Consider the following 113,821-nt stretch of genomic DNA (forward strand, 5'->3'; position numbering starts at 1 on the left):
GCATCGGCGCGACGGCACTGCGCGACACGTTCAGCGCCGAACAGGGCAAGGGCCTGATCGTCGCCGGTCTGACCGGAGGTCGCGCCACCGGCATGTCCGCTTAACGTCGTTCCGCTGTGAGTCGCCGGAAATCGACGGCGGCCGCCCACAAAGGGAGATCGGGGGTGCACCTGTGCGGATCGGACTGCTTACGGAGGGTGGTTATCCGTATGCGACCGGTGAGTCCAGACTCTGGTGCGACCGGCTGGTGCGCGGGCTCGAACAGCACGAGTTCGACCTGTACGCCCTCAGCCGGAGCGCTCAGCAGGAGAAGCACGGCTGCATCCAGCTCCCCCCGCAGGTACGCAGGGTGCGCACGGCGTCCCTGTGGGCGCCGGCGGACGACGGCCGGACCTACGGGCGGCGTGAACGCCGGCGCTTCGCGGGCCATTTCAAGGACCTCGCCGCCGCGGTGTGCGCCGACGGCGACGGATTCGCCGACGGGCTGTACGGACTGGCGGAACTCGCCCGTGAGCACGGCGGGCTGTACGCCGCCCTCCGCTCGGAGACGGCCGTGCGCGCCCTCGAGTCGGCCTGCCGGGCGCCCGGCACACGCCGCACCGTCCACGGCGCGACGGTGGTGGACCACCTCGCCTTCGCCGACCGGCTCGAGCGGGCCCTGCGCCCCCTGCTCCTCGACTGGTACGACGAGGACGGCCTCGGCGCGGTCGACCTCTGCCACGCCGCAGCCGGTGGACCGGCGGCCCTTCCCGGCCTGTTGGCCAAACGCTTCTGCGGAGTCCCGCTGCTGGTCACCGAGTACGGCGTCCAACTGCGCGCCCACTACCTCGCGGCCACCGACGCCGGGCTGAGCGCGCCGGTCCGGGCCCTCCTCGCCGCCTTCCACGGTCAGCTGGCCGCGGAGGTCTACCGGCAGGCGTCCGTCATCACGCCCGGCAACACCCACGCACGGCGCTGGCAGGAGAGGTGCGGCGCGGCCCGCGAGAAGCTGCGCACCGTCTATCCCGGCATGGAGGCGGATCGTTTCGCGACCGTCGGCGAGAGCGACGACACCGGCGATCCGCACACCCTCGTCTGGGTCGGACGGATCGAGCCCTCCAAGGACCTCATCTCCCTGCTCCACGCCTTCGCCGAGATCCGCAGGACGGAACCGCTCGCCAGGCTCCGGCTGTTCGGCGCGCCCGCGCAGAGCCCCGAGGCGGTCACCTACCTCGCCCACTGCAAGGCGCTCGCCGCCCAGCTCTTCCCCGACGAGGCCGACGGCGCCCATGCCGTCGGTGACAACCCGGTCTCCTTCGAGGAGATCGGCGGCCCCGAGGCGCCGGAGCTCGTCGACGCCTACGCGGCAGGGGGAGTGGTCGTCCTGTCCAGCGTCGTCGAGGGCTTTCCGGTCAGCGTCGTCGAGGCGATGTTCTGCGGTCGCGCGACCGTGTCCACGGACGTGGGCGCGGTCGTGGAGGTCATCGGCGGCACCGGGCTCGTCGTGCCCCCGCGCAATCCGCGGGCGCTCGCCGAGGCCTGCGTCTCCCTGCTGCGTGACGGAGCACGGCGGGAGCGCCTCGGCGCCGCGGCGCGCGCCCGCGCACTCGAACTCTTCACCGTGGAACAGAACCTGACGGCATTTCGCGGCATCTATCTGGAGCTGATGTCGCACTCGCCGGTCCAGCGGGACGTCGTCGACGCCGACGGCGGGCCGCTGCCCTTCGCGCACCCGGCCGAGTGTCACGTACCGGCCCCATGGACCGGCGCGCCGGCCCGCCCCCGCACCCCGAGCTGGGCCGAGGAGCCGCGTCTCGTCGCGGCCGGAGCTCCACCGGAGACGGCGAAGGAGACACAGCCATGACGGCCCCCAGAGTCACCGGGAGAACGGCGCACGCGGAACCGGCCGGCGCCGGGCGGGCGCCCGACCCGGCCCTGGCCCTCGCGGCCCTCACCCGGCTGCATGAGGAACTGGCCACCGCGACCGCCGACGACGCGGTCACGGGCCACCGGCCGGACACGGCGGCAGAGCCGTCGCCGGAGGCCGGCGCCGCGCCGCGACCGGGAGCCGGGACGGACGACGACCGGACCCGGACCGTACGCCCCGGGCAGCCGCCCCGGTCCTCGGCCGCGGACGGCGGCCCCGGGGGCGCGCGGCAGGGACGCCGGGGGCCGGCCGACCCGGTCAAGGCGCTCATGCACCGCCACCGCGAACTGTGCGAGCAGGCCGTCGACCCGCTGGAGATCGCGGCGGGCCTCGAGGCGCACGGAGTCACGGACCGCACCGCGGCACGCTTCCGCCACCGGGACGTGTTCGCTCTCGCCGAGGAGATGTACGCGCGTGTGCCCCGAGGCAAGGAGCACACCGCCGCCCCCGTCCGGCCGGCGCGCGCCGCCGATCCGCGCGCCGGCCGGACCTTCCCCGCCCCGGAGCTCCTCCTGGCGCTGCTGCCGGGCGCCGTGTGCGCCCTCGCGGTCGCCGGCGCGGCGGCCGCCGGAGGCGCGCTCCGGCTCGTGGTCGGCGTGGCCGGCGCCGCCGCGGTCGCCGTCACGGTCGCGCTCTGCCTGCGCCGCGGGCCCCTGCGCGCGAAGGGCCGCACCGTCGCCTCCGTACGGATGTGGACGCTGTGCCTGCTCGCCTACGCCGCCTACGGCCAGGGGCTCCTGCGCGAGGTGACCACCGGCGGCCCCGACGGAGCCTGGCCCATGGACCCCGCGCCGCTCGTCGGGCTCGCGCTGGCCGTCGCCCCGGCGGCCTGGTGCGCCCATCTCTTCTCCGTGCTCGCCCGGCGCAGGCTCGAACGGAGCCGGGGCCTCGACGAGTTCGCCGCCGGGGCCCGGCCGCTGCTCCTCGCGGCGCTCGTCCTGTACACGGGCACGCTCATGGCGCTGCTCGCGGCGACCGGGCTGGTGCTCCCCGGGGACGCACTCGCCCCGACGGCCGCGCTCGGCACGCTGCTGTTCCTCGCGCGTCTGCTCATCGTCCACGGCTTCGCGGGGCCCGCGGCCACCGCCCTGGCGGCCGCCTGCGCCGCCGAGGCAGCCGCACCGGCCCTGCTGCTGGCGGGACGCCTGCCCGGTCTCGAAGCCCTGGCCCGTCCCGTGGAGGCGATCGTCGCCGCCTGGGGAGTGGCGGCCGTGCCGGCCCTCGCGTGTGGCGCCGCCGCTCTCGGGCTGCTCGCCCACGCCGTACCGGCCCTGGCCCGGGCCTCGGCACACACCCCCTGACCCGCTCTGAACGCCGCCGGCGCATCCGCCGCACTCCGCGGAGCCGACACCTCGGAGTAACCGGCCGCCATGGCAACCACAGCAACATCCCTAAGGAGAAAGCCACATGACACCGCAACACCCAGCTCCGGCCCGTCGGCCCCGAGGAGCCGCGCGATGAGGGTGCTCCTGCTCGGTGCCAATGGATTCCTCGGCCGGTTCGTCGCCGACCGGCTGCTCGCCGACCCTGCCGTGCACCTCACCGCCCTGGGCCGCGGCGACGACGCCGATGTCCGGTTCGACCTCTCCGGCGGCAGCCCGGGAGCGCTGACCCGCTTCCTGGGCGCCGTGCACCCCGGTGTCGTCATCAACTGCGCGGGCGCAACCCGCGGCGGCGCCCGCGAACTGACCAGACACAACACCGTCGCGGTCGCGACCGTCTGCGAGGCGCTGCGCCGCAGCGGCTGCGGCGCCCGGCTGGTCCAGGTCGGCTGTGCGTCCGAGTACGGCCCCTCGCAGCAGGGCTCGTCGACCGCGGAGGACGCCGTCCCCCGCCCCGGCGGCCCCTACGGCGTGAGCAAGCTCGCCGCCACCGAGCTGGTGCTCGGCTCGGGCCTGGACGCCGTCGTCCTGCGCGTCTTCTCTCCCGTCGGCCCCGGCACGCCGGCCGGCTCCCCGCTCGGCCGGCTCGCCGAAGCCATGCGGCGCGCCATGCAGTCCGGCGACGGGGAGCTCAAGCTCAGCGGCCTCGGCGTGCAGCGCGACTTCGTCGACGTGCGTGACGTGGCGCGCGCCGTGCACGCCGCCTCGCTCTCTGCGGCGCAGGGCGTCGTCAACATCGGCACCGGCCGGGCCGTGAAGCTCAGGGACGCCGCGTCGATCCTCGCCAGGGTCGCCGGTTACGCCGGCGCTCTGCACGAGCTGGACGCGCCGCCCGGCCGCCCGGTCATCGGCAGCCCGCGCTCCGAGTCGATCGTCGAGCACCTCGCCGCGACCCCGTCCCCCTACCCGGACGGCTGCGGAACCTGGCAGCAGGCGGACGTGCGCACCGCCCGTGACCGGCTCGGCTGGCGTCCCCGTATCAACCTCGAGGAGTCCCTCGCCGACATCTGGATGGAGGCGGCATGCCGCATCTGACAACCACGGACACACAGCTGTCCGCCACCGGCGCGGAAAGGCTGGGGTTCGGTGTCCCTGGCTACGCGCACCCCCTGCTCGCTCCCGCGGAGTGGGCCGAACTGACCCGGCCGGGGACACCGCTGCACTGGGTCGTCCTCAACGTCGCGGCAGGGCCGGGCGACCGGCCCGACCCGCACTGCCTGGACGCCGTCGGCCGGCTGCGCAACGCCGGCGTGCGGGTCCTGGGGCACCTCGACATGTCCCACGGATCGCGGGCCTTCGGCGACCTGGTGCGTGATGCCCAGCACTTCTTCGACTGGTACAAGGTCGACGGCTTCCTGCTGGACCGCTGTCCCACGGACCGTGCCGATCTGGCGAACGTGCGCCGGATCACCGCCACCCTGGAGGCTGTGGTGGACGGGGGGCACCTGGTGCTCGGGCACGGTGCGCATCCGTACCCCGGCTACGCGGAGGCCGCGGACCAGTTGGTCACCTTCTCCGGGCCGTGGACGGAGTACCGCTGGTCACAGGTGGCGGAGTGGACGGCCGAATATCCGCCGGAACGGTTCGTCCACTTCGTCCACGGCGTGCCCCGCACACACCTGGAGGAGGCCACCCGCATCGCCCGCTGGCAGGGCGCGGGCACGATCTTCTTCACCGACCGGGGCGGCCGGTGGGAGGGAAGGGGGCATATCGGGCCGTTCGAGACACTGCCCGGTTACTGGGACGAAATCGTCTCGCAGATCGGACGTGGTGTCTCGGAATGAGAAGGGCCGTGGCAGTGTTACGACGAGAACAACCGTACTGACATACCGACCGACGGAGCCCCCGTGTCGCTGCCACCCCTGGTCGAGCCCGCAGCCGAGCTCACCGTAGACGAGGTCCGCAGGTACTCCCGCCACCTGATCATCCCGGATGTCGGGATGGACGGGCAGAAGCGGCTGAAGAACGCCAAGGTGCTCGCCGTGGGTGCGGGCGGACTCGGCTCGCCGGCCCTGATGTACCTGGCGGCCGCCGGTGTCGGCACGCTCGGCATCGTGGAGTTCGACGAGGTCGACGAGTCGAACCTGCAGCGCCAGATCATCCACAGCCAGGCCGACATCGGCCGTTCCAAGGCCGAATCCGCCCGTGACAGCGTCAAGGGCATCAACCCGTACGTGAACGTCGTCCTCCACGAAGAGCGGCTCGAGGCCGACAACGTGATGGAGATCTTCAGCCAGTACGACCTGATCGTCGACGGCACCGACAACTTCGCCACGCGCTACCTGGTCAACGACGCGTGTGTGCTGCTGAACAAGCCGTACGTGTGGGGTTCGATCTACCGCTTCGACGGTCAGGCCTCCGTCTTCTGGTCCGAGCACGGGCCGTGCTACCGCTGCCTCTACCCCGAGCCCCCGCCGCCGGGCATGGTCCCGAGCTGCGCCGAGGGCGGCGTGCTGGGCGTGCTCTGCGCGTCCATCGGCTCGATCCAGGTCAACGAGGCCATCAAGCTGCTCGCCGGCATCGGTGAGCCGCTGGTCGGCCGGCTCATGATCTATGACGCCCTCGAGATGCAGTACCGCCAGGTGAAGGTCCGCAAGGACCCGAACTGCGCGGTCTGCGGCGAGAACCCCACCGTCACCGAGCTCATCGACTACGAGGCCTTCTGCGGCGTCGTGTCCGAGGAGGCCCAGGAGGCGGCGGCCGGCGCGACGATCACTCCCAAGCAGCTCAAGGAGTGGATCGACGACGGCGAGAACATCGACATCATCGATGTCCGCGAGGTCAACGAGTACGAGATCGTCTCGATCCCGGGTGCCCGGCTGGTCCCGAAGAACGAGTTCCTGATGGGCACCGCCCTCCAGGACCTGCCCCAGGACAAGAAGATCGTCCTGCATTGCAAGACGGGTGTCCGCAGTGCGGAAGTCCTCGCCGTGCTGAAGTCGGCGGGCTTCGCCGACGCGGTGCACGTCGGCGGCGGCGTCATCGGCTGGGTCAACCAGATCGAGCCGGAGAAGCCGGTCTACTGATCGCCCGGGCGGCGGAAAGGCCCCGGACCGCGCCGAGCGGTCCGGGGCCTTCGTCGTGCCGGCGGGCACCTCAGGAGGTGCACGTCCTGCCGTTCCGCGGGACCTCGCCCTCGAGCAGATAGGCGTCCACGGTCTCCGTCACGCATGTCCCGCTGCCGTACGCGCCGTGGCCCTCGCCCTTGTTGGTGATCAGCACGCCGACGCCCTTGCCGAGCTCGTCGGCCATCTTCTTCGCACCCTCGTACGGGGTCGCCGGGTCGCCCGTCGTACCGATCACCAGGATCGGCGCCGCGCCCTCCGCGGAGACCTCAGGCGTCTCCCACTCGCCGGGCACCGGCCACTCGGCGCACCAGCCGGCCAGGTCCCACGCCAGATACGGGCCGAAGACCGGGGACACGTCGGTGAATTCGGCGAGATGGCGGGAACGCACCTCGGCGGGCAGCACCCGGCCCTTGGCGTCGGCGCACGAAATGGCGCGCTGCGCATGGCTCTGGGTGCCGTAACGGCCGCTCACGTCACGGTCGTTGTACGAGTCGGCCATCAGCAGCAGCCCCGTGCCGTCGCCCTGTTCCGCGGCGTCCAGCGCCTGGGTCAGGTACTTCCAGCTGCTCTGCGAGTACAGCGGCTGGATGATCCCGGTCAGCGCGAGGCTCTCGGTGAGCCGTCGGCCGTCGGCCGTGGGCAGCGGCTTCCGGTCGAGCTGCCGCAGCAGTTCCACGACGCGTCCGGTGCCTTCTTCCGCGCTGACGCCCCGGCTCTTGAAGTAGTTCTCCAGCGCGCGCTGGAATCCGCGTGCCTGGTTGCGCGAGTGCCCGGCGTAGTCGGCGGACGGGTCGACCACGGCGTCGAGGACCAGCCGTCCGACGTTCTTCGGGAACAGGTGGGCGTAGACGCCGCCCAGCTCGGTGCCGTAGGAGAAGCCCAGGTAGTGGAGCTTGTCGTCGCCGAGGACGTGGCGTATCAGGTCCATGTCGCGTGCGGCGTTCGCCGTGCCGACGTGCGGGACGACCCGGCCGGAGCGCTCGGCGCAGCCCTTGCCGAAGGACGCCGCGTCGGCCATGTAGGTCTTCTCCTCGGCCGCGGTGTCCGGAGTGGCGTCCAGGCCCAGCGACCTCGCCGTCTCCTGGTCGCCACGGCACACCACCGCGGAGCTCTCCGCCACACCGCGCGGGTCGAAGCCGACCAGGTCGTAGCGGCTGTGCAGGCTGTCGTAGCCCTCGGCCGCCCCGGGCAGCGCCGCCACGCCGGAGCCGCCGGGTCCGCCGAAGTTGAAGAGCAGCGAGCCGATGCGCTTGCCGGGTTCCTCGGCCTCGGACCGGATCAGCGCGATTCCGATGGTCTCCCCGGCCGGGTCGCCGTAGTCCAGCGGGACCTCGACCGTGGCGCACTGCCACTGGCCGCCGGGCGCCTGCGCGGAGCTGCCGTACGCCTTGACCGGGGCCTCGCAGCGCTTCCAGTCGGGCTTCTGGCCGGTCAGCACGGCCGGCAGGGCGGGATCACCGGGAGGGCTCACCGCGGGGGAGGAGCCGGCGGTGGCCGGGGAGTCGCTGTTGCGGCCGTCGACGGCCCCGTCGCCTCCGTCGCCGCTGCATCCGGCGGCGCCGGCCGTCACGAGGAGCGACGCCGTCACCAGGGCCACCGCTCGCACCCGATGTCTCATCCCACACATCCCAACGGTCGTCGAAGACAGTTTCGACATCCTAGGCAGGCCATGTGCCGGGACTACGTGCACACCGTGCCGTCGGAGGGGACCCGGCCGTTCAGCAGGTAGCCGTCCACGGCCTTCTGGACGCAGGGGCTGTTGCCGTACGAACCGTGCCCCTCGCCCTCGTACGTGACCTGGACCGCGACGCCCTTGCCCAGCGCCTGGGCCATCGCCTTCGTGCCCTTGTAGGGCGTCGCCGGGTCGCCGGTGTTGCCGACCACCACGATGGGGGGCGCGCCGGGCGCCGAGACGTCCGGGTGGTCCCACGTGCCCGGCACCGGCCACTTGCTGCAGCTCGCCTGCCCCCAGGCGAGGTACTCGCCGAAGACCGGGGACGCCTTGCGGAACTCGGGCACCATGCCCTTGGCCTGGTCGACGGTGTATCTGGCCTTGGTGTCGACACAGCCGATGGCCGTGCCCGCCGCCTGGATGTTGCTGTAGGTGCCGTTCTCGGAGCGCCCGTTCAGCGCGTCGGAGAAGGCCATCAGCAGAGCTCCGTTGCCGCCGTCCGCCTCGTCGAGGCCCTGCTCCAGCAGCTTCCAGTACTCCTTGGAGTAGAGCGTCTGGATGATGCCGTTCGCGGCCTGCCCCTCGGTGAGCATCCGCTCTCCGATCCCCGGGATGGGCTTCTTGTCGAGCCGGTCCAGGAAACCGATGATCCAGTTCTGGATCTCCTGCACGGACGAGCCGGGGAGCCGGCACGCGTCGCCGCGCTCCAGGCAGTCCTCCGCGAAGTTGGTGAGGGCCAGCTGGAAGCCTCTGACCTGGCCGAGCGCGCTCTGGACGGAGTCCTGCGTCGGGTCGACGACGGCGTCGAAGACGGCCCGGCCGATGTTCTTCGGGTACAGGTGGGCGTAGACGCCGCCCAGCTCGGTGCCGTACGAGATGCCGAAGTAGTGGAGCTTGTCGTCACCGAGGACCTGGCGCATCAGGTCCAGGTCCCGTGCGGCATTGACGGTGCCGACGTACGGGAGCTCGTCACCGGAGTTCTCCTCACAGGCGTCGGAGAAGTCCTCGATGCCTTCCAGGAAGGTCTTCTCCTCGGCTGCGTCGTCGGGCGTCGGGTCTTCGGCCACGTACTCGTCCATCTCCCTGTCGTCGAGGCACTCCACGGGAACGCTGCGGCCGACTCCGCGCGGATCGAAGCTCACCAGGTCGTAGCGGGCCCGGAGGTCCTCGTAGTCGGAGGCGAGGGACGGCAGGGTGTGCACCCCGGAGGCGCCCGGCCCGCCGAAGTTGAAGACGAGGGAGCCGACGCGGTTCGCGGTGTCACGCGCCCGGGCCCGGATCAGGGCCAGCTCGATGGTCTCGCCGTCCGGCTTCGCGTAGTCCAGCGGGACGTCCATGAAGGAGCACTCCCACTTCGTCCCGCCGGGCAGCGGCGACGGCGCCGGACCGCCGCCCTCCGCCTCCGAGGGGGCGGGGCACGGCCGCCATTCCAGCTGCTGGGAGGCGAGGTCCTTCGGCCGGTCCTCGCCGCCGTTCCCCTCGTCGGAACACCCGACGGCGGCCAGCAGTGCGGCTGTCACGGTGGCGGCGGCCGCGGTGCGCGCGGCGGAGGAAGTTATCGGCATGCCGCCATCGTGCGCCGCCACCGCGTACCCCGCACGGGCGACGGTCCATGCGGGTGGAGGCTGTGGCGCTGCGCCGTACGGGTGACTTTCCGGCGGGCCGGGAGCGGGCCCTCAGGCCGCCCGGCGGCCCGTCAGAGGGAGCCCTGGCGGGTGAGGTGCGTGAAGGCGAACCAGCCCGGCAGGACCGGCAGCCACAGCGTCATCGTCCGGTAGAGCAGCACCGCGGGTGCGGCGACGTCCCCCGGTACGCCCACCAGCACCAGACCACCCAGCAGCGCACCCTCGACGGCACCCACACCACCGGGCGTCGGCGCCGCCGAGCCCAGTGCGTTGCCGGCGAGGAACACCACGGCGATGCTCGCGTAGCTCACCGGCTGGTGCCCGCCGTCGAACGCCCGGACCGACGCGTCCAGACAGAGCACGAACAAACCCGTCAACAGCAGCATCCCGCCGATGCCGGTGATCAGCTTCACCGGCCGCTGGAGCACGTCCAGCATGCGCGGCACCACGCCGGCGAACAGCGACCGCAGCCGGGTCACGACGAACTTCCGCAGGAACGGGATCGCCGTCACCACCAGAACCAGGACGGCGACCGTCAGCAGTCCGGCGATCACCGTCCTGGACGGGGTGAGCGACGCCGTCTTCTCCGTACCGGTCAGGTAGCCGAAGGACAGCAGCAGCAGGATGTGCGCGCCGAGCCCGAAGAGCTGCGAGGCGCCGACACTGGCCACGGCGAGACCCGGCCGGACACCGGAGCGCTGGAGGAACCGGGTGTTCAGGGCCACGCCGCCGACCGCCGCAGGAGCGACGATCTTGACGAACGACCCGGCGACCTGCGCCAGCACCGTCCGCAGGACGCCGACCCGCTCGGGGACGAACCCGAGCAGGCTCATCGCCGCCGCGAAGTAGCTGAGCGCGGAGAACAGCAGTGCCGCCGCCACCCAGCCCCAGTGGGCGTTCGCGAAGACGGTGCCGAAGTCGATGCCGGCGATCTGCGACAGCAGGAAGTACGCGGCGACCGCTCCGGCGATGAAACTGACGAGCGTGCGGGGCCTGATCCGCTCCAGACGGACGGGTTCCACGGGAGCCTGCGGCCTGATCAGCAGCACCTGCCGGCGGATCTGGGAGAGCAGGTCCTCCTCGCGCGCCTCGTCCATGGCCTCGTCCATGGCGCGCTTGTCCGCCTGCTTCTCCGCGCGCTCCACCTTGCGGGCCGCTTTGCGATCCTCGGCGGAGGGCTGCTCGGTACGGGACCGTTTCGCCGCCTCCGAGGCCTCCAGCACCGCCTCCCGCTCGCGCTGGGCACGCTCGCGTGCCTGATGGCGCAGGGTGGCCCTGGTCGAGCGGCTGAGGGCGATCGGCTGGAGGAGCGGCAGGCAGTCGGCGACCTTGTCGGGGCCGAGCACCTCGACCGCCGCGGCCACGGCCCGTTCGGCGCCCACCCGCAGGCCCAGGGTCGTCAGCAGTTGGGCGATGTCCATCCGGAGCACCATGTCGCCCGCAGCGATCTCGCCGCCGCGCAGATCCGTGATGATCGCCCGGCCGTCCGGGTCGACCAGGATGGCGTCGCCGGCGAGCCGGCGGTGCGCGATGCGACGCGACTGGAGCGCCTTCACCTGACGCCAGGCGCCGCGCACCACGTCGTCCGTGATCTCGTGGTCCGCCAGGGAGTCCAGGGAACGGCCGCCGGAGTGCTCGTACACGAGCATCACGGCGTCGGGGCCGAGCTCCGACGTGGCGATCAGCTTGGGGGCGTTGGCACCGGCGGCGATCGCCGCGTACGCGAGCAGAGCCTCCTGCTCCAGCGCCTGACGCAGCGACTGGATGGAACGGCGGGTCGTGATCGAGCGCAGTGTCAGCCGGCGCCACACGCGGTAGAAGAAGCCCTGCGCCTGCTGTTCGCGGTCGACGACGGTGACGTCCAGCGGCGGGCCGTCCTCCAGCGACACCAGATAGCGGCGGCCGCGGTCCTGGTCCGCACTCTCCGGAGCGTCGTCCTCCGCACGCATGGCGGTCACCGGGCGGAACCCGACATGACGCAGGCCGGCCAGCAGGTTCTGGCCGGTGGGGCGGACGTTCGGTGAGCCGACGGCGTAGAGGGTGCCGTACGCGACGGTCCAGCCCAGCAGCACGGTCAGCAGCACCGAGAACGGTGTGGTGTAGCCGGCGACGAGCATCGCGAAGGCGTCGAGCATCAGCACCATCCACAGGACCACGCGCCAGCGGGGTCTGCGGGCCATGCCCACCGCCGTCATGTAGGCGATGACCGGCGCCAGGTATCCGTGCACCGGATCGGTCAGCTCGCCGCCGGTCTGCTGCTGGGTCAGCGCGTCCTGGAGCGAGCCGGGGGCGGCCTTGGCGACCCAGAGGTCGGTGGCGAGGGTGACTCCGTGGGCGAGGACCGCGGCGAGCACGCCGTCCGCGATCCGCAGACCGTCCCGCTTGATCAGCCGCTCGATGGCGAACGCGACCGGCACGAGCAGCACGGCGATGCTGGACGCCAGGCCGGCGATCTTGACCAGCAGGTCGGGGGCCTGCCCGGTGCCCTTGTTGATGTCCTGTTCGAGGCCGCTCGTGGTGCCCTGCGCGAAGGCGGCGACGCCCAGCACGACCGCGATGACCAGAATGCCGATCAGCAGCCGCATCAGGTCCGACGGGCGGTGCACGCGTGCGGCGAGCAGCGGCTCGTCCCCGGAGACCTGGTCCGCGTGGGCCACTTCGGTCTCCGGTGGCCCGGCCGCGGGTGTCTCCTTGCCGGGAACCGCCTTCTCCGGGTGCGGCTCGGAATCAGGGGTGCCTGCTGCCTTCGGCTGCACGCCCTGCTCCTTCGCCGTCTCGGTCTCTTCTTGATCTCGTATCACCAGTCACCGCCCGCATGATGGTGGCACGACCGGACGACAGAGGGGGGCATCAGGGTGCAATGCGGGGTCGCGAGGCGCGAACGGTACCCCTCTTTGCCTCCCATGTGCCGATTCTCCCTCTCCGTATCGCGGCTTTCTCGCCCAGGGCCGGCCCGGCCGTGCGTCTTCGGGCCGCGTCTCTTCCCCTGACGCCGTCCCCGGCCGGAGCGGTCCACGTCGTGGTCGTCACGGCCACGGCGTTGTCGGTGCCGTGCGGCAGGATGGGTCGAATGGACGAGTTGCCTGAGTACGCCGAGCGGGTTCTGGAGGTCGCCGAGCGGATCCCGCCGGGCCGGGTCATGACCTACGGGGACGTCGCGGAGTGGCTCGGCGAGGGCGGACCCCGCCAGGTCGGCCGCGTCATGGCGCTGTACGGCGGCGCCGTGCCGTGGTGGCGGGTGGTGCGCTCCGACGGCGTCCTGCTCCCGGGCCAGGAACTGCGCGCCCTTGACCGGTACCGCGAGGAAGGGACCCCGCTGCGCGAGGCGTCCCGCGCCGCACAGGGGCATCTGCCGCGCCTCGACATGAAGCGCGCGCGGTGGGACGGCGCCGGGGCGCGAAGCGACGAAGCTCACATATGACAGCTTCCGCCAAGCGGCGACCGGGCGGGGACCCCGGGGACCGTACGGGGTAAGGGACGGCTCCGCCGTCCGTACCCGGGCACCTGGCGTAGCGTCTTCAGCGCGCGGCACGAACCGCACTCTCACCACCAGCACACCCACCAGGACCGGCGATCCACGTGAGCTCCTCCTCCACCACCGGGCATGTGCCGTACCCGCAGCAGGTACGGCAGGGGGTTCTCCCGCGCCCGCACGGGCGGGGCGGAAGGTCCCCGGGCGCGTACCGGCTGGTGCGAACCCCGCCGGGCCCCGTGAATCCCCCTCTCCTTGACGCAGCCCAGCGCGCGGTGGTTGACCATGGAGACGGGCCGCTTCTGGTGCTCGCCGGGCCCGGCACCGGCAAGACGACCACGCTCGTCGAGGCCGTCGCGGCTCGTATCGCGGCGGGCACGGACCCTTCTCGCATCCTTGTCCTCACCTTCAGCCGCAAGGCGGCGGTCGAATTGCGCGACCGGATGGCGCTGCGGCTCGGCGGCGCGCGGGGACCGCAGGCCACGACGTTCCACTCCTACTGCTACGCGCTCGTCCGCGCGCATCAGGACGCCGACCTGTTCGCCGAACCGCTGCGCCTGCTGTCGGGTCCCGAGCAGGACGTCGCCGTGCGGGAACTCCTCGCCGGCCAGACCGGCCTGCCCGGCGTCCGCTGGCCCGACGAACTTCGGGCGTGCCTGACCACCCGCGGCTTCGCCGACGAGGTCCGCGCCGTGCTGGCCCGGAGCCGTGAGCTGGGCCTCGGCCCGGACTCCCTCGCCCGCTTCGCCGCCCGCATCGGCCGGCCCGACTGGGGGGCCGCCGCCTCGTTCCTCGCCGAATACCTGGACGTCCTCGACCTCCAGGGCGTGCTCGACTACGCGGAACTGGTGCACCGGGCCGTCCTGCTGGCCGAGGACACGGCGCTGCCCGCCTACGACGCGGTGTTCGTGGACGAGTACCAGGACACCGACCCGGCCCAGGTGCGGCTGCTGCGCGCGCTGGCGGGCGGCGGCCGGACACTCGTCGCCTTCGGCGATCCCGACCAGTCGATCTACGCGTTCCGCGGCGCGGACGTGAACGGCATCCTCGACTTCCCCGACGCCTTCCCCCGCGCCGACGGCAGCCCCGCCGGCGTCGCCGTGCTGACCACGTCCCGGCGCAGCGGAGCCGCCCTGCTGGCGGCCACCAGGCTGCTGACCCGCCGGATGCCGCTGACCCGGCTGCCGGCCGACAAGGTCCGCGCCCACCGCGAACTGGCGGCGGTCCGCGAGGGCGGCCGTGTCGAGGCGTACACCTATCCGACGGCCTCCACGGAGCTGGACAACATCGCGGACATCCTGCGCCGCGCGCATCTCGAGGACGGCGTCCCCTGGCACGAGATGGCGGTCCTGGTCCGGGCGGGCGGCCGCACCATCCCCTCCATGCGGCGCGCTCTGACGTCGGCGGGCGTACCCCTCGAGATCGACGGCGACGACGTGGCCCTGCGCCACGAACCGGCGGTGGCGCCGCTCCTGACCGCCCTGCGCACGGTCGCCACGGCGGCCGCCGGCCGCCCGGCGCCCGCGCCGCACGTGCCTGTTCCCGGGGGAGCGGACGAGGAGCCCGGCAGCGGTGGAGGGGCGGCCGCGGGCGCAGGGGGTCCGGAGGAGGCGGACGCGGAGCCCGGCAGCGGTGGAGGGCCGGCCGCGGGCGCAGGGGTTCCGGAGGCGGGCGCGGGAGCCGATGCCGGTGAGGGGGCGGCCGCCACCGGGATTCCGGAGGAGGCGGGTGAGGAGCGGGGGACCGGTCCGGAGCCCGCCGTCTGGATCGACACCGAGACCGCGCTCACCCTCCTGACCTCGCCGCTCGGCGGCATGGACACCGCGGACCTGCGCCGTCTCGGCCGGGCGCTGCGGGACGAGGAGCGGGCCGGCGGCAACGCCCTGCCGCCGCCGTCCGACCAGCTTCTCGCACGCGCGCTCGCCGAGCCGGAACGCCTTGTCGCGCACGATCCGGCGTACGCCCGCGGCGCCCAGCGGCTGGGCGCTCTGCTGCGCAAGGCGCGCGAACTCCTGGAGGGCGGAGGCACCGCGGAAGAGGCCCTGTGGCTGCTGTGGGACGGCACGCCGTGGCCGCAGCGCCTGGAGCGTGCGGCGTTCCGCGGCGGCGCGGCCGGCCGCAACGCCGACCGTGATCTGGACGCCGTCTGCGCGCTCTTCGAGACGGCGGAGCGCGCGGAGGAGCGAACCGGCGGCCGGGGCGCGCTCAACTTCATCGAGGAGCTCGAAGCGCAGGACATCGCCGCCGACACCCTCTCCAGGCGGGAGGTACGCCCGGAGGCGGTACGGCTGATGACGGCGCACCGCTCCAAGGGCCTGGAGTGGAGCCTCGTCGTGGTCGCCGGTGTGCAGGAGGGGCTGTGGCCCGATCTCCGGCGGCGGGGCTCCCTCCTGGAGGCCGACCGCATCGGGCGGGACGGCCTCGCCGAGCCGCTCACCCCCGGCGCTCTGCTGGCGGAGGAGCGCAGGCTGTTCTACGTGGCGGCCACCCGCGCCCGCGACCGTCTTGTCGTCACGGCGGTCAAGGCTCCGGCCGACGACGGCGACCAGCCCTCCCGCTTCCTGGCCGAACTGGGCGTGGAACCGCGCGACGTGACCGGCCGTCCGCGCCGTCCGCTGGCCGTCGCCCCGCTCGTCGCCGAACTGCGCGCCACCACCGTCGATCCGGACGCCTCCCCACGGCTGAGGGAGGCCGCCGCCCGCCGACTGGCCCGTCTCGCGGCGCTGACCGACGACGAGGGCCAGCCGCTGGTGCCTTCCGCGCACCCGTACCGCTGGTGGGGTCTGTACGACGCCACCCACAGCGCGAAGCCGCTGCGTGACCGGGACCAGCCCGTCACCCTCTCCGGCAGCGCACTCGACCAGCTGGCCAACAGTTGCGCGCTCCAGTGGTTCCTCGGCCGGGAGGTGAAGGCCGACGCGCCCGCGACCGCCGCCCAGGGCTTCGGCAACGTCATGCACGTGCTGGCCGACGAGGTCGCCTCCGGCCGTACCCCCGCCGACCTCGCCGTCCTCATGGAGCGCCTCGACTCGGTGTGGGACGCGCTCGTGTTCGACGCCCCGTGGAAGTCGCAGCAGGAGAAGGGGCACGCGCGCGCCGCGCTCGAGCGTTTCCTGCGCTGGCACGTCATGGACCGCGGTGGACGCCGCCCCGCCGCCACCGAGCACGACTTCGACGTCACGCTGGAGGCGGGCGGGTTCGAGGTGCGCATCCGGGGCTCCATGGACCGCGTCGAGCAGGACGAGCAGGGCCGTGCCTATGTCGTGGACTTCAAGACGGGCAAGCAGACGCCCACGAAGGACGAGGTCGCCCGCCATCCCCAGCTCGCCGTGTACCAGCTGGCCGTCCGCGAGGGCGCGGTCGACGAGGTGTTCGGCGGGGACCGCCCCGAGCCGGGTGGCGCCGAGCTCGTACAGCTGCGGCAGCCGGCCGCCAAGAAGGAGGGCGGCGACGCCCTGCCCAAGGTCCAGGCGCAGGAGGCACTGACCGGCGAGTGGGTGGGGGACCTGCTCGCCACCGCGGCCGGCCGGGTGCTCGACGAGCGCTTCACGCCTTCCACCGGGCAGCACTGTGCCCACTGCGCGTTCCGCGCGTCGTGCAGCGCGCAGCCGGAGGGCCGCCAAATAGTGGAATGACCGGAGTTTTGTCATGCAATGTCACATTTACGCAGATCCAATGGAGTTCCCGGCCACCGCTACCGGTCGTGGCGGGCCCATCCGGATCTGCGAGGAGAGACAACATGACGGCCAAGCGGAAGTCCCTGGCGACGGCGGCGGTCTGCGCCAGTGCCGTCATCGTGCTGGCGGGCTGTTCCCAGGACGGTGACATCAAGGCCAAGGGAGCCTCCGGGGAGCGAAGGGGGCCGGCGGCCGTGACCAGCGGCGACGGCGAATCGCTGGAGGGCCTCGACGCGGGGCAGATCGCCGACAAGGCGGTCGCAGCCACCAGAGCCGCCAAGTCCCTGGCCATGGCGGGCCGGATCGAGAAGGACGGCGAGCCGGTCTCCATCGACCTCGCCCTCGACTCCGGCGACAAATGCAGCGGCCGCCTCGGCGTCAAGGGAGGCAGGGCGGAGCTCCGCCAGGTGTCCGAGGTCATGTACCTCAAGGGCGACGAGCAGTTCTGGAGCGCCTCACTGCGCGAGCGTTCCGCCGAGTCCCCCGGCGCGGACAACGACGCCGTCGTGGAGCTCATGCAGGGCCGGTGGGTCAAGATGCCGACCGGGACCGTCAAGGACCTGGACCGCGTCTGCGACCTCAAGGCGATGTTCGCGCAGATGGACGTGGACGAGGCGGACCGGAAGAAGATGACCAAGGGTCCGGACTCCGAGGTCGAGGGCGTACCGACGGTGACCCTGGTGAAGAAGGAGCAGGACAGGACGACGACGGTCCACGTCGCGAAGGAGGGCAAACCGTATGTCCTCAAGATCGTGAAGGCCGGTGGCGACGAGACCGGCACGATCGTCCTCTCCCGCTACGACGAGCCGGTCGAGGTCGAGGCGCCGCCGGCAGAGGAAGTCGTCGACCTGGACAACCTGACCGGGGGCGCGGGACTCGGCTTCGAGGCGGGCGCCACGCAGTCCGGGGACGGCAGCGGCACGGACGGGCAGCAGGACACAGGAGAGGAGTTCGGCATCGGGGCCGGCACGGAAGCCGGTGAGGACCCGGAGGCGGGCGGGGGCACCGGCTCGGCCGAGGGTTCCGGTCCGGACCAGGACACCGATGCCGGCACCGGCGAAGGATCGGGGTCCGACACCGAAGGTTCCGGCAGCGACGAAGGGGCCGGAACGGGGACCGGTACGGACTCCGGTGGCGACACCGGCTCCGGCGCGGGAACGGCCGCGGACGGCGAGAGCACGTCTTAGGGGCGGATACGGGCCGCGGCCTGTCGGCCTCCGGGCTTGCGGGCCGCCGGCCCCGGCACGCACCGGGCTCCCCGCCGTGGCGGCGCCGACCGGCGTCCGGGTCCGGATGCCGGAGCGGGGCCCGGTCTCCGGGTCCGGATGCCGGAGGGGGCCGGGTCCGGCGGACAAACCGGGACCGCTGCTGTCAGCGGTCCCCGTTAGCCTCTACGGGGTGACCGCACGCATCACCGATCCCGAGCAGCTCAAGGAGCTCCTCGGCATCCCCTTCACCCCGGAGCAGACGGCCTGCATCACCGCGCCGCCCGCTCCGCAGGTGATCGTGGCCGGGGCCGGTTCGGGGAAGACGACGGTCATGGCGGCCCGGGTGGTCTGGCTCGTCGGCACCGGGCAGGTGGCGCCCGACCAGGTCCTCGGGCTGACCTTCACCAACAAGGCCGCGGGCGAGCTTGCCGAGCGCGTCCGCACCGCCCTCGTCCGGGCCGGCGTGACCGACCCTGACGCTGTCGACCCGGGCGACCCTTCCTCCGTCTTCGGCGGGGACACCCCGGTCGGTGAGCCGCGCATCTCCACGTACCACGCGTTCGCCGGCCAGCTCCTCAAGGACCACGGTCTGCGCATCGGACTCGAGCCGACCGCCCGGCTGCTCGCCGACGCCACCCGCTACCAGCTCGCCGCCCGAGTGCTGCGCGAGGCCCCGGGACCGTACCCCGCGCTCACCCGCTCCTTCCCCTCCCTCGTGAGCGATCTGCTCGCGCTCGACGCGGAGCTCGCCGAGCACCTGGTGCCCCCCGGCCGCCTGAAGGAGTACGACACCGAGCTGCTCCGCACCCTCGAAGGCGCCCGGCTGACCAATGCGGACCTCCGCAAGGTCCCGGAGGCCGCCGAGGCGCGCCGCGAGCTGCTCGACCTGACCCTGCGTTACCGGGCGGCCAAGCGGCAGCGCGATCTGCTCGACTTCGGTGACCAGATCGCCCTTTCCGCCGAGCTCGCACTCACCCGCCCCGAGGTGGGCACCCTCCTCCGCGACGAGTTCAGGGTCGTCCTGCTCGACGAGTACCAGGACACGTCGGTCGCCCAGCGGCTGCTGCTGTCCGGACTGTTCGGGCAGGGCACCGGCCACGCCGTCACCGCGGTCGGCGACCCCTGCCAGGCGATCTACGGCTGGCGCGGGGCGTCCGTCGCCAACCTCGACGACTTCCCCGTCCACTTCGCCCACCCCGACGGCCGTCCCGCCGACCGCTACGCGCTCAGCGAGAACCGCCGCAGCGGCGGGCGTCTGCTGCACCTCGCCAACGGCCTGGCGACGCCGCTGCGCGCCATGCACGAGGGGGTGGAGGCACTACGGCCCGCACCCGGGGCGGAGCGGGACGGCATCGTGCGCTGCGCACTGCTGCCGACGCACGCGGAGGAGATCGAGTGGCTGGCCGACTCCATCGCCCACCTGGTCCGCACCGGCAAGGAACCGGGCGAGATCGCTGTCCTGTGCCGTACCGCGGGCGACTTCCCCGAGATCCAGGGCGCCCTGGTCGCCCGCGACGTCCCCGTCGAGGTCGTCGGCCTCTCCGGGCTGCTGCACCTGCCGGAGGTCGCCGACCTGGTGGCGATGTGCGAGGTGCTCCAGGACCCGGGCGCCAACGCCTCACTCGTGCGTATCCTCACCGGCCCCCGTTGGCGGATCGGGCCGCGTGACCTGGCACTGCTCGGCCGCCGCGCGCGGCTGCTCGTCCACCACGCCTCCGCGGACGACGATCCGGAGCGGCGGCTCGCGGCGGCGGTGGAGGGCACCGACCCGGCGGAGATCATCTCGCTCGCCGACGCGCTCGACACGTTCCTGGAGTCGGCCGGGGGCGAGGACGACGGCCTCCCGTTCTCGGCGGAGGCGCGCGTCCGCTTCGCCCGCCTCGCCGCCGAACTGCGTGACCTGCGCCGCTCGCTGGCCGACCCGCTGATGGACGTCCTGCACCGGGTGCTCTCCACCACCGGCCTCGAGGTCGAGCTGTCCGCCTCGCCGCACGCGCTGGCCGCCCGCCGCAGGGAGACCCTCGCCAACTTCCTGGACATCGCCGCCGGTTTCGCCGCACTGGACGGGGAGGCGACACTGCTGGCGTTCCTCGGCTTCCTGCGTACCGCCGCGCAGTACGAGAAAGGGCTCGACAACGCCCTTCCGGGCGGTGAGAACACGGTCAAGGTCCTCACCGCGCACAAGTCCAAGGGCCTCGAGTGGGACGTCGTCGCCGTGCCCGGGCTCGTGGCCAAGCACTTCCCGAACGACCAGGCCCGGGAAGCCTGGACGTCGCAGTCCAAGGTCCTTCCGCACGCCCTGCGCGGCGACGCGGACACACTGCCGGACGTCGAGTCGTGGGACGCCGGGGGACTGAAGGCCTTCAAGGAGGCGATGAAGGACCATCAGCACACGGAGGAACTGCGCCTCGGCTACGTGACCTTCACCCGCCCCCGCTCGCTCCTCCTCGGCTCCGGGCACTGGTGGGGCCCCAGCCAGAAGCGGCGGCGCGGCCCGTCGGAGTTCCTCAAGGCCCTGTACGACCACTGCGAGCAGGGCCACGGCGAGATCGAGGTCTGGGCGGACGAGCCCGAGGAGGACGCGGAGAACCCGGCGCTCGGCACGGCCGGCGCGGACCACGCCTGGCCGCTGCCTCTGGATCCCGTCTCCCTGTCCCGCCGCCGGGCAGCGGCGGACACGGTCATGGCGCACCTCGAGGCGCTGGCCGCGGTGCCGAGCGGGGCCGGCTCCGCGGCGGGTGCGCCGGCCGGAGCGGAAGCCGACGTACGTGGGTCGGGGTCCGAGCTGGGACCGGAGCCCGAACCGGAGCCGGAGTTCGACTCAGAGTTCGACTCCGAGTTCGACTCCGAGTTCGGCTTCGGGCCCGAGGCCGGGTCGGAGGTCGACCTCGGCTCTGCGTCCGGGTCCGGGCCCGGGACGGATTTCGGCTCTGCGTCCGAGTTCGAGGCCGACGCCGAATTCGGGCCCGCGGCCGGGTCCGGGCACGCGTCCGAATTCGGGCCCGCGGCCGTGACGGTGCCGTCCGCCGGCCCCGGTTCCGTGGCGGTTCCCTCGGCGGACCCGGAGGAATGGGACTGGCCGACCGAGCCCCCGGAGGACGACCCGTTCGCGCCCCCGCCTCCGGCGCCGACCGTCCCGCATCAGCCGTCCCCGCACTCCGAGCGTGTCGCCGTCGCCGCCCCCGTAGAGGCCGAAGCAGCCGCGTACCCCTCTGCTCCCCGGGGTGCCGGAAACCCGCAGCGGACATCGGGAAGGAACGAGAGGGGGGAGGCACTCACTCCCGAGGAGGCGCGTGCCATCGCGTCCTGGGACCGCGACCTCGACGCGCTCACCGGCGAACTGCGCCGTACCCGCGCGACCGTTCGTGAGGTCCTTGTGCCCGCCTCCCTCTCCGCCTCCCAGCTGCTGCGCCTCGCCGCCGACCCGGACGGCTTCGCCAAGGAGCTCGCCCGCCCCATGCCCCGTCCGCCGCAGCCCGCGGCCCGCAGAGGCACCCGGTTCCACGCGTGGGTGGAGTCACGCTTCGAGGAACTCGCCCTGCCCATGCTCGGGCCCGACGAGCTGCCGGGCGGCGCCGACGAGCACGAGATCGCGGACGAGCAGGACCTCGCCGCGCTCAAGGACGCCTTCGAGCGGACGCCGTACGCCCGCCGCACCCCGTACCGCGTCGAGGCGCCGTTCCAGTTCACGCTGGCGGGCCGCGTGGTGCGGGGCCGGATCGACGCCGTGTACCGGACCGGTGAGGACACGTACGAGATCGTCGACTGGAAGACCGCGCGCAGTGGCGTCGCCGACCCCCTCCAGCTCGCCGTCTACCGCCTCGCGTGGGCCGAGCAGCACGGCATACCGCTCGACGCGGTGACCGCGACGTTCGTGTTCGTACGCACCGGCGAGATCGTGCGTCCCGACGGCCTCCCCGACCGCGCGGGCCTGGAACGCATCCTGCTGGGCGGGACGGCCGACGAGTCCGGTGCCGTCGCCCGTTAGGCTCAAGAGCATGAGCGAGACCCCGGACAACGCCGTCCGTACGTACATCCAGCAGCACCGCGCCGCCTTCCTCGACGACCTCGCCGAGTGGCTGCGCATCCCGTCCGTGTCGGCACAGCCGGAGCACGACGGGGACGTACGGCGCAGCGCCGAGTGGCTCGCGGCCAAACTGTCCGGGACCGGTTTCCCGGTCGCCGAGATCTGGCCCACACCCGGCGCCCCAGCGGTCTACGCCGAGTGGCCCTCCGGCGACCCGGACGCGCCCACCGTGCTGGTCTACGGCCACCACGACGTGCAGCCCGCCGCCCGCGAGGACGGCTGGCACACCGACCCGTTCGAGCCGCTGGTCGCCGACGGCCGGATGTACGGCCGCGGCGCCGCCGACGACAAGGGGCAGGTGTTCTTCCACACACTCGGTGTGCGCGCCCACCTCGCGGCCACCGGCCGCACCGCGCCCGCGGTCAACCTGAAGCTGCTGATCGAGGGTGAGGAGGAGTCCGGCTCCCCGCACTTCCGCGCACTCGTGGAACAGCGGGCGCAGCGCCTCGCCGCCGACGCCGTGATCGTCTCCGACACGGGCATGTGGTCGGAGACCACCCCGACCGTCTGCACCGGCATGCGCGGCCTCGCCGACTGCGAGATCACGCTGCACGGCCCCGACCAGGACATCCACTCCGGCTCGTTCGGCGGTGCCGTCCCCAACCCCGCGACCGTCGCCGCCCGCCTGGTCGCCGCGCTGCACGACGAGAACGAGCAGGTCACGATCCCGGGCTTCTACGAAGGCGTCGCACCGCTCACCGACGAGGAGCGCGAACTGTTCGCCGAGCTCCCGTTCGACGAGGAGACCTGGCTGCGCACCGCCAAGTCCCACGGGACGCTCGGCGAAGCCGGCTACTCCACGCTCGAGCGCGTCTGGGCCCGCCCGACGGCCGAGCTGAACGGCATCGGGGGCGGCTACCAGGGCCCCGGCGGCAAGACGATCATCCCGTCGTCCGCGCAGCTGAAACTGTCCTTCCGGCTGGTCGCCGGTCAGGAACCCGACAAGATCGAACGCGCCGTCACGGACTGGGTCGACTCCCGGATCCCGGCCGGCATCCGGCACGAGATCGTCTTCGGGGCCGCCACCCGGCCCTGCCTGACGCCGCTCGACCACCCGGCCCTTCGGTCGGTCGTACGCGCCATGGGCCGTGCCTTCGACGGTCACAAGATCCGCTTCACCCGTGAGGGCGGCTCGGGACCGGCGGCCGACCTCCAGGACGTCCTCGCGGCGCCCGTGCTGTTCCTGGGCATCTCCGTACCGTCCGACGGCTGGCACGCACCGAACGAGAAGGTCGAGCTGGAACTGCTCCTCAAGGGAGTGGAGACGACCGCCCATCTGTGGGACGACATGGCCCGCACCCTTCGCTGAACCGATGTCCCGATCCGCCCCGGGGGAGTTGGAAGAACCGTGAGCACCCAGAGCTACGCCGATGCCGCAGGCCGTCCCATCGGTCTCACCGCGCCCAGCGGCATCGACCGCGAGGCGCACAACCGTCTCGACGAGGCATGGCTGGCGGCCGCCTGGAGCCATCCCACAACCCGTGTGTTCGTCGTCTCCGGTGGCCAGGCACTGATCGACGACACCCCCGACGGCCGCACAGAACTGGTCATGACCCCGGCCTTCGAGGCCCCGGTCACCGAGACCCACCGCTACTTCCTCGGCACCGACGAGGACGGCGTGCGCTACTTCGCCCTCCAGAAGGACGCCCTGCCGGGCCGCATCGACCAGTCGGCCAGGCCGGCCGGGCTGCGCGAGGCGGGGCTGCTGCTGTCGCCGCGCGACGCCGGGCTTCTGGTGCACGCGGTCGCCCTGGAGAACTGGCAGCGCCTGCACCGCTTCTGCTCCCGCTGCGGTGAGCGCACCGTCATCGCCGCCGCCGGACACATCCGCCGCTGCCAGGCCTGTGGCGCCGAGCACTATCCCCGCACGGACCCCGCCGTGATCATGCTCGTCACCGACGACCAGGACCGCGCGCTGCTCGGCCGGCAGGTGCACTGGCCGGAGGGCCGCTTCTCGACACTCGCGGGCTTCGTCGAGCCGGGGGAGTCCATCGAGGAGTCGGTGCGCCGCGAGGTCCGCGAAGAGGTCGGCGTCGGCGTGGGCGAGGTGGAGTACGTCGCCAGCCAGCCGTGGCCCTTCCCCTCGAGCCTGATGCTGGGGTTCATGGCCCGCGCCACGACCTCGGAGATCCAGGTCGACGGCGAGGAGATCCACGAGGCGCGCTGGTTCTCGCGGGAAGACCTGCGGGCCGCGTTCGAGTCCGGGGAGGTGCTGCCTCCCTACGGGATCTCGATCGCGGCCCGACTGATCGAGCTCTGGTACGGCAAGCCGCTGCCGAAGCCCGGGGACGTGGTCTGAGGCCGGGACACGCTCCACGGCCCGAACGTGCTCCGAGCTCCGGGACGTGCTCCAGGCGTGTCACGGCCGCGCGGCCCCGGCCGGACGCACGACAGCCCCGGCCGGTCCGGCCGACCGGGGCTGTCGCTCGGTCGAACCGGACCGCCGGGGCCGACGCTTGGTCCGGCCTCGGGGGTTAGACGCCCACCTTCTGCTTGACCTGGGCGAGAGACGGGTTCGTCAGCGTCGAACCGTCGGCGAAGAGCACGGTGGGCACCGTCTGGTTGCCCCCGTTGGCCTTCTCGACGAAGGCCGCCGACTCGGGGTCCTGCTCGATGTTGATCTCGGTGTACGCGATGCCCTCACGGTCCATCTGGCTCTTCAGCCGACGGCAGTATCCGCACCACGTGGTGCTGTACATCGTCACAGTGCCCTGCATCGTCTCTTGCTCCTAGGTCTCGGGGCCGGGGGGTGTCATCACCTCGGGCTAGAACGTACGTGACGCGGTAACGATTCCCGCGCCCGGTGTGACGCGGATCCGTGCGGTGCGACGCGCATCCGTACGGTCGTCGGCGCGCAATTCGTACGACTGATGGGGCAGCCCTGTGGACAACCGCAGCATCCGCCCCCGGCGACCTGGCAGCATGGCGGGGTGACAGCAGCAACGCACTCCTCTCTTTTCCCGCAGGTCCCCGAGTCGGCGGACGCCGTGCTCGACGGGCTCGATCCCGAGCAGCGCGAGGTGGCGACCGCCCTGCACGGTCCGGTGTGCGTGCTGGCGGGAGCCGGCACGGGCAAGACCCGCGCGATCACCCACCGCATCGCGTACGGGGTGCGGGCGGGCATACTCCAGCCCGCCAGTGTGCTGGCCGTCACGTTCACCAACCGCGCCGCCGGTGAGATGCGCGGGCGGCTGCGCCAGCTCGGCGCGGGCGGCGTCCAGGCGCGTACGTTCCACTCCGCCGCCCTCCGCCAGCTGCAGTACTTCTGGCCCAAGGCGGTCGGCGGCGAGATGCCGCGTCTGCTCGAGCGCAAGATCCAGCTCGTGGCCGAGGCCGCGGCCCGCTGCCGGATCCGCCTCGACCGCAACGAGCTGCGGGACGTGACGGGAGAGATCGAGTGGGCCAAGGTCACCCAGACCGTGCCCGCCGACTACCCGGCCGCCGTCGCCAAGTCGCTGCGCGACGCGCCCCGCGACCCGGCCGAGATCAGCCAGGTCTACGCGATGTACGAGCAGCTCAAGCGCGACCGCTCGGTGATCGACTTCGAGGATGTGCTGCTGCTCACCGTCGGCATCCTCCAGGACCGGCACGACATCGCCGACCATGTGCGCCGCCAGTACCAGCACTTCGTCGTCGACGAGTACCAGGACGTCAGCCCCCTCCAGCAGCGCCTGCTGGACCTGTGGCTCGGTGACCGGGAAAACCTGTGCGTCGTCGGTGACGCCAGCCAGACGATCTACTCCTTCACCGGTGCCACCCCCGACCACCTGCTGAACTTCCGCACCCGGCACCCGGGCGCGACGGTGGTCAAGCTGGTCCGCGACTACCGCTCCACCCCCCAGGTCGTCCACCTTGCCAACGGCCTGCTCGGCCAGGCCCGCGGCCGCGCCGCCGAGCACCGCCTCGAGCTGATCTCCCAGCGCGAACCGGGCCCCGAGCCCTCGTACGTGGAGTACGCGGACGAGCCCGCGGAGGCGGAGGGCACCGCCCGCCGCATCCGCGAGCTGATCGACGCGGGCGTCCCGGCCGGCGAGATCGCCGTGCTGTACCGGATCAACGCCCAGTCGGAGGTCTACGAGCAGGCTCTGGCCGACGCGGGCGTCCCCTACCAGCTGCGCGGGGCCGAGCGGTTCTTCGAGCGGCAGGAGGTGCGCGAGGCGGGCATCGCCCTGCGCGGCGCGGCCCGCGCCGGCGGCAACGACGCACTGCTCGACGACGTGGAGGACCTGCCCTCCCAGGTGCGGGCCGTGCTGTCCACCAAGGGGTGGACCACGGAGCCGCCCGCCGGATCCGGTGCCGTGCGCGACCGCTGGGAGTCGCTTGCGGCGCTGGTCCGCCTCGCGGAGGACTTCGTGCGCGCCAGGCCGCAGGCGACGCTCGCCGATCTGGTGGCCGAGCTCGACGAGCGGGCGGCCGCCCAGCACGCGCCCACCGTCCAGGGCGTCACCCTCGCCTCCCTGCATTCGGCGAAGGGCCTGGAGTGGGACGCCGTGTTCCTCGTCGGGCTCACCGAGGGCATGATGCCGATCACCTACGCCAAGACGGACGAGCAGGTGGAGGAGGAGCGCCGGCTGCTCTACGTGGGCGTGACCCGTGCGCGGCTGCATCTGTCGCTGTCGTGGGCCCTGTCGCGTGCGCCGGGCGGCCGTGCCTCCCGCCGGCCGACCCGCTTCCTGAACGGCATCCGCCCGGGCTCCGCCGCGGCCGGACCGCGGACCGCGGGCGGCGCGGGCGGTGTCGAGCGTGGCGGCGGACGTCGCAAGCGGCGCGGCCCGGTGCTGTGCCGGGTCTGCGGCAAGACGCTGACCGACGCGGGCGAGATGAAGCTGATGCGCTGCGAGGACTGCCCCTCGGACATGGACGAGGCGCTGTACGAGCGACTGCGCGAGTGGCGCTCCGAGCAGGCCAAGGAGCTGGGCCAGCCCGCGTACTGCGTCTTCACGGACAAGACGCTGATGGCGATCGCGGAGGCCGTGCCGGGCACGGAGGGGGAGTTGGCCGGGATCTCCGGTGTCGGCGGCCGCAAGCTCGATCGGTTCGGGGCCGATGTCCTGGCCATCTGCGCAGGTGAGGAGCCCGGCGAGGCCGACGAGGAGGACTGATACAAACTCGTCGAAAAAATGGTTTGCGCGCGCCCGGGCCGGACCCATAGGTTCTTAACCACGAAGAACAGCGGCTTCTCTGAAGCCCTGTCTTCGTGCTGTACTTATCCGAATAGCGTGACCGGCCCGTCCGGTCCTCGAGACGCCGAGAGGAGGCGATTCCAGTGATCAGCATCAAGACCAGCTTCATCAGCACCGCCAAAATGACCGATCGCTCGGTCGTCTCCGCCTGCTCGCTCGGCTTCTCCTCCGCGTTCCTCGGCACCGGTATGTCCGGCATCTCCGCCGTGCTTCCCGTGTCCGGCCTGGGCGGCCTGCCCGTCCTGGAGCGCAATGAGCGACCGACCAAGGCACTGGAAGCAGGAGTAGCAGCGGCAGAGGCTCAGGCCTATGCCTTTGCGGCGGCCAGTGCCGAGACCGAGCAGAAGACGACGCAGCACCACACGAAGTGGGCCTTCCGCGGGCTCGAACCCTGGAGTGATCCAGCCTGATACGGCATCAGGCCGGCGCCTTCAGGGCCGCGGAACCCCACCCGGGATCCGCGGCCCTTCTGTTTTCCCCAACGGGAGAACAGTGCGAAGGGGCCTCGGGACCAGAAGCACCCGGTACCAACTGCCACCCGGCCGACCGGCCGGAACGACCAGACGAGGAATCACACACCGTGCAACTCGAAGCGCACGCCCCGTCCGTACCGCCTTCCGAGACCACCTCCCCGCCCGTCCGTACCGAGGACTCCGCCTTGACTCCCCTGACTGCGCTCACCGCGCTCGACGACGCCATCGAGAACCTGGGCGTGCCCGTCCCGTGCCGTTCCTACGACCCGGAGGTCTTCTTCGCCGAGTCGCCGGCCGACGTCGAGTACGCCAAGTCCCTCTGCCGCACCTGCCCGCTGATGGAGGCCTGCCTCGCGGGCGCCAAGGAGCGGCGTGAGCCGTGGGGCGTCTGGGGCGGAGAGCTCTTCGTCCAGGGTGTCGTCGTTGCCCGCAAGCGGCCGCGTGGTCGCCCGCGCAAGAACCCGGTTGCGGCATGAACGCCATCGGAACCATCGATCGACCCGTCACGCACGACCCCCAGAAGCAGGCCCCTATGACCTCTTCCACGAGCGAGCCCCAGGGCTCCGCCACCCCAGCTTTCATCACCATCGGCGCGAACGCCTCGCGTCAGAACAGGACCCGCGAAATGCAACTCATCCCAGAAGCCCTGGCTCGCGCGCATATGAACGAGCGCCTGCGTGAAGTCGACGCGGAACGCCAGGCCGTGCGCCTGGTCGCCGCCCGACGCATGCAGCGCCGCGCCGAGCGCGTGTCGATGCGCGCGCGCCGCGCACTGGCCATGGCCGTCATGCACTGACGGCGAAGCCGTCCACGCGGGGGCCGGTCCTCAAGGACCGGCCCCCGCGGTGCGTTGTGACGCGCACGCGCCGCCGGACGGCGATATCGTCGCGAGGTGGACCAGGACAGGACTCCCCACCCCGAGCAGCCGGGGGACGAGGGCATCGTGTGCGCCGGCTGCGGCAAGGTCGCCGAGGGGCCGCCGGTGACCTGGACCTGCTCCGTGGAGCACGGCGTCCGCCACTACCTCTGCGAAGACTGCGCCCGTGACAACATCCGGGCGATCGAGGGCCGGCTCGACCCGCAGTGGTGGTGACCGTCTCCCGACTGCTGTCGGGCCGCCGAGCGGCTCCGGGTGCCGTCAGGCTCCCGCCTCCAGTACGGCGGCGCCGTCCGTGCCCTCCTCCTCCGCCTCCGCGGCGTCCCCCACGACGAAGCCGGGCAGCCACTCCTCGAGCTCGCCCCGGAGCCGCACTGTCGCGTTCAGCTGGCAGAGCACGCCGATCGTGCTCAACGTCACACGGTGTATCAGCAGATACGCGGGCGGCAGGTTGAGCTGCTTGCCGAGCTGGTGAGCGGGGGAGCGGACGTCGGCGATCCGGGCGGCCTGGGTGCGCATCCAGCCGCGGGTGAAGGTGAATTCCTCCACTTCGGCCGGCTCGATGATCGGCAGCAGGTAGTCGAGCACCGCCTCGGGGTCGAGGTCGATCGACTCCTTGACGAACCCCTCTTCGCACAGCAGTCCGTAGACGGCCTCCGCCTCGCCTTCGAGGGTCATCCGCAGACATGCGCCGATGGTTTCCGGAAGCCCGCCCGGCAGCCGGTCCACGGTGCCGAAGTCGAGGACACCCAGACGCCAGCCCTTGCCGTCGTCGTCGGGAAGCAGGCGGAAGTTTCCGGGATGGGGGTCGGCGTGGAGAAGTCCCGTGCGGGCCGGGCCGGAGAAGAGGAACCGGGCCAGCAGCTGGCCCGCCCGGTCCCGTTCGTCGGGGGTGCCGCCGGAGATGACCTCGGACAGCGGTATCCCGTCGATCCACTCGGTCACCAGGACCTGGTCGCTCTGGTGGACCACGCCCGGCACCAGGACGCCGGGATCGTCCGCGAACTCAGCGGCGTGCTCCCGCTGGGCCTGGGCCTCCAGCGCGTAGTCGAGCTCTTCCGAGACACGGTCACGCAGCTCGGAGATGAGGGGCTTGATGTCCATGCCCGGAATCAGCGGCCCCAACAACCTCGCGAACCGGCTCAGTTGGGCCAGGTCGGACAGCAGGGCTTCTCCAGCTCCCGGGTACTGCACCTTCACAGCGACCTCGCGCCCGTCGTGCCACACCGCACGGTGCACCTGCCCGATGGACGCGGCGGCGGACGGCTTGTCCTCGAAGCTGAGGAACAGCTCACGCCAGTCCTCCCCGAGGCGCTCCTCGAGCACCGAGTGGACGGTCCGTGTCGGCATCGGAGGCGCCGCTTCCTGAAGCTTGGTCAGAGCGGCCCGGTAGGGACCGGCGATCTCCTCGGGCAGGGCCGATTCGAAGACGGACAACGCCTGCCCGAACTTCATCGCACCGCCCTTGAGTTCCCCCAGCACCTTGAACAGCTGCTCGGCCGTGCGCTGTTGCAGCTCCCGTGCCACGATCTCGGCGGACTTGCCGCCGATCCGTTTTCCCAGCCCCCATGTGGCGCGGCCGGCGAATCCCAGTGGCAGCGCTGCCAGCTTGGCGGTCCGGGTGACCGCCTTCCGGGGAAGATCAGACATGCGCCCCTCCAAATCCCAGACAGCGTGCCGCGTTTGCCGACGGCATCATTCCGCCGACCGCGTGTACCCGTTCATTGTGTCGTGTGCCGGACCTACTGCTGAGGTGTGCCTCCTCTCAGTTTTCCCCGCCGCACTGCAGGCACAGTCGAGGTGGGGTGCGATCCGTTCCGACCGCCAGGACAACTGCGGCAGCGAAACCTCCCATCTGGCCCCGGTGGTCACAGGCGCCCCGCCGTCGAGGAAGGACAGCGCGTGGCACGCAGCCGTCCCCGCCACGGCCGTCGCCAGGGCGACATCGCAGGCCGGCACGGTCCGGCGCCGCCCCGAGCGCCACTGCGCCAGCAGGCGCCCCCTTCCCGGGTCGAGCTCGGCCCGGCCCCGTTCCATGCAGCCCGCGCACGCCGTACATCCCGGCAGCACGAGGGGGCCGACGACGCCGGTGGCCTCCACAACGCCCGTATAGAGATGGGGAGTGCCGGTCGCGATCCATCCCTCCGCGTCGCTCGCGGCAGGGGCGTATGCCGCCAGCCCGTCGCGCGGAGCCACGACGACGAGGCTGAGGCCGGGCCCGCCGGCCGGGTCCTGGGCCTCCGCGGACCGCGGAGGCCGGTCGGGGGCCGCCCGCCGGACGAGCCGCCGGGCCGCGGTGTCCCTGCGCTGGCCGACCGCCTCGGCGGGCAGGCCGCCCGGTGCCACGTCACCCGGCTCGGTGATCCCGCCGTCCAGTACCTCCACCCTCCCCACGCCCGCGGCCGACAGCGTGGCGGCGATCGACGCCCCCACCCGCCCGGCTCCGCGGACCTGGACCCGTATCGCCCGCCTGGCCGCCACGAGGCCTGCCGCCCCGCCCGGTTCGGGATGGATCACGGACAAAGCGGCGATGTCGGGCCGCAGCCGGTCATGGGCCGCCGCCCGCTTGCGCAGCGCGGCGGCCGCGGGTCCTCCGCCCGTAGGGTCGTCGAGCAGCCCCGCCGCGGTCAGCCGGTGCACCAGGGCATCCGCCCGGCCGTCCGGCAGGCCCATCGCCCGCGCCTCCTCGCGCAGCAGGGGCAGGCCCCGGGTCCCGTCCAGCAGCTCCATCAGAGCACCGGTCGCGGTGTCGACCGGTCCCAGAGTCACCGCGTGCGCGGGCGTCACTCCGAACTGCACGCACTGGCGGTCCCGCCACGCCCGCCGCAAGGCAGGCTTCATCATCGGATGCATTCCGCTTCCCCCGTCGGTCTTTGTCCTCGGACCGTCTCCGAGCCGTTGTCAGAATGCGGGTCCTCGGCGAGGCGTGTGAAAAGTTGTCCACAGGTCCGGGGTATTAGTCGTTCAAATGGTGCAGCCATCGGGCGGATCAAGCGTGCGGCGTCCGGGGGACACGACTTCTCCCAGGGACAGCGGGTAACGTCGGGGCCGTGCCCGTCGACCCGCCCGCTCGCCTCGCTGGGGAGACCTCACCGCACGGCGCGGGAGGTCAGCAGCGCAGCGCGCAGCGTCCCCCGCCCCGCGGACCGGCGACGAGCGCGGTCGAGGTCCGCCGCAGCGCCCGGCGCAGCAGGACGGTCTCCGCCTACCGCGAGGGGGACCGCACCATCGTCCTGATCCCCGCGAGGATGTCGGAGGCGGAGGAGCGGCGCTGGGTGGGCGTGATGCTCGACAAGCTGGCCGCGCAGGAGAGCAAGCGGGTACTGGGTGACGTCGAACTGACAGAGCGTGCGGAACGGTTGTCCGCCCAGTATTTCGACGGGCGTGCCAGGCCCGCGTCCGTGCGCTGGGTGACGAACCAGAACACCCGCTGGGGTTCCTGCACTCCGGCCGAGGGCAGCATCCGGCTCTCCCACCGCCTGCAGGGCATGCCGGAGTACGTGGTGGACTACGTGCTCCTCCACGAGCTGGCCCACCTGCTCGTTCCCGGTCACGGCCCCCGGTTCTGGCGGCTGCTGGAGGCCTATCCCCGCACCGAGCGGGCCCGTGGCTACCTGGAGGGTGTCGTCGCCGCCGGCAGGCTGCCGCACCTGCCCGCCGAGCGCGGAGAGTGACTGTCGACGTTCCTGTACCGAATGTGTACCGGCTTGGCTCAATCTCACACCCAGCGGTTAGCCTGACGCGACGCATTCAATTCGGGATGGGGGACGGTCGTAACGCATGGCCAGGGAATTCCAACGCGGCCACAAGGCCAAGATCAGTGATCTCACTCCGGGAACGGATCTGTACGTAGGCGTGCAGATCGCGGCTCCTGGTCTGACCTTCGACATCAGCTGCTTCGGACTTGATGCCAACGAGCAGCTCTCCGACGACCGGTACTTCATCTTCTTCAATCAGCCGAAGTCGCCCGAGGAGTCCATCCAGCTGCTCGGCGCGCAGTCCGGCGACACCGAGTCGTTCCGCGTCACGCTCGACCGCATCCCGGCGAACATCCACAGGCTGTCCTTCACCGCCACGATCGACGGTGCCGGTCAGATGTCGCAGATCGGCCCCGGGTACATCCGCATCGTCGCAGGCGGCGAAGAGGTCGTCCGGTACGCCTTCACCGGCTCGGAGTTCACCACCGAGCGTGCCGTGATGCTGGGTGACTTCTACCTCAAGGACGTGTGGCGTTTCGCCGCCGTCGGCCAGGGGTTCGACGGCGGTCTCGAGGCTCTGCTGAAGAACTTCGGCGGCGAGGTCGCGGAGGAGGAGCCGCAGGCCGGTCAGCAACCGCAGGGCGCCGCGCCGTCGTTCGCCCCGCCCGCGCAGGGGGCGGCCCCGGCTCCGGCCTTCGGCGCGCCGCAGGCTCCCCAGGCGCCGCAGCCCGCGCCGGCCTTCGGCGCGCCGGCGGGCCAGGCCCCCGCGGCACCGCAGCCCCAGATGCACAGCGCCCCGACCATGGCCGCGCCGATGACGCCGCCGGCCGGGACCGTTCCTCCGCCCGCTCCGTCCCCGTACGGACAACCGCCGCAGCAGCCGCAGTACGGGCAGGTCCCCGGGCAGATGCCGGGTCAGATGCCCGGCCAGGTCCCCGGGCAGATGCCTCAGCCGGGCATGCCGTCGCCGTACGGCCAGCAGGCTCCCGCCCCGTACGGTCAGCAGCCCCCCGGCATGCCGCAGGGCGGGATGCCCCAAGGCGTACCCCAGGGTGTTCCGCAGGCCGGCGCCGGTCTGCAGGCGGCCCTGCAGCCGTACCGCGAGACGGCCACCGGCCAGCGGTGGACCCCGCAGAACCAGCAGCTCATGCGCGTCGACCTGACCATGGGCGGCATGCCCGTACTGGCGCGCCAGGGCAGCATGGTCATGTACCAGGGCAAGGTCGACTTCAGCTACAAGGGCGCCGGATTCGCGGGACGGGTCGTCGGGAACGCCACCGGCCAGGAGATGCAGCTGATGCGCTGCACCGGACGCGGGCAGGTCTTCCTCGCCGAGGACGGCTCGCACCTGCACCCCATCGAGCTGCAGGGGGACGGGATCTGCGTCTCCGCCGAGAACGTCCTCGCCTTCGACGAGTCCCTTCAGCACGAGGTCCGCCGCATCGAGGGCCACGGCATCCCCGGCGGCGCGCTGTTCACGATGATGTTCCAGGGCACGGGCACCGTCGTCGTCAAGACGCACGGCATTCCCGTCGTCCTGCCGGTCACGCCGACCACGTTCGCCGACTGCAACGCGGTCGTCGCCTGGTCGGCCGCCTCGCAGGTCATCCTCTCCAGCCAGGTCCGGCTGCGCCGCAACGCGTACCCGGGACACAGCGGAGAGACCGTGAACCTCCAGTTCCGGGGCGCCCCCGGCAACTTCATCGTCGTCCAGCCGTACGAGGTCTGAGGGAGCCCTGTCAATGAACCAGCAACTCGCGGGCTTCGCCCCGACCCCCATGGTCGCCCGGATGGAGAACCACGGCCGCACCATGCTCAAGGTCGCCATGAGCACCGGCCAGGACCTGTACGCGCGCACCGGCTCGATGGTCGCCTACGAGGGTTTCGTCCAGTACGAGCCCAACCCGCCCGCCGTCCGCCAGATCGCGGCCCAGTGGGTCACCGGCGAGGGCGCGCCCATCATGAAGTGCTCCGGTGACGGCCTGCTCTACCTCGCGGACTACGGCGCCGACGTGGTCGTCATCAACCTCAACAACGACTCCCTGTCGGTCAACGGCACCAACGTCCTCGCCTTCGACGCGCACCTCCAGTGGGGCGTCGAGAAGGTCAAGGGCCTGGCCAAGTTCGCCGGCCAGGGCCTGTGGAACGTGGAGATCGCGGGCACCGGATGGGTGGCCCTGACCTCTCGCGGCACGCCCATCGTCGTCGACTGCGGCCGTGGCGAGGACGAGACGTACGTCGACCCCGACGCGCTCGTCGCCTGGTCCCCGAACCTGAAGGTGAAGGGCAAGCGCAGCTTCAAGGCGTCCTCGCTGATCGGGCGGGGCAGCGGAGAGGCCTATCAGATGGCCTTCTCCGGCCAGGGCATCGTCGTCGTACAGCCGAGCGAGGACAGTACCGACCGCCTGCGGATCCGGCACTGAGGGGGAGCGGGAACACATCATGCAGAGTCCTCTTTTCAGCAACACAGAACAGCAGAGCCAGGACCGCTACGTCGTCCAGAACCCGCAGCTCCTGAGGGTCGCGCTGACCGGCCACGACGACGTCCTCGCCCGCAAGGGCGCCATGGTGGCCTATCAGGGGCTCGTCGACTTCGACGGCGAGTACCAGACGAGCAACCAGCGCAGGGCCCGCGCGAACACCGGTGAGGGCCTCGACCTGATGCGCTGCTCGGGGCAGGGCACGGTCTACTTCGCCAACCTCGCGCAGTACGTCCACGTGGTGGACGTCGACCAGGAGGGCATGACGGTCGACAGCTCCTACGTCCTGGCGCTCGACTCCACGCTGCACACCGAGGTGATCGCGGTGGACAGCCAGTACGGCATCTCCGGGTCGGGCAAGTACCAGCTCAACATCTCGGGCCGGGGCAAGGTCGCGCTGATGACCTCCGGCCAGCCGCTGATGATGCAGGTCACCCCGGACAAGTACGTCAACGTCGACGCGGACGCCATCGTCGCCTGGTCCTCGGCGCTGCGGGTGCAGATGCAGGCACAGACGCACTCCTCCGGTGTCCGCCGCCGCCGCGGCAACACCGGAGAGGGCTGGGAGCTCAGCTTCCTCGGCCAGGGCTTCGCCCTGGTCCAGCCCAGCGAGGTCATGCCGCCGCAGAACGCCGATCTCGGTCAGGGCGTGCGCGCCCAGTTCGGAGTCGGCCAGCACGGTGCCCACGCCCAGAACCAGAACAACGCCTGGAACTAGCGCCGAAGCACAGCACAGGTAAGGGGCGGCCGCCATGGCGACCGCCCCTTACCCATGCCGTCGCTAGCGCGGGAGAGCTTCCCGCGTGCGCTCCATGAGCCGTACCAGAGAGGTGTCGGCCACGCTGGCCACCTCGTCGTAGCGGAACCAGCGCAGGTCCAGCGACTCGTCGCTGATGGCCTCGACCGCTCCCGCCGGGGCGAGGGCCGCGTACTGCACGTCCAGGTGCCAGTGGCACGGCGCCGGAATGGCGTGCCGGTCCAGAGTGACCGGCCCGCCGGGCAGCAGCGACAGCCCCGGGATCCCGGACTCCTCCGTCGCCTCGCGCAGCGCCGCCGCGGCCAGGGACGTGTCGCCCGGCTCGCAGTGGCCGCCCATCTGCAGCCACATGCCGAGCTTCCTGTGGAGCGTGAGCAGCACCCGTCCGCGCTCAGGGTCGATCACCAGGGCGCTGGCCGTCAGATGTCCCGCCCCGCAGGACTTCCACATACCGTCCGCATGGGCCTGCAGGTGGTCCAGGTACGTCTGGCGCAGCTCCGCCTGGCTCCCTTGCCCGTCGTAGTCCTTCAGGACGAGGAGCGCGTCTTCGTGGAGGCTCACTTGTCGGTCTCGTCCTCGTCCGTCCCGGAGTCGTCGGTCTTCTCCGTGCCGGGCTTCTGTCCCTGGCCGCCGGCCGCTTCGCCGAGCATCTTGTCCAGCTCGGAGAAGTCCAGCTGCTCGCGGTGGACGAAGCCGTCCGGGTCGTCGAGGTCGGTGGCCGTCGGCAGCATGTCGGGGTGCTCCCACAGAGCGTCCCGCCCGTCCATGCCACGGGCGTCGGTCAGCGAGGCCCACAGCCGTGCCGCGTCACGCAGCCTGCGCGGGCGGAGCTGGAGGCCGATCAGGGTGGCGAACGTCTGCTCGGCGGGCCCGCCGGAGGCGCGGCGCCGGCGCAGCGTCTCGCGCAGTGCGCCCGCGGACGTCAGGCGCGACGAGGCGGCCTCGTGGACCACCGCGTCCACCCAGCCCTCGACGAGCGCGAGAGCGGTCTCCAGGCGGGCCAGGGCGGCCTTCTGCTCGGGTGTGTCCTCCGGCTGGAACATGCCCTGCTGGAGCGCTTCCTGAAGCTGCTCGGGGTGCGTGGGGTCGAACTGGCCGACCACGTCCTCCAGCTTCGAGGTGTCCACCTTGATGCCGCGGGCGTAACCCTCGACCGCGCCGAACAGGTGCGACCGCAGCCACGGCACGTGGGCGAAGAGCCGCTGGTGGGCGGCTTCCCGCAGGGCCAGGTACAGCCGGACCTCCTCGCGGGGCACGCCGAGGTCCTTGCCGAGCGCCTCCATGTTCAGCGGGAGGAGCGCGGCCTTGCCGGCCGGGCCGAGCGGCAGGCCGATGTCGGTCGAGCCGACCACCTCGCCCGCCAGCACACCGACGGCCTGGCCGATCTGCTGCCCGAACATCGCGCCGCCCATGGAGCGCATCATCCCGATCAGCGGGCCGGCCATGGCCTGCATCTCCTCGGGCAGCACATCACCCATGGCGAGGCCGACGCGCTCGGCGACCGGGTCCACGAGCTGCTGCCAGGCGGGCAGAGTCGCCTCGACCCACTCGGCACGGCTCCACGCCACGGCCGTGCTCGCGCCCGAGGGCAGCGACGTCACGCCGTCCAGCCACAGGTCGGCCAGCCGCACGGCCTCCTCGACCGCGGTCCGCTCGACCGGGCCGACGCTCGCGTCCTTGGTGCCGTCCGGGGTGCCCTGGGCGACGGTCTGGCGCGCGATCTGCTTCGCCATGTCCCAGTTGACCGGCCCGCCCTCGTAGCTGAGCATCTGGCCCAGCTGCTGGAAGGCCGCGCCCAGGTCGTTCGGGTTCAGGGAGCCGAACATGGCCGCGAAGGGGTTGTCCCCGCCGCTCTCCCCGAAGCCGAACCCGAAGGGGTCGGCGGGGGAGGACCCGCCGGAGCCCTGGCCACCTCCTGCGGGATCCTTCTTCTTGCCCTCGTCGCCGTTCTCCGGCTCCTCCGGCGGAAGGCCGAATCCGAATGGGGTGTCACTCACGGGTTTCCTCGGCTCGTAGGGCCGCCGGCTTCCTGCCGGCGGCGACTGCCCGACAACACCATCCAGCGTAGACATCCGAACCGCTTACGGGCTCGATGCTCCGCCGACACTGGGCCTGCGGCAGGATGGACGCCACCTGGTGCGTATGCGTCATTCGCTCACGTACTGAAGACAACCGCTGGAGACGCCTGGTGAGTTCCCCAGATCCGCAGGTTCGCGCAGCGCGAAACCACTCAACCCCGACCGGGGGCCGCGGGCCGTCGGGCCGTGGCCCCGTCGTAGCCGTCACCGGCGCCGCCACCGGCGTCGGCGACCTCCTCACGAGGCGCCTGGCCGCGTCGGAGGAGGTCAAGCAGGTCGTTGCCCTGGACGAACGCCGGGGCGAGGTGTCCGAGGCCCAGTGGCACATCCTCGATGTGCGGGACCCGGCCATCGCCGAGAAGCTGCGCGGCGTCGACGTCGTGGTGCATCTGGCGCTCGACCTCGACCTGGAGTCCGATCCCGCCGCACGGACCGCCTACAACGTGCGCGGCACCCAGACGGTGCTGACGGCCGCCGCTGCCGCCGGCGTCCACCGTGTCGTCCTGTGCACCTCCGCCATGGTCTACGGGGCACATCCCGACAACGACGTCCCTCTCTCGGAGGACGCGGAACTGCGTGCCACCGCGGAGGCCACGGGTGTCGGCGACCTCCTGGAGATCGAGCGGCTGGCCCGCAGGGCCCCGCGCGCCCACCCCGGTCTCAACGTCACCGTGGTCAGGCCCGCCGTCCTCGTGGGCGGCACCGACACCGCGCTCACCCGCTACTTCGAGTCGCCGCGGCTGCTCGTGGTCGCCGGATCACGCCCCACCTGGCAGTTCTGTCATGTGGAGGACCTGGTGAGCGCGCTCGAGTACGCCGCCCTCGAGAAGGTCGAGGGCGAGCTCGCCGTGGGCTGCGACGGGTGGCTGGAGCAGGAGGAGGTCGAGGAGCTCAGCGGCATCCGGCGCATGGAGCTGCCCTCGGCGGTCGCCCTGGGCGCTGCGGCCCGTCTCCACCGGATCGGGCTCACGCCGTCGCCCGCCGGGGACCTCGCCTACACGATGCACCCCTGGGTCGTGAGCGTGAGCGGCCTTCACGACGCCGGCTGGCGTCCGCAGTGGACCAACGAGGAGGTGCTGGCCGCGCTCCTGGAGGAGGTGGAGGGCCGGCACACGGTGGCAGGCCGCCGCCTCGGCCGCAAGGACGCCACGGCCGCGGGCGCGGCGGGTGCCACGGTCGCGCTGCTCGGCACGGCGGCCCTGGTCCGCCGGGCGCGCAAGGCACGGCGGAGGATCTGAGGCGGCGGGCACGGGAGGCTGTAGGGATCGTCACCGAACGGTCGAACCCGCTATTCCGCGTTGTCGGTGCCGTGCGGCACGATGGACGGCATGGCAAGCACGTACGACCACCCAGGTGAGCAGGCGGCGCAGGACCCGATCCGTCTGCTGGCGATCCGTGACACGCCGCTCTCCCTCGACGAGGTCTTCGCGGCGGTCGGCGACGACGCGGCGGGTGGCACCGCGCTGTTCGTCGGCACCGTGCGCAACCACGACGGTGGCGCCGATGTCGACACCCTCGGTTACTCCTGCCATCCCACCGCGGAGGCGGAGATGCGCCGCATCGCGGAGAAGGTCGCCGCCGAATATCCCGTCCGGGCGCTCGCCGCTGTCCACCGTGTGGGTGACCTCGCGGTCGGGGATCTCGCCGTGGTCGTCGCCGTGTCCTGCCCCCACCGGGGCGAGGCGTTCGAGGCCTGCCGGAAGCTGATCGACGACCTCAAGCACGAGGTGCCGATCTGGAAGCACCAGCGGTTCTCCGACGGCACGGAGGAGTGGGTGGGTGCTTGCTGAGGGCTGCCGGCCGGAATGATTTTCCGGTATCCATCCGCTGAAACGCGGTCAGTACCCATCCGCCCGATTTGCGTAACCCCACCCCTGCCGTGAGCGTTGAACCGGCAGATGACTAATCTGCTGATCACTCGGTTGCGTGTGCTCATGGGGTAGGGAGGTCGCGATGGCAGTTCTGGCTTGGTTGCTGATCCCGCTGTTCGCTGCTGTCGGTGCGGCGATATGGGCGAGCTGGGCTTCGCGAGACCGTACAAGCGGTGACGTGGCGGAGCTCGCGGGCTACGCCCGCTTCCGTGACGCGATGGACAAGACCGCCTCCGGCACCGACGCCGTACGCTCCTGACCGCCCCCTTCCGGGGCCGCCGGGCGGCCACGGACGGCCCGGCCCCGACGGTGCGTCCACAGGCATGTCCCGTACTGTCGTTCCATGCCACGCCGCACCGCGACGATGCTCGCCTCCACCCTCATCTTCATTGCGCTGCTCTGCGCAGGCGTGTTCCTCAAAGTCCCTTACGCGGAGATGTCGCCCGGACCGACGGTGAACACTCTCGGGTCCGCGGACGGCGAGCCGGTGCTCGACATCTCGGGCCACAAGACGTATCCGACGACCGGCCACCTCAACATGACGACGGTCAGGGTCACCGGCGCCGACTACCAGATGAATCTCCTCGAGGCGGTCTACGGCTGGGTGGCACACGACAATGTCGTCGTGCCGCACGACACCCTCTATCCGAACGGGAAGACGGAGGAGGAGTCGACGCAGGAGAACGCCGAGGAGTTCAGCCAGTCCCAGGAGAGCGCCAAGGTCGCCGCCCTGCGTGAGCTGAAGATGCCGGTCAAGGCCCGCGTCGTCGTCTCCTCCGTAGTCAAGGGATCGCCGTCGCAGAACAGGCTCCACGCCGGGGACGTGATCCGTGCCGTCGACGGCACCGCGGTCAAGCAGCCCGAGGACGTCGCCAAGCTCGTCGTGAAGCACAAGCCCGGAGAGGACGTCGTCTTCACCGTGGTGCCCGCGGACGAGGCGGCCGCCGCGGAGAAGGCGGGCAAGGAGCCGACGGGCACCGAGAAGGTCACCGTCCCGACGGTGAAGGCGGAGGACGACGGCCGGGCGATCGTCGGGATCCAGGCGGGCACCGACCACACGTTCCCGTTCGAGATCGACATCAATCTGGCCGACGTCGGCGGACCGAGCGCCGGTCTGATGTTCGCGCTCGGCATCGTCGACAAGCTCACCTCCGACGATCTGACCGGCGGCAAGTTCGTCGCCGGCACGGGCACCATCGACGAGTCCGGCAAGGTCGGGCCGATCGGCGGCATCGAGATGAAGCTCGTCGGCGCGCGCAACGCGGGCGCGGAGTACTTCCTCACCCCCAGCGACAACTGCGCTTCCGCGGTCTCCGACATCCCGGACGGACTGACGCTGGTGAAGGTGGACACCATCGAGGACGCGCGGAAGTCGCTGGTCAAGATCAACTCGGGTGCCACCTCGGGCCTGCCGAGCTGCTCGGCGGGCTGACACCGCACCGCGAACAGCGACACCGCACGGCGAACAGCGACGCCGCACCGCGAACAGCGACGCCGCGCCCCGTCAGGGGCGCGGCGCCGGTATGTGCGGAGGTCCTACGCCTCGAAGGTGGCGGCCAGGGCCTCGGCCAGCCCCGGCACCAGCCCTGCTCCCGTCAGCACCTCGGTCGGGGAGTCCTTCTCCCGCAGCCGCAGCGCGGACTCCCGGGTGCCGTCGCGCAGCACGGCCACCGTCATCCGGACCTCCTGACGGTCCGGGTGCTCGGCGACCCACTTGGTGAGGGCCGCGTCGTCGAGGCCGACCGGCACGGAGGCCTCCGCGGAGGGCGGCAGCATCAGGCGCTCCACGGTCAGGGCGCAGCCGGCCACCGCGTCGGGCCAGGCGAGGGTGCCGAGGAACTCGTCGAGCGGGGTGCCGGCAGGGATCTCGTCCTGCTCGACCGGGGTGAGCGGCGCGGCGTCGTCAGCGCCGTCCAGACCGAGCTGGCGGGCGAGGCCCGGCTCCTGGGAGCGCAGCTGAAGGGTGTCGACGAGAGCGAAGAGCCGGGCCGGCTGGTCCCAGCCGAGACCGGAGGCGTACTCGTCGATCTCGAGCACGGCGCGGGTGAGCGGGCTCGCGGCCATCGGGGGGCCGGAAGAGGAATCGTTGGGCATGGTCAATATCCTGCCTCCTTCCTGCCCCGCGACGGGAACTAGGTAAAGCCTCAGTAAGTTGCATGAGTGGGCTCTACGATCGCGGGGCCCGATTCACACAACCGCGAACTTCGAGGGGCGCACGTTGGCTTTCCAGATGCCGGACCGCGGCGGAGGCCCGACAGGGCCACGGATCAGAGTGGGCCGGCCCTCCCGGCGCGTCCGCACCCTGCTCATGACACTGGGTGTCCTGGCCGTCCTGGCCATGGTGTTCGTCATGTTCTCCGGGTTCTGGACCGACTGGCTCTGGTACCGCTCGGTCGACTACTCGTCCGTGTTCACCACCACCCTGTGGACCAAGATCGGGCTGTTCGCCGTCTTCGGTCTGCTGATGGCGACCGCCGTCGGGGTGAACATCTGGCTGGCCCACCGGCTGCGGCCGCCGCTCAGCGCGATGTCGCTGGAGCAGCAGAGCCTCGACCGGTACCGCATGGGCATCGCCCCGTACAAGAAGTGGGTGCTGCTCGCGATCACCGCTCTGGTCGGGCTGATCGCCGGAGCCTCCGCCACGAGCCAGTGGCGTACGTGGCTGATGTGGGTCAACGGAGTCTCCTTCGGTCAGAAGGACCCCCAGTTCCAGATGGATGTCGCGTTCTACGCGTTCGATCTCCCCTGGTACCGGTTCCTGCTCGGCTTCGGCTTCGCGGCCGTCGTGCTGTCGCTGATCGCCGCCGCGCTGACCCACTACCTGTACGGCGGGCTGCGCATCACCAGCCCGGGCGCCCGTGCGACCGCCGCGGCCACCGGCCATCTGTCGGTGCTGCTCGGCCTGTTCGTCGCGTTGAAGGCCGTGGCGTACTGGCTGGACCGCTACGGGCTGGCGGTGAAGTCCAGTGACTTCAAGGCGACCGACAACTGGACGGGCCTGCGCTACGTCGACGCCAACGCCTACCTGCCGGCGAAGACGATCCTGTTCTGCATCGCCGTCATCTGCGCGCTGCTGTTCTTCGCGACGCTGTGGCGCCGCACGTGGCAGCTGCCGGTGATCGGCTTCGGCCTGATGGTGCTGTCGGCGATCCTGATCGGTGGCCTGTACCCGGCCATAGTGCAGAAGTTCCAGGTCCAGCCGAACGAGCAGGCCAAGGAAGCGCCGTACATCGAGAAGAACATCGAGGCGACGCGCAAGGCCTACGGGATCGACGGCGTCAAGCCCGCGGACTACCTGGGCAAGGGTCAGGTGAAGGACCCCGACCAGCAGCGGAAGAACGCGGACGACGCCGCCAGTTACCGCATGAACGACCCGAACATCGTGTCGCCGACGTTCCAGCAGCTGGAGCAGGAGCGTAAGTACTACCAGTTCCCGGCGACCCTGGACGTCGACCGCTACAAGGGCCAGGACACGGTCATCGGTCTGCGCGAGCTCAACCTCGCGGGCGTCGACAAGCGCAACTGGATCAACGACCACTTCACCTACACCCACGGCTTCGGCGCTGTCACGGCCAAGGGCACCGACACCGCCGAGGGCACGAGCGGCGCCCCGGACTTCACGGATTCGGGCCTGCCGACCAAGGGCATGCTCGGCGACTACGAGCAGCGGATCTACTACGGCGAGAAGACCACGCAGTACTCGATCGTGGGCGGCCCCCAGAAGGAGCTGGACTACGAGCGGGACGGCGGCGGCCAGGTCACCACGAGCTACAAGGGCAAGGGTGGCATCGACCTCTCCGGCCCGCTCAACCGCGCCGCGTACGCCGTGGCCTTCAGCGAGCCGCAGATCATGTACTCGGGCGCCATCGGCGACGGTTCGAAGATCCTCTACAACCGCACGCCCAAGGAGCGCGTCGAGGCGGTGGCCCCCTGGCTGACGATCGACGGCGACGCGTACCCCGCCGTGATCGGCAAGCGGATCCAGTGGGTCATCGACGCCTACACGACCACCAACGGCTACCCCTACGCCTCGCGTACGACGCTGGGGGACACCACGGCCGACTCGCTCACCGACCGGCAGCGCGCGGTGGTCGCTCAGCAGAACCAGGTCAACTACATCCGCAACTCGGTGAAGGCCACCGTCGACGCCTACGACGGCACCGTCACGCTGTACGAGTGGGACGAGAACGACCCGGTGCTCAAGACCTGGAAGAAGGCCTTCCCCGGCACGGTGAAGGCCAAGGGCGACATTCCGGAGGAGCTGCGGGAGCACCTGCGCTACCCGCAGGACATGTTCAAGGTGCAGCGCGAGCTGCTCGCCCTCTACCACGTCACGGACGCCGGCCAGTTCTACAACGCGAGTGACGCCTGGCAGGTGCCCAACGACCCGACGAAGTCGGACAGCAACGCGGTTCCGCCGTACTACCTGTCGATGAAGCTGCCGGGCGACCAGGCGCAGCAGTTCTCGCTCACGACGACGTTCACCCCCAGTGGACGGCCCAACCTCCGGGCCTTCATGGCGGTCGACGCCGACGCCAAGAGCAGCGACTACGGCCGGATCCAGCTGCTGCGGGTGACGGACGACAACGTCGACGGACCTGAACAGGTGCAGAGCCGGCTCAACCGGCACGGGCCCATCGCCACCTACGTCCGTGACCTCAAGGGCGCGGATTCGACGATCAAGTACGGCAATCTGCTGACGGTCCCGCTCGACAGAGGCTTCCTGTACGTCGAACCCATCTACGCCCAGGGACGCGGATCCGAGTTCCCGCTGCTGAGCAAGGTCGCGGTCGTCTACGGCCAGAAGATCGGTTTCGCCGACGACCTCGCCGGCGCGCTCGGTCAGGTCTTCGGCGCGGAGGGGGCACCGGACGAGGAGACCCCGCCGGCCGAACCGGACGAGCCGCCCACCGAGCCGCCGGCCACCGGTGACGCCGCGCTCCAGGACGCCATCGCGGACGCCCAGAAGGCGTACGACGACGCCAGGGCGGCCCTCGAGAAGAACCCGACGGACTGGGCCGCCTACGGCAAGGCACAGGCCGCTCTGGAGGCCGCTCTGCAGCGGGCGGCCGACGCGCAGAAGGCGCAGCCGGAGTCCGCGCCGGGTTCGGAGGCGACGCCCGGCGCCGAGCCGGACGCCAAACCGGACGCCAAACCGGACGAAGGGGCGCCCGGGGACTGAGGACCACAGGGCCGAGCAGGCACCATCCCGCGTCGTGGTACGGTTGCAACACAACGACGCGGGGTGGAGCAGCTCGGTAGCTCGCTGGGCTCATAACCCAGAGGTCGCAGGTTCAAATCCTGTCCCCGCTACTGAAGAAGAGGGCCCGGATCCTTCAGGATCCGGGCCTTCTTCATGCCTGCGCTCATCTTTGTGACGCCGAAGTGCGCGCCGTGCGCCGTGAGTTGGGCCCGAACGTGTTTGACTTATCTCTCTGTGGGCATGTCGACAAAACGCTGAAGTGACCTCACTGGCTGCGGTATACCAGGTGTACGCGGGTTGCAGGTGGTGCGACGATGGAATTTATGGGGGACAGGGCAACTCTGTTGGAGACAGGGCGGTTTGTGCAGCCGCATGCCGGAAACGTGGCGGACGCGATCGACGCCGCGGTCCGTGCCGACCACACGGGCCAGGGCCGGAGCGACACCGGTCACGACAACGCCGGCCACGACAACACGGACGACGACAGCGCCGACACGGTGGAGACCGCCGGCGCGGAGGCGCGCCACCGGAGCGCTGCCGACGCCGGTGACACCGCGGCGATGAGCGTCCTCGGCGCGCTGCTGCTGCGCCGCGGAGACCTCGACGGCGCGGAGCCCTATCTGCGGGGCGCCACCGCCGACGGGGACCGCGCCGCGGCCAACAACCTCGGCGTGCTCCTCCACCAGCGCGGCTACGCGGACGAGGCGGCCGGCTGGTGGCGGATCGCCGCCGTTGCCGGATCCGCCGCCGCCGCGCACGCCCTGGGACGTCACTTCCGCGAGCGGGGCGACGAGCCGGCCGCCGAGTACTGGCTGCGCCAGTCCGCGGAGCAGGGCCACGCCCTCGGCGCGTACGCACTCGCCGACCTGCTGGAGCACCGTAGCGACGTGGGCGCCGAGCGCTGGCTGCGTACGGCCGCGGAGCAGGGCCACCGCGAGGCGGCGTACCGGCTGGCCCGTGCCCTGGAGCGCCGGGCGGCGGAGGAGTGCCGCACGACCGACGGCGTCGGGAGGCTGGTCGGCACGGGCCCGGTGGAGCCGGGTACCGCGAGGGACGCCGTGCGGCGTCCCCGCCGCGGTGAGGACGGAGCGCGGCCCGCCGGTGTGTCCAAGGGCGGTGCGGGACGGCCGGAGGCGCGTCGCGACGAGTCCGCGGCCGCCGCGACGGGCCCGGGCGCCGTCGGGCCGACCGACCCCGCCCTGCGCGTGCTCGCCGACGTCGGGCCCGCGGCGGGCGAGCACCCTGCCGGACGCCGGGTACGTGACGGCCGTCCCGGTGCGAGCGGCTCCGGCGCGCAGGAGCGGCCCGTGGATCAGGGCGGTGCCCTGCTCGACGAGGCCGCCCAGTGGTACCGGCAGGCCGCCGCACGAGGCCACCGCCGCGCCGCCCTGCACCTGGGGGCGATCCTCGAGAGGCGCGGCCGGCTGAAGGAGGCCGGACGCTGGTATCTCACGGCCGCCAAGGACGGCGAGGCCCGTGCCGCCTGCGCGCTCGCCTTCCTGCTGCGCGACGCGGGCGACGAGGAGAGCGCGGCCGTGTGGTGGCTGCGAGCCGCCCAGGAGGGCGACGGCAACGCGGCCAACGCCCTCGGCGCGCTGCACGCGGCCAGGGGCGAGTCGCAGACGGCGGAGCGCTGGTACCGCGCCGCCATGGACGCGGGCGACGTCAACGGTGCGTACAACCTGGGTCTGCTCTGCGCCGCCCAGGACCGTACGGCCCAGGCCGAGCAGTGGTACCGCCGGGCCGCCTACGCCGGACACCGCGAGGCCGCCAACGCGCTCGCCGTCCTGCTGCTTCAGGCGGGCGACCCGGTCGGCGCCGAGCCGTGGTTCTCCAAGGCGGCGGAGGCCGGCAGTGTGGACGCCGCTTTCAACCTGGGCATCCTCCACGCCGGCCGCGACGACGACCGTACGGCTCTCACCTGGTACGAGCGGGCCGCCGCGGCGGGGCACACGGAGGCGGCGCTCCAGGTCGGCATCGCCCTGCTCAGGGACGGTGACGAGCAGGGCGCGGAGCGCCATCTGCGCTGCGCCGCGGGCGGCGGCAGCGCGGAGGCGGCGTTCCGGCTCGCCAGCGTGCTGGACGCCCGCCGCCCGCCGCCCGGACCGCCGGCGCTCGGGGAGCCCGTGGCGGAGAAGAGCGAGTGCGAGGAGTGGTACGAGCGGGCCGCGGAGCAGGGCCACCGTCGCGCCCAGGTGCGGGTGGGCATGCTGGCCGCCGCCCGCGGTGACATGGCCGACGCCGCCCGCTGGTACCGCGAGGCGGCGGAGGCGGGCAGCCGCAGCGGCGCGTTCAACCTCGGGCTCCTGCTCGCCCGCGAGGGCAGCGAGCGTGAGGCATCGCTGTGGTGGACGCGGGCCGCGCGGGCCGGGCACGGCAGGGCCGCACTGCGGCTGGCGCTGCTCGCCGCCCGCCGGGGAGAGCTGGCCGAGGGCCAGCGGTGGTGCGCCAGGGCCGTCGAGCTCGGCCCCGCGGAGGTCGCGGAGCGGGCCGCACGACTGCGTGAGGCCCTGCTCCAGGAGCTCACCGCTTAAGGGCTGTCCGGACCGGGCCCTAAGGGATTTGCGCTGGTCGGCGGGGTGACGTAATGTTGTGTTCATCGCCGCGGGGTGGAGCAGCTCGGTAGCTCGCTGGGCTCATAACCCAGAGGTCGCAGGTTCAAATCCTGTCCCCGCTACTGAAACCGAAGGCCCGGATCCTTGGATCCGGGCCTTCGGTGTTCGTGCTGGACGGTGCCTCCTGATGGACGGTGCCCCGTGCCGGACCGCACGCGAAGAGGCCCCCCGATGCCGGCATCGGGGGGCCTCTTCGCTGTCCGTATGTCCTTGTGACCTATGTCACCCGGCGGCGCAGTTCGGGCAGGTGCCCCGGTACGTCACCTCGACGTCGGAGATCGTGAAGCCGAAGCGCTCCGTGTCCGGGAGGTCGGCCAGGGGATTGCCCACCGGGTGCACGTCGCGGATCGCGCCGCAGCGGGCGCAGACCAGGTGCTGGTGAGGGCGGTGGGCGTTCGGGTCGTACCGCTTGGCGCGACGGTCGGTCGACACCTCGAGCACCTCACCGAGGGTCACCAGCTCGCCCAGGGTGTTGTAGACGGTCGCCCGGGAGATCTCGGGCAGCAGCTTCACGGCTCGGGCGTGCACCTCGTCGGCGGTCAGATGCACGTGTTCGCCGTCGAGGACCTCGGCCACGACACGCCGCTGGGCCGTCATGCGCCAGCCGCGTCCGCGGAGTCGTTCCAACAGGTCACTCATGAGCACCAGCCTAACAGTGGTGGGAGTCGCATCCCGAACAAGTGTGACTTTGGATGTTCGCTTGACTTAGACATTGTCCATTGTAGGATCAGGACCAGCGCACGCCAAGGACAGGTCGTGTGCGGGAACGACTGGGCAGTACATGACGCAGGAGGCGCACGTGACGCAGGGACCGCTCACCACGGAGGCCGGGGCTCCGGTCGCCGACAACCAGAACAGCGAGACCGCGGGCGTCGGCGGGCCGGTGCTCGTCCAGGACCAGCTGCTGCTCGAGAAGCTCGCGCACTTCAACCGCGAGCGCATCCCGGAGCGCGTCGTCCACGCGCGTGGGGCGGGCGCCTACGGCACCTTCACACTGACCCGCGACGTCTCGCAGTGGACCCGCGCGAAGTTCCTCTCCGAGGTCGGCAAGCAGACCGAGACCTTCCTGCGCTTCTCGACCGTCGCAGGCAACCTCGGCTCGGCCGACGCCGTGCGCGACCCGCGCGGCTGGGCGCTGAAGTTCTACACCGAAGAGGGCAACTACGACCTCGTCGGCAACAACACCCCGGTGTTCTTCATCAAGGACGCCATCAAGTTCCCCGACTTCATCCACACCCAGAAGCGCGACCCGTACACCGGATCCCAGGAGGCGGACAACGTCTGGGACTTCTGGGGACTTTCGCCCGAGTCCACCCACCAGGTGACCTGGCTGTTCGGCGACCGTGGCATTCCGGCCTCGTACCGCCACATGAACGGCTACGGCTCCCACACCTATCAGTGGAACAACGAGGCCGGCGAGGTCTTCTGGGTCAAGTACCACTTCAAGACCGACCAGGGCATCAAGAACCTCACCCAGGCAGAGGCCGACAAGCTCGCCGGTGAGGACCCGGACTCCCACCAGCGCGACCTGCGTGAGGCCATCGAGCGCGGTGACTTCCCGACGTGGACCGTGCAGGTGCAGATCATGCCGGCGGCCGAGGCGGCGACCTACCGCTTCAACCCGTTCGACCTCACCAAGGTGTGGCCGCACGAGGACTACCCGCCGATCGAGATCGGCAAGCTGGAGCTCAACCGCAACCCGGAGAACATCTTCGCCGAGGTCGAGCAGTCCGTCTTCAGCCCCGCCCACTTCGTCCCGGGCATCGGTCCCTCCCCGGACAAGATGCTCCAGGGCCGTCTCTTCGCGTACGGCGACGCCCACCGCTACCGCGTCGGCATCAACGCCGACCACCTGCCGGTGAACCGCCCGCACGCCACCGAGGCGCGCACCAACTCCCGTGACGGCTTCCTGTACGACGGCCGCCACAAGGGCGCGAAGAACTACGAGCCGAACAGCTTCGGCGGCCCGCACCAGACGGACCGCGCGCTGTGGCAGCCGATCCCGGTGACCGGCGTGACCGGCGACCACGCGGCCCCGGTCCACTCCGAGGACAACGACTTCGTCCAGGCGGGCAACCTCTACCGCCTGATGTCGGACGACGAGAAGGGCCGTCTGATCGACAACCTGGCGGGCTTCATCGCCAAGGTGTCGCGTGACGACATCGCCGAGCGCGCGATCGACAACTTCCGCCAGGCGGACGGTGACTTCGGCAAGCGGCTCGAAGCTGCGGTCCAGGCCCTGCGCGGCTGACGGCACTGCTTGTCGCAGAGGAAGGGGCCGGATCCCGGGAGGGATCCGGCCCCTTCCGCGCGCCGGGGGAGCGTGCGTTTCCCAGTGCCGGTCCCGATTCCGGCGTAAGGCCCGCTAGGCGACCACCCGGCTCTTGGCCGGGGCCCAGCAGCGGATGATGTCCCGGACGGAGACCACGCCGATCGGCCCGTCCCCGTCCGTCACGATCAGATGGCGGAACCCGCCGTGAGTCATGGCCCCCGCCGCCTCCTCCAGGGTCCAGGAAGGCGCGGCGAAGACGACGTCGGTGGTGGTGTGGGTGCCTGCGGTCTCCAGATCGGGGTCCTGCCCCAGGCCCACCGAGTTCAGGATGTCCCGTTCTGTGAGGATGCCGAGGCTCGAGTCGGAGTCGAGGACCACTGCCGCGCCTACGCGGCGGGCGGCCATCAGCCGGGCCGCCTGGCGGAGTGTGTGTGCGGGTCCGATGGTGAGGACCACCGTGCTCATGGCGTCACGGACGAGCATGAAGGGAGCCACCTCCTTGGTGATCGGCCGCTAGAGAACCGATTCACAAGTTCACAAGTGTGGGGACTCTCAGAGTTGCAGCCCTCCGGGACGGCAGCAAGAGGGCGTGCGCGGCCTCTCCGGCCCGCGCATGAGCCTCCGGCGGACCGGCGTACGCCCCTGCACGAGCGGCGCACGCCGGTCCGCCGTCGCTGAGGACGCCGTCGCTGTGTGCCTCAGTACTGCTGGTTGAGGTAACCCAGCAGCTCCTCATGGAGGAGCCCGTTCGAGGCCGCGGCGTTGCCGCTGTGCGGTCCCTGTCGCCCGTCGAGGCCCGTGAAGACGCCGCCCGCCTCCTGGACGACGATCGCCGGCGCGGCCATGTCCCACAGGGACAGCTCCGGCTCCGCGCAGATGTCGACCGAACCCTCGGCGACCATCATGTACGGCCAGAAGTCGCCGTAGCCCCGGGTGCGCCAGACCGAGCGCGTCAGGTCCATGAACCCGTCGAGACGGCCCTGGGCCTCCCAGCCGGTCAGTGACGAGTACGCGAACGAGGCGTCCTCGATGCGCTCGACCTTCGAGACGTGCAGGCGGGACGCGGACGTCAGGCTGCGGCCGGTGTACGCGCCTCCGCCCTTCGCCGCCCACCAGCGCCTGCCGAGCGCCGGAGCCGACACCACGCCCACGACGGGCTGGTAGCCGCCCTCTCCCGCCTCCATGAGCGAGATCAGCGTCGCCCAGACCGGCACGCCGCGCACATAGTTCTTCGTGCCGTCGATCGGGTCGACGACCCAGCGCCGCGGCCCGGTGCCCTCGATGCCGTACTCCTCGCCGAGGATCGCGTCGCGTGGCCGTGCCCGTTGCAGATGCCCGCGGATGAGCTCCTCCGCCGCCTTGTCGGCCTCGCTCACCGGCGTCATGTCCGGTTTCGTCTCGACCTTGAGGTCGAGGGCCTTGAACCGGTCCATGGTGGTGGCGTCGGCCGCGTCCGCGAGGACGTGGGCAAGCCGCAGATCATCGTGGTAGTCGGGCATGACCGCCACTCTATCCGTGCAGGCCCGGTCGTTCCCCGGCCGTCCGCGGCGACGGCCTCCCGCCGTCCGTATTGACAGGGGAACGCGACCCGTCAACTCTGTGACCGGAGTTGCTCGGCCGGGGAGGCGACCATGCCCGCAGCGCGGGAGTCACTGCTGAACGCCGCTCTGGCGGCGCTGCGCGACCTGCCCTGGTCCGGGATACGGATGGTCGACGTCGCCTCCGCCGCGGGCGTCTCCCGCCAGACCCTCTACAACGAGTTCGGCAGCAAGGACGGTCTGGCCCGTGCCCTCGTGCGGCGGGAGGCCGACGCCTACTTGCGCGGGGTGGACCGGCTGATGGCGCAGAGTGCCTCGGTCGCCGACCGGCTCGTGTCCGTCGCCGAGTGGACCGTCAGGGAGGCGCGTGCGAGACCCGTGCTGCGCGCGCTGCTCACAGGCTGCTGGGGTGAACGGCTGCCGGTGCCGCTCCCGCTCCGCGGCGGGACCGTGGTCTCACGGGTGCCCGCCCAGCGTCGCGCGGACGCGCGGCTGCCGGGTCCGGCGGAGCTGGTCGCGGCCGTGCGGGACCGTTCGCTCGGTGTGCCGGGACACGGTCGACGGTCCGGGGACGGGGACGGCGGAGCGGGCGACCTGCCTCAGCGCTGCGAACTCGCGGTGCGGCTCGCGCTGTCGTTCGTCGTCGCGCCGGCCGGCGGAAGTGTCGCCCAGCTGGTGCGGGCGGCGGTGGGCGACGGGATCACTGCGACGAGCCCGAGAGCTGCAGACCGATGACCCCGACGATCACCAGTGTGATCGAGACGATCTTGAGGGTGGAGACCAGGTCGTCGAGGAAGATCATGCCGTAGATGGCTGTGCCGGCTGCGCCGATCCCCGTCCACACCGCGTAGGCCGGGCCCACGTCCAGCTTCTTCAGCGACAGGGTCAGCAGACCGAAGCTGCCCAGCGCGAAAGCGGCGAAGGCGACCGTGGGCCACAGCCGCGTGAAGCCGTGCGACAGCTTGAGACACACGGCGAAGCCTGTTTCGAGGAACCCCGCAACCACCACCAGCAGCCACGCCATGAGTACTGGGCCTCCCGCGTAGTCGACGACCGCCTGGTCCGGGACCGACCGGGCCGCGGACCGATCGGTCTGACCGGCCGGTCCGACCTGGTGCGATTATGCACTTACCAGGCGCCGGGGACCGCAAACACGGATGACTCAGTCGCCTTCGCGTCGCTCCCGGGTGGCGAGCAGCCGCCGCAGCGAATAGAGCCGCGCCGGATCGGCGTGGCCCTCCGCCACCCAGTCGTCCAGGGCGCAGTCCGGCTCGTCGTGCGAGCAGGCGCGCGGGCAGCCCTCGGTGCCGGGCACCAGGTCGGGGAAGGCGTTGATGACCCGGGACGGGTCGACATGGTGCAGTCCGAAGGAGCGGACGCCGGGAGTGTCGATCACCCAGCCGCCCTTCTCGTCCGCGAGCGGGAGGGCGAGCGCGGAGGTCGTGGTGTGCCGCCCGCGCCCCGTGACCGCGTTGACATGGCCGGTGCTCCGCCGCATCTCGTCCGGGACGAGGGCGTTGACCAGGGTCGTCTTGCCGACGCCGGAGTGCCCGACGAACGCGGTCGTCCGGCCGACCAGATGCTCGCGCACCCGCTCCGCGGCGCGCCCGTCGACGAACTCGTCACGAGTGGTGACCACGTACGGGACGCCCAGCGCGCCGTACATCTCCAGCAGTTCGTCGGGCGACGCGAGATCCGACTTCGTCAGCACCAGCAGCGGTTCGAGCCCGCCGTCGTACGCCGCGACCAAGCAGCGGTCGATCAGGCGCGGGCGCGGTTCGGGATCGGCGAGGGCGGTGACGATGGCGAGCCGGTCGGCGTTCGCGACGACGACCCGCTCGAACGGATCGTCGTCGTCGGCGGTACGGCGCAGCACGGAGGAGCGCTTCTCGATACGGACGATCCTCGCGAGGGTGTCCTTGTCGCCCGACAGGTCGCCCACGATCCCGACCCGGTCACCGACGACGGCCGCTTTGCGGCCCAGTTCCCGGGCCTTCATCGCCGTGATGATCCGGTCCCCGACGAGGCAGGTCAGCCTGCCGCGGTCGACGGTGAGGACCATGCCCTCCAGGGCGTCCTCGTGCTTGGGGCGGATGTTGGTCCTCGGCCGGTTGCCCTTGCGGTTCGGCCGGGACCGGATGTCGTCCTCGTCGGTGTGCTTGCCGTAGCGCCGCATGATCTCAGGCCTCGAGCATTTCGGCCCACATCCGCGGGAAGTCGGGCAGGGTCTTGGCGGTCGTCGCCACGTTCTCGATCTGCACGCCCTCGACCGCGAGACCGATCACCGAGCCCGCCGTCGCCATCCGGTGGTCGTCGTAGGTGCGGAAGACCCCGCCGTGCAGGGGGCGCGGGCGGATGTGGAGGCCGTCCTCCGTCTCGGTCACGTCGCCGCCGAGCTCGTTGATCTCCTTGGTGAGCGCCGCCAGCCGGTCCGTCTCGTGCAGACGCAGGTGGGCCACACCGCGCAGCGTCGAAGGGGAGTCCGCGAGGGCCGCGACCGCCGCGATGCCGGGGGTCAGCTCGCCGACCTCGCCGAGGTCGACGTCGATGCCGTGGATACGGCCGCTGCCGGTGAAGACCAGGGCCGTGCCGTTCGGCGTCGTCGTCAGTTCGCAGGAACCGCCCATCTCGGTGAAGATCTCGCGCAGCGCGTCACCGGGCTGGGTGGTGCGCTCCGGCCAGTCGGGGATCGTCACCCGGCCGCCGGTCACCAGTGCCGCCGCCAGGAACGGCTGGGCGTTGGACAGATCCGGTTCGATCGTGAGGTCGCGGCCGAGCAGCGCGCTGTGCGACACCCGCCAGACGTCGGGCTCGCCGCCGGTCTCCGGCTCGTCGACCTGGGCGCCCACGGCGCGCAGCATGTCCACGGTCATCCGGATGTGGGGCATGGACGGGAGCCGGCCGCCGACGTGCCGTACCTCCACACCCTGGTTGAAGCGCGGGGCGGACAGCAGCAGCGCGGAGACGAACTGGGACGACGAGGAGGCGTCGATCCGTACCGGTCCGCCCTCCAGGGCGCCGCCGCCGTGCACGGTCATGGGCAGCGAGCCACGGCCGTCGTCGTCGATCCGGGCGCCGAGGGTCCGCAGCGCGTCGATGACGCCGTTCAGCGGGCGCTCGTACGAACGAGGGTCGCCGTCGAAGCGGATCGGGCCGTCGGCCAGAGCGGCCACCGGCGGCAGGAAACGCATCACGGTGCCCGCGTTGCCGACGTCGACGGTGGCGGGTCCGTTCAGGCCGGAGGGGATCACGCGCCATGCCTCGCCGGCTCCGCCGACGGCCTCGTCGGCCGAGCCGCCCGCGGTGCTCGAAGAGACCGTCTCCTCGATGCCCACGCCCATCGCCTGAAGGGCCGCGGACATCAGCAGGGTGTCGCGCGAGCGCAGCGGGCGGCGCAGCCAGCCGGGCTCGGCGGCCAGCGCGGCCAGGACGAGGGCGCGATTGGTGACGGATTTCGAACCGGGCACGGTGACCGTCGCTTCGACGGCTCCGGTCGCAAGGGGGGCGGGCCAGAGGGCGGGCTGCACGGCGCTTTCGGTCATGGCCCTCACTTTAGTGGCTCTGCGCGATCCCAGATCTTGATCAAATATGTGGAAACCGGGGCGTAACGGGGAGGTGATAGGCGGTGTGACGGCCGGAGTCTCACAGGCCGAGCAGCCAGCGGCCGCCGCCGATCAGCGAGCAGACCGACACCGCGTGGAAGAAGAACAACCAGATCGCCGGTGGCACATGGGTGAGTCTGGCGAGCTGGTCGGCGTCCGAGTCCGGCGCACCGCCGTACCGCCGCTTGGACTGGAGCTCGAAGACCGGCCGCACGCCGCCGAGCAGCATGAACCACACGGCCGTGTACGCGAAGACGGACTGCACGGCCGGCCCCGTCAGCCACGACACCAGCAGGAACGCCGCCCCGGTGACCGTGACCGTCAGCACCCCGTACGCGTTGCGCACCATGACGAGCAGCGCCAGCAGCAGCGCGGTCGCCAGCCACAGCAGCAGCGTGATGTGGTGCGCGGCGAGCAGCCAGGCGCCGCCCAGACCGAGCAGCGGGGCCGCCGTGTAGCCCGCGGCGGCCGTGAGGATCATTCCGATGCCGGTCGGCCTGCCGCGGCTGACGGTCAGACCACTGGTGTCGGAGTGCAGCCGGATGCTCTGCAGCCGGCGTCCCGTGACCAGGGCCACGAGTCCGTGGCCGCCCTCGTGGGCGATCGTGACGGCGTTACGTGTCAGACGCCACAGGAAGTTCGGCATGACCGCGGCGAGCGACACCAGCCCGGTGACGGCGACGAGCCACGGCTCCGGAGCGGTCTGGGTGCCGAAGAGGCGGTCCCACAGGTCGGTGAATGACGCGTTCGCCGCGCCGGCGTATGTGGTGACCATTTCGCGGGCGGCTCCCTCGGACGGCGTACGGAAGTGGCAGTGTGGCACTTATGTGCGGACGGTATGCAGCGAGTCGTAGGCCGGAGGACCTCGTAGGAATCTTCGAGGTCGAGAAGTGGGAGCCGAAGGAGACCCTGGAACCCGACTGGAACGTGGCGCCCACCAAAGAGGTCTACGCGATTCTCGAACGCCCTCTCAAGGACGCGGGAGACCGTGCCCCGGTTCGCCAGATGCGCACGCTGAAGTGGGGGCTGGTGCCCTCGTGGGCCAAGACGCCGGAGGGCGCGGCACGGATGATCAACGCGCGGGCGGAGACGGTGCACGACAAACCGTCGTTCCGCCGGCCCTTCCTCACCCGGCGCTGCATCCTGCCCGCCGACGGCTACTACGAGTGGGTCACCGGCTCCGGCGAACGCGAGCTGGAGGTCGAGGGGAAGAAGAAGCGGCCGCGGAAGCAGCCGTACTTCGTCACGCCCGCCGACGGGTCGGTGTTCGCGATGGCGGGGCTCTACGAGTTCTGGCGCGACCGCACCCTGCCGGACGACCATCCGCAGGCCTGGTGGGTGACCTGCTCCGTGATCACGACGGAGGCGGAGACCGGGCCGCTGGGCGTCGCGCCGGCGGAGGGGCCCCAGACGCTGGCGGACATCCACCCCCGGATGCCGCTGATGCTGACGCCGGAACGCTGGGACGCGTGGCTGGACCCGGCCCGGACCGACCCGGAGGAGCTCCGGTCGCTGCTGGAGCCGCCGCCGGGCGGGCTGATGAGGGCCTACCCGGTGACGACGGCGGTGAGCAACGTGCGGAACAACGGCCCGGAGCTGCTGGAGGAACTGCCCGCGCCGGAAGAGGCGACGCTGTTCTGACCCGGAGGCGCTCCTCCTGACCTTCACCGGCAGACCCGGCGGCAGCCGGCGTCTCGTGTGCCGACCGGGCCGCCTACGGGAACGGCGCGGCGTGCGGCCCCGCGCCAGAATGGCCGGATGGAGCGGAAAGAGATCATCGAGGTCGCCGGCGGGGACGCCCGGATCACCTGGTTCGGCGGGAAGCGCGCGCACCTCGTGCTGGCGCTCGGGCACGGTGCCGGCGGCGGGATCGAAGCGCGGGATCTGCAGGCGATCGCGCGCGTCCTGCCCGCGCGCGGCGTCACCGTCGCCCTCGTGGAGCAGCCCTGGCGGGTGGCCGGCAAGAAGGTGGCTCCAGCGCCGCGGACCCTGGACGCCGCCTGGCGCGACCTCTGGCCGGCGCTCGCGAAGAAAGGGCTGCCGGTCGTCGCCGGCGGACGCAGCGCCGGCGCGCGCGTGGCGTGCAGGACCGCCGCGGAGCTCGGCGCGGCCGGCGTCCTGGCGCTGAGTTTCCCGCTGCACCCGCCGGGGCGGCCGGAGAAGTCCCGCGCGGACGAGCTGCTCGGCGCGGGCGTGCCGACGCTCGTGGTGCAAGGCGGCAGCGACCCCTTCGGGCGGCCCGGCGAGTTCCCCGAGGGGTCCTACGAACTGGTGGAAGTGGCCCACGGGGACCACGGGTTCGCCGTGCCCAAGCGCGCCGGGATCACCGAGGACGAGACCCTTCTCACCATCACGGACGCCGTGACCGGGTGGACCGGGTCCTTCCGGGAATGAGACACCGGCCGTGGCTGTTGAGGCGAACGTCAGAACAGAGCATGGAGTAGGGAGTCCGCCGCATGGGTACGACCTTCTGCCCGACAGCCGAGCGCGCCAACGGGTTGGACTGGACGGTGCTGTCGCAGGGCAAGAGCGGGCCGGTTCCTGCGGCGGGTGACGTGAATCGGCAGGGCCCGGCGGACCAAGGTCGACTATTCTCCGATTCGAGCGGGTCGGCATTCGGCCCCGCCACAGCGTTGGAGGAGGTGGGTCCGGTCACTGGGACCGACGCAGGGACCGACGACGGTCAGGCGCAGACGTCCGAGGAGACGACGCTCGAGCGCAATGCCCGCTTCGAGCGGGACGCTCTCGGCTACCTGGACCAGATGTATTCGGCCGCGCTGCGCATGACGCGCAATCCCGCCGATGCCGAGGATCTTGTGCAGGAGACGTACGCGAAGGCGTACGGGTCCTTCCACCAGTTCCGTGAGGGCACGAACCTCAAGGCGTGGATGTACCGGATCCTCACGAACACCTTCATCAACTCCTACCGCAAGAAGCAGCGCGAGCCCCAGCGCAGCGCGGCGGAGGAGATCGAGGACTGGCAGCTCGCGCGTGCCGAGTCGCACATGTCGACCGGGCTGCGTTCCGCGGAGTCGCAGGCCCTCGACCATCTGCCGGACTCGGACGTCAAGGAAGCCCTGCAGGCGATCCCCGAGGAGTTCCGGATCGCGGTCTATCTCGCCGACGTCGAGGGCTTTGCGTACAAGGAGATCGCGGACATCATGGGAACACCCATCGGTACGGTGATGTCCCGCCTGCACCGCGGCCGCCGCCAACTGCGCGGCATGCTCGAGGACTACGCCCGCGAGCGCGGGCTCGTCCCGGCCGGTGCGGGGGAGTCGAACGACGCGAAAGGCTCGGGCTCATGAGCTGCGGAGAGCCGCACGAGACGGACTGCTCGGAGGTCCTGGACCATCTCTACGAGTTCCTCGACCACGAGATGCCCGACAGTGACTGCACCAAGTTCGAGGTGCACTTCGAGGAGTGCTCCCCGTGCCTGGAGAAGTACGGCCTGGAGCAAGCGGTGAAGAAGCTGGTCAAGCGGTGCTGCGGGCAGGACGACGTGCCCAGCGACCTGCGGGCCAAGGTCATGGGGCGCATCGACCTGATCCGCTCGGGGCAGGCCGTCCCCGACAAGGACGTGGCGACCGCCCAGGACTAGGGCCGCCGCACACACCGGCCGTGCGCACAGGGTGCGCCGCGAACATCGCGGCGCACCCTGTGCGTTGCCGGCCCTGTCACCCGTACGTGCGAATGCTCGCCGTACGTCCTCCTGTCACTCCCCAACTCGCTAGCGTGGCGCTGCTCGAGGAGGTTGTGAGGAGGGCGTGGGGCAGTGACGGCCATACCGGCGGCGGCGCGCGCGTACATCCTCGCCGTGATCCTCTGCGCCGCGGTGGCCGCCGCTCCGGTGGCCCTCCCCGCCGCCGTGGTGCCCTGGCCGACCGTACTGCTGCTCGCCGCCCTGTACGCCGGGGGCGAGCTGCCCGCCCGCCGGCGTGACGGCGACGACTCCGCCCCCCTCGGTGCGGGGACGTTCTTCCCCGTGCTGCTGGCAGCCGCCCTTCTGCTACCGCCCGCCGCGGCCGCTCTGGTCCCCGTGCCGGGCGCGCTGCTCGGACGGGTGGACGGACCGCCGGCCGGGGTCCGCCGGACCTGGCGCGCGGCCCGGCTGGCCCTCGCCACCTGGGGCGCCGCCCATGCCTATCTGCTGCTCGGCGGCGAACGAACGCCACGGGCACCGGACTTCCCGTACGTCCTCGTGCCGGCCCTCGCCGGATCGCTCGTCTGCTGTCTGCTGCTGACCGTCCTCGACGGCGGCATCCGCGCCACGGCGGTCGGGGTACCTCCTCCACGCAGCGCGCGGTGGGGATCGGTTCCCCCGCCGGCCGTCCGGCGGGGTCTCTCCGGCTCGGCGGCACCGCACTGTGTGCACGGGCTCGCCGGACTGATGATGGCGGTCCTGTGGGGCAGCTCGTACGGGCCGTTCTCCGCCCTTTTCGTGCTGCTCCCCATGTACATCTCCTGCTGGATCTTCGCCCAGTACCACCGCGAGCGCGCCGCCCATCAGGCGACGATCCGGGCCCTGGTGCAGGCCGTCGACATCAAGGACCGGTACACGCGCGGGCACAGCGAACGCGTCGGCCGGGCCTCTGTGCTGATCGCCAGGGAACTGAGCATGGAGGAGGAGCGCCTCGAAGTCGTCCGGTTCGCCGGCATCCTGCACGACGTGGGCAAGCTGGGGGTGCCGACGAGGGTGCTCCGCAAGGAGGGGCCGCTGACGCCGGAGGAACGGCGGGTGATCGAGCTCCACCCGGAGTACGGGCACGAGATGGTGCGCGGTATCGGCTTCCTCGGGGAGGCCCGGGCGGCGATCCTGCACCACCACGAACGCATGGACGGCAGCGGATACCCGTACGGACTCGTCGGCCACCAGATCCCCGAGTTCGCCCGGGTGGTCGCGGTGGCCGACGCGTTCGACGCGATGACGTCCACCCGTTCCTACCGGCGCGCCCGGCCGGTGCCCGTCGCCCTGCGCGAGCTGGAGCGGTGCGCCGGTACCCAGTTCGACCCCAGGATGGTGCGGGCCTTGGCGCGCGCGCTGGAGCGGCACGGGTGGCAGACGTCGGTGACCTCGGACGAGGCGGTGCCGATGGGGCCGTCCCGGACGCCGCAGTCGCCGGGAACGGGGGCTTCGCATCAGATACGGACCGGGTGAGCGGCCCACTCCGGCGGAGCCGGGCGTGAATGACGCCCGCGCACGCCGGCCCGTACGCGTCCTCCATGCCATCCACGCGGCCGCGGTCGCCGTGGCCGCGGCCGCTCTCGTGTGGGTCGTGTCCCACGGGGTGGCACAGCCCGCGAACGCCCTCGCCTTCGGCGCGTTCATCGCCGTCGGGGAGCTCGCCCGGTGGGGAGCGGTCCCCGGGGAGAGGGAGCCCGCCCCGCTGGGGGCCGCCGGCGCGCTGGCGTACGCGCTGCTCGGCGAGTGCGCCGGGGAGCCTACGGGGCACGGGGCCTTCCAGGTCGTCGCCGTCGTCGTCGCGGGCGCACTCGTCGGCGCCGTGCCGCACGTCGCCCGCGGTCAGGGGCCCGCCCTCGACCATGTGGCACGGCGGGTGCTGACCGTCGGATTCGCCGCGGTGTGCTTCCAGCCGCTGTACGTCTCCGGTGAGTTGGGCCTGTGGCTCGGGCAGGGTCCCTATTACGCCCTTTTCCTGCTGGTCCTGGTGGTGCTGACCGCGCTGTGCGACGCCGTGCTGGCCGCCGTCATGCTGCGCGCCCACACCGGCCACCCCTTCGGGCCGCTGCTGCGGGACGAGCTGCGGGCGCTGCCGGGCATCGGCTCCGCCGTCGGCGCGACCGGCGCGGTGATGGCCCTGGCGGTGGCCGTCGCGGGCCTGTGGGCCCTGCCGGTGTTCTGTGTGCCGCTGCTGCTCACCCAGCTGTCCTTCCGGCGTTACGCGGCCGTGCGCGCCACCTACGGCCAGACGATCGCCTCCCTCGCCCGCGCCACCGAGGTCGCCGGCTACACCCGGCAGGGCCACGCCCGCCGGGTGGCGGAGCTCAGCACGGCCGTCGGACGGGAGATGGGTCTGTCCGGGCCCGACCTGACCTTGCTGGAGTACGCGGCGCTGATGCACGACATCGGGCAGCTGTCGCTCGTCGACCCCGTACCGGACGGTGCCACCGCTTCGCTGCCGCCGGCCGAACAGCGCCGTATCGCGCTGCTCGGCGGAGCCGTGGTCCGGCGCACCGGCGTCCCGCCGGCCGTGGCCGCCGTCGTGGAACAGCAGGCCGACCCGTACCGGGACCAGCCCCTGGCCGCCAGGATCGTGCGTGCCGTCAACGCATACGACGACCTGGCCGGGGGAAGCGGAGGCAGAGCGGGCGGGGCGCTGGCCGCACTGGAGCAGCTGAGGCTGGGCACAGGGCACGACTACCAGCCCGAGGTGGTCGAATCCCTGGCCAGAGTCCTGGGCAGAGTCCTTGTGTGAGGCGGTCCGGCCCCTGTCCCGACGGGGTAACCCATGGGTAATGAGCGAGCCTGCGACCGGGCATGGTTGGATGCGAAAGAAGGCACAGAAGCAGGCAGACAGTCATGCGTCCGGGCAGTGCCCCGAGCGACCGGCAGGCGGGAATCGTGAGGATCTTCGGGAAGGTACGGCATCGGCCCTCCGCCTCTTGGCGGCAGGCCACGGACCGCGCGTTCACGCTGATCGGCGACGGCCGGTACGAGGACGCGGGCGCGCTGCTGACGCGGGCGGCGGATCTTGAGCCCTGGCTCTCGGAGTCCTGGTTCAATCTGGCGCTGCTGCACAAGTTCCGGCACGACTGGGAGCAGGCCCGCGCCGCGGGGCTGCGGGCGGTCGCGCTGCTGGACAAGGAGACGGGCGCCCCGGACTGGTGGAACGTCGGCATCGCCGCCACCGCACTCCAGGACTGGCCGCTGGCCCGCCGCGCCTGGCAGGCGTACGGCCTGAAGGTCCCCGGCGCGGCCGCGGCGAACGGCGAGCCCGTCGGCATGGACCTGGGCAGCGCGGCGGTGCGGCTCTCGCCCGAGGGCGAGGCCGAGGTGGTGTGGGGCCGCAGGCTCGACCCGGCCCGGATAGAGGTGCTCTCCATCCCGCTGCCGTCGTCCGGGCGGCGCTGGGGAGAGGTCGTGCTGCACGACGGCGTCCCGAACGGTGAGCGCACCACGACCGCGGGTCCGTCCTTCCCGGTCTTCGACGAGATCGAGCTCTGGGCGCCTTCTCCCGTCCCGACCTGGGTGGTCCTGCTGGAAGCGGCGACGGAGTCCGACCGGGACGCCCTGGAGCGGCTGGCGGCGGATGCCGGATTCGCCGCGGAGGACTGGTCCTCCTCCGTGCGGCTGCTGTGCCGGGCCTGTTCCGAGGGCAGCATGCCGAGTGCGGAGGGCGAGGGGGAGCACCTCGATCCGCACGACCACAGCGAACCGGGCCACCCGGGGCCGCTGGGGCACCGTACGGGCGGGGACCTCTGGTCGCCGGAGCGCGAATGCGGCATAGCGGCGCCCGCCGGACTGGTGCGGGGCCTGCTCGACGGCTGGGTCGCCGACAGCCCGGACTCCCGGGAGTGGCGGGATCTCGAGGAAGTCTGCTGACGCCTGCCCGTAGGCTGTACGGACACGTGAGTGACCGGGCATCGGGCCATGGTCGGGTACTGAGAAGGGCGCAGAGGCTGACATGGCGTCGCAGCAGTCGCAGCAGGGGACGGACCAGCGGGTCGACGAGGAGGGTTTCCTCGTGGACACGGAGAACTGCGAGGAGCGTGAACTGGCGTACCGCGAGCGCGGCACGTCGCGCCCGATCACGGTCGTCGGGAACCCCGTGCTCCACAAGGAGTGCAAGGACGTCACCGAGTTCGACGACAAGCTCGCCGCCCTCATCGACGACATGTTCGCCAGCCAGAAGACGGCTGAGGGCGTGGGGCTGGCCGCCAACCAGATCGGTGTCGACCTGAAGGTGTTCGTCTACGACTGCCCGGACGACGACGGCGTGCGGCACACCGGTGTGGTCTGCAACCCGGTCCTGGAGGAGCTGCCGCCGGAGGAGCGCGTCCTCGACGACTCCAACGAGGGCTGCCTCTCCGTGCCGACGGCGTACGCCTCACTGGCCCGTCCCGACTACGCGGTGGTCCGCGGTCAGGACGCGCAGGGCAATCCGATCAAGGTGCGCGGCACCGGCTACTTCGCCCGCTGCCTGCAGCACGAGACCGATCATCTGTACGGGTACCTGTACATCGACCGTCTCTCCAAGCGTGAGCGCAAGGACGCGCTGCGGCAGATGGCGGAGGGCACCCCGCGTTACGAGGTCGTCCCCAACGACTGACCGGACGTGCAGCCGCCGGCCCCGCTCACCGCGAGCGGGGCCGTGGCTGTTCACGGGCGTCATTGGGCGGACAAATGACGCCTGCTCAGGCGTGGTTGACGCGCGTGGAACGGCCCGCCAGTCTCTGTGGTTGCACCGTCCCCACCCGGTATGGAGGCTCGATGTTCAGACGCACCGCACGACTGCTGCTCTCGATTGTCATGCTCATGGTTGCCGGTCTGGGCGGGGTCGTCGCGACCGCCGGGAGCGCGCAGGCCGACGACTGCTACACCTGGTCACGCACCCTGTCCCAGGGGGCTTCCGGCTCCGACGTCAGCCAGCTCCAGATCCGCATGTCCGGCTACCCGGGCTACGGTGCCGTGCTCGCCGTCGACGGCTCCTACGGGCCGGCCACCACCGCCGCCGTCAAGCGCTTCCAGTCCGCCTACGGCCTCGCAGCCGACGGAGTCGCGGGCCCCGCCACCTTCAGCAAGATCTACGCCCTCCAGGACAGCGACTGCACACCGGCCCACTTCAGCTACGCCGAACTCAACCGCTGCAACTCCACCTGGTCCGGTGGCGCGGTGAGCGCGGCGGCCGCCAAGGCCAACGCGCTGCGGACGATGTGGAAGCTGGAGGCACTGCGGCACGCCCTCGGTGACCAGCCCATCACCGTGACCAGCGGCTTCCGGTCGTACTCGTGCAACAGCGCGGTCGGCGGCGCGTCCAGCAGCCGCCATCTCTACGGCGACGCGGCCGACCTGGGCGCCGGACCGCACTCGCTGTGCAAGCTGGCCCAGCAGGCCCGCAACCACGGCTTCAACGGGATCCTCGGCCCGGGCTACCCCGGCCACAACGACCACACACACGTCGACCACCGCGGCAGCCGGTACTGGTCCGCACCCAGCTGCGGCATCTGAGGCACCGGAGACCGCAGCGGCCCGCGCCTCCCCCCGTGAGAGACGCGGGCCGCTGTCGTCCCGGGCGACGGTCCGACGATCAGAAGTCGTCGTCGAACGCGACCGACCCCTCGACCGCCACCTGGTAGGCGGACGGGCGGCGCTCGAAGAAGTTCGTCAGCTCCTGGACCCCCTGCAACTCCATGAAGGAGAACGGGTTCTGCGAGCCGTACACCGGGGCGAAACCGAGTCGGGTGAGCCGCTGGTCGGCGACGCACTGGAGGTACTCGCGCATCGACTCGGTGTTCATGCCCGGCAGCCCCTCGCCGCACAGGTCACGGCCGAACTGGAGCTCCGCCTCGACCGCTTCCCTCAGCATGTCGGTGACCTGCTGCCGCAGTTCGTCGTCGAAGAGCTCCGGCTCCTCCTTGCGGACGGTGTCCACGACCTCGAAGGCGAAGTTCATGTGCATCGTCTCGTCCCTGAACACCCAGTTGGTGCCGGTGGCCAGACCGTGCAGCAGACCGCGGGAGCGGAACCAGTAGACGTACGCGAAGGCGCCGTAGAAGAACAGGCCCTCGATGCACGCCGCGAAGCAGATCAGGTTGAGCAGGAAACGGCGGCGGTCCGCCCGGGACTCGAGACGGTCGATGCTCTCGACCGAGTCCATCCACTTGAAGCAGAAGGAGGCCTTCTCCTTGATGGAGGGGATGTTCTCGACCGCCGCGAAGGCCGCCGCCCGGTCCTCGGGGTCGGGGAGATAGGTGTCGAGCAGCGTCAGATAGAACTGGACGTGCACGGCCTCCTCGAACAGCTGCCGGGACAGATACAGCCGCGCCTCGGGGGAGTTGATGTGCTTGTAGAGCGTCAGCACGAGGTTGTTCGCCACGATCGAGTCACCCGTCGCGAAGAACGCGACCAGCCGGCCGATCATGTGCTGCTCACCCGGGGAGAGCTTGGCCAGGTCGGCCACGTCCGAGTGCAGGTCGACCTCCTCCACCGTCCAGGTGTTCTTGATGGCGTCCCGGTAGCGCTCGTAGAAGTCCGGGTAGCGCATGGGCCGGAGAGTGAGTTCGAAGCCCGGGTCGAGAAGGTTCTTGGTGGTGGAGCTCATTACTGGCAGGCCTCGCAGGACTCGGGGTTTTCCAGGGAGCAGGCGACGGCATCCTCGGACGTCACCTGTGCGGGGACCGGGACGGCGGCCGACGCGGCGCGCGCGATCCGGGTCGCCGGGCGCGAGCGCAGGTAGTACGTGGTCTTCAGGCCCTGCTTCCACGCGTACGCGTACATCGAGCTGAGCTTGCCGATCGTCGGCGTCTCGAGGAACAGGTTCAGCGACTGGCTCTGGTCCAGGAACGGCGTACGGGCCGCCGCCATGTCGATCAGTCCGCGCTGCGGGATCTCCCAGGCGGTGCGGTACAGCGCGCGGATCTCCTCCGGCACCCAGGTGAAGCCCTGCACCGAGCCGCTCGCCTCGCGCAGCGCCTCCCGCGTCTGCGCGTCCCAGACGCCGAGCCGCTTCAGGTCGTCCACCAGGTAGGAGTTCACCTGGAGGAACTCGCCGCTGAGGGTCTCGCGCTTGAACAGGTTGGAGACCTGCGGCTCGATGCACTCGTAGACGCCGGCGATCGAGGCGATGGTCGCGGTCGGCGCGATGGCGAGGAGCAGCGAGTTGCGCATGCCGACGTCGGCGATCCGGGCACGCAGCGCCTCCCAGCGCTCCGGCCAGTTCAGCGTCGTGTCGTAGTGGTCGGGGTGCAGCACGCCGCGTGCCGTGCGGGTCCCGGCCCAGGCCGGCAGCGGCCCGTTGCGCTCCGCGAGGTCGCACGAGGCCTCGTAGGCCGCCAGCATGATCCGCTCGGCGATCTTCGTCGAAAGGGCCCTCGCCTCCGCCGAGTCGAAGGGCATCCGCAGCTTGAAGAAGACGTCCTGCAGGCCCATCGCGCCCAGGCCCACCGGGCGCCACCTGGCGTTGGACCGCCCGGCCTGCTCCGTCGGATAGAAGTTGATGTCGACGACGCGGTCGAGGAAGGTGACGGCCGTGCGGACGGTGGCGTCCAGCCGCTCCCAGTCGATGCCGTCGCCGCTGACGAACGCGCCGAGGTTCACGGAGCCGAGATTGCACACGGCCGTCTCGCCGTCGTCCGTGACCTCGAGGATCTCCGTACACAGGTTGGAGGAGTGCACGACCCGGCCCGGCTCCGCGGTCTGGTTGGCGGTGCGGTTGGACGCGTCCTTGAAGGTCATCCAGCCGTTGCCGGTCTGGGCGAGGGTGCGCATCATCCGGCCGTAGAGGTCGCGCGCGGGAACGGACCTGCGGGCCAGACCCGCGGCTTCCGCCCGGCGGTAGGCCGCGTCGAAGGCCTCGCCCCACAGGTCGACCAGCTCAGGGACGTCGGCCGGGGAGAACAGCGACCACTCCGCGTCCGCCTCGACGCGGCGCATGAACTCGTCCGGGATCCAGTGCGCCAGGTTCAGGTTGTGCGTACGGCGGGCGTCCTCACCGGTGTTGTCGCGCAGCTCGAGGAACTCCTCGATGTCCGCGTGCCAGGTCTCCAGGTAGACGGCGGCGGCGCCCTTGCGGCGGCCGCCCTGGTTCACCGCGGCGACCGAGGCGTCGAGGGTCTTCAGGAACGGGACGATGCCGTTGGAGTGTCCGTTGGTGCCGCGGATCAGTGAACCGCGGGCGCGGATACGGGAGTACGAGAGCCCGATGCCGCCCGCGTGCTTGGAAAGGCGCGCGACCTGGTGGTAGCGGTCGTAGATCGAGTCGAGTTCGTCGAGCGGCGAGTCCAGCAGGTAGCAGGACGACATCTGGGGGTGGCGGGTGCCGGAGTTGAAGAGGGTGGGGGAGGAGGGGAGGTAGTCCAGCCGGCTCATCAGCCGGTAGAGCGCCGCGACCTCCTCCAGGGCGCGCGGCGAGTCGTCCTCGGCCAGACCGCAGGCGACGCGGAGCATGAAGTGCTGGGGCGTCTCGATGACCTGGCGGGTGATCGGGTGGCGCAGCAGGTAGCGGCTGTAGAGGGTGCGCAGGCCGAAGTAGCCGAAGCGGTCGTCGGCCTCGAGGTCGATCAGCGCGTCGAGCCGGGTGGCGTGCAGGGCCACGAAGGCGGCCGTGCGGTCGGCGATCAGTCCCTCGCGGTGACCGGTGGCGACCGAGGCGGTGAACGAGGAAGCGCCCTGGCCGGCCGCCTCTTCGGCGATCGTGCGGGTCAGCAGACGTGCGGCGAGCCGGGAGTAGGCGGGGTCGTCCGAGATGAGGCCCGCGGCCGCTTCGGTGGCGAGGGAGTGCAGCTCCGCCGTGTCGGACCCGGCGTTGCGGCCGCGCAGCGCGGCGGCGGCGACCTTGCCCGGGTCGGTGTCGGGCAGGTCCGCCGTCAGGTCCGTCAAGGTCCGCAGCAGCGCGGTCCCGGGGCCGTCGTTCTGTGTCGCTGAGACCGGATCGGCTGGCGCGATGGTCATGTGATGCTCTCCCTCGCTCGGCTCTGGGCCGGCGGAGGAGGCGGGCCGTGGCACGCTGACGGGGCAGCACGGCGCACGGCGTCCACCGGCCCAACCGCGAGGCCCGGACGTCTGGGCATCCGGATCGGTCGAACCGGATGCGCCGTCGACAGGTCCTCGGACTCGAACGGGTACGGCGGAGCGCACCGGATCACACCGTTGCGGGACAGTTCCGGATTCACACCGGATTCCCCTGCGGCGACAGCGAGATGAGCATACATGTGGGGGCGGTTGAGTCAGCCACCCCCATATGTTGTGTCTCCGGGTGGGAAGTCGATGTCCGGGCACCGGGGCGTCCGCCCCGCTATCGTGGTCGGTGAAGGGAGGGTCCATGACCGTGACCACCGACCGCCCGCACCTGGACACCGACGACTTCGACGAGGCTTTCCGGATACTGGCCCGCACGACCGAGGGCGTGCGTCTGGAACTGATCGACGGGAAGCTCAGGAGCAAGGCAGTGCCGGACGGCGATCACGGGCGCATCATCGAATGGCTGACGCGCATCTGTATGCAGGCGCGTCCGGAGCTGTGGCTCTATGCCGACCAAGGGCTCAAGGTGCAGGAGTACCGGAAGGGCCGCGCCCGTCCGGACGGCTCGCTCGCCTCCAGCGGCGCCTTCGTCGGTCAGGGTGAATGGGCCGACCCCGACCAGGTGCTCATGGTCCTCGAGGTCACTTCGTACGACTCGGACACCGACGGGCGTGACCGGGTGGAGAAGCCGCGCGCGTACGCCCAGACGGGCATCCCGGTGTACCTGCTGATCGACCGGGACAGCTGCGAGGTGACGGTCTACAGCCAGCCCGACGGCGTGCGCTACGAGAACGCGCACACGGTCCCGTTCGGCAAGGACATCACCCTGCCCGCCCCGGTGGACATCACCCTGGCGACCGGGCAGCTCAAGGACTGGGTGCGCTGACCCCGAAGACGAAGGGCCGCCGCGCTTCCCGGGGGAAGACGCGACGGCCCTTCGCCGTGCGACCGGTCAGTGACCGCCCGGAGCGCCCGCCGTGGCCGGCGGCAGCTCCACCTTGACGCCCGGGTCGCCCGCGTCCGCCGTGTAGTCGGACGGGCTGGTCTCGTCGATGCCGTCAGGGGCCTTGGCCGCCCGCAGGACGAAGGTGAGAACGACGGTGACGACGACGTTCAGCACGAACGCGGTGAGACCGATGTAGCCGATCTCGCCGATGCCCGGGATCTCCGCCGACGAGCCGCCGAAGTGCTTCTGGGTCGGGCTGGCCACGCCGTACGCGGCGGCGGTGCCGTAGATCATGCCGACGGCCCAGCCGCCGATGAGCGCCCACCGGTGGAACCAGCGGGTGAACAGACCGCCCACCAGCGCCGGGAAGGTCTGGAGGATCCAGATGCCGCCCAGCAGCTGGAAGTTGATCGCGACCGTCTTGTCCATGGTGAGGACGAAGGCGAGCGCGCCGACCTTCACCAGCAGCGAGACCAGCTTGGAGACCTTGGTCTCCTGCGCCGGCGTCGCGTCGGGCTTGAGGAAGTCCTTGTAGATGTTGCGGGTGAACAGGTTCGCCGCGGCGATCGACATGATGGCCGCCGGGACGAGTGCGCCGATGCCGATGGCGGCGAAGGCGACGCCCGCGAACCAGTCGGGGAACATGTTCTCGAACAGCTGCGGGATCGCCAGCTGGCCGTTCTTGACGTTCACCCCGGCCGCGATCGCCATGAAGCCGAGCAGCGCCAGCAGGCCCAGCATCAGCGAGTACAGCGGCAGGATGGTGGTGTTGCGGCGGATCACCTCACGGCTGCGCGAGGACAGCGTGGCGGTGATCGAGTGCGGATACATGAAGAGCGCGAGCGCCGAACCGAGCGCCAGCGTGGCGTAGCCCCACTGGCCCAGCTCGCCGGGCACCAGAGCGCCGTTGGGCTTGTCGGTGGCCGGGTTGATCTGTGCGAACTTCTCGCCGGCGCTGGCGAAGATCTCGTCGAAGCCGCCGAGCTTGATCGGGATGTAGATGATCGCCACCGCGATGACGATGTAGATCAGGGTGTCCTTGACGAAGGCGATCAGCGCCGGGGCACGCAGTCCGGAGGAGTACGTGTAGGCCGCGAGGACACCGAAGGCGATCAGCAGCGGCAGGTCCTTGACGAACCAGTGCGTGGTCTCGCCGCCGCCGACGCCCATGACGTCCAGCACGGCCTGGATGCCGACCAGTTGGAGCGCGATGTACGGCATGGTGGCGAGGATGCCGGTGACGGCGACCGCCAGCGACAGGCCCCTGGAGCCGAAGCGTCCGCGGACGAAGTCCGAGGTCGTGACGTATCCGTGCTTGTGCGACACCGACCACAGCCGCGGCAGGAAGGTGAAGATCAGCGGGTAGACGAGGATCGTGTACGGCACGGCGAAGAAGCCGGCCGCCCCCGCCGCGTAGATGGCCGCCGGGACGGCGACGAAGGTGTACGCGGTGTAGAGGTCGCCGCCGAGCAGGAACCAGGTCACCCAGGTGCCGAACGACCGTCCGCCGAGGCCCCATTCGTCGAGGCTGTTCTCGTTCTCGGCCCTGCGCCAGCGCGAGGCCAGGAAGCCCATGACCGTCACGGCCAGGAAGAAGAAGATGAAGACGGCGAGTGCGACGCCGTTCACGCCGTCCTTCATCGGGACGCACCCCCCTTGCGGGCGCGCTGGTCCCGCTGCCACAGCTTGTAGGCGATCATCGTGAGGGCCGTCGAGATCACGACCCAGAGCATCTGGTACCAGTAGAAGAACGGCATGCCTATGAACGTCGGTTCGACCTTCGCGTACGAACCGACCCAGAGCATCGCCACGAACGGGGCGGCGAGGCAGAGGGCGATGATCACACGCACCGGTGTGACGACCGGCGCTTTCGCTTCGGGCGCTTCAGGCGCCTCCGGCACCTCGGGCACTGCTGACATGCGGCTCCGTCCCCTTGCTGGTCACCTGTGTAATGGGCACGAAATCTAGGCGAGCCGTTCGCGCCGAGTCACCCCTGGTCCGCATATCGGTACGGCAACGACTTCAGCCCGGTGGGGGCAAAACGTGACATGGCACCGCAACAGGTTGCGGTGCCATGCGGCCGAAAGCGGGAACGGGGTCAGTCGTTGGGGCGCTGAAGCCTCGCGACGAACTTGTAGCGGTCGCCGCGGTAGACGGAGCGGACCCACTCCACCGGTTCTCCCTGGGCGTCCAGCGAGTGGCGGGAGAGCATCAGCATCGGCAGGCCGACGTCCGTGCCGAGCAGGCCGGCTTCGCGCGGGGTGGCCAGCGAGGTCTCGATGGTCTCCTCCGCCTCCGCGAGATGGACGTCGTAGACCTCCGCCAGCGCGGTGTAGAGCGAGGTGTACTTGACCAGGCTGCGGCGCAGAGCCGGGAAGCGCTTGGCGGACAGGTGCGTGGTCTCGATGGCCATCGGCTCACCGCTGGCCAGACGCAGCCGCTCGATGCGCAGCACCCGGCCGCCGGCCGCGATGTCGAGCAGTCCCGCCAGGGTGTCGTCGGCTGTGACGTAACCGATGTCCAGCAACTGGGACGTGGGCTCCAGTCCCTGCGCGCGCATGTCCTCGGTGTACGAGGTGAGCTGGAGCGCCTGGGAGACCTTGGGCTTGGCGACGAACGTGCCCTTGCCCTGGATGCGCTCGAGCCGGCCCTCGACGACCAGCTCCTGGAGCGCCTGGCGGACGGTGGTCCGGGAGGTGTCGAACTCGGCGGCCAGCGTCCGTTCCGGCGGCACCGGTGTGCCCGGCGGCAGGGTCTCCGTCATGTCGAGCAAGTGGCGCTTGAGCCGGTAGTACTTGGGCACGCGCGCGGTGCGGGTCTGTGCCCCGCCCTCGGCTTCCGTGCCGCCCCCGTCCATGGCCATGGCCCGCCTTCCCGACTGCTGTGCTCCTGCCGTCACCGGCTCCTCCGTCTGCTGCGGCTCACATGGTGGCACGGACCGGTAACGGGTCGTCGCCCTCCCTCAGGTGTCGGTCCGATAACGGACACGACAGCCCTTCTTATACACCCTTGACACCCCTAAAGGTCTAGGCCAAGCTCCCGGGTACTGGTCTAAACCATTAAAGATCAGGTCCCAGCCCCACGGCAGAATCTGGCGCGCGTCCGTCAAGTGCTGCGCGACTCCCGGGTGGTGGGGGGGTAACTCTTGCATCCCTTTGAGGAGGGTGGCGTGAAGCGCAAGCTCGTAGCAGCGGTGGGTGCGGTGGCCATGATGGCCTCGGTCGCGGCCTGTGGTTCCGACGGCGGCAGTGAATCGGCGAAGAGCCCGAAGGACCGCAAGGAGACGTTGACCGTCTGGCTGATGGTCGACGCCCAGTCGACCTGGCCCGAGCTGGTCAAGGACGTCAACGCGCAGTTCAACAAGAAGTACCCGGGCGTGAAGGTCGACGTCCAGTACCAGCAGTGGGCGGACAAGGCCAAGAAGCTCGACACGGCCCTCGGTGGCGACAAGTTCCCCGACGTCGTCGAGCTCGGCAACACCGAGACGATGCAGTACATCCTCAACGGCGCCCTCGCGGAGATCGACCCGAAGAAGTACCAGAACTCCGACACCTGGATCCAGGGCCTGAAGGACACCTGCTCCTTCGAGGGCAAGCAGTTCTGCGTGCCTTACTACGCCGGCGCCCGCGTCGCCATCTACAACACCGAGATGCTCAAGAAGGGCGCGGGCGTCGACAAGCTGCCCGAGACCGAGGACGAGCTCCTGGCGGCGATGGACAAGGTCTCGGCCGAGTACGGCAAGAAGGACAAGCGCTTCTCGTCCCTCTACCTGCCGGGCCGCTACTGGTACGCCGCCATGTCCTACGTGGCCGCGTACGACGGCAAGATCGCCGAGTACGACGAGGGCTCGAAGGAGTGGAAGGCCTCGCTCTCCTCCCCGGAGGCGCAGAAGGGCATCCAGCACTTCATCGACCTGGTCAAGAAGTACAACAAGGCCGACCAGACCAAGGACGAGCAGGACCACGCCAACGTGATGGCCAACGAGAAGGCCGCCCTTCTCTACGGCAACGGCTGGGAGTCCGGTTCCGTCATCGACGGCAAGAACAACGGCAACCCGAAGCTCGAGGGCAAGATCCTCACGGCCGGCATGCCGGGCCCGAACGGCAAGGCGCTGCCCTCCTTCATCGGCGGCTCCGACCTCGCGGTGACCAGCAAGTCGAAGGTCGCGGACCTGGGTGAGGAGTGGATCTCGCTCTTCACCAGCGAGAAGTCCATGGAGGTCCTCGCCTCCAAGAACATCCTTCCGAACAACACCAAGCAGCTCGAGCCGCTGAAGGCGAAGCCGGAGACCGCTCCGATCGCCAACGCCGTCCCGGACGCGTGGTTCACCCCGATCGCCCCGGGCTGGACCTCGATCGAGAAGGAGGAGGTCCTGGAGAACATGCTCCTGGCCATCCTCAAGGGTGACTCCGTGGAAGCGGCCACCAAGGCGGCCGACGCCAAGATCAACGAGCTGATCAACCAGGAGTCCTGACGGGCCTCGGGCGTCCCGGCGCCCCGCCGAGGACGCCCGACGGGCTCTCCAGGCGGTGGGCGGGAACCGCACCACGCGGCTCCCGCCCCCGCCCTTTTCGGTGCAGAAGAACAAACGGAAGGTCAGCCACGTGACTGCCGCCGACACCAAGGCCGCCGGCCCGCCGGTACCCGTACCACGTGCCCCGAAAGGCGCCGGTCCCAGGCCGGCGCCCGACAAGGGGATCAGCGGCTCCGGCCGGAAAAAGCGGAAGAAGGGAGAGCTTCTCCCGTACCTGCTGATCCTCCCGGCGCTCGTAGCGGTCGCCGCGGTCTACGCCTTCCCGCTGGCGAAGACCGTGATCATGTCCTTCCAGGACATGGGGCGCAAGGAGCTGTGGACGGGCGAATCGCCGCCCTGGGTCGGCTTCGAGCAGTTCACCAACATCCTGGGCGACGCCGAGTTCTGGTCGGTCACCGGCCGCACCGTCGTGTTCATGGTCGTCTGCGTGGGCCTGACGATGGGCATCGGCCTGCTGCTCGCCCTGCTGATGACCCGGCTGACCACATGGGTGCGACTGGTGCTGACGGCGGCGCTCGTCGCGGCCTGGTCGATGCCGCTGATGGTCGCCGCCTCCATCTTCCGCTGGCTCTCCGACTCCGACTACGGCCTCATCAACACCCTGATAGCCAAGGTCGCGGGCGAGGACTTCCTCGGCCACAACTGGTTCCTCGACCCGAAGCAGGGCTTCGCCATCATCGCCCTGCTGGTGGTCTGGGGCGCCATCCCCTTCGTGGTCATCACCCTGTACGCGGCCCTCACCCAGGTGCCCAAGGAGCTCGAGGAGGCCGCCGCCCTCGACGGCGCGAACGCGCCCGCCGTGTTCCGCTTCGTCACCTGGCCGGTGATCCGCCCCGTCTTCACCATGGTCGCCACCCTCTCGGTGATCTGGGACTTCAACGTCTTCGGGCAGATCTGGCTGCTGCGCGGCAACAAGCCGGAGCCCGAGTACGAGACCCTCGGCCTCTACTCGTTCTCCAAGGCCTTCGAGTCCACCTCGTTCAGCCAGGGCACCGCGATCGCCCTGATCACCGTTCTGCTGCTGTCCGGCGTGGCCGTCTACTACCTGCGTCAGCTGATGAAGACAGGAGAGGTCGAATGAGCACCTCCACCGCTCCCTCCCCGGCCGGCGCCGGACAGGACCTGAGGCCGGACCGCAAGAAGTCGCGCTGGCACTACGACGTCATCGGCCTGTTCACCGCCGTCCTGATGGCCTTTCCGGTGTACTGGCTCGTCATCAGCGCCCTGCGGCCCAACCATGAGATCCGGTCCTACGACCAGACGCTCTGGCCCTCGTCGCTGACCTTCGACAACTTCGCCCGCGCGGTGAAGCAGGAGAACTTCGCCACCGCCGTCCAGTCGAGCCTCATCGTCTCGGTCACCGCGGTGGTCGGCGGAATGATCATCGCCACCCTGGCCGCCCTGGCCATCGGCCGGTTCCGCTTCTTCGGCCGCAAGGCGCTGCTGATGGTGCTGATCCTCGTCCAGATGCTGCCGCCGACCGCGATGCTCATCCCCATCTACGCGCAGCTCAACGCCATCGGCGGGCTCGACGAGTACTGGGGCCTGATCGTCGTCTACCTGGTCTCCACGCTGCCGTTCGCGATCGTCATGATCCGCGGGTTCGTGGTGAACATCCCGGTGGAGCTCGAGGAGTCCGCGATGGTCGACGGCTGCACCCGCATGGGAGCCTTCCGCCGCGTGATCTTCCCGCTGCTCGCCCCCGGTCTCGCCGCGGCTTCCATCTTCGCCCTGGTCAACGCGTGGAACGAGTACCTCTTCGCGTACATCCTGATCAACGACAACTCCAAGTACACGCTCAACGTCTGGCTGATGACGTTCACCACCGAGCGGGGAACGGACTACGGCGCGCTGATGGCGGCCTCCACGCTCATCGCACTGCCCGTCGTCGTCTTCTTCATGATCATCCAGAAGAAGATGGCCACCGGGCTCACCTCGGGCGCAGTGAAGGGATAACGCCACCTCATGACGACTCTGGTACGTGGCTCGTCAGGCACCCTGACCCGCGACGCGCTCACCATCCTCCAGCCCGGCTTCGTCGGGACCACCGCGCCCGACTGGCTGCTGCGGCAGATCGGCGAAGGGCTCTGTGCCGTCGGCCTGTTCGGCCGCAACATCACCTCGCCCGGCCAGCTCGCCGCGCTCACCGCCCGGTTGCGGGCGGAGCGCGACGACGTCCTGGTCGCCATCGACGAGGAAGGCGGTGACGTCACCCGGCTCGAGGTGCGCAGCGGCTCCTCGTTCCCCGGCAACTACGCGCTGGGCCTGGTCGACGACGTGGACCTCACCCGCGCCGTGGCGCACGAGTTGGGGCGCCGGCTGGCCGAGTGCGGGGTGGACCTCAACTGGGCGCCGTCCGCCGACGTCAACTCCAACCCGGACAATCCGGTCATCGGTGTGCGTTCGTTCGGCGCCGACACCGCACTGGCCGCCCGCCACACCGTCGCCTACGTCGAGGGCCTGCAGGCCGCCGGCGTGGCCGCGTGCACCAAGCACTTCCCCGGGCACGGCGACACCAACGTGGACTCGCACCACGCGGCGCCCCGTATCGATGTGGACCTCGACACGTTGCACGCCCGTGAGCTGGTGCCTTTCCGCGCGGCCATCGCAGCGGGTTCCAAAGCGGTGATGAGCGCGCATATCCTACTTCCCGCGCTCGACCCCGACCGTCCCGCGACGCTGAGCCCGCAGATCCTCACCGGTCTGCTGCGCGAGGAGCTGGGCTACCAGGGCCTGATCGTCACGGACGGCATGGAGATGCAGGCCATCTCGTCCACGTACGGCATCGAGCGCGGCTCGGTCCTCGCGATCGCCGCCGGTGCCGACGCCATCTGCGTCGGTGGCGGGCTGGCCGACGAGGAGACCGTACTGCGACTGCGCGACGCGCTGGTCGATGCGGTGCGGAACGGCGACCTGCCCGAGGAGCGGCTGGCCGACGCGGCGGCACGTGTGCGTGCCCTCGCGGACTGGACGCGGCGGGCCAGGGGGGCTGCAGCAGAGCCGGGCGCGGCTTCACAGGAGGGGACCGCGCCCGGCTCCGACATCGGTCTCGTCGCCGCGCGCCGCGCGGTGCGCGTCACGCCCGGCGGGCGGCCCTACGAGCCGGTCACCGAGGCCCCGTACGTGGCGGCCCTCACCCCCGTCGCCAACATCGCTGTCGGGGACGAGACGCCGTGGGGTGTGGCCGCCGAACTGACGGCTCTGCTGCCCGGTACGGAGACCGGCACCTATGCGGATGAAGGTGATACGCCCGCATTGGTGACAAATGTGCTGGAGGCGGCGGCGAACCGTAGGATCGTCGCTGTGGTTCGCGACGTCCACCGCCACCCGTGGATGGCGAACGCCCTCGAGGCGCTCCTCGCGGCCCGTCCCGACACGGTCGTGGTCGAGATGGGCCTGAACCGGGCGGCGCCCACGGGGGCCCTGCACATCGCTACCCATGGTGCCGCCCGCGTCTGCGGGCGGGCCGCCGCGGAGGTCATCACCGGCCGCTGAGCCGGGAGTGGGCCTGCGTGGACCGTGCAGTGCCGGGCGGGCGCCGTCGCCGCCCGGCACCCTGAGCGCCACCTGGAGGCAACGGGCATGTCCGCCACGACGTCGGCCGAGCACGAGGAGCACCCGGGCCGGATCATGTCCGGCGAGATGGCGCAGCAGCCGGCGGTCCTGCGGCGCATCCTCGGCGAGGGTGCGCCGAGGATCCGGGAGGTGGCGTCGGCGATCGCCGCGAAGAAGCCGCGGTTCGTCCTGCTGACGGCCCGCGGCTCTTCCGACAACGCCGCGCTGTACGCGAAGTACCTGATCGAGATCCGGCTCGGTCTGCCGTGCGGACTCACCTCCATGTCCACCACGACCGCCTACGGCGCCCGCCCCTCGCTCGCCGACGTCCTCGTGATCACCGTCAGCCAGTCCGGCGGTTCGCCCGACCTGGTGGCGTCCACGCAGGCGGCGCGGGAGGCCGGCGCGGTCACCCTGGCGGTGACCAACAACCCGGACTCGCCGCTGGCCGCAGTCTCCGAGTTCTCGATCGACATCATGGCCGGTCCGGAGAAGGCCCTTCCGGCCACCAAGACCTACACCGCCTCCCTGATGGCCCTCCACCTGCTCGTGGAGGGTCTGCGCGGCGGTGAGGCCCCGGCGGCCGGACGGCTGCCGGAGCTCGCCGGGCGGATCCTCGGCCGGCAGGACGAGGTGCGCGCCCTGGCATCGCGGTACCGCTTCGCCGAGCGCATGGTCATCACGTCGCGGGGCTACGGCTACCCCACGGCGAGGGAAGCGGCGCTCAAGCTCATGGAGACCAGCTACATCCCCGCGCTGGCGTACTCCGGCGCCGACCTGCTGCACGGGCCGCTCGCCATGGTCGACAACGTCTCACCGGTGATCGCGGTGGTGCCGGACGGCAAGGGCGGCAAGGCGCTCCAGCCGGTGCTCGACAGGCTCCGGGGCCGCGGAGCGGACCTCTTCGTGGTGGGCCCGGCGCCCCAGGTCGAGGCCGCGTCGGCGGGATTCGTGCTGCCCACGGAGGGCGTGCCGGAAGAGCTCCAGCCGATTCTGGAGATCCTTCCGCTGCAGCTGCTCGCGTACGAGGTGACCATCGCCCGCGGGCAGGACCCCGACGCGCCGAGGGCGCTGGCGAAGGTGACGGAGACGCGCTGAGCCGGACCGTGCGGCGGGGGCCGTGATCGCGACGGGCGGGTGTGATGAGGGGCCCGCCCGTCGTCCACGACGGTGTATAAGTATGGTGGCGGAACTTAACGCGCCCAGGCATGGACAGGGCCGAATGGTCTAGTCCACAATCGATACTGCACAAGCCTCCGCCCTCCCCGCACAGGAGGGTGGAACGAGGTCCCCGGCGCTCTCTGCCCTGACTGCGCCGAGACCTCCCACGGCCGACCGGGACCGCACACCCTTCGGCCGCGTAACTCCGGGCTGCGGTGCCGGACGGGTTGAGGGTCCCGTCGCGGCGCCGCGGCCCGCGGGTACCCTCGCTGACGTGCCCTCCATGAACGAACTCGTCCGCCAGCACACCGCTCTGAGTGAGTCAGACCTCGAGTGGCTCCATCTGCTGGTCTCGGAGTGGCAGCTGCTCTCCGACCTCTCCTTCGCCGACCTCGTGCTGTGGGTGCCCACCCGGGACGGCACGCGGTACGTCTCCGTCGCCCAGATGCGGCCGAACACCGGCCCCACCTCGTACCAGGACGACATGGTCGGCCATCTGGTCCCACGCGGCCGGCGCCCGCTCCTGGACGCCGCTCTGGACGAGGGGCGGATCGTCCGCGAGGGCGACCCGGAGTGGCGCGAGGAAGTGCCGGTACGGGTCGAGTCCATCCCCGTACGCCGTGAGGGCCGTGTGCTCGGCGTCATTGCCCGCAACACCAACCTGCTCACCGTGCGCACCCCGTCACGGCTGGAGCTCACCTACCTCCAGTCCGCGTCCGACCTGGCGCAGATGATCGCCGCCGGCACGTTCCCGTTCCCCGGGGAGCAGGTCGAGATGGACTCCTCGCCGCGCGCCGGTGACGGGCTGATCAGGCTGGACGCGGACGGCATCGTCCAGTACGCCAGCCCCAACGGACTCTCCGCGTACCACCGTCTGGGCCTGGCCTCCGACCTCGTCGGCCAGCATCTCGGCCAGGTCACCGCAGAACTGGCCCCCTCCCGCGGGCCGGTCGACGAAGCCCTCGTCAAGATCGCCAGCGGATACGCGCCGCGCGAGACCGAGGTGGAGGGCAACGGCGGAGTCATCCAGTTGAGGGCCATTCCCCTCAAGCCCAAGGGGGTACGCATCGGTTCTCTGGTGCTCCTGCGGGACGTGACCGAACTGCGCCGCCGTGAGCGCGAGTTGATCACCAAGGACGCGACCATCCGGGAGATCCACCACCGGGTGAAGAACAACCTCCAGACGGTGGCCGCGCTGCTGCGCCTCCAGGCGCGCCGGATGGACTCCGTGCGCGGCCGTGAGGCGCTCAACGAGGCGGTGCGGCGTGTCGGTTCGATCGCGATCGTGCATGAGACGCTGTCCCAGAATCTGGACGAGCGGGTGGAGTTCGACGACATCGCCGACCGCGTGATCGCGATGGTGGCGGAGATCTCACCCGGCAAGGTCGACTGCCGGCGCACCGGTCGCTTCGGCATCCTCGACGCCGAGATCGCCACACCGCTGTCCATGGTGCTCACCGAGGTGCTGCAGAACGCCCTGGAACACGCCTTCTCGCAGGGGGAGCAGGGGTCGGTGGAGGTCGCGGCCGTCCGTGGTGACCCGCGCGCGGAGAACGCCCGGCTGCTGATCACCGTTCAGGACGACGGCCGCGGCCTGCCGGAGGGCTTCGACCCGCAGCGGACCGGGAACCTGGGGCTGCAGATCGTACGGACCCTGGTCGAGGGGGAGTTGGGCGGAACGTTCGACATGGTCCCGGTCCCCGCACCGGGGCGCGGCACGCGGGTCGTGCTCGACATCCCCGTGCCGGACCGGCGTTAGGGCCTCGACATCCCCGTGCCGGACCGGCGTTAGGGCTCAGTGCCCAAGGGCTGCCGGCTCGGGCCGCGCCGACGGCGTGCGGTACAGGCGGGCACAGCGAAGAGCCCCGGGCCGTGTGACACGGTCCGGGGCTCGAAGCTCACGTGCTGCATGTGCGATGCGCATCGGGGGTACTGCGCGCTGCGGCTCGAAGGCGGTGAGTGCGTACTCGCTGTACGCGCCGCCGGGAGGCCGGTAGCAGGGGGCGTCAGGCGCTGGCGTTACGCGCCCGGTTGCGAGCGGCGCGGCGCTTCATTGCGCGGCGCTCGTCCTCGCTGAGGCCACCCCAGACGCCGGAGTCCTGGCCGGACTCGAGCGCCCACTGCAGGCACTGCTCCATGACGGGGCAGCGACGGCAGACGGCCTTGGCTTCCTCGATCTGCAGCAGCGCAGGACCGGTGTTGCCGATGGGGAAGAAGAGCTCGGGGTCTTCCTCGCGGCAAACGGCGTTGTGACGCCAGTCCATGGCTGCTACCTCTCCTTGGTATTACGTGCGGGTTGCTTGTGAATGTGAACGCTTTCACGAATCCCCCCGCAAGGGAAGGGCCGAGCAGCCGGTTGCCCGACGTTGGGTCCTGGATTCGTGGAGGGGTTCCGGCGGTCTGTGGGGCCGATGTTGCGGGCCGTCCCGATCGCCATGTAGAGATTCGCAAACCTCGGCGGCGGATACAACCCCTTCCGGAAAGTTTTTTTTGATTCCTCGGTGTCGACTAGGTCACAGCCGTACTTCTATGGGGTGGAGGCCAGCCCGTACGTTCGAGATAAAGGACTTTCGGTCCTTCCGGTCACACAATCACACGCAGTGCACGGCGAACGCCTGTGAACGTCACGCTCGTGCGCAGCCCCAGGTGGTCACCGTCCATCTGGAAGGGCAGTGGGACCTTTGAATGCAAGGTGAAGTCCGTCTGGTCGTGAAGTGTGAGCGCGTGCTTCCCTCGCGGTCCGCGCTGCGGACTCGAGGTGAGCAGCTGGGTGCCGTAACGCGCCACCGCCGGGGTCGACAGCTTCGACAGTCCGAGCACGTCGAGGGCGGTGTCGAAGGAGGCCTTCGGGGACGCGTACACCGGGCGATTGCCCAGGTAGGTCCAGGGGGAGGTGTTACAGACTATGGACAGCACCAGGTCCTCCACCGGGGCCGCGCCGGGCCGCTCCAGGGTGATGGTGCCGCGTCTGCGGTGCGGGTCGTCCAGGAACTGGCGGAGCACCTGACGGACGTAAAGGGCGTGCGTCGACCGCTTGCCGCGTTCGCGGTGCTGTTCGACCCGGCCGACCACGCCGGCGTCGAAACCGAACCCGGCGCAGAAGGTGAACCAGCGCTGCGGGACGGCCTCGTCCTCGGTGCCGGGCGTGCCGGCGGCGAGGCCCAGGCCGACCGTCTGCTCCGTCCGGTCGCGGAGCGCGTCCAGGATGGCGCCGGTCGCCTCGACGGCGTCGTTCGGCAGGCCGAGAGCGCGGGCGAAGACGTTCGTGGAGCCGCCGGGGACGACCGCGAGGCGGGGGAGACCCTCCGGATCGGGACCGTTGTGCAGCAGGCCGTTGACCACCTCGTTGACCGTGCCGTCGCCGCCGAGGGCGACGACCAGGTCGATGTCGTTCGACTCCGCGGCGCGGCGGCCGAGGTCGCGGGCGTGGCCGCGGTACTCGGTGGTGACCGCCTCGATCTTCATCTCGCTCGCGAGTGCGTGGATCAGCACGTCGCGCGTGCGGGCACTGGTGGTGGTTGCTGCCGGATTGACCACGAGAAGTGCGCGCATGCGATGCAGCGTACCTACTGGGGGGTACCTGGCCCAGTCCGGGTTTCGGGGCGGGGGCGCAGGGTGGGCCGGTGACGGCTGACGCGGGCACGGGTGCCCGCCGCCCTCGCCTTCGGGCGACGGCCGCCGGGTACGGGGTGACGGCTACCCTGCATGGGTGAGCAGTGACGACCAGACCTCCGCCCCCGGCCGCCCCACCCGACTGACCGCCGCGGCAGCGGTGTGCGCCGCCGAAGGGCTGGCGCTGGTCGTGGGCGGCGTGTACATGCTCGTGATGGGGCTGCTCGGCCGGCCCGACAGCCCCTCCCAGGCGGAGATGGGCGGTCTGACGCTGATGGCCCTCGGGGCGATCCCGCTGGCGGCGGCGCGAGGGCTGCTGCGGCAGCGCGGCTGGAGCCGCGGACCGGCGATCATCACGCAGCTGATCGGGCTGATCCCCGCGTGGACGCTGCTGCGGGCGTCCGGCGCGCTGATTCCGCTGGGCGTGGTGCTGGCGGCGGTCGTGGTGACGGGCCTGGTGCTGCTGGTGAACCCGACGACGGCGCAGGCACTGGGGATCCGCAGCCGCGCGTAGCCCTTGGGCGGGCGGCAGGCCCGTGCGGCCCCGGCGGGCCCGGCCTAGGGCCCGGTGCGTGTCGCGGGTGCGGGGCGTGGCCGGCCTCCCGGCGTCTCATGCTGCGAGGAGCGCGGGGCCGTCACCCGAGGAGTGCGGGGCAGTCACCCAGGTCACCGCGCCCGACCGCGAACTCGGCCGTGACGACGACCGCGGAGTCTGCGGATATGCCCGCCGGGGACTCGGCGGAGACGGCCGCGAGGGTGCGGTGGGAGACCGTGGCGGGCGCGGCAGAGGCTTCCGGGCCTTGCGCCCCCTGCGGGGCGGGTCCCGCAGAGGTGCGTCTCGGCGTGCAGGTCCGTCAGGCCCGTGGCCGCTCCATGGGGAGGACGGTCCGGCCATGGAGCGGGCGTCTTGAGGGTTACTCCTCGACCAGGAGGCGTTCGCGGAGTTGCGCGAGGGTGCGGGCGAGGAGGCGGGAGACGTGCATCTGGGAGATGCCGACCTCCTGCGCGATCTGGGACTGGGTCATGTTCCCGAAGAAACGCAGCAGCAGGATCCGCTTCTCCCGCGGCGGGAGGCCCTCCAGGAGCGGCTTGAGGGACTCGCGGTACTCCACGCCCTCCAAGGCCTCGTCCTCCGCGCCGAGGGTGTCCGCCACCGCCGGGGACTCGTCGTCCGTGTCGGGGACGTCCAGGGACAGCGTGGAGTACGCGTTCGCGGACTCCAGGCCCTCCAGGACCTCCTCCTCCGAGATGCCGAGGCGCTCCGCCAGCTCGTGCACCGTCGGGGACCGGCCGTGCTGCTGGGAGAGCTCGGCCGTCGCGGTCGTCAGCGAGAGCCGCAGTTCCTGCAGACGGCGCGGCACCCGCACCGCCCAGCCCTTGTCGCGGAAATGGCGCTTGATCTCGCCGACCACTGTCGGGGTCGCGTAGGTCGAGAACTCGACGCCGCGCTCCGGATCGAACCGGTCCACCGACTTGATCAGGCCGATCGTCGCGACCTGGGTGAGGTCGTCCAGCGGCTCGCCGCGGTTACGGAACCGCCGCGCCAGGTGTTCGACCAGCGGCAGGTGCATCCGGACCAGCTGGTTGCGCAGCTCGGCCCGCTCGGGCGACCCGTCGGGCAGCTTGCGCAGTTCGATGAACATCGCCCGCGCGCCGCTGCGGTCATGGGGGTGATGATCCTGCTGGTGCTCGCTCATACGGTCCGCCCGCTCTGCCGAGGCCGTACGGCCATCAGGTTCGTCCACCACCGGGTGCGGCCGCGCCTGCTGCTCAGGGATGCCGGCGGACGCGCTCAGCACCCTCGGGCCTCGCTCCTCGTCCTCCCGCATCGAACCGTCCCCGTTTCCGCTGCTCACGCCGGCCCGGGTCCCGCGCCGCGCTGCTTGTACAGACTGATGGCGACCGTGCGGTCGTCGGCGACCGACGAGTCGACCTTGCCGGCCAGTGCGGAGAGCACCGTCCAGGCGAACGTGTCACGCTCCGGCGCCCGGCCGTCGGTCGTGGGCGCGGAGACCGTCACCTCCAGCGAGTCGTCGACGAGCCGGAACACACAGCTCAGGACGGACCCCGGGACGGCCTGCTGCAGCAGGATCGCGCACGCCTCGTCCACCGCGATCCGCAGGTCCTCGATCTCGTCGAGGGTGAAGTCCAAGCGCGCTGCGAGGCCGGCGGTGGCCGTTCGCAGTACGGACAGGTAGGCACCCGCAGCGGGCAGCCGGACTTCCACGAAGTCCTGGGTCCCGGGCTCGCCTGCAATATGGGACACCCTCACCTCCAAGGTGGCACAAGCTCTTTCCGGGCCGGGGGCAGAGGCCCCGCGGCCGTGCGTTACGCGGTCGGTCACGCAGCCAGGTCTGGCCTGGCGACGCTATCGCGATCCATGGTGCCGTGTCGCCAGGACCCCCATGCCGACAAGTGTCACTCAATGTAAGCCTATGAGTACGCACAGTGGCTAGAGGTCTGCGCCGCCCAATTGAGCGGGGTCGGCGGATGGTTGACGTACCCAGGCGTCAGACGATCGAACCGTCGACGAAGCACCACCGCCACACCTGTCCCGGCTCGAAACTGCGCATCACCGCGTGCCCCGTCTCACGGAAGTGAGCGCTCGCGTGCCGCATCGGTGAGGAGTCGCAGCAGCCGACGTGCCCACAGACGAGGCAGAGTCTCAGCTGGACCGGGTGACTGCCGACGGCCAGGCATTCCGGACACGTGTCGGTCAGCGGCGCCGGTTCGGGGCGCGGCAGTTCTCCTACGTGGGGGCACTCGCTCATGATTGCCAGATTACGACGGGGACGACGGACATGAGGTCGGTGTGATGGAAGCATTGCCGCTGGTCGGGCTGATCGCGGTGAGCGCGGCGGTGGCCGGCGCGGCCCGAAGGACACCGGTCCCGGCACCGCTGCTGCTCGTGGCCGCCGGGCTGGCCGCCTCGTACGTGCCGGGCGTTCCCGACTACCACCTCGACCCGCACATCGTGCTGCCGCTGGTACTGCCGCCGCTGCTGCACCTGGCGGCGCTGGACAGTTCGTACCTCGACCTTCGCGCCAACGTCCGTCCCATCGCGCTGCTGTCCGTGGGCTATGTCCTGTTCGCGACGGTGGCGGTCGGCGGCCTCGCCTATCTGCTGGTGCCCGATCTGCCCCTGGCGACGGCCCTGGTGCTCGGTGCGGTGATCGCGCCGCCGGACGCCGTGGCCGCGACGGCCATCGCGCGCAGGCTCGGTCTGCCCGGCCGGATCACCACGATCCTCCAAGGTGAATCCTTGGTGAACGATGCCACGGCGATCACCGCCTTCAAGGTCGCCCTCGCGGCCGCGATCGGAGCCGGCTCCAGCTGGGGCGACGGGCTGGCGGAGTTCGCGCTGGCCTCCGTCGGCGGGGTCGCCGTCGGTCTGGCGCTGATGGTTCCCATCCACTGGCTGCGCACGCACCTGAAGGAAGCGCTGCTGCAGAACATCCTGTCGCTGCTCATCCCGTTCATCGCCTACGCCGCCGCCGAGCAGGTCCATGCCTCCGGAGTCCTGGCCGTGGTCGTCGTCGCGCTCTACCTGGGCCACCACGCGTACCAGGTCGACTTCGCGACCCGGCTCCAGGAGGAGGCCGTCTGGAAGATGGTCGCGTTCGTCCTGGAGTCCACCGTCTTCGCGCTGATCGGGCTGCAACTGGCGATCGTGGTGGGGGAGCTCGGCGACTACGGCGTGGGGGAGTCCCTCTGGTACGCGGCAGGGGTGTTCCTCGCCGTGGTGGTGGTGCGCTTCGTCTGGGTCTATCCGGCGACGTTCCTGCCGCGCATGATGTTCCGGCGGATCAGGGAACGCGAGCCGGACACCAACTGGACGGCGCCGCTGATCGTCGGCTGGGCGGGCATGCGCGGTGTCGTCTCGCTCGCGATCGCCTTCTCGATCCCGCTGACGGTGTCGGACGGCGCGGACTTCCCGGCCCGCAACCTGGTCCTGTTCCTCACCTTCACCACCGTGATCGGAACGCTGGTGGTGCAGGGACTGACCCTGCCGCCGCTGATCCGTGCGCTGAAGATCCCCGGCCGCGACGTCCAGGCGGAGACCCTGGCGGAGGCGCAGGCGCAGAGCCAGGCCTCCGCGGCGGCCGAGCGGCGTCTGGAGGAGTTGCTCGCCGACGAACGCAACAGGCTGCCGGAACCCTTGGAGCAGCGGCTGCGCGCGGTGCTGGAACGCCGCAGGAACTCGGTGTGGGAGAGACTCGGTTCGGTGAACGACGCGACCGGCGAGTCGGCCGACGACACCTACCGCCGGCTCGCGAGGGAAATGATCGCGGCGGAACGGGACGTGTTCGTGGACCTGAGGAACCGGCGCGTCATCGACGACGAGATGCTGCGCAAACTGCTGCGCAGGCTCGACCTGGAGGAGGCGGCCGCCTACCGCGAGGAAACCGCCTGAGCCGTCACCCGGCGACGCCGGTCCCCCGCCCGTCCTCCTGTCCGGTGATGACGGCCGCGACCGTCGTGCCGGGCGGGAAGGCTCCTTCGGCGGCGAGTTCCACGAGTCCGTTGAGCAGCTTGGCGACGTAGACGCGCTCCACGGGAAGCCCGTGGCGTGCACCGAATCCGGCCGCGAACGCGTCGAGTTCAGGAGTGGTACGGGCGTACCCGCCGAAGTGGAAGCGCTCCTCCAGGGACCAGTTGCCGGTGTGGCCGCCGAAGGCCTCTTCCTGCAGGGCGCGTACCGCCGCGCCGAGGAACCCGCCCTTCAGCACCGGGAGACCGAGGGCCCGCTGTCCGTCGCCGAGTCCGGCCGCCAGCCCGGCGAGGGTGCCGCCGGTGCCGCAGGCGACGGCCACCACGTCGGCGAGGCCGCGGAGCTCGCGGCCGAGCCCGGCGCAGCCGGCCGCGGCCGACGCGTTGCTGCCACCCTCGGGGACCACGTACACGTCGTCCGTCGCGGCCGTCCGGAGGATGCGGGCGAGTGTCCCCGGGTCGTCCTTCGCGCGATAGGTGGCGCGGTCGACGAACAGCAGTCGCATGCCGTCCGCCGCGCAACGGGCCAGGGAGGGGTTCAGCGGGCGGGTGGCGAGCTCGTCGCCGCGGACGACGCCGATCGTGCGGAAGCCGAGCAGCCGGCCGGCGGCGGCCGTCGCGCGCAGATGGTTGGAGTACGCGCCGCCGAAGGTCAGCACCGGCCGGCCCGCCGCGGCCCGCAGGTTCGGTACGAGCTTGCGCCACTTGTTGCCCGGCAGGTCCGGGTGGATCAGATCGTCCCGCTTGAGCACCAGTCGCACGCCGTGCCGGGAGAAGCGCTCGTCCTCGACCGGCTGCAGCGGCGACGGCAGCCGGGGCCGCAGCGCGGCCGTCGGATCGGACGAGGTTCTTTCGGACATGCACCCATTCTGGCCGGATGTGTGAACGGGTCCGGCTCCTGCCCCGGTCGACGGTGATCCAGTCACACTCATTTGTGTAATGGCGTACTTACACAACGCACTGGGAGGCTTGCTGTCGCAGGTCAGAACATGATCGAGAGGGAGTCTCATGACGGTTGGTTCGGTTGGTTCCGTCGGCGAGGACATTCGCGACCAGGCACCCCAACAGAGTCTCGGTACCGCTGCCGCACGGAATCTCGCGACCACCACCAAGTCCGTCCCGCAGATGCAGGAGATCACCTCCCGGTGGCTGCTGCGCATGCTGCCGTGGGTGCAGGTGCAGGGCGGTACGTACCGGGTGAACCGCCGCCTCAGCTACTCGGTCGGCGACGGCCGGGTGACGTTCGTCCAGACCGGCGACCGTGTCGCCGTGATCCCCGCCGAACTGGGGGAGCTTCCGGCACTGCGTGACTTCGATGACGAGGCGGCGCTGGCGGAGCTGGCGCAGCGGTGCGAACAGCGTGAGTTCGCGGCGGGGGAGGTGCTGGCGACCGGCGGCCAGGCGGCGGACCGGATCTTCCTCCTGGCGCACGGCAGGGTGGAGAAGGTGGGGGAGGGCCCCTACGGGGACGAGGCGGTCGTCGAAGTCCTCGCCGACGGGGCCTACTTCGGCGACCAGTCGCTGGTGGACCGGGAAGCGGTCTGGCAGTACACCGCCCGCGCCGCGACCGCTTGCACGGTCCTCGTGCTCACGAGGGACGACGTGCTCAACCTGGCGGACCGGGCGGAGTCGTTGCGCTCCCATCTGGCGGGTCTGGCGGCACTTCCCCACCAGCGCACCAACAAGTACGGCGAAGCGGCGATCGACCTGTCGGCCGGCCATGTCGGCGAGTCGGTCGTGCCGCACACCTACGTGGACTACGACGCCGCGCCCCGGGAGTACGAGCTGAGCGTCGCCCAGACGGTGCTGAAGGTGCACAGTCGCGTCGCGGACCTCTACAACCAGCCGATGAACCAGACGGAACAGCAGCTGCGGCTGACCGTCGAGGCGCTGCGCGAGCGGCAGGAGCACGAGCTCGTCAACAACCGTGAGTTCGGCCTCCTCAACAACTGCGACTACGGGCAGCGGCTGCAGCCGCACGACGGTGTGCCGAGCCCGGACGACATGGACGAACTGCTCTCGCGGCGGCGGGGCTCGAAGCTCTTCCTCGCCCATCCGCGCGCCATCGCCGCCTTCGGGCGCGAGTGCAACAGGCGCGGACTGGTGCCCGACAGCGTGGAGGTGGCGGGCCACCATGTGCCCGCCTGGCGCGGCGTGCCGATCTTCCCGTGCAACAAGATCCCGGTCACCGAGGCCCGGACGACGTCGATCATCTGCATGCGTACCGGAGAGGACGAGCAGGGCGTCATCGGACTCCAGCAGAGCGGCATCCCGGACGAGATCGAGCCGAGCCTGTCGGTCCGCTTCATGGGCATCGACGAGCAGGCGATCATCTCCTACCTGGTCACGGCCTACTACTCGGCGGCCGTGCTCGTCCCGGACGCGCTCGGCGTCCTGGAGAACGTCGAGGTGAGCCGTTGGCGGTGACCTGCCCAGGAACGACGTGACCTTCGGGGGCGCGGTGCGCTCGCCGTGTCCCCGCCCGCGAGGAGAAGCCACCACCGGGAAAGGAACGCCAGTTGACCATGTCGGACACCGTCGACGGCCGAGAGGCCGTCGCCCTCCTCGAACGCACCCGGAGTGCGGTCGATCCCGAACTCCGCTCAGCCATCGCGTCGCTGCCCGGTTCCATGCGCCGGATCGCCATGTACCACTTCGGCTGGGAGCGGTCCGACGGCACCCCGGTCGCCGGTGCCACCGGCAAGGCCGTCAGGCCGGCGCTGGTGCTGGCCGCGTGCCGGGCGCTGGGGGGCGACCCGAGGCAGGCCGTACGGGCGGCCGCGGCGGTGGAGCTCGCGCACAACTTCACCCTGCTGCACGACGACGTGATCGACGAGGACCCGACCCGCAGGCACCGGCCCACGGCCTGGAGCGTCTTCGGCACCGCCGACGCCATCATCGCCGGGGACGCGATGTCGGCGCTCGCGCTGCGGCTGCTCGCGGAGGACCCGCACGCGGCATCCGTCCCCGCGTCCGTGCGGCTGGCCGCCTGCGTCATCGAGCTGTGTGCGGGCCAGCAGGCCGACTGCGCCTTCGAGGAACGACCGCCGCTCGAGGTCACCCTGGAAGAGTGCCTCGCCATGGCGACCGCCAAGACCGGGGCCCTGCTCGGCTGCGCCTGCGCCCTCGGCGCGCTGTACGCCGGCGCGGACGAGGAGCAGGCCGCGGCGATGGACGCCTTCGGGAGAGAGGCAGGGCTGGCGTTCCAGCTCATCGACGACCTCATGGGGATCTGGGGCGACCCGGAGCAGACGGGCAAACCGGCCGGCGCGGATCTCGCGGCGCACAAGAAGTCACTTCCGGTGGTCGCCGCGCTGGCCTCCGGCACGGCGGCGGCGGCCGAGCTGGCCGAGTTGTACCGGGGGCCGATGAGCGCGTCGGCCGTCCGCCGCGCCGCCGACGCGGTGGAACGGGCGGGAGGGCGGGACTGGGCCCAGACGCACGCCGGTGACCGGATGTCACGGGCGGTCGGTCAGCTGTCCCGCGCCGTCCCGGACCTGGCCGCGGCCGGCGATCTGCTCTCCCTGGCCGAATTCGTCACCCGCCGCAGCCGCTGATCCGGCCGATCCGCTCAAACCGCTTGCGAGCACGACTTCGGCCGAATCACTATGGATGAAGTGGTTCGGGGGTCCCGGTCCGGCCGGGTGCGAGCGCCTGCCCGGCCGTCGGTGGCCTCTTCGGTGTCCGACGATCAGAGGACCGGTTTGCGAAAGCTCAGCTACTTCATCGCCACATCCATCGACGGCTTCATCGGTGGCCCGGGAGGAGAGGCGGACTTCTTCACGGAGCTCGTGGCCGACGACTACCTCGACTATCTGAAGGAGGAATGCGCCGACACCCTGCCGACCGCGGTACGCCGCGCCTTGGGTGTCGACGACGCACCGAACACCAGGTACGACACGGTCATACAGGGCCGCGCCAGCTACGACCTGGCGCTGAAGGCCGACATCACCAGCCCGTACGCCCATCTGCGTGAGTTCGTGGTGTCGAACAGCATCCAGGAGTCACCCGACCCGAACGTACGCATCCTCTCCGGCGACGTGGCCGCCGCGGTCCGGGAGCTCAAGAAGGAGGAAGGCCTCGACATCTACCTCTGTGGCGGGGCGCACCTCGCCGGGCAGCTGATCGACGAGGTCGATGAACTCGTCATCAAGACCTACCCCGTCGTGCTCGGTTCCGGTATTCCCATGTTCGCGGCCCCCTTCCGGGTGTCGGCCTTCTCGCCGGCCTCCATGCGTGCCTTCGGCAACGGCGTGGTCGTCACGCAGTACGGCCGGAAAGGCTGACCCCGGGCATCGGCCACAGGGGACCGGCCGCGAGGGCTGAGCTGTCCGAGCTGTCCATACCGCCCTATTCTGGCTGTATGGGCAGCAAAGGACGTGAAGTACCGCGGACGAGTCACGACCCGCAGCATGTGTGCGCCGCGTGCGGGCAGCCGGTGGAATCGGTGGTGAGGCGGCACAAGACACTGGGGACCTACGTCCCGTTGTGGGAGCCGGGTCCCTGCCGCAATCCGGACTGTCCGCTCTATGTCCCCCCGGAGGGCGGGGCGAGGTCCGACCCGGGCGGGCAGGACCGGTCCGGCGGGAGCCGGCCGGAGGAGCCGGGTGGAGCGGACGCGTCTGACGGATCGGCGGCAGGACCGTCCGGAGATTCGCCCGACGACGCCCCCGGCCGGGAGGCCGGCACATCCTGAGGGGCACCTGCGGCGCGGCCCGCTCGGCCCTACCGCTACAGTCCGCGCATGTCATCGGAGTCTACGGAAGCCTGGGCGGGCTGGTACCGCGACCGGCAGGGCGCGGAATCGGTCACCATATCGGCGAGCGGCGGCCAACTGCGCACATCCATCAGAGGCGTTGTGTACGAGGGGGCCACCTTTGCCGCCCTCAGGGCGGCGGGGGCGTCCCAGGTGCTGGCCTCCTGCGTCCTGGAATGGGACATGCCCCTGCCCGTCCATGCGGACGGCACGGTCCAGCAGGCGACCCTCAGCTGTCTGCTGACACTGGGTGAGCCCACAGGAGGTGTGCCGCCCCTCGACCGGTCGGATCTCAATCTGACGCTGCACTACGGCGGTGCGGCGTACGAAGCGGGCGTCGCGGACGGGGACTTCGACGACGCGCTCGGCAGTATCCGCCGCCAACTGCCGCCCGGCGCCGAACTCGGCCGGCGGGAACCGGCCCAGGCCTGAGCGCGAGGTCGCGGCAGACGCGACAGGGCGCCCCGCCGTGCACTGCGGGGCGCCCTCCCGGTGGCCGGCTCCGCTCAGGAGACCTTGGCGATCGCGGCCGCGAGCCCGTTCGCCCAGAGCTGGTTCACCCGGGAGCGTTCGGCCGAGTTCGGGTAGGCGTTCTGGCACGAGGTGCCGGGGCCGCCGCCCGACATCAGCTCGCTGCACGGACCCGAGTAGTGGTCCGGCAGTCCGAGCACGTGCCCGGTCTCATGGGCCGTGACGCGGGTGGAGTTGTACTGCTGGTTCTGCCGGTAGTCCAGGAAGATGTAGCCGCGGCCGTGTCCGTCGGTGCTCGCGTACGAGCCGCGTGAGTCGTTGCCCTCGTAGTAGGCGAAGTCGGCGCCCGAGCCCTCGACGAGCCGGACATTGCTGACCGAGCCGTTCCAGATCTGGGTGCTGCGCGCTATCTGGGTGCGGAAGCTGGGTGCGTTGCTCGCGTTGTAGACGACGGTCACGGCCTGCGCGCCGGGGTTCGCCGCGCGCTTCTCCGCGACCGACTTGACGACGGCGTCGAAGAAGGCCCTGGTCGCCTTCGCGTCCTCGGCGGATCCTTCGTACGCGGCGTACGAGGCGGAGGAGGATGTCACCGCGGCCGCAGGGGAGTTGGCGGCGGTGGCGGGCACGGTGCCGAGGGCGGCGGCGAGGCCGAGACCGACGACGGCGGAGAACAACGTTCTGGTGTGACGCATGGGGGGCTCCTACTCGTCCGGATGAACGACGTTCGGTAGCCGAAGTCTCGGGGAGCCGCACCGCCGCGCGGATGATGCCAGGAGGCGATAGCGCGGGCGCATCACCCACTCCGCAGCAGCCTGTCCCGATCCGCCCGTCCTGCCCCGACTACGGTGTCTGGTGTGGCAGTTGGTGCAGCTCTACGCTCGGGAGCATGGAGCTCGAGGTGAGGCACCTGCGTGCGCTGTGCGCCATAGCCGACACCGGCAGCCTGCACAAAGCCGCCCGGCAGCTCGGCGTCAGCCAGCCGTCCCTGACGACGCAACTGCGCCGCATCGAGAACTTCCTGGGCGCGGCGCTCTTCTCACGGGAGCGCACCGGCTGCCGGCCGACCCCGCTCGGCCGTTCCGTACTGAGCCGGGCACGGCCGCTCGTCGCGGAGATGGGCGCGCTCGTCGTGGAGGCGAAGGCCGCCGCGGCCGGTGAGGGCGGACCGCTGCTGCGCATCGGGTCGACCGCCAGCCGGGCGCTCGCCGGCTGGCTGCGCCGCCTGCGCGACCGGCTGCCGGGCACCGACATCTCGCTCCACATGGACGTGTCCGCCAACGCCCTGCTGCGGATGGTCGCCGCCGGCCAGCTCGACGTCGCCTTCGTGCACGAGGTGGAGGGATGCCCGTTACTGGTGCCGGACGGACTGCGCGTGCGGGTACTCGTGGAGCGGGAGCCGCAGTTCGTCTCGCTGGCGCGGGACCACCCCGCCGCTGCGGCCCCCGTCGTGGACCTCGCCGATCTGGCCCACGACCGCTGGATGGTCGATCCGACGGTGGACGGGGAGTGGGACGGGCTGCGGCGGGTACTGGGTGCGGCCGGAATCGACCCGCCCGTCCTGCACGGCGACTACCACACGGCCGCCTCCCTGATCGCGGTCGGCGAGGTCGTCGCCCCCTGCCAGCCGACCTCCATGCCCCGCGAGGACATGGCCGTCCGCCCGCTCCGCGGCGACCCGCTCGCCGTCCGCCTCCTGCTCTTCTCCAGACCCGGGCCCTCGGGGGGCGAGCTGTACGAGTCGGTGTTCGCGGACCTGACCGCCGCCTACCGCGAGGCCGCCTTGCGGGCGGCCGCCTATCGGCAGTGGCTGCTCCGCCACAAGAGCCCCCTGCTGACCCAGGCGGAACCGGCCCCGCTGCCGGCAGCCTGACGCCGCGCGGGTGACCAGGGACGCCCGTGACCCCGTCAGGCCGTCAGTTCCCCTTCGGCGCCGCGCACTCCGCCCCACGGGCGTAGAGGGTCACCTGGGCGCCCTTCACCTGCGTGCGGGAGCACTCGTGGAAGTGGGCGCGCAGGACTTCGCGTTTGACCGCCTCCTGCGGCACCGTGTCCTCCGGCTGGCCCGGCGGGTCGCTGAGCACCACGATCCGGTCCACGGACAGCATGCGGGCGCGGATCTCGGGAACGGGCAGTTCCTCGCCCTGGAGGGACGCGGAGGCCCGCGGGGTGCGGCCGAGCGCGAGGTCGACGAGTCCGTCGTACTCGTCCGGGTGCGAGAGCCGCCACTCGCGGCGGCGTGAGGGCGCGAAGACGAGCCCGTCGCCGGGGGAGGAGACGCGCCGGACCTCGGCCGCGACGGCCGTCACGTCGTCCTTCCGGCTGTCGGGGGTCCGCATCTGCAGCGTCACCGGGGTGAGCGCGAGCACGGCCGCGAGAGCCGCCGCCGACAGGGCCGTGGCGCGAGGAAGCCGGGCGCGGAGCGGGCCGCAGCGGGAGGCGGCCGTGACGAGCGCGCTGAGCGAGGTGCCGACGAGCAGGGCGAAGCCGATGTCGGTGAAGAGGACGTACCGGTCCACGTACATGGGCTCGTGGATCGCCGACAGCAGCAGGACGGCCGTCGGGAGCACCGCCAGGGGCAGGGCGAGACGCGGCAGGAGGACGGGTCCGCGGCCGGCGGCGGGGTACCTCGCGCAGAGCACGGCCACCAGTGCCACGCCCGTGATCTCCAGCCACTCCTTCGGCTTCGGGCCGCTGATCCACGACACCTGGCCCGACTGGCCCGCGCTGAGCAGGACCAGCGGGACCAGGCCGGCGGCCACGGCGGCCGCCGCCAAGGCCCATGCGCGCCGGACGGGCCGGTCCGCGCGGGAAGCGAGCACGGTGATGCCGTGCGCGGGCAGCGCCAGTACGGCGAACTCGTGGAGCCAGCCGGCGGCGAGCAGGGAGAGCCCGTAGAGGATCCACAGGCGACGGGACGGTTCGCTCAGGCAGCGCAGGAGCAGGTAGGTGCCCAGTGCGACCAGGGCGCAGACGAGCGCGTAGGAGCGCCCCTCCTGGGCGTACATCTGCACCTCGGGGATGAGCGCGAAGACCAGGCCGCTGAGCAGGCCCGTCCTGCGCCCGGCGATGCGGCACCCGGTCAGTCCCACGAGCCCGGCGGCCACGGCCACGGCCAGCACGGACGGCAGCCGGAGCGTGACGAGACCCCCGTCCCAGAGGGCGAAGAGGCCGTGCATCAGGACGTAGTAGAGGCCGTGGACGGCATCCGCGTTCTGCAGGAGCGCCCAGATCTCCGGGAGGCTCCGGTGCGCGACCTGGTAGGTGACGGATTCGTCGCGCCACATCGTGCCCTGCCGGGTGATGCCCCACAGACCGAGGGCCAGGGCGAGGGCGGCCGGGCCGAGGAAGGAGTGCGCCCGACCGGACCGGTCCGCCGGTCCGGGCTCGCCGGCCGTGGCGTGGGGCCCGGCCGGGAGGTCCTCGGCCGTGGCCTGTTCCCGAAGCTCGATGGCTCCTCCTCACGACACCGCGACCACTGGAATCGGAGGCGGTACGTCCATTTGCCGCCTCATACGGCCGCACCCGGCCCGCGGGGCTCCGGATGAGGAGCCGCGCGGGCCGGGTGCGGGAAGCTGACGCGAGGTCAGGCCTTCTTGGTCTCCCAGAAGATCTTGTCGATCTGGGTGATGTAGTCCAGGGCCTTCTGGCCGGTCGCCGGGTCCGTGGACGCCTTGGCGGCGGAGAGCGCCTTCAGGGTGTCGTTGATGAGCTGGTGCAGCTCCGGGTACTTCTCGAAGTGCGGCGGCTTGAAGTAGTCGCTCCAGAGCACCGAGACGTGGTGCTTGGCGAGCTCCGCGCGCTGCTCCTTGATGACCGTGGCGCGAGCGCGGAAGTGCGGGTCCTCGTTGGCCTGGTACTTCTCCTGGACGGCCTTGACCGACTCCGCCTCGATGCGGGCCTGGGCCGGGTCGTAGACACCGCAAGGCAGGTCGCAGTGGGCGCTGACCTTCACCTTGGGGGCAAACAGGCGGGAGAGCATTGAGCTGTCCTTCCTCGTGATCGTCTTCTCAGGTGGGACATTACTCCGTGAGGGACCCGTTTTGGCGGGTGCCCCCTTGGGCTTAGGTCAAAAGTCCGGGGTCCGTGCCGGGCCGGTGGCCGAACATACAGTGGGAGTCGGAGGTGGCTGATGACTGAACAGGGGCGGGAGCCGAGGGCCCGGTTCGGGGTCGCCGAGGTGACCGGGCCGTCCATGGTTCCGACGCTGGTTCACGGGGACCAGCTGCTGGTCGACTACCGCGCCTCGCTGCGTGTCGGCGACGTGGCGGTGCTCCGTCATCCGCTGCAGCAGGACCTGCTCATCGTCAAGCGGCTGGCCGAACGGCGCGACGGGGGCTGGTGGGTGCTCGGTGACAACCCCGGCGCCGACGGCGACAGCCGTGTCTTCGGGGTGGTGCCGCCCGAGCTGCTGCTCGGCCGGGTGCGCAGCCGCTTCCGTCCGCTCAGTGAGGATCAGCGGTCCGTGACGGGGGTCGTCTCCTGGCTGGTCTCCGCGGTGCGGCCGGTGGGCCCGGACCGCTCGCTCTCCAGACGCTTGCGCGCCCGGTAGGCGGCCACGTTGGCGCGGGTCGCGCAGCGGTCGGAGCAGTAGCGGCGCGAGCGGTTCGTGGACGTGTCCAGGTAGGCGTTGCGGCAGGGCGCCGCCTGGCAGAGGCCGAGGCGGTCGACGCCGTACTCGGTCAGGTGGAACGCCAGTCCCATCGCGGCGATCGCGGCATAGCCCGCGGTCGCGTTCGAAGGGTGGTCGGCGAGGTGCATGTGCCACTTGGGGCGGCCGTCCTCGTCCCGGTGGTCGTGCCCGGAGATCTGCGGGCTGACGGGGAACTCCAGCAGCAGCGAGTTGAGCAGGTCGACGGCCTGGGTCTCCTCACCCGCGTCGGCCGCGGCGAAAACGGCGCGCAGCCGGCCCCGTACCGAGCGGAAGCGGGTGACGTCCGAGTCGTTGGCGCGGCGGGCGGCCTGGGACGACGCGCCGAAGAGCTCGCGGACGGCCTCGACCGAGGTGAGGGAGTCCTTGTTGCGAGCCGGCTCCTCGGTGTTGACCAGCCGTACGGCGTAGTCCGAGTAATAGGCCAGTTCCACTTGTAGTCCTTACAGCGGCGTTCTAGGGTGAGGGTAACGGCTGCTTATCAATCGAGGGTATTACGGACGGGAGGCTTCCGGTGGGCGGGACGGACGAGGGCACGGCGGCGGGCACCGACTGGCGGGCCTGGCAGGAGAGCTGGGACCGCCAGCAGGAGTGGTACATGCCCGACCGCGAGGAGCGGTTCCGGGTGATGCTGGACATGGTCGAGGCCACGGTCGGACCGAAGCCCAGAGTCCTCGACCTCGCCTGCGGTACGGGAAGTATCACGGACCGGCTCCTCGCGCGGTTCCCGGAGGCCACCAGCACCGGGGTCGACCTCGACCCCGCGCTGTTGACCATCGCCCGGGGCCACTTCGCGGGCGACGAACGCGTCACGCTCGTCACCGCCGACCTCAAGGACCCCGCCTGGACGGACTCCCTGCCGCACACCTCGTACGACGCGGTGCTCACCGCCACAGCGCTGCACTGGCTCCACAGCGGACCGCTCGCCGCGCTCTACCGGCAGATCGGCACCCTCGTCCGCGACGGCGGCGTCTTCATGAACGCCGACCACATGAAGGACGCGTCCACACCCCGGATCAACGCCGCGGAGCGCGCGCACCGGCACGCGGGCATGGAACGGGCCAGGGCGGCCGGCGCCCTCGACTGGGCCGAGTGGTGGGCGCTCGCCGCCAAGGACCCGGTCCTGGCCGGGCCGACGGCCGAGCGGTTCCGGATCTACGGCGAGCACGCCGACGGTGACACCCCCTCCGCCCAGTGGCACGCAGAGGCCCTGCGTGCGGCGGGCTTCGCTGAGGCGCGCCCGGTGTGGGCGTCGCCGTCGGACGCTCTCGTGCTGGCCCTGAAGTAGCGGCGGAACGCGCAGGGGCGGTACGGACCACCGGGTCCGTACCGCCCCTTGCCGGTTGCGCTCAGAGCGCTTTCTGCAGGTCAGAGCGCCTTCGACAGATCAGAGCACCTTCGAGAGGAACGACTTCGTCCGCTCGTGCTGCGGGTTCCCCAGCACCTCACGCGGGTGGCCGGCCTCGACGACCACGCCGTCGTCCATGAAGACGAGCGCGTCGCCGACCTCACGGGCGAAGCCCATCTCGTGGGTCACGACGATCATCGTCATGCCGTCCTCCGCGAGGCCGCGCATGACGTCCAGGACCTCGCCCACCAGCTCGGGGTCGAGGGCCGACGTCGGCTCGTCGAAGAGCATCAGCTTCGGCTCCATCGCGAGCGCACGGGCGATCGCGACGCGCTGCTGCTGGCCGCCGGAGAGCTGGGTCGGGTAGTTCTTGGCCTTGTCGGCCAGCCCCACCCGGTCCAGCAGCTTCAGCGCCCGCTCGCGGGCCACGGACTTCGACTCGCCCTTGACCTGGACCGGAGCCTCCATGACGTTCGCGAGGGCCGTCATGTGCGGGAAGAGGTTGAAGCGCTGGAAGACCATGCCGATGTCCCTGCGCTGCGCCGCGACCTCCTTCTCCTTCAGCTCGTAGAGCTTGTCGCCCTTCTCCCGGTAGCCCACCAGACGCCCGTCGACCGAGAGGCGGCCGCCGTTGATCTTCTCCAGGTGGTTGATGCACCGCAGGAAGGTCGACTTGCCGGAGCCGGAAGGACCGACCAGACAGAACACCTCGCGGGGCGCGACCTCCAGGTCGATGCCCTTGAGGACCTTCACATGGCCGAACGACTTGTGGACGTTCTCGGCCTTCACCATCGGCTGCGTCGACTGGGAACTCATACCTTCACGCCTCCGACGTTGCTCTGTACACGGAACGACGACAGCTGTTTGCGCAGCCGCTGGAGCGGCGTGGGCGGCAGCGACCGGCTCGAACCGCGGGCGTAATACCGCTCCAGGTAGTACTGGCCGATGCTGAACACGGTCGTCAGCGCCAGGTACCAGAGCGAGATCACGATGTAGCCCTCCATGATGGCGAGCGTCCGGGAGCCGAATTCACGGCCCCGCAGGAACAGCTCGCCGTAGCCGATGGCGAACGCCAGCGAGGAGGTCTTGAGCATGTTGATGAACTCGTTGCCGGTCGGCGGAATGATCACTCGCATGGCCTGCGGCAGCACGATGCGGCGCATCGTCCTGCCGCCCTTCATGCCGAGCGCGTGTGCCGCCTCCGTCTGACCCGAGTCGACCGACTGGATGCCGGCCCGGCAGATCTCGGCCATGTACGCGGCCTCGTTCAGGCCGAGCGCCAGCAGTGCCGCCACGAAGGGCGTCATGACCTGGTTCATCTCGTCCCGGTAGATGAAACCGAGGTCGAGGTACTGGAAGACCAGCGAGAGGTTGAACCACAGCAGGATCTGCACCAGCACCGGGGTGCCGCGGAAGAACCAGATGTAGCCCCAGGCCACCGAGGAGAGCACCGGGTTGGGCGACAGTCGCATCACCGCGAGGATCGCGCCGAGGACCACACCGATCACCATCGAGTAGACGGTGATCTTCAAGGTCTCCCAGGCGCCCCAGGCGAACGTGCCGTTGGTGATCTGGTCACCGACCACGCTCCACTGGATCTGGGCGTCGGCGAACGCCCGGACCAGCAGGGCGAGGAGCCCGAGCACGACGACGGCGCTGATCCAGCGCCCGTAGTGGCGTACGGGAACGGCCTTGATGGGCCCGGAGTACTTGCGGGGGGAGGCGTCCCGGCCGCCGTCCGGGGGGACGTCGGCCGGCACCTTGTCGAGGGGGTCAGTCACAGAGTTGCTGCCTTACATGAGGGAGGTTGTGGCGGCGAGTGGCGTCACTTGCCGGCGTTGACCGTTGCCTTCTCGATGGCGCCGCTCTCGGCCTTCCACTCCTTCAGCACCTCGCCGTACGAGCCGTCATCGATGATCTGCTGGACGGCCGCCTGGAGGGCGTCACGCAGCTGCGTGTTCTTCTTGCTCACCGCGATGCCGTACGGCGCGGCGTCGATCTGCTCGCCCACGACCTCGAAGAGCTTGCCGCCGCCGGCGTTCAGCTCGTTGTAGAGGGCGACCGGGAAGTCGGTGATCACCGCGTCGGCACGCTTGGTCTGGAGCTGCGTGATCGAGTCGGTGTCCTGGTCGGAGATGAACTCCTTGATCTTGTCGGAGCCGCACTTCTTCTGCGTCTCCTTCAGCAGCGCCTCGTTGGCCGTGCCGCGCTGGGCGGCGACCGTCAGGCCGCACAGGTCGTCCAGCGTGCTGACCTTCTTGGGGTTGCCCTTCTGGACCAGGATCGCGGAGCCGGCCTTGAAGTAGTTGACGAAGTCGGCACCGCCCTTGGCGTCCTCGGTCGCGCCCTGCTGGCGCTCCTTGGTGTCCGTCATCGACGACATGACGATGTCGGTGCGGCCGTTGTTCATGCCGAGGACGAGCTGGTCGAAGGTGGAGTTCTCGAACTGGAACTCGACGCCGAGGACCTTGCCCAGGGCCTTGGCGATGTCGATGTCCACACCGGCGGGCTTGTTGCCCTCGTCCATGAACTCCATCGGCGCGTACGCGATGTCGGATCCGACCTTGATGACGCCCTTGTCGCGGATCTCCTTGGGCAGCTTGTCGGCCAGCGGCGCCGCGGACGCGGTGCCCTTGGTCTCCGAGTCCGAGGCTCCGTTGTCCGTCTGGTCGCCGCACGCGGTCAGCAGCATGGCGCCGGCGACCGCGATGGCGCTGACCGCCGCGATCCGGGACTTGGCGGCGGTCGAGCGGCGCGTGGTGCTTGCGGTCATGATCGGGGTCCTCCGGCGGGTGAGGGTGGAGTTACCAGGTCGTACTGCACTCATCTTCGAGTGTCGCGACCTTGTCTGTTTTCGGCATCTTGCCATTCGGACGAGCGCATTCAGGGGGCCACGCATGTCAAAATCGGATAACGGGTCACCCCCGAACCCCGGCGGGCCGGTACATCAAGGCCGGACCATTCGCTGGAAAGCCTTCTTCCGGCCGGAAGATCTTCGGTCGTCTTGCCTTCTGGACGGGTTCGGCTGCACCTGGCGGGCTTGTCCGGGTTTCTGGCTATGAACCGCGTCACCGAGCGCATATCGACTCGTCCGCGGTGTGGTCCGTCCGGTAAGAAGGATCCTTACACCCCTCATCCGGGGCTCAGGGCGCGTGTGCGGCGCGCCCGCGCGTACGTACCTCCCCCTGCCCGGGCGGGCCAATCGCCCTAGTGCAGGGAACGGACGCGGTGCCCGCCCACCCCTCCTCAACCAGGAGTGGCCACCCTCAACTGATGAAGACCTAAGGGGTCAACCACATGGCAGCGGAGATCGTCAATCCTCGCAGCGACAGCGCCGACACGGAGAGCGCCGACGAGCCCTTCGATCCGGCGTTCGCACTGCACCGCGGCGGCAAGATGGCCGTCCAGGCCACCGTGCCGGTGCGGAACAAGGACGACCTGTCCCTCGCTTACACACCCGGCGTCGCCAAGGTCTGCACCGCCATCGCGGAGCGGCCGGAGCTCGTGCACGACTACACCTGGAAGTCCCAGGTCGTCGCCGTCGTGACGGACGGAACGGCGGTGCTCGGTCTCGGAGACATCGGACCGGAGGCATCCCTCCCGGTCATGGAAGGGAAGGCGATCCTTTTCAAGCAGTTCGGCGGCGTGGACGCGGTCCCGATCGCCCTCGCCACCACCGACGCCGACGAGATCGTCGAGACCGTCGTGCGTCTCGCGCCGTCCTTCGGCGGAGTGAACCTCGAGGACATCTCGGCACCCCGGTGCTTCGAGATCGAGCGCAAGCTCCAGGAGCGCCTCGACATCCCCGTCTTCCACGACGACCAGCACGGCACCGCCGTCGTGACCCTCGCCGCCCTGCGCAACGCGGCCAAGCTCACCGGGCGCACGCTCGGTGACCTGCGCGCTGTCATCTCCGGCGCGGGCGCGGCCGGTGTGGCGATCGCGAAGTTCCTGCTGGAGGCCGGTCTCGGCGACGTGGCGGTCGCCGACCGCAAGGGCATCGTCAGCCGTGACCGCGAGGACCTGACGCCGGTCAAGCGTGAGCTCGCCGAGCTCACCAACCGTGCGGGTCTCTCGGGCTCCCTGGAGAACGCGCTGGCCGGCGCGGACGTCTTCATCGGCGTCTCCGGCGGCACCGTGCCGGAGGCAGCTGTCGCCTCCATGGCGCCGGGGGCGTTCGTCTTCGCCATGGCCAACCCGAACCCGGAGGTGCACCCCGACGTCGCGCACAAGCACGCGGCGGTCGTGGCCACCGGCCGGTCGGACTACCCGAACCAGATCAACAACGTCCTCGCCTTCCCGGGGATCTTCGCGGGCGCGCTGCAGGTGCGGGCGTCCCGGATCACCGAGGGCATGAAGATCGCGGCGGCGGACGCGCTCGCCGACGTCGTCGGTGACGCGCTCTCGGCCGACTACGTGATCCCCTCGCCCTTCGACGAGCGGGTCGCGCCCGCGGTGACCGCTGCGGTCGCCGCGGCGGCGCGGGCGGAGGGCGTCGCCCGCCGCTGACCCGAGTCGGCACCGCGGCTGGACGAACCGGGCCGTGTCGTATCCCGTGCGGGGGTACGGCACGGCCCGTTTCTTGTCGCCCCGGCCCCCGAACTTCCCATGGCGGGGGCCGGGGCGCGTCCGGCCCGCGCTTCCCATGGCGGGGGCCGGGGCGCGTCCGACGGTGCGACGCGGGGCCGGGCGCGGTGGCCGAATCGGTGCGGGTGTTCCCGTGGGGGTCTTCCGGGGTTCATCCGGTGCTGCTGTGATGCTCGGCGGTCCGCGTCGGCGGCCGGTACACGTCACCCAGGAGGCCCCTGTGAATCTGGTCGTCAACGGCGATGCCGAGAGCGGGCCGGGAGGGAGCGCCGAGCCCGTCGGCAGCGTGACGGGCTGGGTCGTCGCGCAGGGCGCCCCGGCGCTCGTCGGGTACAACGTCGGCGCCGGCTATCCGACCCCCGCCGATCCCGGGCCGGTCCGCCGCGGCTCCCGGTTCTTCAGCGGCGGCGAGTCCCCCCGTACCGCCCTCGTGCAGGACGTCGAACTGCCCCGCACCGGTGCGACCGGCCGGGCCGCCGTCGACGCGAGCCGGGTCCGGTACACGCTGACCGCCTGGCTCGGCGGATACGCCGCACAGGAGGACGGCGCCAGGCTCTCCGTCGAGTTCCGCGACGCGAAGGGCACGCCCGTGGCGCTGAGCGTGCTCGGACCCGTGACCGCCGCGGACCGCGGTGCACGCACCGGCCTGCTGGAGCGCACCGCGTCCGCCGCCGTGCCGCCCGGCGCCCGCAGCGCACGCCTGCTGCTCGTCCTCACCCGCAGCGGCAGCGGGACGTCCAACGACGGGTACGCCGACGGGATCTCGCTCGGCCTGACGGCCACGGCCGGGGCCACGCGCACGGGGGGACGCGCATGACCAGGACCGACCGACGGAATCTGCTCAAGGCGGCGGCCGCCGCGGGCGCCCTCAACCTGGCGTGGCCGCTGAGCGCCGGGCTGTCGCCGGCCCAGGCCCGAGAGGCGGCGGAGGCGCTCGGCGCCGACTACGACCCGGCGCCGTTCACCCTCGGGGTCGCCTCCGGTGACCCGCTCCCGAACAGCGTCCTGCTGTGGACCCGGCTCGCGCCGGAACCTCTGGCCGCCGAGCAGCCCCTGCCCGAGGTCGTCGAGGTCGAATGGACCGTGGCCCTGGACCGGACACTTCGCCAGGTGGTGGCCCACGGCACGGCCCCGGCCTCCGCGACCCTCGGCCACAGCGTCCATGTGCCCGTCCCGGGGCTGCGCCCGGACACCCGCTACTGGTACGCGTTCAAGGCCCTGGGCAGGACCAGCCGGATCGGCCGCACCCGCACCGCGCCGGCCGGAGGCGTCCGCCGGGTCAGGTTCGCCGCCGCCAACTGCCAGGCGTTCCACGACGGGTTCTACGCCGCCCACCGCGGAATCGCCCGCGAGGACGTCGACTTCGTGGTCCACCTCGGTGACTACATCTACGAGCACGGCCAGGTCGGCGGTGTCCCCGCGGACCACGTCCGCGACCACGAGGGCCCGTCGGTCTTCACCGTCGCCGACTACCGCCGCCGCCACGCCCTCTACAAGGGCGACGCGTCCCTGCGCGAAGCGCACGCGGCTCACCCGTGGTTCCTGACCTGGGACGACCACGAAGTGGTGAACGACTACTCGGGGACCGGCGGCGGCGCGCCGTTCATGCAGCGCAAGGCAGCCGCGTACCAGGCCTGGTACGAGCACCAGCCGCACCGCGACGACGGCGCCTTCGCGCTGCCCGATCCGGAGATCCACCGTGTCCGCCGCTGGGGCGACCTGCTGGAACTGACGGTGCTCGACCTGCGTTCGTACCGCTCCGGGCAGAACCTTCCCGACGGCACGATCCTCGGCGAGGGGCAGAAGGCCTGGCTGAAGCGGGGCATCGACCGGGCGCCCGACGCGTGGCACGTCTGGGCGAACTCGATCATGCTCAGCCAGCTGAGGGGCCGGCCGGGCGGCCCGTACATGTTCACCGATCAGTGGGACGGCTTCCTCGCGGAGCGCAAGGAGGTGCTGGGCCATGTGCACAACAGCGGCCTCGAGGACCTCGTCGTCATCACCGGCGACTGGCACTCCGCGTTCGTCGACGACATCAGGACCGACTTCGACGATCCCGCGTCCCCGGTCGTGGGCACGGAGTTCACCGCGCACTCCGTCACCTCGGGGGCCTACTCGGCGGACTGGAACCGGACGAACGGCCCGCTGATGGGCGCGGCCAACCCGCACCTGAAGTACTTCGAGGGCAACCGCTACGGCTACGACGTGTACGAGGTGACTCCGGAGCGGTTCAGCGCCCACATGAGGGTGATCGCGGACCGCCGGGACCCGGCGTCGCCCGTCACCACGCTGACGAGCTTCCACGTCGACCGGGGCAGCACCGGTTCGTACGAGGACCCGGCGACGAAGCACTCGCCGGCCCAGTGGCGGCGGGAGTAGCGGGACGCGTGTCACACCGGTGCGTGGTTCCGCCACGCACCGGCCCGCCCTACTCTCAAGGTCATGTTCGCCGCCTACGCCGCCCGCATCGACCGCGACCAGCCGCTCAACGGCCTTGAACTGGGCGAACGCCCGGCACCTCAGGCCCGTCCCGGCTGGACGACCGTGACCGTCAAGGCCGCTTCCCTCAACCACCACGACCTGTGGTCGCTGCGCGGGGTCGGTCTCGCGGAGGACAAGCTGCCGATGATCCTCGGCTGCGACGCCGCCGGCGTCGACGAGGACGGGAACGAGGTCGTCCTCCACTCCGTCATCGGGCAGAGCGGCCACGGTGTCGGCCCCGACGAGCCCCGTTCCATCCTCACCGAGCGCTATCAGGGCACCTTCGCCGAGCAGGTCAGCGTGCCCGCCTGGAACGTGCTGCCGAAGCCGAAGGAGCTCACCTTCGAGCAGGCCGCCTGCCTGCCGACCGCCTGGCTCACCGCCTACCGGATGCTCTTCACCAACGCCGGTGTGCGTCCCGGCGATTCGGTCCTGGTGCAGGGCGCGGGCGGCGGCGTGGCCACCGCCGCGATCGTGCTCGGCAAGGCCGCGGGCCTGCGGGTGTACGCCACCAGCCGCGACGAGGCCAAGCGCAAGCGCGCCGTCGAGCTCGGGGCCGAGGAGGCGTACGAGCCGGGTGCCCGGCTGCCGCGCCGGGTGGACGCCGTCATCGAGACGGTCGGGGCCGCGACCTGGTCCCACTCGGTCAAGTCGCTGCGGCCCGGCGGCACCCTGGTGATCTCCGGGGCGACGAGCGGTGACCGGCCCGCGCACGCCGAGCTCACCCGGATCTTCTTCCTCGAGCTGAAGGTCGTCGGCTCGACGATGGGCTCCAAGGACGAGCTGGAGGACCTGCTCTCGTTCTGCGCGGCCACGGGTGTGCGGCCGGTCATCGACGAGGTGCTGCCGCTGGACCGGGCCAGGGACGGTTTCGAGAAGATGGCCACCGGTGAACTGTTCGGAAAGATTGTCCTGACGAACTCTTGATGGTCCGTCAGTTCTGCTGATGGGATCTCCGGCACTGGTCCACGACCGTGCCGGAGGTTCCCCATGTACCGCCGACTGCTCGCCGTCCTCGTCTCCACGCTCCTGCTGCTCTGCGCCGCGCCGGCCCGGGCAGGCGGCACAGCGACCGGCGCCGCGCCGGACGGCATCCCGCGGCTGACCGACGACCGCGGCCGGGTCCTCACCCTGCGCGGCTGGAACGTCGAGGACAAGACCCACCGGGGCGAGGCCGCCCTGTCCGCGATCACCGAGCGGCACTTCCGCGACCTGCGCGCCCAGGGCTTCAACTTCGCCAGGCTGCTGGTCTTCTGGGACGACCTCGAGCCCGAGCGGGGCAGATACAGCGAGCGGTACCTGCGCAAGATCGACCAGGTGCTGGACTGGGCGCACACGCACCGCGTCCATGTGCTGATCGACGCCCACCAGGACGTCTTCGGCCCGGCCTTCGGCCACCGCGGCACCCCCGAGTGGGCGACCAGGACGGACGGGCTGCCGTTCACACCGCACCCCGACGACTGGTTCGCCGAGTACTTCGAGCCCGCCGTGCAGCGCGCGTTCACCCACCTCTACGAGGACCCCGATCTGCGCGGCGCCCAGGCCGGGATGTGGCGGGTGCTGGCCGACCGGTTCGCGGACCACCCCGCCGTCATCGGCTACGACCTGATCAACGAGCCGATGGGTGAGGTCCGGGAGGGCGAGGACCTGCCGACGGCCGCCCGCCGTATCGAGGCCGAGCAGCTCACGCCGATGTACAACCGGATCGCGGACGCGGTCCGTTCCGTGGACCCGGACACCTGGCTGTTCGTCGAGCCGACGCCGATCGTCGGAGAAGGCGTGCCGACCGGCCTGGGCCGGATCGACGATCCGAGGACGGTCTACGCCCCGCACTTCTACAACACCGCCATGGAGGCGGGCGCCGACCACGACCCGTCGGCGGGCTGGATCGAGGCGTACGAGCGCGCCGTGACCGAGTACCCCGCGCGGTACCGGATGCCCGTCGTGGTCGGCGAGTGGGGCCCGCTCAACAACGCCCTGCCGAACATGGGCCGCTTCTACCGGGAGGCACTCGCCTCCCTCAACCGTTACAGCTCCGGCTGGGCCGGTTACGTCTGGTGCTACGGGGGCGGATACTGCGCGGTCGACGCGGAGGGCCGCTTCCGCACCAACAAGGAGCAGACCGCCGCCCCCTACGCGCCGGCCGTGGCGGGCAGGGTGACGGCCGAGGGGTACGCACCGGACAGCGGGACGTACCGGCTGGAGTACCGCTCGTCGCGCGGCGTCACCGAGGTCTCCGTGCCGCCCGGCGCGAGCGGCTGGCGGATCGAGGTGACCGGCCCTGCCGGGCCGCGGGTCCGCACGGTCCCGGCCGGCCGGACGGCCACGGTACGGATCCACGCCCGGCCGGGCGAGCACGTCACGGTCGGCGTCGGTCCTCGTAGACCACGATGAAGTCGCCGCACGGTCCCTGACGGCGGGCGAGCGCGTCGCGCAGCCGGCGCAGATGGGCGGTCGTCAGCTCGAGCGGCGGCTCGTCCGGCTGGTGGGTCGTACCGCGCGGATAGTCCTCGTCCGGGGTGCGGGTCATCTCGATGTGACAGCCGAGGACATGGGTCACCGGATTCGTCGCGCAGAAGGCCAGCAGCCGGTCGACCGTGGCGGCGAACGCGGGGACGTCCCTGACGTAGAGCCGGCCCGGGTAGAGCGAGTCGCCCGTCAGCAGCAGACCGGTGTGCCGGTCGTGGAAGACGACGGCGGCCTCCTCGTGACCGGGTCCTGGCAGCAGGTCCAGTACCCGGCCGCCGAGATCCAGTTCCGTGGGGCGCAGCGGCCACTGATCGAAGCCGAAGTACGCCGTCACCGCGTCGAGGGACGGTCCCACGACCTCGGTGTGCGCACGGTCCGCGAACTGCGCGTCGCCCGCGATGTGGTCGCCGTGCCCGTGGGTGTGGGCGACGACCAGCCCGTACCGCTTCCGCGGGTGCCGGCCGAGCCATTGTCCGATCAGCGCGTCGACCGTGGCACGCAGGGGCATCGTGGCGGGGTCGGCGGTCGCGCCGGTGTCCAGCAGCAGCGCCCGTTCGTTCCCGAACAGCAGGTAGAGGAACGGCGCCTCGAAGTGCACCGACTTGTTCTGACGCAGGATCAGCGTGTGCTCGCTGTACGCGTGGACCTGGATCGCGGGCGCGGTGTCGTCCCCGGGCACCGGGCCGCCGGCGTGCCAGCGGACATCGAGGCTGCCCGCGACGGGAGCGTCTGTACGGAAGTCGATCACGCGGCCCACCGTACGCGGCCCTCCGGTCCGCCGGGGAGGGCCGCCCGTGACGATTGCGGCCGTCTGATGCGGGGCACGAGCTCTGACACCACGCGGTCGCGCGTGAAGGGGGAGGACAAACGTGTCAACGGGGGATCAGCAGAGCCGGATTCCGGCGTACCCGGGCGTCGAACGCTTCGTCGACGCCTTCGACAAGCTCGTCGTCCAGCCGCGGCGCAGCCGCAGCCGGGTGCCCGTCGTGCTCCTGAGCGAGCCGGGCGACGGGCAGGCCGGCCGCCGGATCGTCGCCGGGCTGCGCACCCGGTTACGCGGCCGTGAGGGGCGGCTCGCCCCGCACGCCTGCGTTCCGGCGGCGCCGGCCGACCCGGCGGAGCCGCCGCTCGACCTGTTCGAGCAGATCGCCTTCCAGCTCGACGCCTCGATGCCGCCGGGCACCGGGCGGCTGCGGCTGCCCTCCTACCGGCTGCTGCGCGCCGTCGTCTGCGCGCCCGCCGCCGGCGGCCTGATGGAACGGCGTCCCGGGGAGCTGCTCGACCACTGCTACGCCCAGCACCGAGAGGTCTCCGGGCTCGCCCGTGGCCTGTGGTGGCTGGGAGGCAGGGACCAGGCCAACGGCGGCACGCTGCTCGAGCTGCTGTGGAACTTCATCGCCGGACCGCTGTTCCAGCGGCTGCCGCGGGCTCTCTACGGCCGCCGGGCCAACCGCCGGATGCTGGGCCGCGGGCGGTCCGGCGGCCGCCGGTGGTACGCGGAGTGGGTGCGGCAGCAGCAGGGCACCCCGCCCTCCGAGTTCTTCCGCTCCGCCCTCGACCTGGTGGGAGGCGGCCCGGAGGGCGACCCCGAGCAGCTCGACCGGATCCTGGTGCACGCGCTGCTCGCCGACCTGGAGGCCGCCGGGCGTAAACGGGCCTTCGACCCGTGGCGGCGGCGCCGGGTCAGCCGCTTCGTGCTCCTGGTGGAGGAGGCAGGCCCCGCCGAGTCGCGCATCCAGCGTTTCCTGAGGGAACTGCGCTCGGCGATGGAGGACCTGAGGTGCACCTCGGTGGTGGCCGTGGCCGCCGGGGTGCGCACCCTCGCCAGCCGGATCCCCGACATCGAGGTCCCCGGGCTGTCCGCCGCCGGGGCTGACCTGGCCAACATCGCCCAGCGCGGCACCCCGCCCGGCCGCCCCTCGGGCATGGTGGTCCCCGTCGAGGAGGGGCCGGAGGACGACCAGGCCGCCACCTATTGGCTCGGCCGCTGGCCGACGCTCGCCCCGCCCACGCACCGCTGGGGGCCGGGCGTGGAGGTGGCCGGCGCGCTCGGCGCCGGGGTGCTCGCCCTCGTGGTCGCCGCCGGGCTGCTCGTCGGTGTGCCGTTCACGACCGTCGGGCCCGACCCGTGCCTGGGCTCCACCTTCCTCGGCACGGACGGGCAGTGCGTCGGTGTCGCGGAGGGCGCCGCGTCGTTCGGCACGGGTGACAGCGAGCGGGCCGTACGGGACGTGCTGCAGCGCATAGAGCAGCAGAACGAGCAGGTGGAGCAGGAGCTCTCCGGCCGGGACGCCGACGACCCGCGCCCCCGCTCGCGGACCGTCGTGTACTTCGGGCCGCTCAGCGGCGGCAAGGACGCGGAGGACCCGGTGCGCGGCGGCACGCTCGCCGAACTGCGCGGCCTCGCACTCGCGCAGGCGTATGTGAACGCGCAGGCGCTGCGCACCGGTGAGCGGGTGCCGCTGCGGGTGCTCGCCGCGAACGCGGGCGACCGGTTCAAGGACGCCCCGGCGGTGGCCCGGCGGATCGTCGACCTCGCGGAGAAGGACCGTTCGATCGTCGGGGTCGTCGGTTTCGGCCAGAGCAGGCGGCGCACGTACGAGGCGATGGGCATCCTCGGCGAGGCGGGCCTGCCGATGGTCGGCACCTCCGGCACCGCCGACGAACTGCTCCGCCAGGGCGAGCATTACTACCAGACGGCGCCGACGGACGCCCGGGCCGGCCAGGTGATGGCCTCCTTCGCCGAGCACGCCGCGATGGTGGACGGCCGGACCGCGGTGCGGGTGCGGCTGATCGCCGACCCCTCGGACGCGTACAGCGCGAGCCTGGCGACGGCGTTCCGGTCGGCGTACGGCGACGGACGCACCGACATGCTGCTCTACACGCCGACGGACGCGCCCGAGCCCTCGCCGGTACCGGGCGGCCCGGTGGGGCCCTCGGTCCAGGCCATGGAGGATCTGGCGCGGGAGGTCTGCCGTGCGGTGGCGGCCGAGCCGCGCACGGCGGTGGTGTGGGCGGGGCGGGGCAGCCACTTGCAGCTGTTCCTGGGGGAGCTGGCGCGCGACTCGCGCGACTGCCCGAAGGTCGCTGTGCTCGGTGGGGACGACGTCACCAACGCGCTGACGGAGGAGCACCGTCCGTGGGAGGTCTTCGCCGGGCTGACGCTGTACTACGTCTCGCACGGCAGGGCGCCTGCCCTGTCCGGGGCGAGCGGCGAGGCCGCTGCCTTTCTCTCTGCGTACGACCGCACCTACGCGGACGACCACGGCGCCCGCACCGGCGGGATGCGGCAGGACGCCCATGTGGCGCTCGCCTGGGACGCGATGCGCTATCTGGCGGAGGGCGTCGACCAGGCATGGCGTGGAACGGGCGGCAACGACGAGCGACTCGACCGCGGTCTGCTTCAGGCGGTGCTCTACCAGGGGCTCGGCGGCGGGGGCTTCGACGGGGCCACCGGACGGATCGAGGCGCACGGGGCGGCCGGCGGCGGCCGGCTGACGGAGAAGAAGCTGACGGCGGTGGAGCAGGGCGGCGCGAAGGGATCGCGGACGGTGCTGCTGTGCGGGACGGTGGCGCGCGGTGACGTGCGCGACGTCTGGGGGCCGGAGAAGCATCCCTGCCCCTGATGTCAACCATGGTTGACACTCCCGCCCTGTCAATGTAGGTTGACAGGCATGACCGAAGCAACAGAACTCGCCGAGCGTGCGGGCGACCGCGATCCGCGCGTCGGGCTGCGGGCGGTGGCCGCGCTGCGGCGGCTGCTGGAGCAGCTGGAAGCCGTACAGGTCAGAAGCGCCCGCAACCAGGGCTGGTCGTGGCAGGAGATCGCGGCGGAGCTGGGTGTCAGCCGCCAGGCGGTCCACAAGAAGCACGGGAGGCTGTGATGTTCGAGCGCTTCACCAAGGACGCCCGTGCGGTGGTGATCGGCGCCACCGCATGCGCGGAACGGGCCGATTCGTCCACGGTCACCGAGGAGCACCTGCTCCTTTCCCTGCTGGACCTCGGCGGCTCACGCACCGACTTCGCGTTCACGGCCCTCGGCGTCATGGACCGGCGGGCCGACCTCGAGGCGTCCCTGGCCGACGTGCGCCGGCGCGGCGGCATGACCAAGGCGGACGAGGAGGCCCTGGCCGGACTGGGCATCGACGTCGGCGCGATCGTCGCCAGGGTCGAGGAGACCCACGGGGCCGGCGCGCTGGCCGGCGACCGCAAGGACCGGCGCTGGTGGTCGGGCCACCGCGCCTTCACCCGGGAGGCGAAGTCGGCCCTGGAGAAGTCGCTGCGGATCGCGCTGGGCCGGCGGGACCGGACCATCGGCGCGGAGCACATCCTGCTGGCCCTCGCCTCGGGCCGCGGCGTCGTCGCGGAGGTCCTCGCCGAACACGGGGTGACCTACGGCGCGCTGGAGCGGGCGATGTTCGGCGGGACGGACGGCGGCGCGGCGCGGGCCGGTTGACCCGGCCGCACCACCGCCCGGCCCTGGGCCGGTCAGTCCTTGCCGCTGCGCAGCAGAGCGACGATGTGGGCCGCCGCCGTCGACAGATGGCGGCGGGCCTCGCCCAGTTGCTCCACCGTCACACCGTGGTCGCGTGCCGCGTCCCGTACGTCGTCCCGGAAGCGGTCGAGCAGCCGCTCCAGGTCACGGGCGGGATCGGCCGAGTCCTTCGGGTCCACGGTGTCCTTCGCCCAGTCCGGGTCCGCGCCCGCGGGTTCCGGCTTGACGAACGGTGGCCAGGCCGTGCCCCGCGCCAGTCCGCCGAGCTGACCGGTCAGCTCCGACAGACCCTCGCGTACGCCGGTCGGCCAGTCGCCGCGGGCGAAGTGGTCCTGGACCTGCTCCTGCACCTGCCGGGCGATCCGCTGCATCTCGGCGCGGGCGGTCTCCTGCGCCTCCTGCGCCTGCCGGCGGGCCTGCTGGGCGTCCTCGCGGGCCCGGCGCGACTCGTCCTTCGCGCGGCGCGCCTGCTCCTTCCACTCCTGCCTGGCGCGCTTCAGCTCCTCCTTCGCGACCCGCCACGACTCGCTGTCCGCGAGGTCGCCCAGATCCCCGAGGTTGCCGAAGTCGCCACGGCCGGGGCTCCATTCGCCCTTGCCGGGGCCGGTCTTGCGGGTCCGGGTCGCCGCCGCGCGCATGTCGCTGCGCAGCTTGCCCGCCGCGCCGCGGACGTCGTCGCGGATCTCGGCGGCCAGTTCGGAGACCGAGTCGCGGATCTCCAGCTCGAGGTCGGCCAGTTCGCCGCTGCGTCCGGCCAGTTCCGCCCGGCCGGCATCGGTGATCGAGTAGACCTTGCGGCCGCCCTCGGTGGCGTGGGTGACGAGCCCCTCGGCCTCCAGCTTGGCCAGCCGCGGGTAGACGGTGCCGGCGCTCGGTGCGTACAGCCCCTGGAAGCGCTCCTCGAGCAGGCGGATGACCTCGTAGCCGTGGCGCGGCGCCTCGTCGAGCAGCTTCAGCAGATAGAGACGGAGCCGACCGTGGGCGAAGACGGGGGGCATGTCAGACCACCTTCCCACTCGGGGCGTCCGCGGGTGTTTCCTCGTAGGGGCCTTCCTCCGCCGGAGGCCGGCGGAGCAGGGCGATGGAACCGGACACGGTGGTCGCCTTGAGCGTCCCGGTGCCCGCGCCCAGGGTTCCGGTGATCCGCTTGGCGCCCCACTGGCCGCTGACCCGCAGGGTGTCGAAGGCGTTGGAGATCGCGCCGCCGGCGGTGTTCGCGTCGACCCGGGCGTCCGCCGGGTGCGGCAGCCGGACCGCGATCTCGCCGGAGATCGTGGCCAGCCGGATGTCCGCGGGCTTTCCGCCCGGGTCGAGGTCGATCACCATGTCGCCGCTGACCGAGTCGGCCTTCACCCCGGCGCCCGCGCCGTCGATCACGGTCAGGTCACCGGAGACGGAGTTGTAGCGCAGGTCGCCGGTGACGGACTGGGCCTCGAGGTTTCCGGTGACGGTGTCGGCGCGGACGGCGCCCGACAGTCCCACCAGGGTGGTGTCGCCGCTGACGCCGCGCACCACCGTCGTGCCCCGGACGCCGGAGACGACCGCGCCCGCGCCGACGACGCCGACCTCGACGGTCGTCGCGGCGGGAACCGCGATCGACACGACGGCGCTGCGGCGGTGGCCCTTGCGGTCGAGCCACTCGAGGAATCCCTTCCAGGGCAGGTCCTCGTAGGCGATGGTCAGGGTGGACCCGTTCCTGGTCACGACGAGGGGCGGGCCCTCGATCTCGGAGACCTCGAGGCGGGTGGAACTCTCGTCCGTGCCCACGACGTTGACCGTCCCGTTGACGACGCGCACATTGAGCGTCGTCAAGGGGTCGTCGAAGGTGAGCTTCTGGGGCTCGGCGACTTCCCACGTCGTCTCTGCCATGGTGCTGACCTCCCGGGGCCGGCCACGACGCAACATATCGCGTCTAGATGGCAACACGATATATCGCGGTGGGGTGATGTCAAGCGCGAGCGCACCGTGCTCGGGCGGCCTCCAGGCGGGGCGACGCGCCGCATTGGCGACGATTACGGGGCGAACTGCCCTAGCGTGGGGCGCATGAACGCGACACCAGCGGGAGCGCTGCTGCTCTGCCGTGCCGAACCGGCGGCCGTCCGGCTCCCGGCCCACCTGCTGCGCGAACCGATGGTCCTCGCTCCCGCCGGGCAGGAATGGAGCGTGCTCGTCCCTGAGGGCAGCCCTTGGCGGGAGGGCGGCGAGGCGGTCGACGCGGTGCTCGGCGGCTGGGCGGCCGCACTGTCGATCGGCACCGGCCGTCCCGTCCTGGCGCTCTGGTGGGACGGCGACGGGGCCGGGTTCGTCATGGCCTCCGGCTTCCGCCGCCCGGTCGGGTACATCTGGCTCGCCGACGGCACCCCGGTCGGCGAGGACGAGGCGATGCGGACCTTCGCCGCACGGCTCGGGCTCGACCCGGTCCTCGACCTCCAGGCCCTGGAGCCGCTGACGGTCCCCGACGCCGCGTCCGACGCGAGGGCGAGACTGGTCGGCCTGACGGCCGTGCTCAGCCGCCACGGCCTCGTCCTCCCCACCGGCCTGGTGCCCGGCGCCCCGGCGGACGCCCTCCGTACCGCCGCCCACGCGGCGGCCGTCGAGGAGACCGACGCCGCCGACCTGCCCGAGCCGGCGGCGAGGCCGCGTGCCTCCTGGCTCCGCGCGGCGGGCGCGGTCCAGCTGGCGGCGGGGCTGGCACTGGTGGCGCTCGGGGCGCGACGGCGCAGCGGGGGATGGGCGGCGGCCGGGGCGGTGCTCATCGTGCACGGGCTGATGCCGCCGGTACGGGAGCGGCTGCGGTCCTGACAGGCCGCGCGACCCTCCCCG

General features: G+C 71.3%; 99 protein-coding genes, 2 tRNA genes and 1 riboswitch. Of the genes, 64 read left to right on the top strand and 37 right to left on the bottom strand.

Features of this window, described 5'->3' with window-relative positions:
- Window positions 1–172: 172 nt before the first annotated feature.
- From AB0K36_RS12975 to moeZ, 5 genes are all read left to right on the top strand, one after another.
- Window positions 173–1,843 (top strand): DUF3492 domain-containing protein, encoded by a 1,671-nt coding sequence (locus tag AB0K36_RS12975; RefSeq protein ID WP_364592428.1) that lies wholly within the window; start codon window positions 173–175, stop codon window positions 1,841–1,843.
- On the top strand, window positions 1,840–3,207 hold the full coding sequence (locus AB0K36_RS12980; RefSeq protein WP_364592431.1) for a hypothetical protein: 1,368 nt from the start codon (window positions 1,840–1,842) through the stop codon (window positions 3,205–3,207). Before AB0K36_RS12975 ends, AB0K36_RS12980 begins: the two co-directional genes overlap by 4 nt.
- A gap of 156 nt (window positions 3,208–3,363) precedes the next feature.
- A complete protein-coding gene (locus AB0K36_RS12985) occupies window positions 3,364–4,323 on the top strand; it encodes an NAD-dependent epimerase/dehydratase family protein (RefSeq protein WP_159687600.1) in 960 nt (319 codons plus the stop codon).
- On the top strand, window positions 4,311–5,072 hold the full coding sequence (locus AB0K36_RS12990; RefSeq protein ID WP_364592434.1) for a spherulation-specific family 4 protein: 762 nt from the start codon (window positions 4,311–4,313) through the stop codon (window positions 5,070–5,072). Before AB0K36_RS12985 ends, AB0K36_RS12990 begins: the two co-directional genes overlap by 13 nt.
- A gap of 63 nt (window positions 5,073–5,135) precedes the next feature.
- Complete coding sequence (moeZ, locus tag AB0K36_RS12995) at window positions 5,136–6,314, top strand: adenylyltransferase/sulfurtransferase MoeZ (RefSeq protein ID WP_364592436.1); 1,179 nt, start codon at window positions 5,136–5,138, stop codon at window positions 6,312–6,314.
- Window positions 6,315–6,384: 70 nt separating this feature from the next.
- On the opposite strand, the gene AB0K36_RS13000 is transcribed toward moeZ, so the two are convergent.
- From AB0K36_RS13000 to AB0K36_RS13010, 3 genes are all read right to left on the bottom strand, one after another.
- Entirely contained in the window at window positions 6,385–7,974 is a 1,590-nt protein-coding gene (locus AB0K36_RS13000) for an alpha/beta hydrolase (protein WP_364592439.1), read from the bottom strand.
- Window positions 7,975–8,036: 62 nt separating this feature from the next.
- Complete coding sequence (locus AB0K36_RS13005; protein WP_364592442.1) at window positions 8,037–9,593, bottom strand: alpha/beta hydrolase; 1,557 nt, start codon at window positions 9,591–9,593, stop codon at window positions 8,037–8,039.
- Between the two features lie 131 nt (window positions 9,594–9,724).
- The gene (locus AB0K36_RS13010; RefSeq protein WP_435877855.1) at window positions 9,725–12,454 is read right to left on the bottom strand and encodes a lysylphosphatidylglycerol synthase transmembrane domain-containing protein; all 2,730 of its coding nucleotides are present in this window, start codon (window positions 12,452–12,454) and stop codon (window positions 9,725–9,727) included.
- A 260-nt stretch (window positions 12,455–12,714) separates the two neighbouring features.
- On the opposite strand from AB0K36_RS13010, the gene AB0K36_RS13015 reads away from it, so the two are divergent.
- From AB0K36_RS13015 to nudC, 6 genes are all read left to right on the top strand, one after another.
- A complete protein-coding gene (locus AB0K36_RS13015; protein ID WP_364592448.1) occupies window positions 12,715–13,074 on the top strand; it encodes an MGMT family protein in 360 nt (119 codons plus the stop codon).
- 158 nt (window positions 13,075–13,232) lie between these two features.
- The gene (locus AB0K36_RS13020) at window positions 13,233–16,760 is read left to right on the top strand and encodes an ATP-dependent helicase (protein ID WP_364592451.1); all 3,528 of its coding nucleotides are present in this window, start codon (window positions 13,233–13,235) and stop codon (window positions 16,758–16,760) included.
- A gap of 104 nt (window positions 16,761–16,864) precedes the next feature.
- Window positions 16,865–17,989: a hypothetical protein gene (locus AB0K36_RS13025; RefSeq protein ID WP_364592454.1), complete on the top strand. Its 1,125-nt coding sequence runs from the start codon at window positions 16,865–16,867 to the stop codon at window positions 17,987–17,989.
- Between the two features lie 211 nt (window positions 17,990–18,200).
- Complete coding sequence (locus tag AB0K36_RS13030) at window positions 18,201–21,998, top strand: ATP-dependent helicase (protein WP_364592457.1); 3,798 nt, start codon at window positions 18,201–18,203, stop codon at window positions 21,996–21,998.
- 10 nt (window positions 21,999–22,008) lie between these two features.
- Window positions 22,009–23,406, top strand: coding sequence for a dipeptidase (locus AB0K36_RS13035; protein WP_364592460.1), 1,398 nt, complete (start codon window positions 22,009–22,011; stop codon window positions 23,404–23,406).
- 39 nt (window positions 23,407–23,445) lie between these two features.
- Entirely contained in the window at window positions 23,446–24,396 is a 951-nt protein-coding gene (gene nudC, locus AB0K36_RS13040) for an NAD(+) diphosphatase (RefSeq protein WP_364592462.1), read from the top strand.
- A gap of 175 nt (window positions 24,397–24,571) precedes the next feature.
- Here nudC and AB0K36_RS13045 read toward each other — a convergent pair whose 3' ends face one another.
- Window positions 24,572–24,814: a mycoredoxin gene (locus AB0K36_RS13045; RefSeq protein WP_149547526.1), complete on the bottom strand. Its 243-nt coding sequence runs from the start codon at window positions 24,812–24,814 to the stop codon at window positions 24,572–24,574.
- 153 nt (window positions 24,815–24,967) lie between these two features.
- On the opposite strand from AB0K36_RS13045, the gene AB0K36_RS13050 reads away from it, so the two are divergent.
- The 5 genes from AB0K36_RS13050 (at window position 24,968) to AB0K36_RS13070 (ending at window position 28,846) form a co-directional block, all read left to right on the top strand.
- Window positions 24,968–27,199 carry an ATP-dependent DNA helicase UvrD2 gene (locus tag AB0K36_RS13050; RefSeq protein WP_364592466.1) on the top strand — a complete coding sequence of 744 codons (2,232 nt, stop codon included), beginning with the start codon at window positions 24,968–24,970 and terminating at the stop codon, window positions 27,197–27,199.
- 164 nt (window positions 27,200–27,363) lie between these two features.
- Window positions 27,364–27,690, top strand: a complete 327-nt coding sequence (locus tag AB0K36_RS13055) for a hypothetical protein (protein ID WP_364592468.1) — start codon at window positions 27,364–27,366, stop codon at window positions 27,688–27,690.
- Between the two features lie 170 nt (window positions 27,691–27,860).
- Complete coding sequence (locus AB0K36_RS13060) at window positions 27,861–28,229, top strand: WhiB family transcriptional regulator (RefSeq protein ID WP_364592471.1); 369 nt, start codon at window positions 27,861–27,863, stop codon at window positions 28,227–28,229.
- Window positions 28,226–28,549: a putative WhiB-interacting protein gene (locus AB0K36_RS13065; RefSeq protein ID WP_364592474.1), complete on the top strand. Its 324-nt coding sequence runs from the start codon at window positions 28,226–28,228 to the stop codon at window positions 28,547–28,549. The genes AB0K36_RS13060 and AB0K36_RS13065 overlap by 4 nt, the downstream gene beginning before the upstream one ends.
- 96 nt (window positions 28,550–28,645) lie before the next feature.
- A complete protein-coding gene (locus tag AB0K36_RS13070; protein ID WP_364592477.1) occupies window positions 28,646–28,846 on the top strand; it encodes a hypothetical protein in 201 nt (66 codons plus the stop codon).
- A gap of 45 nt (window positions 28,847–28,891) precedes the next feature.
- On the opposite strand, the gene AB0K36_RS13075 is transcribed toward AB0K36_RS13070, so the two are convergent.
- Together AB0K36_RS13075 and AB0K36_RS13080 are read right to left on the bottom strand one after the other, a co-directional pair.
- Window positions 28,892–30,280 (bottom strand): ABC1 kinase family protein, encoded by a 1,389-nt coding sequence (locus AB0K36_RS13075; protein WP_364592480.1) that lies wholly within the window; start codon window positions 30,278–30,280, stop codon window positions 28,892–28,894.
- A gap of 45 nt (window positions 30,281–30,325) precedes the next feature.
- Complete coding sequence (locus AB0K36_RS13080; RefSeq protein ID WP_364592483.1) at window positions 30,326–31,483, bottom strand: ThiF family adenylyltransferase; 1,158 nt, start codon at window positions 31,481–31,483, stop codon at window positions 30,326–30,328.
- A gap of 197 nt (window positions 31,484–31,680) precedes the next feature.
- On the opposite strand from AB0K36_RS13080, the gene AB0K36_RS13085 reads away from it, so the two are divergent.
- From AB0K36_RS13085 to AB0K36_RS13100, 4 genes are all read left to right on the top strand, one after another.
- A complete protein-coding gene (locus AB0K36_RS13085) occupies window positions 31,681–32,304 on the top strand; it encodes a M48 metallopeptidase family protein (protein WP_364592485.1) in 624 nt (207 codons plus the stop codon).
- A gap of 106 nt (window positions 32,305–32,410) precedes the next feature.
- Window positions 32,411–34,057, top strand: a complete 1,647-nt coding sequence (locus tag AB0K36_RS13090) for a TerD family protein (protein WP_364592488.1) — start codon at window positions 32,411–32,413, stop codon at window positions 34,055–34,057.
- 13 nt (window positions 34,058–34,070) lie between these two features.
- Window positions 34,071–34,751, top strand: coding sequence for an AIM24 family protein (locus tag AB0K36_RS13095; protein WP_189466112.1), 681 nt, complete (start codon window positions 34,071–34,073; stop codon window positions 34,749–34,751).
- Between the two features lie 19 nt (window positions 34,752–34,770).
- A complete protein-coding gene (locus AB0K36_RS13100) occupies window positions 34,771–35,526 on the top strand; it encodes an AIM24 family protein (RefSeq protein ID WP_364592492.1) in 756 nt (251 codons plus the stop codon).
- Between the two features lie 63 nt (window positions 35,527–35,589).
- Here the strand turns inward: AB0K36_RS13100 and AB0K36_RS13105 are convergent, their stop codons facing one another.
- Together AB0K36_RS13105 and AB0K36_RS13110 are read right to left on the bottom strand one after the other, a co-directional pair.
- Window positions 35,590–36,126, bottom strand: a complete 537-nt coding sequence (locus AB0K36_RS13105) for an NUDIX hydrolase (RefSeq protein ID WP_364592495.1) — start codon at window positions 36,124–36,126, stop codon at window positions 35,590–35,592.
- Window positions 36,123–37,562, bottom strand: a complete 1,440-nt coding sequence (locus tag AB0K36_RS13110; RefSeq protein ID WP_364592498.1) for a zinc-dependent metalloprotease — start codon at window positions 37,560–37,562, stop codon at window positions 36,123–36,125. The genes AB0K36_RS13105 and AB0K36_RS13110 overlap by 4 nt, the downstream gene beginning before the upstream one ends.
- Window positions 37,563–37,753: 191 nt before the next feature.
- Between AB0K36_RS13110 and AB0K36_RS13115 the strand changes: the two genes are divergently transcribed.
- The 4 genes from AB0K36_RS13115 (at window position 37,754) to AB0K36_RS13130 (ending at window position 40,946) form a co-directional block, all read left to right on the top strand.
- The gene (locus AB0K36_RS13115) at window positions 37,754–38,881 is read left to right on the top strand and encodes an SDR family oxidoreductase (protein ID WP_189466105.1); all 1,128 of its coding nucleotides are present in this window, start codon (window positions 37,754–37,756) and stop codon (window positions 38,879–38,881) included.
- A gap of 90 nt (window positions 38,882–38,971) precedes the next feature.
- Window positions 38,972–39,433, top strand: a complete 462-nt coding sequence (locus tag AB0K36_RS13120) for a molybdenum cofactor biosynthesis protein MoaE (protein WP_189466103.1) — start codon at window positions 38,972–38,974, stop codon at window positions 39,431–39,433.
- Window positions 39,434–39,596: 163 nt separating this feature from the next.
- Window positions 39,597–39,773, top strand: coding sequence for a hypothetical protein (locus AB0K36_RS13125; protein WP_364592502.1), 177 nt, complete (start codon window positions 39,597–39,599; stop codon window positions 39,771–39,773).
- 84 nt (window positions 39,774–39,857) lie between these two features.
- Window positions 39,858–40,946 (top strand): YlbL family protein, encoded by a 1,089-nt coding sequence (locus AB0K36_RS13130; protein ID WP_364592505.1) that lies wholly within the window; start codon window positions 39,858–39,860, stop codon window positions 40,944–40,946.
- Between the two features lie 104 nt (window positions 40,947–41,050).
- Here AB0K36_RS13130 and AB0K36_RS13135 read toward each other — a convergent pair whose 3' ends face one another.
- Window positions 41,051–41,608 (bottom strand): PPA1309 family protein, encoded by a 558-nt coding sequence (locus tag AB0K36_RS13135; protein ID WP_364592508.1) that lies wholly within the window; start codon window positions 41,606–41,608, stop codon window positions 41,051–41,053.
- A 136-nt stretch (window positions 41,609–41,744) separates the two neighbouring features.
- Between AB0K36_RS13135 and AB0K36_RS13140 the strand changes: the two genes are divergently transcribed.
- From AB0K36_RS13140 to AB0K36_RS13155, 4 genes are all read left to right on the top strand, one after another.
- Window positions 41,745–44,696: a UPF0182 family membrane protein gene (locus tag AB0K36_RS13140; RefSeq protein WP_364592729.1), complete on the top strand. Its 2,952-nt coding sequence runs from the start codon at window positions 41,745–41,747 to the stop codon at window positions 44,694–44,696.
- A gap of 57 nt (window positions 44,697–44,753) precedes the next feature.
- Window positions 44,754–44,827 (top strand) — tRNA-Met (locus AB0K36_RS13145).
- Window positions 44,828–45,031: 204 nt separating this feature from the next.
- Window positions 45,032–47,251 carry a sel1 repeat family protein gene (locus tag AB0K36_RS13150; protein WP_364592511.1) on the top strand — a complete coding sequence of 740 codons (2,220 nt, stop codon included), beginning with the start codon at window positions 45,032–45,034 and terminating at the stop codon, window positions 47,249–47,251.
- Window positions 47,252–47,320: 69 nt separating this feature from the next.
- A tRNA-Met gene (locus tag AB0K36_RS13155) sits at window positions 47,321–47,394 on the top strand.
- Between the two features lie 160 nt (window positions 47,395–47,554).
- Here AB0K36_RS13155 and AB0K36_RS13160 read toward each other — a convergent pair.
- Entirely contained in the window at window positions 47,555–47,971 is a 417-nt protein-coding gene (locus AB0K36_RS13160; protein WP_364592514.1) for a Fur family transcriptional regulator, read from the bottom strand.
- Between the two features lie 160 nt (window positions 47,972–48,131).
- Here AB0K36_RS13160 and AB0K36_RS13165 point away from each other — a divergent pair, with 160 nt between their 5' ends.
- Entirely contained in the window at window positions 48,132–49,583 is a 1,452-nt protein-coding gene (locus tag AB0K36_RS13165) for a catalase (protein WP_364592517.1), read from the top strand.
- A gap of 114 nt (window positions 49,584–49,697) precedes the next feature.
- Here AB0K36_RS13165 and AB0K36_RS13170 read toward each other — a convergent pair whose 3' ends face one another.
- Together AB0K36_RS13170 and hisN are read right to left on the bottom strand one after the other, a co-directional pair.
- A complete protein-coding gene (locus AB0K36_RS13170; protein ID WP_189466087.1) occupies window positions 49,698–50,087 on the bottom strand; it encodes a CBS domain-containing protein in 390 nt (129 codons plus the stop codon).
- A 215-nt stretch (window positions 50,088–50,302) separates the two neighbouring features.
- Complete coding sequence (gene hisN, locus AB0K36_RS13175) at window positions 50,303–51,103, bottom strand: histidinol-phosphatase (RefSeq protein ID WP_364592520.1); 801 nt, start codon at window positions 51,101–51,103, stop codon at window positions 50,303–50,305.
- 132 nt (window positions 51,104–51,235) lie between these two features.
- Here hisN and AB0K36_RS13180 point away from each other — a divergent pair, with 132 nt between their 5' ends.
- A complete protein-coding gene (locus AB0K36_RS13180; RefSeq protein WP_364592523.1) occupies window positions 51,236–51,877 on the top strand; it encodes a TetR/AcrR family transcriptional regulator in 642 nt (213 codons plus the stop codon).
- On the opposite strand, the gene AB0K36_RS13185 is transcribed toward AB0K36_RS13180, so the two are convergent.
- The 4 genes from AB0K36_RS13185 to AB0K36_RS13200 form a co-directional block, all read right to left on the bottom strand.
- On the bottom strand, window positions 51,843–52,166 hold the full coding sequence (locus AB0K36_RS13185) for a DMT family transporter (RefSeq protein WP_189466081.1): 324 nt from the start codon (window positions 52,164–52,166) through the stop codon (window positions 51,843–51,845). The two genes, AB0K36_RS13180 and AB0K36_RS13185, sit on opposite strands and share 35 nt — an antisense overlap.
- A 138-nt stretch (window positions 52,167–52,304) precedes the next feature.
- Window positions 52,305–53,318, bottom strand: coding sequence for a ribosome small subunit-dependent GTPase A (rsgA, locus tag AB0K36_RS13190; RefSeq protein WP_364592527.1), 1,014 nt, complete (start codon window positions 53,316–53,318; stop codon window positions 52,305–52,307).
- A 4-nt stretch (window positions 53,319–53,322) separates the two neighbouring features.
- The gene (gene aroA / locus AB0K36_RS13195) at window positions 53,323–54,684 is read right to left on the bottom strand and encodes a 3-phosphoshikimate 1-carboxyvinyltransferase (RefSeq protein WP_364592530.1); all 1,362 of its coding nucleotides are present in this window, start codon (window positions 54,682–54,684) and stop codon (window positions 53,323–53,325) included.
- 100 nt (window positions 54,685–54,784) lie between these two features.
- The gene (locus AB0K36_RS13200) at window positions 54,785–55,519 is read right to left on the bottom strand and encodes a M50 family metallopeptidase (RefSeq protein ID WP_364592533.1); all 735 of its coding nucleotides are present in this window, start codon (window positions 55,517–55,519) and stop codon (window positions 54,785–54,787) included.
- A 50-nt stretch (window positions 55,520–55,569) separates the two neighbouring features.
- Here AB0K36_RS13200 and AB0K36_RS13205 point away from each other — a divergent pair, with 50 nt between their 5' ends.
- From AB0K36_RS13205 to AB0K36_RS13245, 9 genes are all read left to right on the top strand, one after another.
- Entirely contained in the window at window positions 55,570–56,385 is an 816-nt protein-coding gene (locus AB0K36_RS13205) for an SOS response-associated peptidase (RefSeq protein WP_364592536.1), read from the top strand.
- Between the two features lie 117 nt (window positions 56,386–56,502).
- Complete coding sequence (locus AB0K36_RS13210) at window positions 56,503–57,138, top strand: alpha/beta hydrolase family protein (protein WP_364592539.1); 636 nt, start codon at window positions 56,503–56,505, stop codon at window positions 57,136–57,138.
- 248 nt (window positions 57,139–57,386) lie between these two features.
- A complete protein-coding gene (locus AB0K36_RS13215; protein ID WP_037773788.1) occupies window positions 57,387–58,052 on the top strand; it encodes a sigma-70 family RNA polymerase sigma factor in 666 nt (221 codons plus the stop codon).
- Entirely contained in the window at window positions 58,049–58,345 is a 297-nt protein-coding gene (gene rsrA, locus AB0K36_RS13220; protein ID WP_005312173.1) for a mycothiol system anti-sigma-R factor, read from the top strand. Before AB0K36_RS13215 ends, rsrA begins: the two co-directional genes overlap by 4 nt.
- A 174-nt stretch (window positions 58,346–58,519) precedes the next feature.
- Window positions 58,520–59,902, top strand: a complete 1,383-nt coding sequence (locus AB0K36_RS13225) for an HD-GYP domain-containing protein (RefSeq protein ID WP_364592544.1) — start codon at window positions 58,520–58,522, stop codon at window positions 59,900–59,902.
- Window positions 59,903–59,927: 25 nt separating this feature from the next.
- The gene (locus tag AB0K36_RS13230; RefSeq protein ID WP_435877857.1) at window positions 59,928–61,181 is read left to right on the top strand and encodes an HD-GYP domain-containing protein; all 1,254 of its coding nucleotides are present in this window, start codon (window positions 59,928–59,930) and stop codon (window positions 61,179–61,181) included.
- Between the two features lie 146 nt (window positions 61,182–61,327).
- Entirely contained in the window at window positions 61,328–62,308 is a 981-nt protein-coding gene (locus AB0K36_RS13235) for a tetratricopeptide repeat protein (RefSeq protein WP_189466066.1), read from the top strand.
- Between the two features lie 82 nt (window positions 62,309–62,390).
- Entirely contained in the window at window positions 62,391–63,035 is a 645-nt protein-coding gene (gene def, locus AB0K36_RS13240) for a peptide deformylase (protein ID WP_364592547.1), read from the top strand.
- Between the two features lie 161 nt (window positions 63,036–63,196).
- Window positions 63,197–63,934 (top strand): D-Ala-D-Ala carboxypeptidase family metallohydrolase, encoded by a 738-nt coding sequence (locus tag AB0K36_RS13245; RefSeq protein WP_364592549.1) that lies wholly within the window; start codon window positions 63,197–63,199, stop codon window positions 63,932–63,934.
- A 79-nt stretch (window positions 63,935–64,013) separates the two neighbouring features.
- Here the strand turns inward: AB0K36_RS13245 and AB0K36_RS13250 are convergent, their stop codons facing one another.
- Complete coding sequence (locus AB0K36_RS13250) at window positions 64,014–65,027, bottom strand: ribonucleotide-diphosphate reductase subunit beta (protein WP_189466060.1); 1,014 nt, start codon at window positions 65,025–65,027, stop codon at window positions 64,014–64,016.
- Complete coding sequence (locus AB0K36_RS13255; protein ID WP_364592552.1) at window positions 65,027–67,375, bottom strand: ribonucleoside-diphosphate reductase subunit alpha; 2,349 nt, start codon at window positions 67,373–67,375, stop codon at window positions 65,027–65,029. The genes AB0K36_RS13250 and AB0K36_RS13255 overlap by 1 nt, the downstream gene beginning before the upstream one ends.
- A 130-nt stretch (window positions 67,376–67,505) precedes the next feature.
- Window positions 67,506–67,632, bottom strand: a riboswitch (cobalamin riboswitch).
- Between the two features lie 113 nt (window positions 67,633–67,745).
- On the opposite strand from AB0K36_RS13255, the gene AB0K36_RS13260 reads away from it, so the two are divergent.
- A complete protein-coding gene (locus tag AB0K36_RS13260) occupies window positions 67,746–68,330 on the top strand; it encodes a Uma2 family endonuclease (RefSeq protein ID WP_364592555.1) in 585 nt (194 codons plus the stop codon).
- Window positions 68,331–68,396: 66 nt separating this feature from the next.
- Here the strand turns inward: AB0K36_RS13260 and mctP are convergent, their stop codons facing one another.
- The 3 genes from mctP to AB0K36_RS13275 form a co-directional block, all read right to left on the bottom strand.
- Window positions 68,397–70,031, bottom strand: a complete 1,635-nt coding sequence (mctP, locus tag AB0K36_RS13265; protein WP_364592558.1) for a monocarboxylate uptake permease MctP — start codon at window positions 70,029–70,031, stop codon at window positions 68,397–68,399.
- Entirely contained in the window at window positions 70,028–70,309 is a 282-nt protein-coding gene (locus tag AB0K36_RS13270; protein WP_364592561.1) for a DUF3311 domain-containing protein, read from the bottom strand. Before AB0K36_RS13270 ends, mctP begins: the two co-directional genes overlap by 4 nt.
- A gap of 179 nt (window positions 70,310–70,488) precedes the next feature.
- On the bottom strand, window positions 70,489–71,253 hold the full coding sequence (locus AB0K36_RS13275; RefSeq protein WP_005312149.1) for a GntR family transcriptional regulator: 765 nt from the start codon (window positions 71,251–71,253) through the stop codon (window positions 70,489–70,491).
- A 306-nt stretch (window positions 71,254–71,559) separates the two neighbouring features.
- On the opposite strand from AB0K36_RS13275, the gene AB0K36_RS13280 reads away from it, so the two are divergent.
- From AB0K36_RS13280 to AB0K36_RS13305, 6 genes are all read left to right on the top strand, one after another.
- Complete coding sequence (locus AB0K36_RS13280; RefSeq protein ID WP_364592564.1) at window positions 71,560–72,864, top strand: sugar ABC transporter substrate-binding protein; 1,305 nt, start codon at window positions 71,560–71,562, stop codon at window positions 72,862–72,864.
- 130 nt (window positions 72,865–72,994) lie between these two features.
- Entirely contained in the window at window positions 72,995–74,005 is a 1,011-nt protein-coding gene (locus tag AB0K36_RS13285; RefSeq protein WP_364592567.1) for a carbohydrate ABC transporter permease, read from the top strand.
- Window positions 74,002–74,880, top strand: a complete 879-nt coding sequence (locus AB0K36_RS13290; RefSeq protein ID WP_364592570.1) for a carbohydrate ABC transporter permease — start codon at window positions 74,002–74,004, stop codon at window positions 74,878–74,880. The genes AB0K36_RS13285 and AB0K36_RS13290 overlap by 4 nt, the downstream gene beginning before the upstream one ends.
- 9 nt (window positions 74,881–74,889) lie before the next feature.
- Window positions 74,890–76,419, top strand: a complete 1,530-nt coding sequence (locus AB0K36_RS13295) for a glycoside hydrolase family 3 protein (RefSeq protein WP_364592573.1) — start codon at window positions 74,890–74,892, stop codon at window positions 76,417–76,419.
- A gap of 87 nt (window positions 76,420–76,506) precedes the next feature.
- Window positions 76,507–77,577: an SIS domain-containing protein gene (locus AB0K36_RS13300; protein WP_364592576.1), complete on the top strand. Its 1,071-nt coding sequence runs from the start codon at window positions 76,507–76,509 to the stop codon at window positions 77,575–77,577.
- A 346-nt stretch (window positions 77,578–77,923) separates the two neighbouring features.
- Entirely contained in the window at window positions 77,924–79,399 is a 1,476-nt protein-coding gene (locus AB0K36_RS13305) for a histidine kinase N-terminal domain-containing protein (RefSeq protein WP_364592735.1), read from the top strand.
- 247 nt (window positions 79,400–79,646) lie between these two features.
- On the opposite strand, the gene AB0K36_RS13310 is transcribed toward AB0K36_RS13305, so the two are convergent.
- Together AB0K36_RS13310 and AB0K36_RS13315 are read right to left on the bottom strand one after the other, a co-directional pair.
- Window positions 79,647–79,904 carry a WhiB family transcriptional regulator gene (locus AB0K36_RS13310; RefSeq protein WP_003953983.1) on the bottom strand — a complete coding sequence of 86 codons (258 nt, stop codon included), beginning with the start codon at window positions 79,902–79,904 and terminating at the stop codon, window positions 79,647–79,649.
- Window positions 79,905–80,223: 319 nt separating this feature from the next.
- On the bottom strand, window positions 80,224–81,192 hold the full coding sequence (locus AB0K36_RS13315; RefSeq protein WP_364592579.1) for a diacylglycerol/lipid kinase family protein: 969 nt from the start codon (window positions 81,190–81,192) through the stop codon (window positions 80,224–80,226).
- Window positions 81,193–81,349: 157 nt separating this feature from the next.
- Between AB0K36_RS13315 and AB0K36_RS13320 the strand changes: the two genes are divergently transcribed.
- Window positions 81,350–81,766, top strand: a complete 417-nt coding sequence (locus AB0K36_RS13320) for a hypothetical protein (protein WP_364592582.1) — start codon at window positions 81,350–81,352, stop codon at window positions 81,764–81,766.
- Between the two features lie 400 nt (window positions 81,767–82,166).
- Here AB0K36_RS13320 and AB0K36_RS13325 read toward each other — a convergent pair whose 3' ends face one another.
- The 3 genes from AB0K36_RS13325 to AB0K36_RS13335 form a co-directional block, all read right to left on the bottom strand.
- Entirely contained in the window at window positions 82,167–83,108 is a 942-nt protein-coding gene (locus tag AB0K36_RS13325; protein ID WP_398061601.1) for an RNA polymerase sigma factor SigF, read from the bottom strand.
- Complete coding sequence (locus tag AB0K36_RS13330) at window positions 83,105–83,518, bottom strand: ATP-binding protein (protein WP_005312080.1); 414 nt, start codon at window positions 83,516–83,518, stop codon at window positions 83,105–83,107. The genes AB0K36_RS13325 and AB0K36_RS13330 overlap by 4 nt, the downstream gene beginning before the upstream one ends.
- 244 nt (window positions 83,519–83,762) lie before the next feature.
- Window positions 83,763–84,023 (bottom strand): UBP-type zinc finger domain-containing protein, encoded by a 261-nt coding sequence (locus AB0K36_RS13335; protein ID WP_189466029.1) that lies wholly within the window; start codon window positions 84,021–84,023, stop codon window positions 83,763–83,765.
- A gap of 44 nt (window positions 84,024–84,067) precedes the next feature.
- On the opposite strand from AB0K36_RS13335, the gene AB0K36_RS13340 reads away from it, so the two are divergent.
- Window positions 84,068–85,666: a Na+/H+ antiporter gene (locus tag AB0K36_RS13340; RefSeq protein WP_364592586.1), complete on the top strand. Its 1,599-nt coding sequence runs from the start codon at window positions 84,068–84,070 to the stop codon at window positions 85,664–85,666.
- Window positions 85,667–85,670: 4 nt separating this feature from the next.
- Here the strand turns inward: AB0K36_RS13340 and AB0K36_RS13345 are convergent, their stop codons facing one another.
- Complete coding sequence (locus AB0K36_RS13345) at window positions 85,671–86,603, bottom strand: 1-aminocyclopropane-1-carboxylate deaminase/D-cysteine desulfhydrase (RefSeq protein ID WP_364592589.1); 933 nt, start codon at window positions 86,601–86,603, stop codon at window positions 85,671–85,673.
- A gap of 148 nt (window positions 86,604–86,751) precedes the next feature.
- Here AB0K36_RS13345 and AB0K36_RS13350 point away from each other — a divergent pair, with 148 nt between their 5' ends.
- The 4 genes from AB0K36_RS13350 to AB0K36_RS13370 all read left to right on the top strand — a co-directional run bounded on the left by AB0K36_RS13350 (window position 86,752) and on the right by AB0K36_RS13370 (window position 90,931).
- Window positions 86,752–88,170, top strand: a complete 1,419-nt coding sequence (locus AB0K36_RS13350; RefSeq protein ID WP_364592592.1) for a family 2B encapsulin nanocompartment shell protein — start codon at window positions 86,752–86,754, stop codon at window positions 88,168–88,170.
- Window positions 88,171–88,268: 98 nt separating this feature from the next.
- The gene (locus AB0K36_RS13355; protein WP_435877862.1) at window positions 88,269–89,300 is read left to right on the top strand and encodes a family 2 encapsulin nanocompartment cargo protein polyprenyl transferase; all 1,032 of its coding nucleotides are present in this window, start codon (window positions 88,269–88,271) and stop codon (window positions 89,298–89,300) included.
- A 147-nt stretch (window positions 89,301–89,447) separates the two neighbouring features.
- A complete protein-coding gene (locus AB0K36_RS13360) occupies window positions 89,448–90,029 on the top strand; it encodes a dihydrofolate reductase family protein (protein ID WP_364592598.1) in 582 nt (193 codons plus the stop codon).
- 458 nt (window positions 90,030–90,487) lie between these two features.
- Window positions 90,488–90,931 carry a DUF6304 family protein gene (locus tag AB0K36_RS13370; RefSeq protein WP_307708221.1) on the top strand — a complete coding sequence of 148 codons (444 nt, stop codon included), beginning with the start codon at window positions 90,488–90,490 and terminating at the stop codon, window positions 90,929–90,931.
- Window positions 90,932–91,005: 74 nt separating this feature from the next.
- On the opposite strand, the gene snpA is transcribed toward AB0K36_RS13370, so the two are convergent.
- Window positions 91,006–91,662, bottom strand: a complete 657-nt coding sequence (gene snpA / locus AB0K36_RS13375; protein ID WP_364592605.1) for a snapalysin — start codon at window positions 91,660–91,662, stop codon at window positions 91,006–91,008.
- A 194-nt stretch (window positions 91,663–91,856) separates the two neighbouring features.
- Between snpA and AB0K36_RS13380 the strand changes: the two genes are divergently transcribed.
- Window positions 91,857–92,840: a LysR family transcriptional regulator gene (locus AB0K36_RS13380; protein WP_364592608.1), complete on the top strand. Its 984-nt coding sequence runs from the start codon at window positions 91,857–91,859 to the stop codon at window positions 92,838–92,840.
- A 43-nt stretch (window positions 92,841–92,883) separates the two neighbouring features.
- Here AB0K36_RS13380 and AB0K36_RS13385 read toward each other — a convergent pair whose 3' ends face one another.
- Both AB0K36_RS13385 and sodN read right to left on the bottom strand, forming a co-directional pair.
- Entirely contained in the window at window positions 92,884–94,254 is a 1,371-nt protein-coding gene (locus AB0K36_RS13385; protein ID WP_364592610.1) for a glycosyltransferase family 39 protein, read from the bottom strand.
- A 299-nt stretch (window positions 94,255–94,553) separates the two neighbouring features.
- On the bottom strand, window positions 94,554–94,949 hold the full coding sequence (gene sodN / locus AB0K36_RS13390) for a superoxide dismutase, Ni (RefSeq protein WP_364592613.1): 396 nt from the start codon (window positions 94,947–94,949) through the stop codon (window positions 94,554–94,556).
- A 150-nt stretch (window positions 94,950–95,099) separates the two neighbouring features.
- Here sodN and sodX point away from each other — a divergent pair, with 150 nt between their 5' ends.
- Window positions 95,100–95,519, top strand: coding sequence for a nickel-type superoxide dismutase maturation protease (gene sodX, locus AB0K36_RS13395; protein WP_364592616.1), 420 nt, complete (start codon window positions 95,100–95,102; stop codon window positions 95,517–95,519).
- On the opposite strand, the gene AB0K36_RS13400 is transcribed toward sodX, so the two are convergent.
- Window positions 95,423–96,052, bottom strand: coding sequence for a CGNR zinc finger domain-containing protein (locus AB0K36_RS13400; protein ID WP_364592618.1), 630 nt, complete (start codon window positions 96,050–96,052; stop codon window positions 95,423–95,425). The genes sodX and AB0K36_RS13400 overlap by 97 nt on opposite strands.
- Before the next feature lie 164 nt (window positions 96,053–96,216).
- Here AB0K36_RS13400 and AB0K36_RS13405 point away from each other — a divergent pair, with 164 nt between their 5' ends.
- Window positions 96,217–96,906: a class I SAM-dependent methyltransferase gene (locus AB0K36_RS13405; protein ID WP_364592740.1), complete on the top strand. Its 690-nt coding sequence runs from the start codon at window positions 96,217–96,219 to the stop codon at window positions 96,904–96,906.
- A 99-nt stretch (window positions 96,907–97,005) separates the two neighbouring features.
- Here the strand turns inward: AB0K36_RS13405 and AB0K36_RS13410 are convergent, their stop codons facing one another.
- Genes AB0K36_RS13410 through AB0K36_RS13420 form a run of 3 tightly spaced genes read right to left on the bottom strand, consistent with a single transcriptional unit; the run spans window position 97,006 to window position 99,739 of the window.
- Complete coding sequence (locus tag AB0K36_RS13410; protein ID WP_364592621.1) at window positions 97,006–97,782, bottom strand: amino acid ABC transporter ATP-binding protein; 777 nt, start codon at window positions 97,780–97,782, stop codon at window positions 97,006–97,008.
- Complete coding sequence (locus tag AB0K36_RS13415; protein ID WP_364592624.1) at window positions 97,779–98,747, bottom strand: amino acid ABC transporter permease; 969 nt, start codon at window positions 98,745–98,747, stop codon at window positions 97,779–97,781. Before AB0K36_RS13415 ends, AB0K36_RS13410 begins: the two co-directional genes overlap by 4 nt.
- A 44-nt stretch (window positions 98,748–98,791) precedes the next feature.
- Window positions 98,792–99,739: an ABC transporter substrate-binding protein gene (locus tag AB0K36_RS13420; RefSeq protein WP_364592627.1), complete on the bottom strand. Its 948-nt coding sequence runs from the start codon at window positions 99,737–99,739 to the stop codon at window positions 98,792–98,794.
- Between the two features lie 524 nt (window positions 99,740–100,263).
- Here AB0K36_RS13420 and AB0K36_RS13425 point away from each other — a divergent pair.
- The 5 genes from AB0K36_RS13425 to AB0K36_RS13445 all read left to right on the top strand — a co-directional run bounded on the left by AB0K36_RS13425 (window position 100,264) and on the right by AB0K36_RS13445 (window position 106,428).
- The gene (locus AB0K36_RS13425; protein WP_364592630.1) at window positions 100,264–101,475 is read left to right on the top strand and encodes an NAD(P)-dependent malic enzyme; all 1,212 of its coding nucleotides are present in this window, start codon (window positions 100,264–100,266) and stop codon (window positions 101,473–101,475) included.
- 298 nt (window positions 101,476–101,773) lie between these two features.
- Window positions 101,774–102,370: a phosphoesterase gene (locus AB0K36_RS13430; protein ID WP_364592633.1), complete on the top strand. Its 597-nt coding sequence runs from the start codon at window positions 101,774–101,776 to the stop codon at window positions 102,368–102,370.
- Window positions 102,367–103,932 carry an alkaline phosphatase D family protein gene (locus tag AB0K36_RS13435; RefSeq protein ID WP_364592636.1) on the top strand — a complete coding sequence of 522 codons (1,566 nt, stop codon included), beginning with the start codon at window positions 102,367–102,369 and terminating at the stop codon, window positions 103,930–103,932. Before AB0K36_RS13430 ends, AB0K36_RS13435 begins: the two co-directional genes overlap by 4 nt.
- 63 nt (window positions 103,933–103,995) lie before the next feature.
- On the top strand, window positions 103,996–104,961 hold the full coding sequence (locus AB0K36_RS13440) for a zinc-binding dehydrogenase (protein ID WP_364592639.1): 966 nt from the start codon (window positions 103,996–103,998) through the stop codon (window positions 104,959–104,961).
- A gap of 63 nt (window positions 104,962–105,024) precedes the next feature.
- A complete protein-coding gene (locus AB0K36_RS13445) occupies window positions 105,025–106,428 on the top strand; it encodes a cellulase family glycosylhydrolase (protein ID WP_364592642.1) in 1,404 nt (467 codons plus the stop codon).
- On the opposite strand, the gene AB0K36_RS13450 is transcribed toward AB0K36_RS13445, so the two are convergent.
- Complete coding sequence (locus AB0K36_RS13450) at window positions 106,394–107,251, bottom strand: MBL fold metallo-hydrolase (RefSeq protein ID WP_364592645.1); 858 nt, start codon at window positions 107,249–107,251, stop codon at window positions 106,394–106,396. The two genes, AB0K36_RS13445 and AB0K36_RS13450, sit on opposite strands and share 35 nt — an antisense overlap.
- A gap of 121 nt (window positions 107,252–107,372) precedes the next feature.
- Here AB0K36_RS13450 and AB0K36_RS13455 point away from each other — a divergent pair, with 121 nt between their 5' ends.
- From AB0K36_RS13455 to AB0K36_RS13465, 3 genes are read left to right on the top strand one after another with little or no spacing between them, the layout of a single operon-like run.
- Window positions 107,373–110,129, top strand: a complete 2,757-nt coding sequence (locus AB0K36_RS13455; protein ID WP_364592648.1) for a type 1 periplasmic-binding domain-containing protein — start codon at window positions 107,373–107,375, stop codon at window positions 110,127–110,129.
- Between the two features lie 48 nt (window positions 110,130–110,177).
- Complete coding sequence (locus tag AB0K36_RS13460; protein ID WP_159687353.1) at window positions 110,178–110,387, top strand: helix-turn-helix domain-containing protein; 210 nt, start codon at window positions 110,178–110,180, stop codon at window positions 110,385–110,387.
- Window positions 110,387–110,959, top strand: coding sequence for a Clp protease N-terminal domain-containing protein (locus AB0K36_RS13465; protein ID WP_364592651.1), 573 nt, complete (start codon window positions 110,387–110,389; stop codon window positions 110,957–110,959). Before AB0K36_RS13460 ends, AB0K36_RS13465 begins: the two co-directional genes overlap by 1 nt.
- A gap of 32 nt (window positions 110,960–110,991) precedes the next feature.
- On the opposite strand, the gene AB0K36_RS13470 is transcribed toward AB0K36_RS13465, so the two are convergent.
- Both AB0K36_RS13470 and AB0K36_RS13475 read right to left on the bottom strand, forming a co-directional pair.
- Window positions 110,992–111,996, bottom strand: a complete 1,005-nt coding sequence (locus AB0K36_RS13470; protein ID WP_364592654.1) for a PadR family transcriptional regulator — start codon at window positions 111,994–111,996, stop codon at window positions 110,992–110,994.
- A 1-nt stretch (window position 111,997) separates the two neighbouring features.
- Window positions 111,998–112,867: a DUF4097 family beta strand repeat-containing protein gene (locus tag AB0K36_RS13475; protein ID WP_364592656.1), complete on the bottom strand. Its 870-nt coding sequence runs from the start codon at window positions 112,865–112,867 to the stop codon at window positions 111,998–112,000.
- 174 nt (window positions 112,868–113,041) lie between these two features.
- Here AB0K36_RS13475 and AB0K36_RS13480 point away from each other — a divergent pair, with 174 nt between their 5' ends.
- Entirely contained in the window at window positions 113,042–113,800 is a 759-nt protein-coding gene (locus AB0K36_RS13480; protein WP_364592659.1) for a hypothetical protein, read from the top strand.
- Window positions 113,801–113,821 lie beyond the last annotated feature (21 nt).

The sequence above is a fragment of the Streptomyces kurssanovii genome, from assembly GCF_040677245.1.
Taxonomy (GTDB): Bacteria; Actinomycetota; Actinomycetes; order Streptomycetales; family Streptomycetaceae; genus Streptomyces; species Streptomyces kurssanovii.

Bases quoted from the DNA above. Each gene is read 5' to 3' on its own strand.
- AB0K36_RS12980 (WP_364592431.1), top strand. From the start codon at position 1,840: ATGACGGCCCCCAGAGTCACCGGGAGAACGGCGCACGCGGAACCGGCC.
- AB0K36_RS12985 (WP_159687600.1), top strand. From the start codon at position 3,364: ATGAGGGTGCTCCTGCTCGGTGCCAATGGATTCCTCGGCCGGTTCGTC.
- AB0K36_RS12990 (WP_364592434.1), top strand. From the start codon at position 4,311: ATGCCGCATCTGACAACCACGGACACACAGCTGTCCGCCACCGGCGCG.
- AB0K36_RS13000 (WP_364592439.1), bottom strand. From the start codon at position 7,974: ATGAGACATCGGGTGCGAGCGGTGGCCCTGGTGACGGCGTCGCTCCTC.
- AB0K36_RS13005 (WP_364592442.1), bottom strand. From the start codon at position 9,593: ATGCCGATAACTTCCTCCGCCGCGCGCACCGCGGCCGCCGCCACCGTG.
- AB0K36_RS13015 (WP_364592448.1), top strand. From the start codon at position 12,715: ATGGGTCGAATGGACGAGTTGCCTGAGTACGCCGAGCGGGTTCTGGAG.
- AB0K36_RS13025 (WP_364592454.1), top strand. From the start codon at position 16,865: ATGACGGCCAAGCGGAAGTCCCTGGCGACGGCGGCGGTCTGCGCCAGT.
- AB0K36_RS13035 (WP_364592460.1), top strand. From the start codon at position 22,009: ATGAGCGAGACCCCGGACAACGCCGTCCGTACGTACATCCAGCAGCAC.
- AB0K36_RS13045 (WP_149547526.1), bottom strand. From the start codon at position 24,814: ATGCAGGGCACTGTGACGATGTACAGCACCACGTGGTGCGGATACTGC.
- AB0K36_RS13050 (WP_364592466.1), top strand. From the start codon at position 24,968: ATGGGGCAGCCCTGTGGACAACCGCAGCATCCGCCCCCGGCGACCTGG.
- AB0K36_RS13065 (WP_364592474.1), top strand. From the start codon at position 28,226: ATGAACGCCATCGGAACCATCGATCGACCCGTCACGCACGACCCCCAG.
- AB0K36_RS13075 (WP_364592480.1), bottom strand. From the start codon at position 30,280: ATGTCTGATCTTCCCCGGAAGGCGGTCACCCGGACCGCCAAGCTGGCA.
- AB0K36_RS13080 (WP_364592483.1), bottom strand. From the start codon at position 31,483: ATGCATCCGATGATGAAGCCTGCCTTGCGGCGGGCGTGGCGGGACCGC.
- AB0K36_RS13090 (WP_364592488.1), top strand. From the start codon at position 32,411: ATGGCCAGGGAATTCCAACGCGGCCACAAGGCCAAGATCAGTGATCTC.
- AB0K36_RS13095 (WP_189466112.1), top strand. From the start codon at position 34,071: ATGAACCAGCAACTCGCGGGCTTCGCCCCGACCCCCATGGTCGCCCGG.
- AB0K36_RS13100 (WP_364592492.1), top strand. From the start codon at position 34,771: ATGCAGAGTCCTCTTTTCAGCAACACAGAACAGCAGAGCCAGGACCGC.
- AB0K36_RS13120 (WP_189466103.1), top strand. From the start codon at position 38,972: ATGGCAAGCACGTACGACCACCCAGGTGAGCAGGCGGCGCAGGACCCG.
- AB0K36_RS13125 (WP_364592502.1), top strand. From the start codon at position 39,597: ATGGCAGTTCTGGCTTGGTTGCTGATCCCGCTGTTCGCTGCTGTCGGT.
- AB0K36_RS13130 (WP_364592505.1), top strand. From the start codon at position 39,858: ATGCCACGCCGCACCGCGACGATGCTCGCCTCCACCCTCATCTTCATT.
- AB0K36_RS13135 (WP_364592508.1), bottom strand. From the start codon at position 41,608: ATGCCCAACGATTCCTCTTCCGGCCCCCCGATGGCCGCGAGCCCGCTC.
- AB0K36_RS13140 (WP_364592729.1), top strand. From the start codon at position 41,745: ATGCCGGACCGCGGCGGAGGCCCGACAGGGCCACGGATCAGAGTGGGC.
- AB0K36_RS13150 (WP_364592511.1), top strand. From the start codon at position 45,032: ATGGAATTTATGGGGGACAGGGCAACTCTGTTGGAGACAGGGCGGTTT.
- AB0K36_RS13160 (WP_364592514.1), bottom strand. From the start codon at position 47,971: ATGAGTGACCTGTTGGAACGACTCCGCGGACGCGGCTGGCGCATGACG.
- AB0K36_RS13170 (WP_189466087.1), bottom strand. From the start codon at position 50,087: ATGCTCGTCCGTGACGCCATGAGCACGGTGGTCCTCACCATCGGACCC.
- hisN (WP_364592520.1), bottom strand. From the start codon at position 51,103: ATGCCCGACTACCACGATGATCTGCGGCTTGCCCACGTCCTCGCGGAC.
- AB0K36_RS13180 (WP_364592523.1), top strand. From the start codon at position 51,236: ATGCCCGCAGCGCGGGAGTCACTGCTGAACGCCGCTCTGGCGGCGCTG.
- AB0K36_RS13185 (WP_189466081.1), bottom strand. From the start codon at position 52,166: ATGGCGTGGCTGCTGGTGGTGGTTGCGGGGTTCCTCGAAACAGGCTTC.
- rsgA (WP_364592527.1), bottom strand. From the start codon at position 53,318: ATGCGGCGCTACGGCAAGCACACCGACGAGGACGACATCCGGTCCCGG.
- aroA (WP_364592530.1), bottom strand. From the start codon at position 54,684: ATGACCGAAAGCGCCGTGCAGCCCGCCCTCTGGCCCGCCCCCCTTGCG.
- AB0K36_RS13200 (WP_364592533.1), bottom strand. From the start codon at position 55,519: ATGGTCACCACATACGCCGGCGCGGCGAACGCGTCATTCACCGACCTG.
- AB0K36_RS13205 (WP_364592536.1), top strand. From the start codon at position 55,570: ATGTGCGGACGGTATGCAGCGAGTCGTAGGCCGGAGGACCTCGTAGGA.
- AB0K36_RS13210 (WP_364592539.1), top strand. From the start codon at position 56,503: ATGGAGCGGAAAGAGATCATCGAGGTCGCCGGCGGGGACGCCCGGATC.
- rsrA (WP_005312173.1), top strand. From the start codon at position 58,049: ATGAGCTGCGGAGAGCCGCACGAGACGGACTGCTCGGAGGTCCTGGAC.
- def (WP_364592547.1), top strand. From the start codon at position 62,391: ATGGCGTCGCAGCAGTCGCAGCAGGGGACGGACCAGCGGGTCGACGAG.
- AB0K36_RS13245 (WP_364592549.1), top strand. From the start codon at position 63,197: ATGTTCAGACGCACCGCACGACTGCTGCTCTCGATTGTCATGCTCATG.
- AB0K36_RS13250 (WP_189466060.1), bottom strand. From the start codon at position 65,027: ATGAGCTCCACCACCAAGAACCTTCTCGACCCGGGCTTCGAACTCACT.
- AB0K36_RS13255 (WP_364592552.1), bottom strand. From the start codon at position 67,375: ATGACCATCGCGCCAGCCGATCCGGTCTCAGCGACACAGAACGACGGC.
- AB0K36_RS13260 (WP_364592555.1), top strand. From the start codon at position 67,746: ATGACCGTGACCACCGACCGCCCGCACCTGGACACCGACGACTTCGAC.
- mctP (WP_364592558.1), bottom strand. From the start codon at position 70,031: ATGAAGGACGGCGTGAACGGCGTCGCACTCGCCGTCTTCATCTTCTTC.
- AB0K36_RS13270 (WP_364592561.1), bottom strand. From the start codon at position 70,309: ATGTCAGCAGTGCCCGAGGTGCCGGAGGCGCCTGAAGCGCCCGAAGCG.
- AB0K36_RS13275 (WP_005312149.1), bottom strand. From the start codon at position 71,253: ATGGCCATGGACGGGGGCGGCACGGAAGCCGAGGGCGGGGCACAGACC.
- AB0K36_RS13290 (WP_364592570.1), top strand. From the start codon at position 74,002: ATGAGCACCTCCACCGCTCCCTCCCCGGCCGGCGCCGGACAGGACCTG.
- AB0K36_RS13295 (WP_364592573.1), top strand. From the start codon at position 74,890: ATGACGACTCTGGTACGTGGCTCGTCAGGCACCCTGACCCGCGACGCG.
- AB0K36_RS13300 (WP_364592576.1), top strand. From the start codon at position 76,507: ATGTCCGCCACGACGTCGGCCGAGCACGAGGAGCACCCGGGCCGGATC.
- AB0K36_RS13305 (WP_364592735.1), top strand. From the start codon at position 77,924: ATGAACGAACTCGTCCGCCAGCACACCGCTCTGAGTGAGTCAGACCTC.
- AB0K36_RS13310 (WP_003953983.1), bottom strand. From the start codon at position 79,904: ATGGACTGGCGTCACAACGCCGTTTGCCGCGAGGAAGACCCCGAGCTC.
- AB0K36_RS13315 (WP_364592579.1), bottom strand. From the start codon at position 81,192: ATGCGCGCACTTCTCGTGGTCAATCCGGCAGCAACCACCACCAGTGCC.
- AB0K36_RS13335 (WP_189466029.1), bottom strand. From the start codon at position 84,023: ATGAGCGAGTGCCCCCACGTAGGAGAACTGCCGCGCCCCGAACCGGCG.
- AB0K36_RS13340 (WP_364592586.1), top strand. From the start codon at position 84,068: ATGGAAGCATTGCCGCTGGTCGGGCTGATCGCGGTGAGCGCGGCGGTG.
- AB0K36_RS13345 (WP_364592589.1), bottom strand. From the start codon at position 86,603: ATGTCCGAAAGAACCTCGTCCGATCCGACGGCCGCGCTGCGGCCCCGG.
- AB0K36_RS13350 (WP_364592592.1), top strand. From the start codon at position 86,752: ATGACGGTTGGTTCGGTTGGTTCCGTCGGCGAGGACATTCGCGACCAG.
- AB0K36_RS13355 (WP_435877862.1), top strand. From the start codon at position 88,269: ATGTCGGACACCGTCGACGGCCGAGAGGCCGTCGCCCTCCTCGAACGC.
- AB0K36_RS13370 (WP_307708221.1), top strand. From the start codon at position 90,488: ATGTCATCGGAGTCTACGGAAGCCTGGGCGGGCTGGTACCGCGACCGG.
- snpA (WP_364592605.1), bottom strand. From the start codon at position 91,662: ATGCGTCACACCAGAACGTTGTTCTCCGCCGTCGTCGGTCTCGGCCTC.
- AB0K36_RS13380 (WP_364592608.1), top strand. From the start codon at position 91,857: ATGGAGCTCGAGGTGAGGCACCTGCGTGCGCTGTGCGCCATAGCCGAC.
- AB0K36_RS13385 (WP_364592610.1), bottom strand. From the start codon at position 94,254: ATGTGGCGCGACGAATCCGTCACCTACCAGGTCGCGCACCGGAGCCTC.
- sodN (WP_364592613.1), bottom strand. From the start codon at position 94,949: ATGCTCTCCCGCCTGTTTGCCCCCAAGGTGAAGGTCAGCGCCCACTGC.
- sodX (WP_364592616.1), top strand. From the start codon at position 95,100: ATGACTGAACAGGGGCGGGAGCCGAGGGCCCGGTTCGGGGTCGCCGAG.
- AB0K36_RS13405 (WP_364592740.1), top strand. From the start codon at position 96,217: ATGCCCGACCGCGAGGAGCGGTTCCGGGTGATGCTGGACATGGTCGAG.
- AB0K36_RS13410 (WP_364592621.1), bottom strand. From the start codon at position 97,782: ATGAGTTCCCAGTCGACGCAGCCGATGGTGAAGGCCGAGAACGTCCAC.
- AB0K36_RS13420 (WP_364592627.1), bottom strand. From the start codon at position 99,739: ATGACCGCAAGCACCACGCGCCGCTCGACCGCCGCCAAGTCCCGGATC.
- AB0K36_RS13425 (WP_364592630.1), top strand. From the start codon at position 100,264: ATGGCAGCGGAGATCGTCAATCCTCGCAGCGACAGCGCCGACACGGAG.
- AB0K36_RS13435 (WP_364592636.1), top strand. From the start codon at position 102,367: ATGACCAGGACCGACCGACGGAATCTGCTCAAGGCGGCGGCCGCCGCG.
- AB0K36_RS13440 (WP_364592639.1), top strand. From the start codon at position 103,996: ATGTTCGCCGCCTACGCCGCCCGCATCGACCGCGACCAGCCGCTCAAC.
- AB0K36_RS13445 (WP_364592642.1), top strand. From the start codon at position 105,025: ATGTACCGCCGACTGCTCGCCGTCCTCGTCTCCACGCTCCTGCTGCTC.
- AB0K36_RS13460 (WP_159687353.1), top strand. From the start codon at position 110,178: ATGACCGAAGCAACAGAACTCGCCGAGCGTGCGGGCGACCGCGATCCG.
- AB0K36_RS13465 (WP_364592651.1), top strand. From the start codon at position 110,387: ATGTTCGAGCGCTTCACCAAGGACGCCCGTGCGGTGGTGATCGGCGCC.
- AB0K36_RS13470 (WP_364592654.1), bottom strand. From the start codon at position 111,996: ATGCCCCCCGTCTTCGCCCACGGTCGGCTCCGTCTCTATCTGCTGAAG.
- AB0K36_RS13475 (WP_364592656.1), bottom strand. From the start codon at position 112,867: ATGGCAGAGACGACGTGGGAAGTCGCCGAGCCCCAGAAGCTCACCTTC.
- AB0K36_RS13480 (WP_364592659.1), top strand. From the start codon at position 113,042: ATGAACGCGACACCAGCGGGAGCGCTGCTGCTCTGCCGTGCCGAACCG.